We start from the raw sequence: 115,343 nt of genomic DNA, 5'->3' as shown, positions 1-115,343 counted from the left end.
GGCTTTTGCATACCGATTCAAATTTGATATTTTTTAAATTGAGCGTACTAAGCTGTTCGACTAATTTATCGGTAATAAAAATTCGTTTTGTATTGCCTAAAGGCTCTTGTTGTAAGTCATTGTGGGCTTTGTACTTTGTTCCTGTTCCAGGTACTAGAAATTGATTAAAGCCGATCAATATTCCATGAGTCCCTTGACACATCTCAATTCCAGTCAATTGATAGTGAGATATATTTTTCAGTGATAAATCGATATCGCTTATTTTCCAATAGTCTAAATACAGCCCTTGGAACCAGCTTACTATTCTACCCCACCAGGACAAAGGGACCTCAGCAGTAAAACCTCGATACTCATTTACGGTAACGCCTCTTAAAAAAACCTTCGATTTATTCTCTTGATGCGGCTCTAAGAACCAGTGCATAAATAGGGCTCTTTTTTCTTCACTTAGACGTGTAAAATCGAACATCATCTGCTCGTTGTCAAATAAATAGTTCCCTAAGGCAATTTTATTATCTGGAGGTAAGCCGTTGATCTGTAGACGACCTAAGTAGGCAGTAATAATAATTTTTTTTAATAAATCCAGGTTTTGAGCGTATTGAGCTGAGTCAGAGTCAAGCAACTGACTTATTACGTGTTGTGGTGTCATCACTTATCCTTAAGTTATGATAATCCATTAATACATTCAGCAGCTTTATTGTATTTTGCAAAATTTCCTATTCTGCTTAAATCTTCTTTTTGCTTAAACTCCTGTTTTTCTTAATCACCTCATTCATTTAAGTGATACGGTTGGATGCTTATCTGTTTTATTATTTTTAACCATCACAAATATAATTAACACAAATTTATCAGAAATTAAATAGCACTAATTAATCAAAAATTACACTTCTTATTTTGAAGTAAGTGAGATTGAGTTGAGATATAAAAAAATTTTTTTAAGATAACCCTGGGTAACAACTTGGGTTACCCAGGACATTGAGATAATTAAGGTTCTTGAATACTTTTTAGAATTTCTGCGACAACGAGTTCTGGATTTGATGATTGGGTGATGGGACGACCTACTACTAAATAATCACTACCTTCCTTAATAGCTTGTTTGGGTGTCATCACTCTTGATTGATCATCATTTGCATCATTTGAAAGTCTAATTCCTGGAGTAACTGTAATAAATTGATCGCCACAGGCCCTTTTAATTACGTTAACTTCTTGAGCGGAGCTAACCACTCCATCTAAACCCGATTCTTTGGTTAAGATTGCCAGTTTCTTTACATGCTCCATGATCGGTGTGCTTATACCAATAGAAGTTAATTCGATTTGATTAAAACTGGTTAAAACAGTTACAGCAATTAATAGAGGTCGATTAGTGCCATAAGCATCGATTGCTTTGCGTGCTGCCTGCATCATGCTTACTCCACCAGAAGCATGAACATTCATCATCCACACCCCTAATTCAGCCCCTGCCTTACACGCATTTGCAACAGTATTGGGAATATCATGAAATTTTAAATCCAAGAAAACCTTAAATTGTCGCTTCACTAATTGTTTCACAAAATCCGTGCCAAATAGAGTAAAAAGCTCGCTACCTACTTTCAAAGCACAACTTTTAGGGTCAAGCTTTTCAATAAGGTTTAAAGCAGCATGCTCATTATCAAAATCAAGCGCAACAATTAATTTAGGTGTCATTTTATGCCACAGCCTCTTCTTCGCGCATTTCTAGAGCATTTTTAACTGCAGCAACAATTTTCATTTGTTCGGCTTCTTGCAAATAAGGATGCATAGGTAAACTGATTACCCGACTGCTTGCATGTTCAGAATGGGGAAAATCGCCCACTTTGTACCCTAAATAAGCTAAGGCAGTTTGTTGATGCAACGGTATTGGATAATGGACTGCAGTTGGGATTCCTGATTCGCTCATTGATTTTTGAAAAGCATCACGATTATTTACTTCAATTGTATATTGCGCGTAAACGCTTGTGTTATAGCTATGAATATAAGGTGTTTTTACTAATGGCGAGAGCATGTGATCATAAGCCTTAGCAACCCTTTGCCGCATAATGATTTCATCAGGGAAAAGTTTCAGTTTTTCAATTAAAACAGCAGCTTGTATGGTATCCATTCGGCCATTAATGCCTATACGATTATGGCAATAACGCGCATTTTGTCCATGAATTCTTATTTCAATGAGTTTCTGTGCCAAAGCATCATCATTGGTAAAACAAGCACCAGAATCACCATATCCACCTAAAGGTTTAGATGGAAAAAAACTAGTACATCCAATTGTTGATAAGGCGCATGAATAGTTACCTTTATATGTTGCACCGAAACTCTGCGCTGCGTCTTCAATTACCGGAATACCGTAACGAGCAGCAATCGCATTAATTTCATCATGATCAGAACATTGACCATACAATCCAACGGGCATTATTGCCTTAGTTTTACTGGTAATAGCCGCTTCTAAATGTTTGGGATCCATATTATAGGTAAGAGGGTCGATATCGACAAAAACTGGTTTGGCTTGGCAAAGGCTAATTACTTCTGTGGTGGCAAAAAAACTAAACGGAGTAGTAATAACCTCATCTCCAGGCTGAATTTCCAAAGCCATTAATGCCATTAATAAGGCATCTGTTCCACTTGAATTGACAATAACATGTTTGACACCTATAAAATCAGCCAATTGCTTTTCAAGCTCTGTAATTTCAGGTCCCATAATATACTGGCCATGATTCAAAACATTTTTAATACTGGCCAAAATTTCGGTTTCTATTATTGAATACTGTTTTTTTAAATCGATAAATTGCATCATAATCTCTTAAAATTAGTTAATATCCTTCCAAACCATGGACAGGTTTCATTCTTCCCCAGTTTTTACAACCGGGACAATGCCAATGCAGATGCTTACCACCAAAGCCGCAATGAACGCATCGATAAACTGGCTTATTGTCTAAAAACTTACTCGTTATATCATAAAGCATTTGTAATTTGTCACGAACTTTCCCGTGAGCAGATTCAAGATGCCAATAAATTAACTGATTTAAACCTCTTATTGATGGATGTTTGCTTAAATTATCGGCTACGAAATCTATAGCGGCATCCATATTCTTTTGTTGTCTTAAATATTCTGCGATGACAAAAATTACTGAAGCCCGAGGATGATTTTCTAAGGTCTGCTCAAGATACTTGATGCACTCATCCATTGTATTTAATTCTTTGTGGCATATAACGAGTGGTTCAATAATTTCTGTTAAAAAATCTGCATCTTGTTGTGGGACACGTTTTAATGAGCGAATGGCTTGCTTGTAACGACCTTCTTTCATTTCCAGGCTTGCATTCATTAAGCTGGCTCGAACTGATTCATTATCCACACATATAGCTTGTTTAATACAATATGTAGCCTTGTCAATCGCATTAGTTTTTAATGCCTGACTGGCCATTTCACAATAATAATGAGCTGCTTGATTATGAAAACTTGTTCCTGTTGAAATTTCTAATTTTTTAATTACATCTAAAGCCTTTTCCCAAGCTTTTTCTTGCTGATAAATGGCTAATAAGCCATGTAAACTTCGTGTCTCTTTAGAACCACCTAACTCCACAACCTCTAAGAAAATTCGCTCTGCCCTATCAAATAAGCCAGCACTCATATAATCCTGGCCAAGAGCCATTAAAGATTCTTTTCTTTGCAGAATACTTAATTGAGGTCTTGCAATCAAATTTTGATGAATTCGGATGGCTCTATCAACCTCTCCACGACGCCTGAATAAACTTCCTAATGCAAGGTGAGTTTCTACCGTATCACTATCTACCTCTAATAATTTAATAAAAATATCAACAGCCTTATCGGGTTGTTCATTTAAGAGATAATTAAGTCCGACAACGTATTCACGGGATAAACGGTTATAAAAAGTAGGATCTTCTTTGGGTTTACTACGATTTGCCATCCACCAGCCCGACCAAGCAGCAGCAGGCAATAGTAATGGCCATAAATCAATCATTATTACCCTCCTCTGTGCATGTTACGTTTTATATAATAAAAAAACTAATGTTGATCTTGCAATGGAATTGATCGTAAGTTTTTAATTTCTTTTTCAGTTAATTTCAATTGATTCTTAATTTTGTAACATTCCGCCTTTAGACGCCAATATCGTCCAACAAAAAGTATAAAACCCACTAAAATACCAATGCCCAACATTATGGTCATAAGAACTGAGATAGGCATAGATATTGTTTTAAAATAAAAATTAACATCTACCGAAGTAGCATTTAGGGCAGCAAAACTAACGCCAATAATAATGAGAAGTAAATAAATAACCAGCATTAATATGCGCATAAATTCTTCCTTTTGTTGCCTGGGCAGTAAAAGCGAAGTGCAACCCGGTAATTACCAGGAGACTATAATAACATAAACCTGAGCTCACTTCGCCTCACTCAGATTATTTATATAGATAAAAACAAAAAAGCGTAGAAAAATCTACGCTTTTTTAGCTATTTGACAATAAAGAAATTAATCACTTTCTTTGCTTGCCATTTTTTCTTTCAACAAATCACCTAAGGTTGTTGTTGATGCGCCTTCTGTTCTAGAGTACTTCTTAATCGCATCAGCTTCATCTTGAGCATCTTTCGCTTTTACTGAAAGAGTAATTGAACGGTTTTTACGGTCAACATTGATGATTTTTGCTTCAATCTCGTCACCTTCTTTGACCAGAGTAGTCGCATCATCAACACGCTCATCTGAAAGCTCACTCGCACGAATAGTACCAGTAATGTCATCTGCTAATGCAACAGTAACTGTTTTAGCGTCAACAGCCACAACAGTTCCTTTGACGATAGCTCCTTTGGTGTACTCATCAACAAAACTTGTAAAGTTGTCACCTTCAAGTTGTTTAATACCTAAGGAAATTCGCTCACGCTCAGGGTCTATAGCAAGAATAACTGCTTCTAATTCCTGTCCTTTCTTAAACTGTTTTACTGCTTCTTCACCAGGAACAGTCCAGGAAATATCAGACAAGTGAACTAAACCATCAATATCGCCATCTAAGCCAATGAATATTCCAAAATCAGTGATGGAACGAATCTTACCACTAACTTTTTGGTTCTTATTGTGAGTTGCAGCAAATTGTTGCCATGGATTACCCACACATTGCTTCATACCTAAAGAAATACGACGTCGTTCTTCATCAATTTCAAGAACCATAACATCAACTACATCACCTAGTGAAACCACTTTACTTGGATGTACGTTTTTATTGGTCCAATCCATCTCAGACATATGGACTAAGCCTTCAACGCCTTCTTCAATTTCTACAAAGCAACCATAATCAGTAATGTTGGTTACTTTACCTTGTAATTTTTTGCCTATTGGATAACGTTCTACCAGGTCAACCCAAGGATCGTTACCTAATTGCTTCATGCCTAAGGAAACACGGTTTCTTTCGCTGTCAAAGCTTAATACTTTCACTTTCACATCTTGACCAACTGATAATACTTCACTTGGATGTTTGACCCGTTTCCAAGAAATATCAGTAATGTGTAGCAAGCCATCTATGCCGCCCAAATCAATAAATGCACCATAATCGGTAAGGTTTTTGACAATACCATGGAGCTCTTGGCCTTCATGTAGTGACTCAAGCAATGCTTGTCTGTCAGCGCTGCTTTCTTCTTCAACAACTGCGCGACGTGATACAACAATATTGTTGCGCTTTAAATCCATTTTAATTACTTTGAATTCAAGCTCTTTTCCTTCAAGATAAGAAGGATCTCTTACAGGTCTGACGTCTACTAATGAACCAGGTAAGAAAGCGCGTATCGTTCCAATTTCAACAGTAAATCCGCCTTTGACCTTTCCGGAAATAAGACCAGTAACTGTTTCATTGTTTTCATGTGATTTAGATAATTTTCGCCAAGCTTCCTGACGTTTTGCCTTTTCTCTTGAAAGGAGCGTTTCGCCGTAGCCATCTTCGACTGAGTCCAGCGCTACTTCGACAGTATCACCCAGGTTAACTTCCAAGGCACCATCTTTGTCATAAAATTCTTCTTTAGGTACAATCCCTTCAGATTTTAGACCGGCATTTAAAATGACATAATCACTATCGATACCGATAACTTTGGCATTAATAATGGCACCAGGATAAAATTGAGCACCGGCAATACTTTGCTCAAACAATTCTTTGAAACTTTCAGACATGTTAATAAACTCTTTAGTAAAAAAATGAAAGAATGAGTTCCACTCATCTTTCCCCTAATAAAAACTTAAACATTGTGCATACGTTCCTTCATTAATTCTAATACAATATTAAACACTTGTACAATGGATAAGCTGGTTGTATCAATTTGCACTGCATCATCTGCAGGCTTTAATGGCGCATGTGCGCGACCAGTATCCCTTACGTCACGTTTAGCCAATTCTTCTACAACCTGCGCGAGGCTAACATTAATTCCTTTTTCTTTCAACTGTAAATATCGTCTATTTGCTCTTTCTGCTTCGTTTGCATATAAAAAAATCTTTAAAATGGCCGTTGGAAAAACTACTGTGCCCATATCTCGGCCATCAGTAACCAAACCGGGAGGTTGAGCAAAATTACGTTGACGCTCAAGTAGCGCCTGCCTTACTTCCTGAATTGCAGCAATTTGAGATGCATCTTGACCACATTGCTCACTTCGAATTGCTGAGCTGATGTCCTCTTCGTCCAATATAGTTTGTGTTCCATAATCATCTGAAGATATAAAACGTAAATTTAGGGACCGTGCTAAACCAGTTAATTGTTCCACATCATGAAAATCAATTTTGTTTTTTCTTGCTGCATAAGCGAGGACGCGATAAATTGCACCGCTATCAAGCATATTCCATTTAAGATGTTTTGCAAGTAATTGACATATCGTTCCCTTACCAGTTCCACTTGGCCCATCTAGGGTTATCACAGGTACGGTGTCATTGTACATTATCAACAATTTCCTCTATTTGTAGCTGAAGCTCCCTTGCTGTTTCGATGAACAAAGGAAATGAGGTAGCTACATTGGCACAATTTTTAATAGTAACGGGTTCACTAGCTACAGCCCCAGCGATTGCAAAAGACATGGCAATACGGTGATCACCCATACTTTCAACACTACCGCCATGCATTATTCCGCCCTCAATCATGACACCGTCATCGAATGCTTCCGCATGAATGCCTAATTTTTTTAGGCCATCAACCATGGTAGCAATACGGTCACTTTCTTTAAAACGTAACTCGCTTGCCCCATGAAGTGTTGTTTGCCCTTGGGCACATGCTGCGGCTACAAAAATAGCAGGAAATTCATCAATTGCAAGTGGAACCATATTTGCACCAATATTAATTCCTTTCAATGGCGCATATTTAACGCGTAAATCAGCAACCCATTCTTCTCCAAGTTGCCGTTGATTTAACAGAGTAATATTGGCGCCCATTTCGAGTAAAATATGAATTATTCCTGTACGTGTTGGATTAATGCCAACATTATGAATTAGGACATCAGAACCAGGAATAATCGTGGCTGCAACAATAAAAAATGCTGCCGAGGAAATATCTCCAGGAACAAAAATCTCAGTACCCAAGCATTCACTTGTTGAATTAATAACGAGAACATTGTCTTTATGATGAACTGGATAAGAGAAGTATTTGAGCATTAGCTCCGTATGATCTCGACTTATACCGGTTTCTGTAATTTGAGTCTCACCTCGAGCATAAAGTCCTGCCAACAAAATACATGATTTCACCTGAGCACTTGCTTCAGGCATTACATAATGGATTCCATTAAGTTCTTTTCCGCCTCTAATTGTTATCGGAGGTTTGCCATCCACAGTAGTTATATCAGCACCCATTTGTGTTAATGGCTTACTAATCCGTAGCATAGGTCTCTTTAATAAACTTTCATCACCGGTCAACTGACTATCAAAAGATTGTGCCGCCAATAATCCTGCTAATAAGCGCATGCTGGTTCCAGAGTTTCCGCAATCAATAACCTGCTCAGGTTTCTTCAACCCATATTTCCCAACACCATGAATTACAACTTGTTGTTCATCAGGCCCTTCTATTGAAACACCCATAGCTTGAAATGCCTTCAAGGTCGCCATGCAATCCTCACCATCAAGAAATCCATTAATGATGGTTGTTCCTTTAGCTATGGATCCAAAAATAATGGAGCGATGGGAAATCGATTTATCACCAGGCACGGTGATCTCACCTTTTATCGCGCGGACGGGTTTACTTATGAAATTATGTATTCTCACCGACTATTTTCCTTAGCAAATTCAGACATGAACTCAATAAGTGCATCAACTCCAGCCATTGGCATTGCATTGTAAAGGCTGGCGCGTAGTCCACCCACAACTCGATGTCCCTTTAAAGCATATAAACCCCGAAGTTGGGCTAAACGAAGGAATTCATCCTCTAATTGTTCATTCTTAAGTGAGAAACATATATTCACAATGGAACGCACTTGAGGATCGATATTAGTAGTATAAAAATCTGAGCTATCCAGATATTGATATAACTTTGCTGCTTTTTGGCAGTTAATACGATATATTGCTTCAACTCCACCTTGTTTTTTTAACCAATCAAACATTTTATCAGCTAAATAACAATTAAATACCGGCAAAGTTGCATAAAGTGAATGATGCTCAGCTTGAATCTTATAATTTAGCATGGTTGGTACAGGAGGAACAGGTAATCTCTCCAGCAGGTCATCCCGAACAATTACTATGGTTAAACCCGCATTTGCTATATTTTTCTGAGCTCCGGCGAAAATTAAACCATAACTCTTGATGTCTATTGGCTCGGTAAGCAGAGCAGAGGTCATGTCCGCAATTAATGTACTACCCTTTGTTTTAGGAACATTGGGAAATCGTACACCATTGACGGTTTCATTAGGTGTGTAATAAACATAGGATGTATTTTCTTTTATTTCCCAACTTTTAGGTTCAGGAATTGTCTTATAACCATATTCTTCGCCACTGGCGATGCAATAGGCTTGCTTTAAGTGCTGTGCTTCAGCAAAAGCCATATGCGACCATAGACCAGTAACTAAATACCCCGCCTGCTCCTCTGGATGCAAAAAATTCATGGGAATCATAGCAAATTGAGTACGGGCCGCACCTCCAAAAAATAGTACTTGATAATTTGGAGGAATAAAGAGTAATTCTCTTAAAGACTGCTCGGCATGATTCAAAAGCGCCGAAAATTCTGGAGTACGATGCCCTACTTCAAGCACTGAGACACCTAAGTTTTGCCAATCAAGGAATTCTTCCTGAGCTTCCTTTAATATGGTCTCAGGAAGCATTGAAGGACCAGCACCAAAATTATAAACTCGATTCGTCATCGCCACTTTCTTCAATTTCAATTTCGTTATCGGACTCATTAGAGTCCTCGCCCAAATCTTCAATTTTCTGCATACCCACTACTTTTTCACCAGGGCTGACATTAATTAATCGAACTCCTTGTGTATTTCGTCCGATCACAGACAATTCATTTATCCTGAAGCGTACCAAGGTGCCTTTATCTGTAATGAGCATGGCTTCATCCGCATCAGTCACTTGGACTGAACGAACAACTTTACCATTACGTTCGCTTACCTGAATGGAAATCACCCCTTGTCCACCTCGACCAGAAACACGATATTCTTCAATTGAGGTACGTTTACCGTATCCATTTTCTGTTGCAGTTAATATGGTTCCATCTGGGTGCGCTACAACCAAGGAAATTACTGCCTGACCTTCTTCTATGCGAATACCTCGCACACCACGAGCAGTACGCCCCATAGGTCGGACTTTATTTTCATCAAAACGAACCACTTTTCCGGCATCAGTGAATAACATGATATCTTTACTACCATCGGTGATATCCACACCAACCAAGCTGTCATCTTCGTCAAGATCCACAGCAATAATTCCGTTGGATCTGGGACGGCTAAATGCATTTAAAGGTACTTTTTTGACTGTTCCTTTTTTAGTGGCCATAAACACATAATAACCCTCTTGATATTCTCTGACTGGCAACATGGCATTAATTTCTTCGCCTTCAGCAAGAGGTAAGATATTAATAATGGGACGGCCTCTGGAAATACGGCTGGCTAATGGAAGCTGATAAGCTTTTAACCAATAGAGTTTTCCATGGTTAGAGAAACAAAGTAGCGTGTCATGTGTACTTGCAATAACGAGACGTGAAACAAAGTCTTCATCTTTAACATTGGTTGCAGATTTACCTTTTCCGCCACGACGCTGAGCCTGATATGCAGTAAGTGGTTGGTATTTTACATAACCTTGATGTGACAGAGTAACTACCACATTCTCTTCAGTAATTAAATCCTCAATGGTTAAGTCTTCTTGTGATGCGGTAATTTCAGTACGACGCTCGTCACCAAACTGTGTTTTAATCTCAAGAAACTCATCACGGATCACTTGCATCAGCCGTTCTGGAGAAGCCAAAATTTCCAATAGCTCGCGAATCAACTTCAATAATTCCTCGAACTCACCTAAAATCTTATCCTGTTCCAGAGCAGTTAAACGATGTAGTCTTAATTCCAGAATGGCTTGGGCTTGGGCTTCTGATAATTTATACCCATCAGCACCTAAACCAAACTCAGCAGCCAAATCATCGGGACGTGATGCATCAGAACCAGCTCGCTCCAGCATCGTTTTAACCATGCCTGCTTCCCACAACTTAGCAAGTAAGGCTTCTTTTGCATCTTGCGGGGTTGGTGATTGTTTAATCAAAGCAATCATCTCATCAATATTAGCGAGGGCAATACCTAGACCTTCCAATAAATGAGCACGGCTACGTGCTTTTTTCAGATCGAACAGGGTTCTTCGGGTGACAACTTCACGTCGGTGTTTAATAAAATATTCAAGAATTTGTTTCAAATTCAATGTACGGGGTTGACCATCAACTAAGGCAACCATATTGATTCCAAACACGTTTTGCATTTGCGTATGAGCATATAAGTTATTTAAAATGACATCAGCCACTTCATTTCGTTTTAGCTCAATAACGACGCGCATTCCTTGTTTATCTGATTCATCTCTAAGCCCAGAAATCCCCTCAATTTTTTTATCACGAACCAGTTCAGCAATACGCTCAACCAAACGGGCTTTATTCACTTGATAAGGAAGTTCCGTAATAATAATGGACTGGCGCCCGGAATCTTCATCTGTTTCAATTTCTGTTCGCGCGCGGATAATGGCTCGACCTTTCCCTGTACGATAACCTTGAATAATCCCGGCTCGTCCATTAATAATGGCTGCTGTTGGGAAATCCGGACCAGGAATAATTTCCATAATGTCATCTAGGCTTAATTCAGGATCGTCAACCAAGGCAATACACGCATTAATCACTTCAGTCAGATTATGCGGTGGAATATTCGTCGCCATACCTACAGCAATACCTGAAGAACCATTAACGAGCAAATTGGGTACACGGGAAGGCAAAACTACTGGAGCGAATTCGGTTTCATCATAGTTAGGGCTAAAATCAACTGTTTCTTTTTCCAGATCAGCTAATAAAGCATGAGCCACTTTCGACATTCTTACTTCGGTATATCGCATTGCCGCAGGCGCGTCACCATCTACCGAACCAAAGTTACCCTGGCCATCAACCAAAAGATATCGCATTGAAAAAGGTTGTGCCATGCGAACGATTGTATCATAAACTGCTGTATCACCATGTGGATGGTATTTACCGATCACATCCCCCACGACACGCGCCGATTTTTTATAGGGTTTATTCCAGTCATTACCCAATTCACTCATTGCAAAAAGCACGCGTCGATGAACCGGCTTCAGCCCATCGCGAACATCAGGTAATGCCCTGCCTACAATGACACTCATCGCATAATCAAGATAGGATTGTTTTAATTCATCTTCAATATTAACTGGCAAGACTTCTTTAGCTAGATAAACCATGGTTTGGACGTATCCTTGACGATAAATTTTAATAATGAAGAATACCACACAGACGGATTTAATTAAATCATCTATCCTAAATTGTAGCCCTGGAGAAACACTGAAACACCGTATTTTCTGGAGATAAACAGTTAAATATAAGCTAAACCTTAGCGCTCTCCAGGCACATAACAATTTTATTGCTTTTTACTGTTATTCTTTGAAATTCTAAACCATAATAAAATTGACTGTAAGTGAGCATTTTTATATAGTGCCACGCACAATCAATATGAATCCTTTATCAGGAGAAGCAATGACCAATAAAACAGCTAAACTTAGCCTTGAAGGCCAAGAGCCGCTTGAATTACCCGTATATACGCCTACCTTAGGAAATGATGTTATTGATATCACGAAATTGGGGGCGAGTGGCGTCTTTACTTTCGATCAGGGTTATTTATCAACTGCCTCCTGTGAATCTAAAATCACTTATATAGACGGCGATAAAGGTATATTGCTCTATCGCGGTTACCCTATCGAGCAATTGGCTGAGAAAAAAGATTTCCTTGACGTAAGCTATCTTTTACTTAACGGCGAATTACCTAATGCTGAAGAAAAGAAAAAATTTGTTAGCTTAATTAACAATCACACCATGGTACATCAACAAATGTATCAATTTTTAAATGGCTTTCGTCGTGATGCGCATCCCATGGCAATTATGGTGGGCATGGTTGGTGCGCTCTCTGCGTTTTATCATGAGACTATGGATATAAATAACGCCGAAGATCGCTTTATTTCTGCAATTCGCATGGTTGCTAAAATGCCTACTTTTGCAGCAATGAGTTATAAATATTCCATAGGATTACCGTATATTTACCCACAAAATAAAATGTCTTATGCGGAAAACTTCTTGCATATGATGTTTAGCGTACCAACAGAAGAGTCTACGCCTGATCCGGTTCTAGTCCGTGCCATGGATACAATCTTTATTCTGCATGCAGACCATGAACAAAACGCTTCCACTTCGACTGTTCGTCTCGCTGGCTCAACAGGTGCGAATCCTTTTGCATGCATTTCTGCAGGTATCGGGGCATTATGGGGGCCAGCACATGGGGGTGCAAATGAAGCATGCCTGAACATGCTCAAAGAAATTGGAAGCGTTGATCGCATTCAACATTACATTAAACGGGCTAAGGATAAAGATGATCCATTCCGATTAATGGGATTCGGGCATCGTGTGTATAAGAGTTATGATCCTCGAGCAAAAGTAATGCGTCAAACCTGCTATGATGTCTTGGAAGCTGTAGGTGCAAAAGATGAGCCATTATTCAAACTGGCTATGGAACTGGAGCGCATTGCCCTTGAAGACGATTATTTTATTGAGAAAAAACTTTATCCCAATGTTGATTTCTATTCAGGCTTGACTTTAAGTGCTCTAGGAATTCCAACCAATATGTTTACAGTAATTTTTGCTTTGGCTCGAACTGTGGGTTGGATGAGTCATTGGATGGAAATGGTTGCCACCAAGTCACGAATTGGTAGACCACGTCAGCTGTACACTGGCGAAAAAACTAGAGATGTACCTTAATAGCCTAGGTTTAGCACAAACCCATCATCCCGCGGTAACGAGGGATGATGGGCGATTAATAGAAGTCTGTAACTACCACTTTGCTTTTTGCAATGCCTGACGCCAGCCCCGATAATCCATTTCTACTTCCTCTAAAGCCCTTTGTGGACTAAATTCTTGCTCCACACTCCAGATTGCATTGAGTTCATCTAAAGAATTAAAAACACCACATCCTAAACCAGCCAATATCGCTGCACCCTTAGCCGTGGTCTCGATATCTTTAGGTTTTTGTATTTTCAGTTGACACTGATCTGCTAAAAATTGTAAGAACCACTGATTGACTGCCATTCCACCATCAACACGCAATAAGGACAAATCCAATTGACTGTCTTCGCGCATACAAAGACATACTTCGCGCGTTTGGTAACAAACGCCCTCTAACGCAGCTCTGGCAAAATGAGCTCTGCTGCTGGATAAGCTTAAACCGACCATGGATGCTCCTGGTACCGATAACCAATGGGGAGCACCTAAACCGGTAAAGGCTGAAACTAAATAAACCCCGTCATTTCCTTTTAATGAGTTTGCTAAGGTTTCGGTTTCATCAGCATGAGAAATAAGTTGCATTGAATCTCGTAACCACTTTACAGTGGTACCCGCATGATAAATGCTGCCTTCTAATCCATAAACTGTTTTTCCATGAATCTTATAGGCTATGGTTGTCAAAAGTTTATGCTGCGATAGAACCGCCTTACTTCCTGTATTAAGTAATAAAAATGCACCTGTTCCAAAAGTGGCTTTTATCATGCCAATGTTGAAGCAGGCCTGACCAATTAATGCGGCTTGCTGATCGCCAGCAACCCCGGTAATGGGAAGTTCTATACCCAACCACTTTTTATCTATCAGGCCAAATTGACTATCACTTGCACAGACTTTAGGCAAAACGGACTCGGGTATTCTAAAGTATTCGAGCAAATCCCAATCCCATTGTTCTTCCTTAATATTAAAAAGCATGGTCCTTGATGCATTAGTCACATCAGTTAAATGTAAATGTTCCGTAGTCAAACGCCAGATAAGAAAACTATCAATAGTGCCAAAAGCTAAATCACCTTTATCTGCTAATGCTTTTGCTTGAGGATTATTATCTAAAAGCCATTTTAGCTTAGTCGCTGAAAAATAAGGATCGGGTATTAAACCCGTTTTTTCTTGAATCATCGATTCATCAACTATTAGTGTTTTGCAGTATTCAGCGGTTCGCCGATCTTGCCAAACAATTGCCGGTGCAAGACAGTCTCCAGTTTTTTTATTCCAGATTACTGTAGTTTCCCTTTGGTTTGTTACACCACAAGACACTATTTGCTCCACAGGAACTCGAGATACAACATCACGCATGGCAGTTAGAGTTTTTTGCCATATTTCTTCTGGATCATGCTCGACCCACCCGCTTTGCGGATAATGTTGAGTAAGTGGGTATTGACTGGAAGTAACTAATTCGCCATGAACAGTATATATCATGGCTCGGGTACTGCTCGTTCCTTGATCGATTGCCAGTAAATAATTCATTGTTGCAGAGTTCCTTGTCCCAACTATTATGTGTATATTGTAAGTGTATACTTTTTTTATGGAGACCAAAATATGAATTCGGTTTTTGATGTTGCAATTATCGGTGGCGGCATCAATGGCTGTGGTTGTGCTGCAGATGCGTCATTAAGAGGATTATCTGTAGTCCTTTTGGAGCAAGATGATTTAGCCTCTAAAACTTCCTCAAGCAGCACAAAACTAATTCACGGTGGGTTTAGATACTTAGAAAATTATGAATTTGGTATGGTGAAAAAAGCAATCACCGAAAGACAACGACTTTTAGATTTAGCACCCCATTTAGTACATCCCCAAGCCTTAGTTCTACCTTATGAAAAACATATGCGACCCGCTTGGTTTTTACGTTTAGGTCTTTTTATTTATGACCATTTAAGTAGCAAAAATCGTTTACCCAAATGCAAAACCATTTATAGAAAAAGCAAAATGGAATATTTTGACCCTTTAATTAATCAATTAGATAAGGGTTTTCTATTCTATGATGCTGTAACTGATGATGCTCGCTTAACCATTGTTAATGCAATCCAAGCAAAAAACCATGGGGCTAGCATAAGAACCCACTCGACAGTGATTCATATCGACGTTGTAAATAACTTATGGCAATTAACTGTTCAACCTAAAGTAGGCCCATGCTATACACTCTGTGCCAAATCAGTAATTAATGCGGCTGGTCCATGGGTCAAATCGGTGGAACAACTCACGCAGATCCCCGATCGACAAAAAATCAGTTTAATTAAGGGAAGCCACATTATTGTTCCTCAAATTTATGAGGGCAATCACGCATATTTATTACAACATCAAGACAAACGGGTAATTTTTGTTATTCCATACCACGGATTTAGCATGATAGGTACCACTGATATTCCACTCACTGGTAATCCAGGTAATGCAAGCATCAGTGATGAAGAGGTTCATTATTTGCTTGATTTGGTTAATTCGTACTTTAAAAGTAAGATATCAGCACAAGATATTATTTATACTTGGAGTGGTGTCAGAGCCTTGCTCGCTGACGAAAACAAAGAGGCCAAAGCTTTAAGCCGTGATTATTCATATGAAGTCCATCTCAACCCCGCACCCAGTGTTACCATTTATGGTGGAAAAATTACTACGTACCGGCAATTAGCAGAGGAGGTTATCAATCAACTCCTTCCAACATTTCCACAAATGGGCCCTTCGACCACGGCATCAACCCCATTACCAGGAGCCTTTTTTGAACAAATGAATTTTGAGCAGTACGTTCATTATGCTAAAGAAAAATATAAATGGATGGATACAGACTTATTTAATCGTTATTTGAATACTTATGGAAGTCGCATGGAATTGTTCCTTTCCTCCTGTAATAGCAAAGAATCCTTGGGAAAAAAATATTGTACCTATCTCTATCAAGTTGAAGTAGATTATCTGATTTTAGAAGAATGGGCACAAAATTGTGATGATATACTCAAACGACGAACAAAACTTGATCTAATCATTGATGAAACAGGTAAAAAAGAATTGGCAAATTACTTATCAAAGGTTACTTCTTATCCTTCTGCCGAAGCTCATCTTTTATTGCACTGACATCAACAGCCACTGCTTGTTCAACCAATTCTTTAAGCGTTGAAGCTGGCATACTGCCAGCATTTGAATAAATCACAATTCCTTCTTTGAATACCATCAGATGCGGGATAGAGCGGATTTCAAAGAAATCCGACAATTGTTGTTCTGCTTCAATATTTACTTTTGCAAATTTTATATTTGGAAACTGCTCAGCCACTTGCTCATAAACCTTGGAAAATTGTTTACATGGAGCACACCAGTCTGCCCAAAAATCAATGAATACAATTTCATTTTCGTTAATTAAAGATTCAAATTCAGAGCTGGTAATATTAAGGCTGGTCATATTTCTTCCTTAGCTTCAATTGAGTTAACAATTTTTTGGAATACATCATCCACATCTCCAGCTCCACTAATACTATGGAATTCAGGAGCACCATGGGTGCCACTCTCAGCCCAAGACTTATAGTAATGAACTAAAGGGGCTGTTTGATTACGATAAACTTCCAAACGCTTTCTTACCGTTTCTTCTTTGTCATCTTCACGTTGAATTAAAGCTTCCCCTGTAACATCATCTATTCCGTCATGTTTTGGAGGGTGATTTTGGATATGATAAACACGGCCAGAAGGTTGATGGATACGTCTTCCACTAATACGCTTAATGATTTCTTCATCATCAACATCAATTTCAATAACATGGTCTAAATAAATTTCTGCCTGCTTCAAGGCATCTGCCTGTACAATTGTTCTAGGAAAACCATCAAATAAAAAGCCATTGGCACAATCGCTCTTTTTTAAACGTTCTTTAACTAGCCCAATAATGATGTCATCGGAAACCAATCCTCCCGTTTCCATAATCTTTTTGGCACTGAGTCCCAAAGGAGTTCCTTGCGCAATAGCAGCACGCAGCATATCACCTGTGGAGATTTGCGGAATTTGATAACGTTCAATCAAACGCAAAGCCTGGGTTCCCTTTCCTGCACCCGGCCCACCCAAAAGCATTAATCGCATTAAAAACTCCTTAGTGATCTATATCAGTTTCAATTACTGAATATATTATTACTTATTAAACCATATAAATTCAAATTTACCCTAAGCTTCTACGTCACAAATTCAGGAAAACATTAGCACCATAGTGTTGTTCTAATATTTTTTACACGAATTAAGCTGCATTGCATAAAGTTGTGAGCGCGCTTTTACTTTGCGAGCAACGGGTATTAACCATGATTTTCTCAAATAAGTTTTACGTTGATAACCACCTATACCTTCATGATAGGCCAAATAAAGTAAATACGCATCTGTTCGAGGCACCCTTGCTCTTTTATACGCTTCATTGGCGTACCATCCAATAAAATCCACACCATCAGCAAAATCATCCCGGGAAGCAAACCATCCACCACAACTTTGTTTGTAGTGATTCCAAGTTCCATGCAGTGCTTGGGTATATCCATAAGCTGACGAAGGTCTTTTCCAAGGAATAATACAAAAGAGCTTCTGACGAGGTGGTCGTGCTCGTGCGTTAAATTTTGATTCTTGATGGATGATTGCCATTTGAACTGGAATTGGAACTTTCCATCGGCGTTCCACATCCTTAGCATCTCGATACCATTTAGGATATTGCCTAAATATATTACAAAGATTATTAACATCCGCAGGAGGATGACTAACACATGCAGTAAGAATTAAAGCAAATATTAAAAAAAAGAATGTTCGTAATTTCTTAAAAATGTGCAACAAAGCGTCCATGAGCAACCAAACCTGAAAATTGAGCATTTTAACAAATTTGATAACTACAATCTACGCTTGAATTATAATCATGATGAACTGGAGATATACTTTTATATAAATTGGCTGTTGCATACATTCGTTCGAATGAACCAAAATGGAATAATTTTAGAAACCGTAGTATCACCTCGTCATCCCGTGTGTTACCGTGTGACGATCCCTCGTTGCACTCGAAATGACGTAGCAAGAGGTAGGATTGTAAAACCTACTATTTCCTCACCCTACCCCGTGCTAAGATAGGGGTTCATTTACAGTAAAAGAAAACTAAACCGATGACCATTCTTGTATTCGATATAGAAACAATTCCTGATATTGAAACGGCCCGTAATTTATATGATTTACACGGTCTGTCAGATGAAGACACCGCAGAAGCAATGTTTGCATTACGCCGAGCCAAAGTAGGTAACGATTTCTTGCCACATTACTTACAAAAAATTTGTGCTATTTCTCTGGTGATGAGTCATGGGTCACAAATAAAAGTATGGTCGTTAGGTGATGAAGCCTCTGATGAAAAGGAATTAATCACCCGTTTTTTTGCTGGAATCGACAAACATACACCAACACTAGTGAGCTGGAATGGCAGCGGGTTTGATTTACCGGTTTTGCATTATCGCTCTATGTTGCATGGCATCACCGCACCTACCTATTGGGAAACAGGAGAAAATCAACAAAATTTTCGTTGGAATAATTACTTAAGCCGCTTCCATTATCGACATCTTGATCTCATGGATGTGATTGCAGGATATCAAAATAAAGCGTTTGCTCCACTGGATGAAATCTCCAGTATGCTGGGATTTCCTGGAAAAATGGGCATGAGTGGTTCAAAAGTCTGGGAGCAGTATTTATTAGGCCAAATAAAAAGTATTCGCGATTATTGTGAAACAGATGTTCTCAATACATATTGTGTTTTTTTACGGTTTGAGCTCATGCGTGGCGTACTCCAACATGATGAATATCATCGTTTATTGGAATTGCTAAAAACTTATTTACGTTCAGAGCAAGATAAAAAGCATCTTCAAGAATTTTTAAGTCATATGTCATAAAACGAGTAGTCACATAGGTCTAGCGCCCCTGACCTCCGGAGTGTAGCGAGGATCTCCATCGTAACACCGCTACAAGCGTGGAGATCATTCGTTGCGCTCGGGATGACTGGAAAGTGAACCAGGGGCGCCGTACGCAAGCTAGCATTAGATTGTAAAAGACCTATGACCATTAAAAGAAGGCAGCAACTTATCGGCATTAATAATCTCAAGTGCATTCCGATAATCATCACTCTGTAAATGTTCTAACGTTTTTGCAAAGCGTTCTGTTCCTAGCTTTGCATAGTCTTCCTCACTCACAGATTTCGCTTTATTGGCTAATTGGGTCCACGACCAAAGGGTTATCCACCATTCCACTACCGGTTTATAGGCAGTAAACCAGGCCAATACCGACTCTGTAAGTTCTTTATCTCCGAAGTATGCTTTTAAAAAAATTAATTCCTGTTCTTTGCTCAGTTTTGCTTCAATTGCAAAATAAACCAGATCCCACATAAAGTCGTTGTTACCGGAATACTCCCAATCAATTTGATAGAACACTTTCTCTTTCTTTGGTCCAGAAAATGCCATCATGTAATTTAAGGGTGTCGAATCATTATGACACGGGCTCATCTCAACGTGATACGAAGAAAATAAATTCTTTAATGCAATCATCTGTTCTACTATAAAGTCTGTATTCTCAGGAACAACAAAACTTTTACTTTTTAACCGTTCCAATAACTGTTCATTGCGTTCGAAAACTGCTGTGTCATTGTCAAAACGTTCCGACGTATGCAGTTGTTTGGCCATACATGCTAGAGTGGTCAATATGTCAATACGTTGCAATGTTTCTTTGTCTAAATCATGAGCATTTTCAATGTACTCCATCAACTGTAATCCATCAGGATCAAAGTGTTTTATGGGTACATTAAGTCCCAAGACTGATGCTTTGCGCGCATTTTCTGCTTCGTGCTCACGCGATATTGAAAATGAGGACACCTCTCCAGGAATTCGTAATACCCATCGTTTGAATTGGCTACGCTCGATGAGATGAGGATTGATTCCAGGGATTTTGGCAAGCAATTTAGGTATATTAGAACCAATTTGTACTCTGTACACTGTATTGGTCATTCCACCTGATAATAATTTTAATCTCAGCACATCCAACCCCACTTTTGAAAGCAGCGGTATGCGATGAATTGTGGGTAATAAGCTCATGTATTTCTGTGTTAACTCGACCATCTCTTTCCATGTATGGTTTACCAGAGATGCCTTGAACTGCGAAATAGGATCGAGTAGACTTAGGATGTAGATCATTAAATGTTCATAAACTTCAGGATTACCATTATCTTTGCCAAAAAAATACCATTTCATAAAGATCGTTTCACAAAAATTGAGCATCAAAAGAGTATATAAAATTTAGCCACAAAATTACAAGACAGCACATTTAAAGAGAAAATTAAACAACAAGGGCTCTTGCTATGACTGACCCCCTTATTCCTATAACAAAAAGACAAGCTTTAATATTTACCTGTTTTTTTGTCATGTATGAGTTTTTAACCTATATAGCCAACGATATGATCATGCCGGGGATGATTCATGTGGTTCAGTCTTTTAATGCGCCGGAATCAGCGGTAGCCACTTCTTTGAGTGTTTATATCCTTGGAGGCGCAAGCTTGCAAGTTTTCTTAGGTCCCATATCCGATAGTTATGGACGCAGGCCCATGATGCTTCTTGGTGCATTTCTATTTTTTATTTTTACCCTATTTATTGCCAGCTCCAATTCAATGTCTCAATTTCTGATCGCACGTTTTTTTCAAGGCATGGGATTATGCTTTATTGGCGTCATAGGTTATGCGACCATTCAAGAGATATTTGAAGAAATGGACGCCATTCGTTTAATCTCGATCATGGCAAACGTTGCAATTCTTGCTCCCTTATTAGGCCCACTGATGGGAGCTATCGTAATTCATTACACTTCCTGGCGTTATATTTTCATAACCATTGCTCTGGGTGCTCTTGTTTCACTATGGGGATTATGGAAATACATGCCTGAACCGATTGGCCAAACAAAAAAAAATGGAGAAGTAACACCAAAAACTAAGTTCTCAGCAAATAAAGTATTACGAAACTATAAGGATTTGTTTACCAATAAAGCATTTTTATTTGGAACCTTGGCCGCAGGTACAGTAGGTATCCCATGTATTGCTTGGATAGCTTTAGCCCCTATTATTTTAATTGCTGAAGCAAAACTTACGGTGATTCAATATGGACTTTGGCAACTTCCTGTATTTGGTGCGACCATTTTGGGTAATTGGTTTTTACATCAATTAACTTACAAATACACAATTAAACAAATCATTTTTTGGGGCTGTATTATTATGGTTATTGGGGCCATTTTAACTTCATTGCTTCCATACCTCTATGGTAATGCCTATTACCATTTGCTCCCTGGGACAATTATCTATTTTTTTGCACTCAGTGTGATTAATGCGCCTTTAAACAGATACTGTCTTTTTGTAACCCCTGTAAGCAAAGGCACTGCGTCGGCATTGGTAAGTCTATGTGTTATGGTTGTAGGTGCGATAGGAACAGAGTCAGCTAATTTTTTCTATAAATATCACAATAATCTTCATTTCGGACTTTATTGTAATGTAATTCAACTCCTATTTTTAATATTTATAGGTTTAACATTCTTCCCTAGTGAAATTGCAATTATGGAAGAAAATAAAGCAGACACTGATAACACCATCTAGTCCGCAGGCTTGATTGTGCGATATGAACCCAGTTTTTAATACTGGGTTTCTATTTTCCTATTATTCGCAATATATATTTTAAGAAATCCACAAATTTTTATCTAACATACAGTGGACTTCTTTTTCCCCTGTTTTATAGGGTGCCATGCGACAATCCATTGTAAGACTAAGTAAGGAGTAGGTATCGAGTCGAGTTAACCTTTTCTCTGCAGCGATTCGATTGAGCATAGTCATAGACGCTTTTTTCATTGCATTTTCAATATCATTATCCTTTGCGTAAGTAACATATTGAGTGGGCGTATCCGTTTTAGGCAATAGGAACGGAGTTTGTTTTTCAGACTGTTTTGGAACCATACAATAAACACCTTTTACTCCATTAACCACCTCTGAAATAGGACAATTCCATGTTGCAAACATAATTTGCTCAGCTTGTTCGGGAGATACTTTACGTTGATCCATAATCAATTTAATCGTTTCTCCTTTAAGAATATCAAGAGCCTTGTTCAAATCCGCATCATAACCTACTGCGATCCATGCATCGGGTGTTTCGACACGTGGCCAGCTCAATGGAGTGTGTTTAAGCAAATCAACTGTAATATTGAACTCTTCATATGCGGTTTCAATTGCAGTGAGATTGATCTCGCCATTCCCCTGCCCAGCATGCGAATCACCTGTCCACAGTAACCCCCCTTTGACGAAAACCGGTAAGTACAATGTGGTGCCCTCTTTCATTTCACGTAAATCCATATTTCCACCAAAAGGACCCGGTGGAATCGTGTCAAAATCGCCAGATTTTTCATGTGCTACGGCAATTAATCCAGGAAATGGCGCAAGCGGAATTACAATTCCCGGCGCAAATTGCATCTGCATCTTTTTTACATCCAGATAAAAATACTTAATTTGTCCCTCAGGAAATTCTTCTGGGAATAATCCTTTTCCAGGAACATTATTATTCGATGCATAGCTTCGAGGCAGTATTTTATTAAAATGTATTTTGAGCACATCACCAGGCTCCGCACCTTGGATATAGACGGGTCCTGTAATAGTATGAGGGCCTCTGCCTGGGACTGCATTATTCATACGGACAACTTCTTCAATTGGCGTACCTGGTACCACTTGGTTATCAGAAGCAGCCATAGTTTCTATAGAAATACTGTCACCTGGATTAATGGTTAAAACAGGGGGTTGATGATTATTGTATACACCCCATTGTGTCGTTGCAGGCGTTGCAGGAAGAATATAGGTTTTATGTACTAAGTTGGCACTCTCTAGCGGAGCAGCCATAAGTTTTTGCTCAGGTAGTTTTTCAATGTATGGAAAGCATTTTTTTGTTTTTCCTACCGAATTGATTGAATTATCTTGAGCTAAGGCCGCACCAGTATTCAGTATATTGAAACAAACTGCGCCAACAAGTAAAAATAATTTATAGTCCACAACCATAGTTCCGCTCCATGTTAGCCGTAATAGATTATTGTTTTTTCTAGATAACGTCCTTGTCTGCATCAGCAGTTTCCATTTAACGGTATAGAGTTAGGTATTCTTTGTCAATATTAAACGATTGGGCTTGCTTTAGAAAAATATATAGTTAAAGATGTAAAGAAAGATTCGTATGTCTATGCTTTTGAAAGAAAAAAATCATGATCCGATTATTATTTTTTACTTTACTCGTTCTCCTAAATGGTATTCTTAACCTTGTTAATGCACAGACATTAAAAAATCCACCTACAAAGCCAACGAAATCTGAACAAAAATCAATTGAAAACAACTCAAGTATTAGTTCTAACCCTGCCGCAGTTAATGTAACTACTGGCTCTGGAGTGCTACAACGTTATTTAGAGAACAAGCTAGGTATTCAAAATAATCATGGAATAATGCTTCAAGGAGCTTGGATTGGTGACACCAACAGATTGTTCTCAGGTGGAGTTCCCGATGCAGACCTAGTGACATCCAACAGCGTTCTTTTAGTAGATCTTACCGTGGATATGGGACAATTTACGGGATGGGATGGTGGGTTGTTTAGCGCTCAATTTCTGCAACAAAATGCTCAGAATACCAATGCACAAGCGGGTATTATACAAGGATATAACTCATTACCCGATGTTTATCCTTTTAATCGCTCCGAACTCTATGCCCTTTGGTATCGCCAAGAACTTTTCGATAAAAAATTATTTGTCCGAATTGGAAAAACAATCACCACGCTCGATTTTAATAACGTCATTAAACCCGCCCCACTCAGTTCTGACGCACCTAACATTCCTGCAGTGACAAGTTTAATTTATACCCCAATTTTTATTAATCCTGAAGTAGATGGCATCATGCCCGGTTATACGAACACTGCTTATGGTATTACTATGACTTTGGCCCCAATCTCTCAATGGTATCTATCCTATGGAATATATGATGGCAATCTCGCTAGTGGCAAACAAACCGGCTTAACCGGTCCGACATTTAATGGAAGGTATTTTCAAGTGAGTGAAATGGGTGGCGCTTGGGTTTTAGGAAAAAATCATTTACCTGGGACTGCTGGACTAGGTGTATGGCATCAAACTGGCTTAATTCGGCAACACAATCTTACTGAAATGGAAGCAACAGGCGCTTATCTATTTGGTTCGCAGCGTTTATGGTATCGCCATCCTGGATATGATACCAGCGGGATTTCCGCGTTTTATCAATATGGGATCAATAACTCCAGTGTGTTACCTATGAAACAATCTATCGGGGGTGGCCTTACTTTATTTGGCCTTATTGCGCATCGTGAGGGCGACTCATTAGGCGCAGGTTTTTCGCTTGCTTGGCTCAATCAGCGCATTACTGATCGCTCTTCTGAATTAATGTATCAAATTTATTATCAAGCAAAAATAATGAATAACATATTTCTTGAACCAGTACTGTCATACATACCCACCCCAGGTCAAAACACCAATTTGCCCCCTGCATTCGCTGGAACACTAAGAGCTATTGTATTGGCATAAAAGCATTTTTTAAAATATAAAATTATTATCGCAAGATCAAAAGTGAATCGGTCTGACGTTTTCAATAGCCCGCTAAATTTGGAATAAGTGCCACACTATAACTTAGGTTTGGAGAATCATTTTTAAAGGTTCACCTCTCCTATATGAAAAGGTGAACTTAAGAGAAATTAGGAATTAATGTTTCTTATATGCTGGATGTGACTCTTTTAGCACGAAGCTTGCAATAAGCAAACTTGCTAAAAAGCATATGGGCATAACCATTAAAGCGATTTGGTAACTAGAAATACTGTATACATGTACTCCATTAACCAAATGCCATAAGTTTGTATGCTGTAATATGTACCCTACTAGAGGCTGAAATAAGGCCCCACCTAACACTACTGAAAGATTATTAAAACCTGAAGCAGTACCAACAAGCTCAGGAGGATTATTTTCTTTGACCACAGCAAAACTTACCGTTTGCCCACCTGCTCCTAAACCCAATACAAACAGAATAAATGGCGTCCATCCATAAGATAATCCTGGCAAATACAACAAAACCAATGTCGCAAACAAACCTAAAATGGCACTGATAATAAGCGCGATGCGTCGACTTTGAATACGATCACTGAACCATCCTAATAAAGGGCTCCCCACACCGATTCCAATCCAAATCATACTGCATAGCCCTGAAGCAGCAACCACGCTTATTTGGAATTTTTCTTGTAAATACGGAACACCCCAAAGCGCTGCGAAGACGGCAATGGGAGCCCATATTGTGAACGCATAACCACCTATTATCCAGGTATAACTATGTTTGCACACCGCCATAAGTCTTTTCCATTCATCACGGAGGTAATGCTCAGGAACTGCTTGGCTTTTCTGATGTGGGTAATCTCGGATATACAACCAAAAGAATGCCGCCAGAATAAAGCCAATAATCGAAAGAATAAAGCTTGCATTACGCCAGCCAACACCCTGAATTAGATAAGCTAAAGGCATTTCACCAAACATAGCACCTACGGAACTCATCAATTGGGCGATCCCTGCCAAAATGGCGAAATAATGAGGAGGAAACCAACGTGATAAAAGAACCAACACCCCAATAAAAGAAAATGCTGAGCCAATTCCAATTAAGAATCTTCCGATACATGCAGTGAATACACTGTCAGTTGAAGCAAAAAAAGCAGACCCAAGAGCACATAGGATAATGGCAAAAGTCATTAATTTTCGCGGCCCATATCGATCGAATAACACGCCTGCGGGTATTTGGGTTGGTGCGTAAGCATAAAAATAAAATGCGGAGATAACTCCAAATCCTTGTCCTGTAACCCCAAAAGTTTTCATCATCGATTCAGCCATGACGCTAGGGGCTACCTGCAGAATGAATTCATATAAATAAAATGATGCTGCCAGGAAAAAGATAAAATACGCAGTCACCAGACTTGTACTTACTCCTTGGGGTGTTTTTTCTATATAATTTGCGCTCAACTTAAGGCCACTCCGTTTGAAATTCCTCATTTAAGCTCATACATATTTATTTTGTCAATATGATCTTAATACAGAAAAGGAAGTCAGATGTATTTTACTTAAAGAATTCTCTGTTCTCTTTTCGTCGTCATCCCCAGTACAGCAAAGGATCTCCATGACTGTAGTACAGTGTTAGGAGGGAAAATTCCTCGCTGTACTCGAGATGACGAGAACTTCACAGCATAACATCCAGACTACATGATTCTACTTTTGTTTAGGGTAAATCGCACCCAAAATTGCAGGGGCTTGAGATCCGGTAATCGTAGTTAAATCCACGGGAACGTGATTTATTGTTTGCGCAGCCAGCCAAGCAAACATCATCGCTTCTAAATAATCAGGGCTAATGCCTACCTCTGCTATACTTTTCACACGGGTTTCTGGTAATAATTCAGTAAGCCTATGCAAAAGTGCATGATTGTGGGTGCCCCCACCACACAGATACATTTGCTCTACTTGATTGGGTTCAGTTAAAACTGAATTCGCAATCGTTTGAGCAGTAAATGCAAGTAATGTAGTTTGAATATCTACTGCTTTATATTCTTCCCTTAAATGGTTTTTTAGCCATGATAAGGAAAAGTATTCTTTACCTATGCTCTTTGGTGCTGAAGAGGTAATGAAAGAATCTGACATTAATGCTTCAAAAAGAGGAACAATAATTTCGCCTTGTTGCGCCCATTCTCCACCAGCATCATAATCCTTTCCCTGCTGCTCCATGATCCAAGCATCCATTAAGCAATTCCCAGGACCTACATCCCAACCTTTAGTTGGCTCATTTGCATGAATAAAGGTAATATTGCTTATACCACCTACATTCACTACAGCAATATGATTATTTCTGCCACTAAATAACTGCTGATGATAAAGTGGTGCAAAAGGAGCTCCCTGCCCACCCAGTACCAAATCACGAGTTCTAAAGTCAGCAACAACAGTGATACCAGTTAATGTTGAAATAGTATGAGCACATCCCAACTGTAAAGTATATGGAATAGAACAATTCGTATTATGACACACTGTTTGGCCATGACTTCCTATCGCACAAATATCACTGGCTGATAATTTTGCTTTTTGTAATAATTCATTTACTGTATAGGCAAACTCTCTTCCAATCAATGTATTCAGTTGACAAATAGAGGCCAGACTTAGGTCTAAACCATGGAGCAACTTATCCATGCGTGCTTTCACTTCATCGCTGTACTTATTGGTGATCCCATAAACCAGTGTATTTTTTGATACATCAACCAGCGCCGCATCAATACCATCCATACTTGTTCCAGACATCAAGCCTATGTACAAAGTCATTCTGTAATCCCCAATAGAAAATATTAAAAGCATATAACTGGATACAGCGCTTTGGCATTGCGATTAAATTAAGAAACTTCCCTTCCCCCTCTGAGGAGAGGGGGATTCTTTTCACTTAATGGCAATGCCACTACGCGTACCTAAGCTACATGTTTAGATGCCTATAATTTGAAACAAGTATAAAAGTTATTGGTAGTAATTTCAGCTATTTCATCATATGACATACCGCGGAGCTCAGCGATGGCTTCCGCTACATGTTTTACTAGTGCAGGATGATTTTGTTTTCCGCGATAAGGTACTGGAGCTAAATAAGGTGAGTCCGTTTCAATGAGTATTCGGTCCAAAGGTATTTTTCTTGCTACATCTTGAAGGGCCGTTGCATTTTTAAACGTAACTATTCCTGAAAATGAGATATAAAAATTCAAATCCATGGCTTGATGTGCTATATCCAAACTTTCAGCAAAACAATGCATAACACCACCAATGTGTTGGGCATTTTCTTCTGCCATTAATGCGATTGTATCTTCTGCTGCTTGACGAGTATGAATAATCAATGGTTTTGAAGATTGTAAAGCAGCCTTTATGTGCGCTTTAAATCGGCTACGTTGTATTTCTCGCGCTTCTTCAGTATGAGTTCGATAATAATCTAAGCCTGTTTCACCTATTGCAACACATGCAGGATTTTGTGCCAAATCAAGCAACATCTCTGAGGTAACAGCAACATCCATTTCAGTATTTGGATGCACACCAACCGATATACTAATATCAGTATATTCTGCAGCAAGCTTTTCTAATTGTGGATAATCCTTTAATTCAACGCAAACACATAAAAAATGCTGTACGCCATTTGCTTTTGCTTGTGCCAAGACATTCGCCATATCATTATTAAAATCAGCTAAATCGAGAAAATTCAAATGACAGTGTGAATCAACTAACATGGATGACCTCTTAAAATGTTCGTCAGCCCAACATAAGGAATAGAAAGAAATAGTTCCCCATATTGAATGAACCTAAATTGTATCTGTAAATTGAGAGGATTTTAACATGCCTGCTAAATAGGTCTCTATTTTATTAGACAAATAGCGGCTGTTTTCACCGATAAATTGTACTCCAATTCCCGGTACTTTATTTCCCTGCGCTCCTTTAGGAGTAATCCAGATTACTTTACCTTCAACAACATAGGATTCATCCTCATCCATTAGTTTAATAAATAGCTTAACCTCTGAACCAAATGGGTAGCTTGTTTTAGTACGGATAAATAACCCGCCTCCTTTGACAAAAGGCATATAAGCTGCATAAAGATCTGACTCACTCAGAAACGAACAATTGATTTGTTGTGTTGTATCCATCATAGATCTTCCTTAAATATTCTGGACTTCATAAAAATCAAAACATTACATATTTTAAGAAGCTCTAGATTCACTGTATATTGTTAACAATAAATCTTCCAATGCCAAAGTTTGATTTACATTCATATTATGGCTTAATTTTCGCTGTAATGTATTGATTCTATCAATTTGAGAAAAAATCATTATGGGACTCAATAAAGACATTAAGCAACTCATCTGAGGTAGAATTGGACCTTTATCTGTGGGTGAAATAATTTGCATCATTTGGATTTGTGCATAAACCAAATACAGAAACCAAAGTAATGTTCCTAACTCAAATTGATTCCATTGAGCAGCAACACGGCTTGGATGCTCCTTTTGTTCAATTACTGCAATTAACCCATCTAAAATAAATTCTGATTGTTTCACAATCCTTGCTTGCTCAGATTCCTCTGGATAGTACTCTGCTAATTGCAAATAATTAGTCCCGAATAAATCCTCATATGAGGCAAAACGTATGATCTGACATCTACTTAAGACTGTAGGTAATAAAGTACTTATTTGCTGAGCCAAAAGTAAAAATATGGTCTGTGGGGGAGGTTCTTCTAAAATTTTTAATAATGCATTAGCAGCAGAAAGGTTCATGCGATCAGCGGATTCAATAACAATCAAACGGTATTTGGTGCGTTGGGGTGTCAAATACGCATTATTTTGTAACTCTCTTATCTGATCGACTTTAATTGCCCCACCGTTTTTTTCTGGTTTAACCCATTCCACATCGGGGTGCTCGCCACATGCAACCATTTGACAATCAGAACATGCAAAACAAGGCTCATTCTCATTTTGTTTACAGAAAATCAGCTGGTTGAATTTTTTTACAAAATCGACAAAGGCACAATCAAACGAGCCCACAAACAGCATAGCCTGAGCAATACGCTTATTTATCCATGCCGATTTAATTTGATTCCATTGGGATTGATATTTTACTATTTGATCCGATAACTTGTTAAAACTGCTCATTATTGATGCTCAATAAATACATTTATTGCATTTTGTATTGCCTGTTGCACTTCATGTAGAGGCCTTCGAGCGTCAATCATTACCGCATGAGAGTCCATTTTTACATGATGTGTGTAACTTTCATGGACACGATGAAAGAAATCAATTGATTGTTGTTCAATCCTATCAAATTCCCCTCTTGATTTAACCCGCATCATTCCTTCTTCAGGGCTAATGTCCAAGTATAAAGTCAGATCGGGTTTAAATCCCCTAAGTGCGAAGGAAGATAACTTGTGGATCATCTCTTGATCTAATCTTCGTCCGCCACCTTGATAAGCCATCGTTGAAAGTTCGAATCGGTCAGCAATAACCCAAATTCCTTGCCGCAACGCAGGTTTAATCACTTCCTCAAGAAGCTGAATTCGAGCAGTATAAAGCAATAACAATTCACTGCGATCATCTAAAACATCCCGATATTTAGGATTCTTAATCAGTTCACGCAAAATCTCACCTATTGCTGTACCACCAGGCTCTCGAGTAGTTAAGGTCTGAATTTCTCTTTTTGCCAAAAGTTCTGTAACAGTATTTATTGCGGTAGATTTACCAGCGCCTTCTAATCCTTCAATAACAATTAACTTCCCAGCTAAAGATGACATTAGAGATCCTTGCGTTTATATTGATTAATTGCTTGTTTTTGCTGTTCGTACGTTTCGGAAAATTGGTGTGTTCCATCCCCTTTGGCCACAAAATATAGATAGTTGGAGAGTTGTGGATGAGCTGCTGCATCCAATGCTTCTTTACCGACCATAGCAATAGGTGTTGGCGGCAAACCTCTATAATGATATGAGTTATAGGGGGAATCAATAAGCAAATCATTATGAGAAAGCTTTCCCTTGTAAGCGGCACCCAAACCATAGATCACAGTTGGATCCATCTGCAATGGCATTTTTTTATTTAATCGATTCACCATCACGCCTGAAATTAATTTACGCTCTTGTGGAACAGCTGTTTCTTTTTCAATGATTGAAGCAGCAATAAGCAATTCATAGGGTGTTTTATAAGGTAGATTAGCAGCTCTGTTGGCCCAACTCATATTTAAATAGTTAATTAAATTACGATGGGCATGCTCTAATAAACTCTTACCACTACTTCCACCATGATACTGATAGGTATCCGCAAGCAACAACCCTTCTGCATTGGGATGGTCGTCTTTAATAGAACGCCAGTCTTCCGGACTATAATTCAAATAGGCCGCTTTAGCCAAATCTTGGGAAATTTTTTGCTGTGTGGTACCCGCAATAACTGTAAAATTTTGGGTTAAGACATCCCCTGCTACGATTCGATGTACTAGTTGCATTGCCGTTTCACCCGGTTTAATTTGGTATACACCCGCTTTAAGCTGGGATGATAAACCAGAGAAGCGAATCATCATTAGAAGCGCCGAATCGGAGTGAATTAGATTTTTTTCTTTTAGTATTCTTACAAATTGTGAGGCTGAAGCAGTTCGGTCAAGCGTGATAATAACAGGTGAGCCCTCTTTGGGAATAATGGGTCTTATAATCTGAATATAATTACTAAAAAAGAGAAGAAAACAAGACATAAAAAACAATATTACTATAAAAAATATCAGTTTTTTATGTCTTGAAAATGTCATTTAGACCCGCTTAAATAACAAGCTACCATTTGTTCCACCAAAACCAAGTGAATTACTTAAAACAAAATTGATCGCTCTTTTTTGAGGTGTATAAGGTACATAATTCAAATCACATCCTTCATCAGGATTATCCAAATTAATAGTTGGGGGAGCAATTTGATCCCTGAGTGCTAAAATACTAAATATTGCTTCAACAGCACCAGCAGCACCTAATAAATGACCTGTCATTGATTTTGTAGAACTAACTGCTAGATCATAAGCATGTTGTTTAAAAACACGCTTAATGGCTTTTGTTTCATTCAAATCGTTAAGATAAGTCGATGTACCGTGTGCATTAATGTAATCAACTTGTTCTGGATCAATTCCTGCATCATGAATGGCTGCTTCCATGGCACGAGCTGCACCATCCGCATCATCATCGGGCGCAGTAATATGAAAAGCATCACCAGACATACCAAACCCAACAAGTTCGGCATAAATTTTTGCACCACGAGCTTTAGCGTGCTCATATTCTTCTAGAATAAGCACTCCTGCGCCCTCGCCCATAACAAAGCCATCTCTATCTTTGTCAAAAGGTCTTGATGCCTTTTCAGGCTCATCATTACGTTTAGATAAGGAACGCACAGCAGAGAATCCCGCTAAACACAGTGGGGTTAAGGTCATTTCAGCCCCACCACATACCATAACATCAGCATCACCATAAGTAATCATTCGTCCCGCAAGTCCAATATTATGTGTACCCGTAGTGCATGCGGTAACGACTGAAATATTAGGCCCTTTCAGCTGATGTCTTATTGAAATCTGCCCAGCAACCATATTAATGATTCCTGCTGGAATAAAAAATGGAGAAACCTTTCGAGGTCCACCCGCCATCAATTTATCTTGATTATTGGTAATTGTCTGGATGCCACCAATACCTGCTCCAACGGCGACACCAATACGATTGGCTAAATTCGCGTCAATCTTCAAACCCGAATCCAACATTGCTTCATCAGCTGCAGCAATGCCATATTGGGTAAACACATCCATTTTACGTGCATCTTTAAGCGGAACATAATTCTCAATATTAAAATTCTTAACCTTAGCCCATATCCGTGTGCTGTATTCATTAGCATCAAATTCATCTGCCAAAACAACACCACTTGCACCAGCTAATATATTTTGCCAAGTTTCTTCTACATTAAGCCCGACAGGGGTAATCATACCCATACCAGTAATTACTACACGCCGCTTATTCAATGAAGGCTCCTCGTAAAACAATTCCCATTTCTCTCCCACACATTGGGTAGGAGAGAAAGAGATAAAAGCAAATGCTTATGCTTCTTCTTTATTTAAATTAGATTCAATATAATCAATCGCTTCTTGAATCGTGGTAATTTTTTCAGCCTTCTCATCAGGAATTTCTGTTTCAAATTCTTCTTCAAGAGCCATAACCAATTCCACAGTATCTAAAGAATCAGCACCTAAGTCATCAACAAATGATGCATCGTTCTTTAACTCTTCTTCTTTAACGCCTAGTTGTTCAACAACAATCTTGCGAACACGCTCTTCAACTGTACTCATAACTTGATTTTCCTCTTTCGGTTGATAGAAATTTAAAAAAATTCCAGATTATTAAAATACAACTTCCACTTAACTTTGATTGCTTAAGCACTGAAATTTATAAGCAATCTTAAATACCAAACAACCAAAGTTAAATGGAAGTGGTATAGTTTATTCATTTATACAGATAACGCAAGTGCATTTAATCCATATACATGCCGCCATTGACATGAATTGTTTCACCCGTGATATATTTAGCACTTTCTGATGCTAAAAAAGCTACTGCTTCAGCTATATCTTTAGGATCTCCCAGCTTCCGCATAGGAATTCTTTTTAACATCTCTTCCTTTACCATATCGGGTAAAGCTGCTGTCATGTCTGTATCAATAAACCCAGGCGCAACAACATTAACAGTAATTCCTCGGCTTCCAATTTCTTGGGCTAAGGATTTACTGAAACCAACAATACCGGCTTTTGCTGCAGTATAATTTACTTGGCCTGAATTCCCACTTGAACCGACTACTGAACCTATAGAAATAATTCGTCCCCATCGAGCTCTAAACATGGGTTTTATACAAATTTTAGACATTTTGTATATTGAATTCAAATTTGTTTCGATTACCTTATACCATTCATCATCATCCATACGCAGCAGTAAATTATCTGCAGTTATCCCTGCATTATTCACTAATATCGAAGGAGATTGATTCTTGTCAACCAATTCACCGATTACTTTTTCTATTTGCTCTGAATTTGTAACATCTAGAACGAGCCCCTTTCCGGATAACTTTTCTTTTTCAAAATAGGCATTTATTGATTGAGCACCCTGTTCAGTAGTAGCAGTGCCATAGACAAAAGCACCTTGCTGGGCCAATTTAAGAGCTATTGCCTGACCTATTCCTCGGCTTGCCCCTGTTACCAAGGCAATTTTCCCCTCTAAACTCGTCATTTATTTTCCTCTATAGAAAAAGTTATTTCTTTAGGTTGAACATGTGTCTCACTAAATCAATGTCATTTTAAGTGCTACTCATTCTACATCTCAGCATATCCCTGAAGCACTCAATTCGCTACACTTAGGCTATGCAAATTGCTCTTCAAGTTGTTCTAAACTAATAGTATCGTAAACACTAATTGTATTTAAGCTTCTATCAATTCTTTTAATTAATCCGCTCAACACTTTTCCTGGACCACACTCAAGAACGAGGCCTATGCCACTGTTTTTAAAGAGTTGTATCGTTTCGACCCAACGTACAGGACTGTATAGCTGTTCTTTTAGTTTTTCACGTATATGTTGTGCTGAATGATAAAAACTTAAATCAACATTACTCACAACATCTGTTTTTGGATTTTTAAAATCAATTTTAGCGAGATAATCAGCAAATGATTCAGCAGCTTCAGACAATAAAGGACAATGACATGGAACACTGACTGGGATCACTTTCGCAAGACGTGCGCCTTCTTCCTCGGCTAAGTTCAATATTCTGTTAACTGCTGGAGTATGTCCTGCCACAACAACTTGTCCAATTGCATTATAGTTTGCGGGAGTTACCACTTCATTTTCACGACTGGCCTGCTCACACAGTGCTTTAACTTGCTCATCGGTTAAACCAACGATTGCCGCCATGGCACCTAAGCCTAAAGGGACTGCATTTTGCATTACTTGTCCTCGACGCGCTACTAAACACGCGGCATCAAACAATGATAATGCATCAGCACAAACCAAAGCTGCATATTCACCTAAACTATGACCGGCCATGAGCATTGGTTGAGCGACATCATGTTGCATCAATACCCTATATACGGCAACATCAGCAGTAAGCATTGCGACCTGTGTATGTTCTGTCTGATTTAATTGTTCTTCAGGTCCTTGTTGCACGAGTTTCCATAGATCGTAACCTACCGCTTCAGATGCTTCTGCAAACGTATTGACAACAATAGGATGCTGCAACTCAAAATCAGCTAACATACCTACTGATTGTGAACCTTGCCCAGGAAATACAAATGCTGTTTTTACCATATCAAAAATAGCTCCGAACTAAAAAAAAGAACTCATTAAAATTATTAATAACGAATTACCATAGCTCCCCAAGTCATTCCACCTCCGAAAGACTCAATCAATATTAATTCATCTCTTTTAATCTGATTGGTTCGAATAGAATGATCCAGAGCCAAAGGAATAGATGCAGCCGAAGTATTTCCCTGGCTACCAATAGTAACAATCACTTGTGACATAGGAAGGTCCAGTTTTTTAGCGATGGCTTGTATGATACGCATATTTGCTTGATGAGGAATAAGCCATTGAATATCAGATTTTTTCAAATGACTAATCTCTAAAACTTCATCAACAACATCACCCATAATTTTAACGGCGATTTTAAAAACTTCATTACCACGCATGGTAATCGTAGCACGTTGATTTTCAAATGTAGCATTACTTAAATTTAGTAATTTTTCTGCATCGTAAGAGGCATGTAGCACACTACCCATAATGCCTTGTCTGTCACTAGCACTTAAAACGACTGCTCCGGCACCATCTCCAAATAGGACGCAAGTTGCACGATCGGTCCAATCTACTGCTCTAGACATGCTTTCACTGCCGATAACAAGAATATTTTTAGCCGCACCGGACTCAATATACTGTTTTGCAATATCCATTACATATACAAAGCCACTGCATGCGGCGCCGACATCAAAAGCAGGGATGGGACGTTTAATTTTTAAAGCATGCTGGACATAACAAGCAACCCCCGGAAAAAAATGATCTGGGGTACACGTAGCAACTAATATTAAATCGATTTCATCAGCATCCATACCGGAAGCAATTAATGCTTGTTCAGCAGCTTTGGAAGCCATATATGAGGTAGTTTCATGAGGTTGCGCCACACTACGACTGCTGATTCCAGTTCTGGTGACAATCCACTCATCACTCGTATCAAGTATTGACTCAAGCTCAAGATTTGTAAGTTGCTTTTCAGGAATATAACTTCCAGTACCACGTATTACAGCATTTTTCATAACAGCAATCCCTGATTGATAAAATCATTTATTTGTACACGCACTAAATCAATCACGTTATTTTTAACTTCAAGAACTGCTTGTTCAATAGCATGTTGAAATCCTAATTCATTAGCACCGCCATGGCTTTTTACAACAATGCCATTTAATCCGAGCATACTTGCGCCGTTATAACGAGAAGGATCAAAGCGTTTCTTAAGATGCTTTAATGCTGGTCGTGCGATTAAAGCGGAAAGTTTGGTATACCAGTTCCTGTTAAATGACTCCATGAGTAAACTTACAAAAAACTTTGCAAGGCCTTCGCTCGCTTTTAAAGCAACATTACCCACAAAACCATCGCAGACTACTAAATCAACTTCTCCAGTATAAAAATGATCACCTTCTACATAACCAACGTAGTTCATAACGTCGCACTCTGCAAGCATGTGTGCCGTACGTTTCACTTGATCATTTCCCTTCATTTCTTCCACGCCTATATTCAGTAAGGCAATTTTAGGCTTGGGCTTATTTGCTACCGCTTGAACTAATGCAGATCCCATTACGGCAAATTGAAATAAATGTTCCGCACAGGAATCAACATTTGCCCCCAAATCAATTACCCAAGTCCTACCACGCATGGTCGGTAACTCAGAAATAATTGCGGGTCTATCGATTCCGGGTAAAGTTTTTAAAACATAACGCGCTGTAGCCATAAGAGCGCCAGTATTTCCGGCACTAACACAAGCTTGCGCCATTCCTTCTTTCACCAAATTAATGGCTACACGCATGGAAGAATCTTTTTTATTACGCAAAGCATGTGAAGGCAATTCATCCATAGCCACAACTTCAGAAGCATGGACTATGGAAAATTGATTTGAAGAAGCCACTCCATGCTTTTTTAAAAAAGCATGAATTTTATCATGAACTCCAACAAGAATGAGTTTCAGATCAGGATTATTATTTGCTGCGCGAATACAGGCAGGAATCACAACATTCAAACCATGATCCCCACCCATCGCATCAATTGCAATGGTGATATTATTCAAGAAAATTACTCTTTTTCTTCGTAAACATTATCAGTATCAATAATTTTTTTACCGCGATAATAACCATCTTCAGTCATATGATGACGACGATGTGTTTCGCCAGTAGTTGAATCCACAGAAAGTGTCGGCTTAGTCAAAGCATCGTGTGAACGACGCATGTCACGACGTGAGCGTGATTTTTTATTTTGTTGTACGGCCATTGTATTACTCCTAAACAAATTGCATTCATAAAGCGGGAATATTAGTGTTTATTAGATAAAATTTCAATAAAATTCATTTTTTTCCCACTAAAATTTGGTTTATTTCACTGCTGCAATCATTAATTTCAGGATGAAACTGTGGCGCGTAGAGATGTAACTCATCAATCAGTATATCTTCCAAACTCACTTGCAAATTTTCAGAAACAATACATTCATAATGTTCCAGTATCTGCTCTGCCCTCTCATCATCACGACATACAGCAACTTCAGTCATATTATCGTATGGAAAATTAAATTCGTCTAGACAACGTTGACATTGCGTAGGCAGATCACCCTTAACATGAAGATGAATAAGATAAAAATCTTCTTTTGCTTCAACATGATAAGTCACCTCTAGCTCGCAGGAAGTAGTAATGAAATGAGGTAAACGTTCACTAAGTGTCACGGTCTTAGTTTGTTGTCCTTGTTTAACCATTTCTTGTAAGTGCAGCATTATTGTCGTATCCTAAAGAGTTATTATTTGTATAAGTTCAATTTCAGAATCGTCGCCTGAGCAATAGAATCTCGCTTATTTGCTGTCATCCCGAGCCTAGCGAGGGATGACAGCAACTCCACTCGCTTAGGCTACGATGCTGAAAAAATAGAATATTAAGCGGTATCTCAATTTTATGAAAGCTAAAGTTATAGTTGGAATGTCTGGTGGTGTTGATTCTTCTGTTGCAGCCTGGTTATTACAAGAAGCAGGCTATCAAGTTGAAGGCTTGTTCATGAAGAACTGGGAACAAGATGATAAAGATGGATTCTGTCCTGCAGCACAAGATCTTGCTGATGCCCAAGCAGTATGCAATCAATTGCGTATTCCACTGCATACAGTTAATTTTTCAGAAGAATATTGGCAAAGAGTCTTCACTCATTTTTTAAATGAATATGAAAAAGGAAGAACGCCTAATCCTGACGTATTGTGTAACAAGGAAATCAAATTCAACGCTTTTTTAAATCATGCATTAACCCTCGGAGCAGATTACATTGCCACAGGACACTATGCTAAAAATAAGATAGAAGGTGATATTGGGCTCTTATATAAAGCGAAAGATCGCGATAAAGATCAAACCTATTTTCTTCACGCAGTAAACCCTAAAGCTTTGGCCAAAACTTTATTTCCTATAGGAGATTATACTAAGCCAGAAGTGAGAGAGTTTGCGAAAAAACTTGGCTTAGTAACCCAGGCCAAAAAGGATTCGACAGGGATTTGTTTTATTGGCGAAAAACGATTTAAATCCTTTTTACAGGAATTTATTTTAGCACGACCAGGCGAGATAAAAAGTACGGATGGCAAAGTTTTAGGACAACATGACGGATTAATGTTTTACACTTTAGGCCAACGGCAAGGGCTAGGAATTGGCGGTTTACAAAATTCAGCCGATGAACCTTGGTATGTGGTTGATAAAGAAGTGGCTACAAATACTTTATATGTAGCTCAAGGCAGCCAACACCCCATGCTCTATGCACAAGGCCTGATTTGTGGTCCAATCCATTGGTTAGCTGATTGTGCGGATAATTTACCACTGACCTGTTATGCTAAAACACGATACAGACAGGCAGAGCAAGGGTGTATTATTTCGCCTCAGAATGAAAATCAGCATTATGTAATGTTTTCAAATCCACAAAGAGCAGTTACACCGGGTCAATATGTGGTTTTTTATGATAAAAACCAATGCCTGGGTGGAGCTACTATTGAACAGATTATACGATAATTGCGTTATAATTATATTATGACTTTGGGAGTTAAAATGGCTGCTATTGATATATCCCCTACTACTAGCGATATCCACTTTTCTGTAAGTGCAGCAGACAAGGTGGCTGAACTCATAAAAGAGGAAGATAATTTCAAATTAAATCTACGTGTATCCATTACAGGTGGAGGTTGTTCTGGGTTTCAATATGGATTTAGTTTTGATGAAGACATCAATGAGGATGATACTGTCATTGTTCAACAATGCTCCGATGGCGTGTCTTCAGTAAAACTTTTGGTTGATTCAATGAGCTACCAATATTTGCATGATGCTGAAATTGATTACGTTCAAGGCATACAAGGCGAACAATTTGTTATTCGTAACCCCAATGCAAAAACTACTTGTGGATGCGGTTCATCATTTAGCATTGATGATGAGGATGATTATTAAAATAATTTATAACCACGTCATCCCGCGCTTAGTGAGAGATGACGTGATTAGAAGTAGAAATTAGTAAGGTTTAACAACGACTTTTGTTCCTATTTTAATAAAATGCTTACTGAGCCAGTAAGCATCACTAGGATGCACACGTATGCAACCATGGCTCGCATTATAATTTGGCACTTCATAAGAACCATGCACCGCATAATATTTAGTAAAAAACATACAATAAGGCATTGGTGAGCCGCCTCGCCCTACGGGGTAACGAGATGATTTGCAACCAGCCCCTCCTTTACTCCATACAGTAAAAACACCTATTGGCGTTTTACATCCTCTATGTATGTCTGGACAATATCGTCTACCTCCAGATCCTCTGCCAGTACGTACTACTTTTCCATTTGAGTCAATCGCTTTCCAAGTCAGTGTATTGGGATTGAAAACAAATGTATTCGCTAAAGCAGAAGAAGGATAAAAAAGAAAGATGAACAGCAGAATGAACAAAAAACAAGCTAATGGTGATAAAATAGAACTTTGTTTTTCCATAATAAATTCCTAAGATTTATCCATCGTCACCTTAATTTTAGATTATTTTTTAATCAAAACAAATTAATTTTAAGCAAGATTAAGATATTTGTTCTACTATTTTAATGAAATGATTACAAAAGGTATTCAATCATGACTAAACAATTGCAGGCAGCTTTATACATTTTTTTAGGATGTACCCTTATTTCTTTCACATCAAATGCTGAAGATACATCCAAGAGTACAAGCACGGGTACAACTACGGGCACAGGTACAAGTACAGGCACAACTACAAGTACTAACGGTGCTGCATCCTCTGACAGCTCAATGGAAATATCTAAAGATAGCTGGTTAAAATCAGTCACACCTTTATTGCCCGATCTCATATGCAAAGGATTTGAAAATGATCCCCAGTTGAAAAAACGGCTGGATGACATCAAAATGACCTATGAAAAGTGCATTGCTGCAATTCCAGATAGCGTCAGTAAATGCCAACAACAACTGTATGGCAGTATTCCTGATAAAATCAATAACGACAGTGCAGGTATTTGGGGAAAATCTCTTGGTGAATGTATCGGTAAAGATTTTGCAATAAAGTATCTAATCCCTAAAAGCTAATAAAAAGGCTAAAAAGCCCATAGATGCAAATGAGTTTGACGTCAGCTTAGTCCCGGATTACCATCTCGTGTAATCCGGGCTACACTCAATCAGCTCTCCTCCCAATGATTAACCCCTGATTTCTTATTTAGAAATGCTACAAAATCTTGGTGTAATTCTAGCTCTTTAGTATCTGCGGACAAGACTATTGGGTTTGCTAACTGAAGTGCGGCAATTTCTTGAGTTTTGATCTTGGTTGAGATGGAAGCTTCTTCAACTTCTGCAAATAAACTGGTTTGACCACCGGTCATAGCCAGATAGACGTATGCAAGAATCTCCGCGTCAAGTAAAGCACCATGAAGTTCGCGATTGAAGTGATCTATTCCAAATCGTTTGCATAAAGCATCTAAGCTGTTTCGTTGTCCAGGGTATTTATCGCGTGCTAGCACTAAGGTGTCAATAATAGTGCAAGAATCTTCTAATCTTTTGTTCCATTGAATATGTTTTAATTCCGAATTTAAAAATCCTACGTCGAAAGGTGCATTGTGAATTATTAGTTCAGCACCAACAATAAAATTCCAAAATTCATCCGCTTTTTCTTCAAATAATGGTTTGTCTTGTAAAAATTCATTACTAATTCCATGGACACGAAAAGCACCTTCATCAACCAGACGTTGTGGATTAAGATAAACATGAAAATGTTTCCCTGTTAATTTTCTATCAAATAATTCCACGCAGCCAATTTCAATAACTCGATGCCCCTGCTCATGCCCTATACCTGTAGTTTCAGTATCTAAAACAATCTGTCGCATTACTTACTCACTTAACTCTTCAATTGCTTGATTGGCCAATGCATCAACTAAATCATTTTCTACATGCCCCGAATGCCCTTTTACCCAGTGCCATTTTATTTGATGACGTGACGCCAATTCATCGAGTAATTTCCAAAGATCTGCATTTTTTACAGGCTCTTTTTTAGAGTTACGCCATCCATTGAGTTTCCAATTGGCTAACCATTCGGTCATGCCTTGTCTCAAATATTGAGAATCAGTATATAAATTAACGACACAGGGACGGTTTAAGGCTTCCAAACCTTTAATTGCAGCCATAAGCTCCATACGATTATTGGTAGTATGTGTTTCCCCACCATATAACGTTTTTTCCTGTCCCTTATAACGAAGCAATACTCCCCAACCACCAGGTCCTGGATTTCCTTTACATGCACCATCGGTATAAATTTCAATAGTCACTTTGATTCCTAATCTTGATTCCACAAATGTAAAAATGGAGTGTTAAATTCCTCATTCAGAATTTTTTGTTTGATTATGGAAATATCTGGTGCAAAAAAACGATCTGTATCATAGGCCGCTACATAAGAGCGTAAACGTTGGTGAACATCTTCTAGTAATGCAGATGATTTTAAAGGTTTATAAAATTCAACTCCTTGGGCAGCCGCTAATAATTCGATGGCTAAAATAGTTGCCGTATTGTCATTCATATCATGCAACCTTCGTGCAGCACTGGTTGCCATAGAAACATGATCTTCTTGGTTCGCAGAAGTAGGAAGGCTATCCACTGAGTGAGGATGTGCAAGCGCCTTGTTTTCACTAGCACAAGCCGCAGCAGTAACATGAGCAATCATAAATCCTGAATTCAATCCACTCTCTTTGATAAGGAAAGCGGGTAAACTACTAAAGTTTTTATCAATTAACAATGCAATACGTCGTTCGGAACTGGCCCCTATTTCAGCAATTGCCAAAGCAAGGTTGTCAGCAGCCATAGCTACAATTTCACCATGAAAATTGCCCCCCGAAATTATTTGTTCTTGCTCACTAAAAACAAGCGGATTATCAGAAATTGCATTCACTTCTACTTGCAAGGTTTCTCTAACAAACCGAATTTGATGCAATATCGCTCCCATAATTTGAGGTTGGCATCTCAATGAATAGGGATCTTGAACACGTGAGCAGTGCAGATGGGCTGCACGGATCTCACTCCCACTTAAAAGCTCACGGTAGCACTTTGCTACATCGTGCTGAGCCTTATAACCTCGAGCCGTTTGTATCCGCTCATCAAAGGGAACATCACTACCATTTGCTGCATCAACAGATAAGGCGCCCGCGATGAGTGCCGTTTCAAACAAATTTTCTGAGACAAACAAGGCAGTTAAAGCAATTGCAGTAGACACTTGCAACCCATTTAGAAGAGCTAGACCTTCTTTTGCTTCCAATTCAACGGGTTTTAAACCCGCAATCTTTAATCCCTCAAGAGCAGGAATAATTTTCCCTTGATAGCGTACTTCACCAACACCGAGTAAGGGTAAAGACATATGTGCTAAAGGTGCTAAATCACCTGAAGCACCTACTGAACCTTTAGAAGGTATGCAAGGATAAACTTTATGGTTATACAATGAAATCAACGCCTCGATCAGCTCCAGACGCACGCCAGAATATCCTTGCGCTAAATTATTTATTTTAAGCAGTAAAATTAATTGAACTATTTCATCAGAAAGTAACTCACCTGTACCACATGCATGGGAAAGCACAATATTGCGTTGTAACTGTTTGAGGTTTTCTTCTGAAATCGTCTGATTCGCTAATGATCCAAAACCTGTATTGATACCATAAACTGTTTTTTTCTCATGAATTACCTTTTTGACCGTTTGCCGTGATGCGTCAATCCGCTCAAATGCCTCTTTAGGGAGAGCACAAGGTAATTGCTGATTTAAAATATGTTTAATCGATTGCAAGTTCAACTGACCAGGTTGAAGACGAAAGGGCTCTTGCATTAACGTATCTCCTTAAAGTAAGTTGGAATTGATTCAAACAGAGCCATACCAACTACTATTTTTTAATATTGTGTCATAAAAAACCACAGGAAAAATCCAATCTAAGCTTCCATAGGTAACCAGAGTGCGTTTTCTTTAGCGCATTTTTTTGCAATTTCATAACCTGCATCAGCATGACGCATGACCCCAGTAGCAGGATCGTTATGGAGTACTCTTGTTAGACGCTGCGCTGCTTTTTCTGTTCCATCTGCAACAATCACCACTCCTGCATGTTGGGAAAATCCCATGCCTACACCACCGCCATGATGAATGCTAACCCACGTTGCGCCACTTGCGCAGTTTAATAAAGCATTGAGTAAAGGCCAATCAGATACAGCATCACTTCCATCCATCATCCCCTCGGTTTCACGATTAGGGCTTGCAACGGAACCTGAATCTAGATGATCACGACCTATTACTATAGGTGCTTTAACAGCGCCTGTGCGAACCATTTCGTTAAAAGCCAAGGCCAGACGAGCGCGATCTTTTAGTCCAACCCAGCAAATGCGTGCGGGTAAGCCCTGAAATGCAATTTTTTTCTTGGCCATATCCAACCAATTATGCAAGTGCTTATTATCTGGGATAAGTCTTTTAACCATTTCATCCGTTGCATAAATATCTTCAGGATCCCCAGATAAAGCAACCCATCTAAAAGGTCCTATTCCTTCACAAAATAAAGGGCGTATGTAAGCAGGTACAAATCCTTCAAATTTAAAAGCATTCTTCTCACCTGCTTCAAAAGCCATTTGTCTTATGTTATTACCATAATCAAAAACAGGAATGCCTCTTTTTTGGAATTCAAGCATCGCATGTACTTGTACTGCCATAGATTCTTTTGCTGCTGCAACAACCTCATCTGGTGCTGATTTTCTTAATTGAGCAGCTTGCTCCAAAGTCCATCCGGCAGGAAGATAACCGTTTAAGGGATCATGGGCACTAGTTTGGTCGGTTACTAAAGCTGGAGAGGCTCCTCGTTGAACCAATTGAGGGAAAATTTCAGCAGCATTTCCCAAAATGGCAACGGAGATCGGCATTTTTTTCTGACATGATTCATTGATCCAGCTTAAGGCTTCTTCTAAATCCGTCGTGTAACGATCCAAGTATCTGGTTTTAATACGTTTTTCTATTCGTGAACGGTCACATTCAACTGCCAAGACACTAGCTCCAGCCATAGTTCCAGCTAAGGTTTGAGCTCCACCCATACCCCCTAACCCACCGGTTAAAATCCAACGCCCTTCTAGATTTCCCGCGTAATGTTTACGCGCTGCAGCAACAAAAGTTTCATAAGTACCCTGAACAATGCCCTGTGAGCCAATATAAATCCAGCTCCCAGCAGTCATCTGTCCGTACATCATTAAACCCTTTTTGTCTAATTCATTAAAATGTTCCCAGGTAGCCCAACGAGGAACTAAATTGGAATTAGCAATAAGTACCCGAGGTGCATCCTCATGAGTTGTAAAAACACCTACAGGCTTTCCCGATTGAATCAATAATGTTTGCTGTTCATTTAAAGTCTTGAGCACTTCTACAATTTTGTTGAAACAGTCCCAATTACGAGCAGCCTTTCCCAAGCCACCATAAACGATTAAAGAATCAGGGTCTTCTGCCACATCTGGATCAAGATTATTGCACAGCATACGAAGTGCTGCCTCAGTAAGCCAATTTTTGGCTTGTAGCTCCTTGCCATGATTTGCTCTAATTATTCGCTTTGTCTTGTATTCTTCCATTAAGAATGCTCCATAATGAACTAAAAATAGAAGCATCATACACCAGACCTATTTCAGCGCATAGATACAATTTCAGTATTAGAAATTTAAAGAACAACTAGGGCCTGTTGCTACTGTGAAATGTCAACACAACCTATTCAAAATATTGTTATCGGTAATTTTTTGAGCGATTAATACTATTTTTTTATCTGCCTTTTTCAGTCCACACTCACTAAGTTTTTACCTTTTCAACCGTTTTTTCATATGGAATTTTTCGGTTCATCTTTTCTAAATGGGAAAAAATTGCTTTCCAAAAAAGCGTATTCACGCTTTTAGACAAGCCGCATAAAATGTGAACACCAAAGCACATACACACGAGGGTATATTATGTTTTTCCGTTTGCCAAAAGATATGCAATCTACTGTTTTAGGTTATCTTAAAATAAACGATTTAAAAAATATGAGTAGGGTCAATAAAATAACGAATGCATTAGCTCATGATAATCCAGAATACCATGTTTTAGTTATGGCAAAGCGATTTCTGGATTATGCAACAGGCGCAAATGGCGAAATTTCATTCAAAGACGCTATAAAAGCAGATCTCTATCTAAATAAATTCGGTAGCGAGAAAAATATTAGCCTATCGACCATGTGGAAAGCTCGCTCAAACTACTGCGAACATATGGCATATATTCTTACTGATGCAGATATTCACGAATTAGTTCAATGGGCTTTATCTAATCAATGCTCCCTTCAAGAGAAAAAAGCATTCCTAGATTTTATTTCTGAGCATTCAAAATGGATGCGACAAATTCCAGTTAATGACTTTGCAGAGCTTTTTGTTCGAGTGGGTTATCAACACCAATTGGGACAAGTGGCTAATAGTTATGAGAAAGCAACGGGTATATCAATTTTTGATTACATAAAGGAAAATATACCTGACGCAAACCAGAGAATTGTGGGCATACTTTTAAAAGAGGCCTTCTCACCAAATGCACAGAGACTCGATGTACACAAGGCGCTTACTTATATTACTAACAGACCCGAGCTACTAAAACACCTTTCAATAAAAGATGCAGCTGAGCTTTTTATTCAAGTGGGTAATCAAAGCCGCTTGGGAGTAGAGGCTAGAAATTATGAGAAAGCAACGGGCATATCAATTTTTGATTACATAAAAGAAAACATACCTGACGCAAACCAGAGAATTGTAAAAATACTTGTAAAAAGCGCTTTATTACCAAGTGCACAAAGGCTAGATGCGCACAATGCACTTGCTTATATTACTAACAGACCCGAGCTAGTAAAACACCTTACAGTACAAGATGCAGCTGAGCTTTTCATTCAAGCGGGTTATAAAGGCTTGGGAATAGAAGCTAGGAAATATGAAGAAGCAACGGGCGTACCCATATTTGATTACATAAAAAATAAAGTGCCTGATGCAAACCAAAGAATTGTGAAGGTACATGTAAAAGACGCTTTGTTACCAGGTATGCGTATGACCTATGCCACAGGGATATTAAACTATATTACTTATAATCCAGAACTGGCAAAACATCTCACACCAAAAGATGCAGCTGAACTTTTCATTCGAGCAGGTGGCCTAGATTTGATAGCATCGTTAGAAAAATACTGGCAAGCAACAAGCATATCTATCCTAGATTACATTAAAAATAATGTGCCTGATGCAAACAAGAGAATTGTGAAAATACTTGTAGAAAACGCTTTATTTCCAGATACTAGTATGGACTTTATCGAAAAGATATTTGGCCATATTATTAATAATCCGGAACTGGCCAAGTATTTCTCACCAAAAGATGCAGCTGATATATATAGTCGAATCAGTGATGAAAATATCGCTGCAACCATGAGACGTGAATATAAGGCAATGACAGGGAAAAATATTTATGATTACACTATAAATAGCAACGAGACAATGGAGCAAGATAGTACACAATCTTTCCGATTTTAAAAGGAGGCGTAAAAATATTGGCAAGATAGCGAGCTTATTCCATCATCCCTTGTACTGTGGAATGGGCTAGCTAACACCGCAGCAGTAAAGAGAAAAGCCCGCTTTCTCCAGTCATGTGATTGATCGGGCAGTTTTCTCGAGGCCCCAGTAATTTGTATGGATATTTTTGTAATAATTTAACTATCATAAACCTCAAAACCTTACCCCGGACGTGACCATTAAGAAAACACATTGTCTATTATTATTCATGCCATTATGTTATACTTCGCCTTACGTTTACTAACCATGTTAAGTACAGTGCAAACCAATTCTGAAAAACATCCAAAGTCACTCCGTATTTTTTTTGCCACTGAAATGTGGGAACGATATGGTTTTTATGTAGTTCAATCACTTTTAGCACTTTATTTAGCCTTACATTTTAAATGGCCTGACAAACAAGTTTATGCCTTAGTGGGTTCGTTTACTGCATTGACTTATCTTTCCCCAGTAGTAGGCGGATGGATAGCCGACAAGTTAATTGGTCAAAAAAGAGCTGTTTTACTTGGTGCCATTGTACTCTTTTTAAGCTACTGCATCTTATCGCTAGTGGATAACACCAAGATACTTACAGCATCGCTGGCTGCTATTGCTGTAGGAACTGGCTTACTGAAGCCAAACATATCTTCACTGTTGGGCAATGAATATCTAATGAGTTCAGCTCGTCGTGAGAGTGGTTTTACCATTTTTTATATGGGAATTACCACCGGTATTATTTTAGGAACTACTGTACCTAGTATTCTAAATGATAATTTTGGCTGGATCGCATCATTTACCAGTGCTGCAATTGGCATGGTCATTGCCTTTTTTGTATTTTTTTACGGAATCAAAAAATACAACATTAGAGATTATAATCCTTTTATTTTTCAATATAAAAAGATCATTACTGCTGCTGTGCTCATCGTATTTTTGTGGTCTTTATCTTTTTATATTCTCAATTCGCCACAATTAGCCAATATTATTTTTGGTCTGGTTGTCATATTCTCTGCCGGTTATATCTTACATTCAGTAAGCGGAGAAAATGCAAATCAATCAAGACAAACGCTGGTCATTGGCTTATTGTGTATTATTTCAGTCGTATTCTGGTCCTTTTACTTTCAAATGTTTATGTCATTAACTCTGTTCATTTCACGAGTTGTCGAACCAACATTTTTAGGTATTCAATTCCCAGCACCGTATTATGTGACCATTCAAAGTATAGGTATGTTACTTGTTGGTTATTTTCTTGCAAAGAAGAATCCAAAGCTTAACCTAATCGAACGCGGCTTAAGTATTGGAAAAAAGTTTCTTCTTGCTATATTTATTATCACTGCAGCCTATGCTGTCATTGCATTAGTCAGTAATTTCACTGATAAAAATACCTTACTTTCCCCACTTTTAATCATCCCTGCTTATTTAATGTTTTCATTAGCAGAGCTTCTTTTATCTCCGGTGGGATTATCTGCAATTACTTTGTTAGCGGATAAGAATAAAGTAAGTACTTTAATGGGTATCTTTTTCGTTTCTTTGGGAATTGGTGGATTTTTATCAGGCAAGCTAGCCTCATTAACGGCGATACCTTCAGGGGAAACAAACATTACGGTGTTAAAAACGCTCTACGCCGCTGCGTTTGCGCAACAACTGGGAATCCTGTTTATTGCGGCTTTATGCTGTTTAGTTTTGTTTGCAGTGATTAAATTTTTATTAACTCATGTACACTTAACAGAATAATCCTATTTTGGGTGAAATAAAGAAGGCCCATTTATTTCACCCAATCAATAAAAACAAGATGATGTTTATTGATAATTCAATAAATTACATATAAAAGAACAATACGAACTATTTCAACCCTTTTTATATAGAGAAAATACTGCTATTATTCAGCGCCTTTTATAGACGATTCACTTACTTATGCCAGATCAAAATCCAATATTAACAAAACTATTACAACTACTTGATGATAACCAAGCCATTGACGTTAAAGTAATTGATGTTCGAAATCAAACAACAATTACTGACTATATGATAATTGCTTCTGGACGCTCATCCCGCCATGTAAAAGCCATTGCGCAAAAAATGATGGAAGATATGAAGGCTTCCGGGTCGCCTGCTATGAATTGTACCGGTTTGGAAACTGGTGATTGGGTTCTTGTTGATTTTAGCGACTTCATAGTTCATGTCATGCAGCCTGAGTACAGACAATATTACAATCTAGAAGGTCTCTGGGAAGAACATTCCAAAGACTAAATATTTTGATTCATTGATTATGTTAAAAATTACTGTCATTACTTTAGGTAATAAAATGCCCGACTGGGTTACTCAAGGATCGAATGAGTACGCCAAACGCTTTAATGATGGTATTCAGCTAAAAATAATCGAGATCCCTCTAATTCGTCGCAGCAAATCATCGGACTTGTCGCGGATCATGGAAAAAGAGTCTGCTTTAATTAAAGAGGCTTTACCTAATAGCGCACGAATCATTGCTTTAGAAATCGAAGGTAAGACGTTTAGTAGTGAAGAGTTAGCCCTTAAAATATCTCAGTTGAATCAAACAACGAGCCACCTCTGCTTTTTAATCGGTGGGCCTGAAGGCCTTTCAAAAGACATTCTAAAATTATGCGATGAACGTTGGTCTTTATCCAAACTCACCCTTCCTCATCCCTTAGTGCGTATCGTATTACTCGAAACCTTATATAGAGCCTGGTCTATTATTAATAATCATCCGTATCATAAGTAGTAAATGTTGTGGGTAACCCTATTGCCCCTCACCCTAACCCCCTCCCCAAAGGGGCGAGGGTTAGGGTGGGTACAAACCGGGTAGACTGGTAACACTTTAAACCGGGATGATAGGTAACACTATTCTAGGAGAAAAAGGTGTTACCAATGAATTGGCTGAATACAAAGGCTGAAATAGAGAAATTAAAATTTATTGGAGATTGGTTAAAAGGAGAATTTAGTTTTAGCGAGTTGTGTAAGCGTTATGGAGTGAGTCGAAAAACAGGCTATAAACTAATAAATCGCTATAAAGCAGAGGGAGAGGCTGCGTTGAAACCAAAATCCCATGCAAGGCATCACCATCCAAATGGAACACCTTATGAGAAGCAACGACGATTAATTGAGTTGAAATATCGTTATCCTAAATGGGGCCCGGACAAATTAAGAGATTGGTTATTAATTAATGAGTCCGAAGAAGTGTGGCCGGCAGTAAGTACTATAGGAGATATTTTAAAGAAGCATGGTTTAGTTAAGCCGAGGAAATACAGGAGGCGCGTATCAGCGTGTACAGAACCATTTAGGGAATGCAACGATTCAAATCATACCTGGAGTGCTGACTTTAAAGGACAATTTAAGGTAGGTGGCACCTATTGTTATCCACTGACGATAACGGACAATCACAGTCGTTTCTTATTGTTATGCAAAGGATTAGTTGGTCCTCGACAAAAAGAAACAAAAGAAGGATTTAGGCAGGCATTTATTGAGTATGGTCTTCCCGATGTAATTAGAACCGATAATGGACAACCTTTCGCTGGAATGGGGATTGGTGCCTTAACAACACTTTCAATCTGGTGGTTAAAACTCGGGATAATGCCTGAGCGCATTGAACCAGGTCATCCAGAACAAAACGGAAGACACGAAAGAATGCATAGAACTTTAAAAGAAGCGGTGGCTTCACCTCCAAAATTAAATTTTGAGGAACAACAACACTGTTTTGATGCATTTAGAAATGAATATAATCAAGAACGACCTCACCAAGCACTTGATGGAAAAAGACCTGCAGATATCTATCGCGCTTCATCAAGAAGTTTACCCAATAAACTCCCAGAAGTCAGTTACCCTTGTAATTATGAAGTGCGGAAAGTGAGAACCAACGGTGAGATAAAATGGTTTGGTAAAAAATATTATGTTTCTGAATTACTAAGAGGAGAACTTGTCGGCTTGCAAATCATTGATGATGGAAGAGCCTCTTTATTCTTCTCGAAACTAAAACTAGGGATGATTGATGTGAGACAGAATAAAATTTCTAGGCCCTAAAATTTTAATCTGTTACCTATCATCCCGGTTTAAAGTGTTACCCATCATTCCGGTTGCACAGTGAGGGGTTTTTAAACAAATTTTCTTTATACTGGACTACCCCTATTTTAAGATATAAATAAAACCGCAAAATGCCAGGTTTCCACCGCGCTACACCCAGCTACAATGCTAGTAAACATTCGAATTTTAAGTTACTATGCAATTCTTTGAGCCCTGCTTAACTGACTGTGCGTCAATGAGTTATCAATCTTTTAAAAATTACCGAACTGAATCCCAGCACCAACTCTTTAGAATTAAATTGCTGGTAGCCTTTCTTATTATTTTATCTTTAATTCTTGTTTTAAGACTCGCTTTTCTACAAATCTCTGAATTTAAAAAATATCAAACACTCTCTTTAAAAAATCAAATGAGTATTATTCCTATCGCCCCACCTAGAGGAGTAATTCTTGATAGAAATGGAGTATTGCTTGCAGAAAATATTCCTGTCTATGTTCTGGAAATCATTCCTGAACATGTTAAAAACATGGATAAAACTTTAATCGAACTGCAAAAACTAATTCCTTCCATCTCTGAGGAAGATATAAAAAACTTTAAACGAACTCGAAAACAAAATCGATCCTTTGTACCCATACCCATTAAGTTAAAATTAACTCAAGAAGAAGTCGCGCTTTTTGCTATCAATCAATATCATTTTCCTGGTGTCAGTATTAAGGCGCGCCTGATGCGCCATTATCCTTTAGGCGAAATCACGGCACATGTTTTGGGTTATGTCGGTAGAATTAATATTGAGGAATTAAAAGCAGTCGATCCTACTAATTATCGGGCTACAAACTTTATTGGTAAGGCGGGTATCGAAAAATATTATGAGGATGTACTCCATGGCAAAGTTGGATACCAAATGGTAGAAACGGACGTCAGTGGACGGACACTTAGGGTCATTGATAAAATTAATCCTCGTTCAGGAGCAAAACTCTATTTAAGTATCGATGTCAGACTCCAGCAAGCAGCATATGAAGCGCTAAAAGACAAACGAGGAGCCGTTGTCATGATTAACTCTAAAAATGGAGAAATTTTGACCATGGTGAGTTCTCCTAGTTTTGATCCTAATATTTTTGTTGGCGGTGTCAGTTCTAAAGATTATAAGAAACTCTCCAATACCTTACAAAGACCTTTATTCAATCGTGCGGTACGGGGTGTCTACCCACCCGCCTCCACAATTAAACCATTTGTTGGTTTAGCAGGCTTAGATAAAGGTTTTATCACAACAGCCACAACAATTTATGATCCGGGAAGATATAAACTTCCCACTGCCAGCCATATCTATAGAGACTGGAAAAAAACAGGGCATGGAATGATTAATTTTAAACGTGCGATCACTGTATCTTGTGATACCTATTTTTATCAACTAGGAAATAAAATGGGTATTTCCAATATTGAAGACATGCTTGTTAAATTTGGTTTAGGCCATTTAAGCCATATTGATCTTTATGAAGAGGCTTCAGGAATTGTACCCAGCTTGCGTTGGAAAAAACAAACTAAAGGAGTGCCTTGGTATCCTGGGGATACATTAATCTCTTCAATAGGCCAAGGTTTTATGCTGGCCACACCCCTACAGATGGCTAATGCAACAGCCTCTTTAAGCCAGCATGGACAACGTTTTAGACCTCATTTATTGACGAAAACCGTGAACAGCGATAGTGGTGAGGTCAAACAATATAAACCTGTTGAAGAATATCCAATCTACCTTAAAGATGAAGCAAATTGGGATATTGTTGCAGATGCTATGCATAGTGTATTAACCAGTAATGAAGGTACAGGTTATCGCTTTGGACGTAATCCCCCCTACCCTGTTGCAGGGAAAACAGGTACCGCACAGGTCTTTAGCGGTAGACAATATGAAAAAGCAAAATATGAGGACATTCCCGAAGCATTACGTGATAACTCTTTGTTTATTGCATTTACTCCGGTTGATGAGCCTGAAATTGCACTTGCAGTTGTTGTTGAGAATGATGTTGCAGCCTCAATGGTCGCACGCAAAGTTCTCGATACTTACTATCAACTTTATCCGATGAAAACTCATGAACAGACGCCACAGTAAACCCGTTTATCGTTTTACCAAAAAATCACTCCATTTAGATTTTCCTTTATTGGGGTTATTGCTCGTATTAATCAGTTTTGGTCTTCTAATATTATACAGCGCTTCTAATGCCAATTCAGGTATGATTTTACGTCAATCCATGAGACTTATTTTTGCTTCGCTCATCATGATTGTGCTTGGATTTATCCCGCCTCATAAATATAAAATATGGACTCCATGGATTTATAGCGTCGGGTTAACTTTATTAATTGCAGTGATGCTCATGGGTAAAATTGGGAAGGGAGCACAGCGCTGGCTTGAATTGGGCTTATTTCGCTTTCAACCCTCTGAAATAATGAAACTGGCCGTCCCTATGATGGCCGCATGGTATTTTGACCGCCAGACTCGACCCAGTAGTTTCAAGTCGCTTAGCATTGCCGGACTCATTATTTGTGTCCCTGCCCTTCTTATTGCCAAACAACCCGATTTAGGGACTGCAATTATGGTGGCTGCTGCTGGCTTATGTGTGGTTTTTTTAGCTGGAATTCGTTTTAAGGTGATTTTATTACTCATGCTCCTGGTTGGCGCTGCGATTCCAGTGGTTTGGCATGTCATGCATGATTATCAAAAGCAACGCGTTTATACACTGCTTGACCCCGAACAAGATCCATTAGGATCAGGATATCATATTATACAGTCTAAAATTGCCATAGGCTCAGGTGGTCTTGCAGGAAAAGGTTGGTTGCAAGGAAGCCAATCACATCTTAACTTTTTACCTGAACATGCGACCGATTTTATCTTTGCAGTCACCAGTGAAGAATTTGGATTCGCAGGTGGGTTCGCTATTATTACACTGATTGTTTTAATTTCCCTAAGAAGTCTAAATATCGCCTCAAATGCCCAAACTACTTATACTCGCCTCTTAGCAGCAAGTCTTGCGATGTCGTTCTTTATGTCAGGTTTTGTAAATATTGGCATGGTTATGGGGATCATTCCAGTTGTTGGCATTCCTTTGCCTTTAGTCAGTTACGGTGGTACGGCAATGGTTACTTTTTTAGCGAGTTTCGGGATCTTAATGTCCATTAGCTCACATAAGATTTTATTCAATAGCTTACACTGATGTACCTTCATCCCGAGCCTAGCGAGCGATCTCCCATAGAATAGCGTGCTAATGCGTGGAACACCCTCGCTAGGCTCGGGATGAAGGGAACTTGAAGGATGCTGCTCCACTCAGGCTATGTTTATTTTTACAGCAATGCTGCAACTGGTTCAAAACTTCGACGATGAATCATGCATGGGCCAAGTCGATTTAATGCTTCTCGATGCGCCACAGTCGCATATCCTTTATGTTCGGCAAACCCATATCCGGGATAAATCGCATCAAGCGCAGCCATTTCAGCATCGCGAAATACTTTTGCAATAATAGAGGCGGCACTAATTTCAGGAATCAAATTATCACCCTGTACAATTGCCTTACAAGGAATACTTAACTTTGGGAGATGTATGCCATCAACTAATACCTGATCTGGCTGGATTGGTAACGCCTCAACCGCTCGCTTTATCGCCAGTAACGTGGCGTGATGAATATTCAGAGTATCGATTTCATCCACTTCTGCCCGACCAAATGCATAAGCTAGGGCTTGTTCTTTTATTTGTACAGATAACAATTCACGTTTTTTTGCGCTTAATTTTTTTGAGTCGGCAAGACCTTCTACAGGCTTTTTTAAAATAACTGCTGCAGTAACAACTGCACCAGCCAAAGTACCGCGTCCTACTTCATCAACTCCAGCTATAAGCATAATATTGTTCTCTTTATTTAAATCAGTATAGTCATGGGCTTTAATGTCGGCTAATAATACTCTTTTAAAATTGATTTATCATCCAGGAAATGCGATCATTCGCACAAATAATTAACATATAGACATAATGAGTAAAATTCGCTGCGCAGTAATTGGTGTAGGTTATTTAGGTAGATTTCACGCACAAAAATATAAACTCCTTCCAAATGCCGAGTTAATTGGGGTTTGTGATCTGAATCAGAAAGCATTAGACGGCGTATCACAAGAGTTGGATGTCCCAGGCTATAGCGATTATCGCGACTTATTTGGCAAGGTTGATGCAGTAAGCATTGCCGCCACGACCAATAAGCATTTTGATATTGCCAAAGCATTTTTGGAACATGGCATCCATGTGTTAATTGAAAAGCCAATCACTGAAACAATAACTCAGGCAGAAGAATTAATTCATCTTGCCAAGAAAAACCATGTAAAATTGCAAGTAGGACATCTCGAACGCTTTAACTCTGCACGACTCGCTTTGGATGAATATTTAGATACTCCTTTATTTATTCAATCAGAACGTTTAGCTCCCTTTAATCCTCGTGGTGCAGATGTTAATGTGATTCTCGATATAATGATTCATGACATCGATTTAATTCAAAATATAGTAAAAAGCCCCATTGCCTCAATCCAAGCCCACGGGACACCCGTAATTACTAATGCAATCGATATTGCCAATGCACATATTACATTTGCTAACCAGTGTGTCGCCAATATTACGGCAAGTCGAGTAAGCTTTAAGACGGAACGTAAGACAAGAATATTTCAACCTAATTCGTATCTTTCAATTGATTATCAGCACAAAAAATTTGCTGTTTTTAAAAAAGGAAAGGGTGAACTATTTCCCGGTATTCCTGATATCATTCGTGATGAAAAAGAATTTGAAAAAAGTGACGCCTTACTTGAAGAAATAAAATCGTTCATCAGATGCATTGAAGAAGACACGCTTCCATTGGTTACTGGTGAAGATGGCCGTCTTGCGCTTGAAACTGCTGAGACAATTACTACGCTCATTCAGAATAATTTAATTGAACGTCATGCAAAAATCTAAACGAGTTGTCATTATTGCTGGTGAAGAATCAGGTGATGTTCATGCATCCGTTTTAATTCGGCAATTAAAAGCCACCTATCCTGATATAGAGATTAGTGGGATTGGTGGTCAGCATATGCAAGAAGCCGGAGCGCACATAATTTCTGATTTAGCACGATTTGGCGTAACAGGACTTACAGCTGTTATTCGTCACCTTAATGTAATCCGTAAGGCATTTATTGCCATTAAAAAACATTTAAACCAACAAAAACCAGATTTACTTATTCTAGTCGATTACCCTGGCTTTAATTTGAGGTTGGCTAAATATGCAAAGCAAAAATTAGGTCTTAAAATTCTCTATTATATAAGCCCGCAAATTTGGGCATGGAAAGCAAATCGTATTCATCTAATCAAGAAATGCGTTGACCAAATGGCAGTTATTTTGCCCTTTGAAAAAACTTTATATGAAAAAGCCCAAGTCCCTGTCAATTTTGTTGGTCATCCTTTAGTAGAAAAAATAACATCTGTTGACTCCAGCAATGTGCAACGTACAGCTCTAGGTCTGCCTCAGGATGCAAAAATTTTTGCGCTTCTTCCTGGAAGTCGCACGAATGAAATCAAATATCATATGCCCATACTGCGGGATACTGCGCAGACTTTGCAGCAACGTTATCCTAACTTACATTTTGTAATCCCTATTGCAGATACAATTAATCCAGAAACAATTAAAGATTATTTTTCGGATATGCAGTTATCGATTAGCTTTGTCCAAGGTAAAGCAATAAATTGTATGGCTGCCGCGGATTTCATCATTGTTGCTTCAGGTACGGCCTCTCTCGAGTGTGCCTTATTAGAAAAACCTATGTGTATTATTTATAAATCCTCTTTTCTTTCCTACGTATTAGCGATGAGGTTTATTCGCGTAAAATTCTTTGGTCTGTGTAATCTTTTGGCGAACAAAATGATTGTGCCAGAGTTTTTACAATACGACTGTAATGCTCATGAATTAACTCGCTATATTGATCTTTTTTATAATGATCCCGAGCAACCTACAAAAATGATTTCGCAATTAACCAAGGTAAAGAAATCATTGTCCTCTGAAAAATCTGATCGCTCATTATTTAGTCTTGTGGTGAATCAATTGCTCGAAAATAATGCATAGTTTTCTCTTAAAAATATAGAATATCAATTATCCTTCATGTACAATTAATTTTGCTTTCATTTTAAATGTTAGCAATTGGAATGTGTGATTTAATTAATAATAAGGAAGTTAAGATGACTGTCATTGAAACACCTGATACTACTCTAAGCATGACTAAACAAGACCAAGGTCTACAAGATTTGGTCTACAATCTAGTCACTCGTTTTCTTGCTGAAAACAAGACCAAAAACATCGATGATCTTTATGACATGATATTATCTGAGGTTGAGCCTCCATTACTGCAAGCAGTTATGGAAAAACGTCGTGGCAATCAACTACAAGCTGCTAAGATGCTAGGTATTAGCCGTGGCACCATCCGTAAGAAACTCCAAAGATATTTTGGAACTAAATATTTTCGCTTAACTGATGAATAATAAATTTTAATTATGTTAAAAAGGCTCGAATATCGAGCCTTTTTTTTGCAGTAGATAAACCAGCTTTTAAGGATTTGTAATGAAAAAAATAATCTATCTAACCCCTCTAATTGGCCTACTATTAACCTCCTGTGTTACTGATAAACCTGATGTCATTGCAGATGATGCAGGTAACTTACATTACACAACGCCCTATCAAGACGATACACGTGGCCGCAAAGTTTTTCCGATGAAACGAGATGTTCAAGGAAAAAAACTCTTTGTTTTTGATCCAAAAGCTAATGCATGGGCAGCTTATGATGCCCAAGGAAACAGAGTTATGACCGGTAGTGCCTCTGGCGGAATGGATTATTGTGATGATATTCACGAATCATGTAGAACAGTTACAGGAACTTTCCATGTGTTCAATAAAAAAGGAGCTGACTGTAAATCCAATGAATATCCTATTGCTCGTGATGGCCATGTCATAGGCGGAGCCAAAATGCCTTATTGCATGCATTTCCATGACGGTTATGCAATTCATGCGGCCTATGAAGTACCTAAATACAACAGCAGCCATGGCTGTATTCGTGTTTTACCCGGGGCGGCAAAATGGCTGAATGAGAATTTCATTGATGTAGGAACAACGGTATTAGTACTCCCTTACGCATAATCACTACATAATCCTGGGAAAACAGTAAAATAATATTTCCCAGGATTTTAAAGAAAGAAAAATAGCTTAGTATTCTAGAGCTTGCCAAGTGAGTAAAATAGTAAACAGGAAAATCACATCAGATTGTTGCCTTTATTAAATGCACTCTCTTGAGTAGATTTCTCATAACAACAATTATACTAATCAGCAATGAGATGAACTTCGTTTTTGCCAGAAACATCCCTCCTATTAAATTTTAATATGCGAATCAAAGTTTGGCCGTGGCCGATAACATTCCCTTCCTCTCGTATCACTTTAAATTCAAACAAATACTGTTGAGGTATTATTGGTTCATACAAACAAGGGATTTAATCGCTTGCCCAGTTTCCCCCATAGTTTTGAACAAAGTATTTTGCTCTTCCATTTTTCGCACACAAAAATTTAATCTGTTTTTAAACTCACCAGATTCATCATTCAATTCTTGCCTCATCGTTTGAATCAATAAATAAATTTCAAAATCGGTAATATTTTGATTTGTCTCTAAGAGGGAAATCAGCTTCTTTGCATCAGTTAAATGTGTTTTTCTCGTTAGTACATTAAATCCATAAGGTATATAATCATGAATTAAAAACTTAACATTATCTTTGATAGATAAATCTTGATCCCAAGAAAATTCAGCGGAGAACAAAAATCCTTTTGCAAACATATTAACTCCCTTTAAATATACAATCTGTTCTTTATTTAAAATACTTGGTTTGGATTTACTTGTAAATATCTATTTTAAAAGCAAGGATATTTGCTCTATAGCTTGAGAAGCAGCAGTGATTGTACTTGTCATTTTGAAAGGAACTCTTAATACAAAATCGCAACAATCAAGAGTTTAACTTGAACAGAAAAATAGAGCCTGGGTTCAACGACGCTGTACCCAGGCAAAATAAATTATTTCTATACTGCCGTTGAAACCAACAGCTTATTGACTCGATTGACAAAATCAGCTGGATTATCGAGTTGACCACCCTCAGCTAAAACGGCTTGTTCAAACAACATGGTGACCCATAGCTTAAATAAATCATCATCTTGAATATCATGTAAACGTTTAATTAATGCATGGTCTGGATTAATTTCAAAAACAGGCTTGCTCGTAGGTACTTGTTGACCAGCGGCCTGCAGAATACGTTGCATTTCCAAGCCCATATCTTGCTCATCAGCAACAACGCAAGCGGGTGAATCAGTTAACCTGTTTGTAACCAATACATCCTTAACTTGTGTATCTAGGACTTGCTTAATATGTTTTAACAAGGGTTCAAGCGTTTTCTCTTGCTCTTTTATTTGCTCGGTTGATTCATCATTTAATTCCACTTTACCCTTGGAAATAGACTGCAATTTCTTCCCAGCATATTCGCTCAAATAACCAACTAACCACTCATCCACTTTGTCGCTGAGTAATAAGACTTCAATTCCCTTTTTCCTAAAGATTTCTAAATGAGGGCTATTCTTAGCCGCATTGTAACTGGACGCAGTAATATAATAAATTTTATCCTGGCCTTCTTTCATGCGACTTACATACTCATCTAAAGTTACTTCTTGTTTCTCAGAGTCGGTTGCAGTTGTCGCAAAACGTAGCAACTTGGCAATCGCTTCTTTATTAGCAAAATCTTCAATGGGTCCTTCTTTCAAAACCAACCCAAATTCATTCCAAAACTTTTGATACGTTTCTTTATCCTGAGTACTCATTTTTTCAAGCATGGATAAAACACGTTTGGTACATGCAGAACGTATGCTCTCTACCTGCTTGTTGTCTTGTAAAATTTCTCGGGAGACATTAAGTGGCAAATCGCTTGCATCAACAATACCTTTAACAAATCGCAGATAACGAGGTAAAAATTGAGTGGCGTCATCCATAATAAAAACTCGTTTCACATAAAGTTTTAAGCCATGCTTCACTTCATGTTGCCACAAATCAAACGGTGCATGAGCAGGAATATAAAGTAGAGAAATATAATCATTTTTTCCTTCAACATGGTTATGTGACCAGATGAGTGGATCCTGAAAATCATGAGAAATGTGCTTATAGAGTTGTTTGTACTCTTCATCAGTAATGTCTGATTTTTGCATTGTCCATAAGGCAGTTGCCTTATTTACAGTTTCATATTCATTTGATTCTTTATCATCCTGAGATATTTTCTTCATCTCGATAGGCCAGCAAATATGGTCTGAATATTTGCTGATAATACTTCGCAAACGCCAGTTACTAAGGAACTCATCATCCTCTTTTTTGATATGTAAAGTAACTTCAGTACCACGTGTTGCTTTATTTTCAGAAGCAATGGTAAATTCTCCCTCACCATTTGACTCCCAAACGATTCCTTCTTCAGGCTTCATCCCAGCGCGTCGGCTTTTTACGGTTACTTTGTCTGCAACAATAAATGCGGAATAAAATCCCACACCGAATTGTCCAATTAACTGTGAATCTTTCGCACTTTCACCCGTTAAATGGCTCATAAATTCTTTAGTGCCTGATTTCGCAATGGTCCCTAAATTCTCCACTGCCTCATCCCAGCTTAAACCGATACCATTATCCTTAATCGTTATCGTTTTTAGTTTCTCATTAACTTCAACGGTAATTTTTAGATCGGAGTCATTTTCATAAAGTGTGTTGTTTGATAAAGCCAAAAATCGTAATTTGTCTAATGCATCGGAAGCATTAGAAATTAATTCACGTAAAAATATTTCTTTGTTGCTATAAAGCGAATGCACTACCAAATGCAACATTTGCTTTACTTCTGTTTGAAAGCCCATAGTTTGTTGCTTATTCGACATTTACCTAATCTCCTTGTTACACATTTTATGATGATGTTTACCATATAGGGTTTAGGTTAGTAAATTTCAAGGGGGAAATGAAATGAAATTAACATGAGTGTCCAGGAACTGTTGACCATTCAACAACCCCCTAGTAATTAAATCCAGGCATCGTTAATGTGCCACCAGAATGAATGATTAAGGCTTTGCCTTTTAATTGTTGGGTTTCGATGTATTTCCTTGATTCATAGAAGAGCTTTGCTGCATAGATTGGATCAGCCAAAATGCCCTCTTCTCGTGCCATACGTTTGACTTCATTTTTAATGGTTTGATTTACAGAACCAAAAGCTTTTGCTGTAGTTGGATAAAAACAAAAAACATTTTGGGGGATGAAACCAATCCATTGCTTTAACTTACAGCGAAATATTGATTCGTTATCCGCTAGTAACAATACATGAACTTGTGCCGAATGATGTGATCGATTCAATCCATTTAAGAGTCCAGCAGCAGAAAAACCGGTACCGGCATCAATAAAAATATGTTGAAATTTAAAACCTAAAGTTCGTTCATTCAAAATAATATCATCTGCAAGAGTCAATGCCCCGCTCATTGCCTCGGGAACACTTGCACCTTCTTGTAAAACGAACCCTTTTTCTTTTAAGGTGAGTAGATGGTGAGATGCCAATTCATTAACTTGTGACCACTCATCGCGACTAATCCAAACGATTTCCTGCTCGTCCAGAAATAGACGACTTAATTTATAATTTCCATGCAGTTCTAATTTCCAAGGTTTAATTAAAAAAGCAGTCACCTTTAACTTAAACTCTCTGGCCAATTGCAAGGCAGCAAGTAAATTATTGGATTGTGGTCCAGCAATAATAATTAAATGCTGTATTCCCTGCTCAATTAAAAAAGGGAAAAGGCTGGCATACTTACGTAACTTTGAACCACTAATGCCACAACCTAACTCATCATCCCGCTTAACATAACAATCCACTTCATCGTTAGGAAAATGATTTAAATGATGTACTCGACTGGATAAATTCCACATAGATTAAATATCAAATTATATTAGTAACACGGATTAAACGCTCATCCACACTTCAAAGCGGAGTTTGATGTGGGTCGGGCCTTGGGCCAACATTTCCTTAAATTAATTGTTAGGCTAAGGCCAACCTACTATCGTTCCTACCTGTGACAACTTGGATCCATTATTTATTATTTAATGGGTATCTCTTACAAAATCAAGATGCTGAGCAGTTGAGGTCGGCTCATGGAATTTATAGCCTAACTCATTAAATTGCTTAAGATGCGTCAAATCATCAAATTGATTTTGCATCAGAAATTTTGCCATCGTTCCGCGAGCTTTTTTAGCATGAATACCAATCATTTTCAGTTGCTCATGCTTTCTCTCATAAAAATTGATGGTAACAATGGGATAATCTAATCTTTTTTCATCCACAGCTTTAAAATACTCAGTAGAAGCAAGATTAATCAAAACGGGATTTTTTTGGTTTGCTAATTGTTGATTGAGCGAATGAGTCACTGTTTCCTGCCAAAAATCATATAAATTTTTGCCAGAAGGATTCTCTAGACGTACGCCCATTTCAAGCCTGTAGGGCTGAATACTATCCAATGGCTTCAATAAGCCATAAAGACCAGATAATATTCGCAAGTGATTTTGTGAATATTCCACAGTCTTTTGCTCCCAAGTCGCAGCTTTTAAACCTTGGTAAACATCTCCCTGAAATAAAAATAAAGCTGGATATAAGTGTGACAGCACTTTTTCTTCTAGATCAAAAGATTGATAACGATTATAATTTAATTCAGCCAAATCTTTAGATAAATCCATCAAAGCAGCTATCTCGTTAGCTGATTTCGTTTTCATCAGTTTCACAAGAATTTTTGTTTTATCCGCAAATATTGGTTCAGATGTAGTTCCAGCATATGGCTTAAAACTATTTAATAATTTTTTAGCTGGTGATAATAAAATTAACATAATTAATCCGCCAAATTTAGGGTCTGATTTACAATGGGCTATCTTGCACCAAAATAGGCAACTGTAAACAAACTAACGTGCTCCACCACCAGGAACCATACCTACCCGTGGTCTGAAAACATAAATGGTTATTGGATCGCTTGTTTCAATCACATTTTCATCTGCATCCAAAACTTGCACTGACAAAGTATGGGTTCCTCGATACATACCATTTATTTCAAACACAGGATTTCTTTGAGGTTCGCCAAGGGCACCGTTATCGTATAACAGCTGTAATTTATCTCCAGGAAATAACTCAGGTTCTACTTCAACAGTCACCGCGACAAAACCCTGATTATTACGAATGGTTGTACCCGATTGAGGTTGAGCAATCGCTAATTTTGTATAAGTATGCTTTAACTTTACCGTGTTATTCTCATGTTCTGATGATGGTGGTGTTTGAGAAGTTGGTGGGGTTGGTGATGAAAAACTTTGTGCATCAGGAATCGTTACAATCACAGCCCCCTCATGAGGAGTATCACTGAAATGTACATTTCCCTGACTATCAGTCCATTTGTAAATTTGCGCATAAGATGCGCAAATCACTATCATCAATGATAGAAATACAAAAAATTTATTCATCACCATTTATTCCTAAAGGCTGTAATATAACTCAAATTCATAAGGATGAGTCAAACTCCTTATTTTGCTAATTTCCTCTTCCTTCATGCTGATGTAGTTATTAATGAAATCTTCGGTAAATACATCACCTTGTATCAAGAAATCATAATCCATCTTCAGATTTTCCATGGACTGCTCTAAAGAAGCGCATACTGTAGGCACATCAACCAACTCTTCTGGTGGTAAATCATAGAGATCTTTATCCATAGCATGACCTGGATGAATTTTACGTTGGATACCATCCAAGCCGGCCATCATCATAGCTGAAAATGCTAAGTAAGGGTTTGCTGTAGGATCAGGGAAACGTACCTCAATACGACGCGCCTTAGGATTGTTCACATGAGGAATACGAATTGCAGCAGATCGATTTCTTGCGGAATAAGCTAATAGAACTGGGGCTTCAAAGCCAGGTACTAGCCGTTTGTAACTGTTGGTTGATGGATTAGTAAATGCGTTTAAAGCACGCGCATGCTTGATGATTCCACCAATGTAATAAAGCGCAGTTTCTGAAAGACCAGCATATTGATCGCCAGAAAACAGATTCACCCCATCTTTAGATAACGATTGATGACAATGCATCCCACTTCCATTATCTCCAACTAGAGGTTTAGGCATAAAAGTAGCAGTTTTTCCATAATTATGGGCTACATTATGAATTACATATTTTAAAATCTGCAATTCATCTGCTTTCTTAGTCAATGTATTGAATCGAGTAGCAATTTCGCATTGGTTTGCAGTGGCTACTTCATGATGATGGGCTTCAACTACCATTCCCAAGGATTCAAGAGTGAGACACATTGCAGAACGCATATCATGGGAAGAGTCGACTGGAGGAACAGGAAAATACCCGCCTTTTATTGGAGGCCGATGACCAATATTCCCACCTTCTAACTCTTTTCCTGAATACCATTGTGCTTCTTCTGAGTCGATTTTATAAAAAGCACCGCCAATGGTTGTTTCCCACTGCACGCTGTCAAAAACAAAAAATTCTGGTTCAGGTCCAAAAAGGGCAGTATCAGCAATACCCGTAGATTGCAAATAAGCTTCAGCACGTAATGCCAGTGATCGAGGACAACGCTCATAACCCATCATGGTTTTAGGATCAACTACATTACATCGAATGAATAACGTATTGTCTTGAAAAAACGGATCAAGCTTGGTTGTTTCCAAATCAGGCATTAACGCCAAATCAGATTGATGTATTTTTTGCCACCCCTTAAAGGAAGACCCATCAATCATTTTTCCATTTTCTATAAAATCGTCATCTACGGCTGAAACTGGAATGGTGATATGCTGCTCTTTACCACGAATGTCGGTAAAACGCAGATCAATTAATTTGACATCGTGCTCTTTAATAGCCTCTTGTACTGTATTTTTGCTCATTATTGCTCTCCAGGATAGTCTGGGTATATAGTGTACCTTAAGTGACTTATTAAACCCAATAGATTACACTCTATGTTTTCACATAAACCATAAAAAATTATGGGTGCTTATCAATATCAGGCGCTTCAAAAAAGCGGCAACGCAACCAAAGGGGTACTGGAAGCTGATTCTGAACGCCATGCGCGCCAACTTTTGCGGGATCAAGGATTAATTCCAACCCAAATTCGCGTGCTAACCCAACAACGTTCAGGGAGCAATACCAAAGGCAAAATTTCTGCTGCAGATCTTGCCCTATTCACTCGTCAATTAGCTACATTGCTCGCTGCTGGCATTCCCGTCGAAGAATCGTTGCGTGGGGTCAGCGAGCAAACAGAAAAAGACAAAGTGAGAGAACTGATTATTGGTGTTCGTGCCAAAGTGCTTGAAGGTTATGGATTAGCACAAGCTATGGGTCAATTTCCACAAGCATTCCCAGAATTGTATCGAGCTACAGTGGGTGCCGGTGAGCAAACTGGGCACCTTGATGTGGTTTTAGAAAAGTTAGCTGATTATACTGAAAATCAACAGCAAACCCGTCAAAAAGTTCAGCAGGCATTGATTTATCCATTCATTATGATCCTCGTTTCAATTGCTATTATTTGCTTTTTGCTCAGTTTTGTAGTTCCTAAAATCATTGAAGTCTTCACCAGCGGAGGACAAACGCTTCCTGAAATGACACTCATATTAATTCATATTAGCCATTTCATTAAAGATTATGGCCTCTATACTTTGCTAGGCATTATTCTGATTTTTATTGGCTTTAAAAAAAGTCTTGCCAATGAAAAAATTAAACTACTTTGGCATCGGTTCTTATTGAAATTACCCATCGTTTCGTATTTAGTTAAAACAGTTAATGTTTCGCGTTATATCCATACTTTTGGTATACTTTTCGCAGCAGGTGTGAGTGTTCTGGAAACAATGCGTGTTGCAGCGAGTTTAGTAACTAATGTCGTTATGCGACAAGCTTTTGATGCTGCTGCAGTTAAAGTTAGGGAAGGATGTGGTATTAATGAAGCGTTAAAAGAAACAGGTTATATTAGCCCAATGGCAATCCATTTAATTGCCAGCGGTGAGAAAAGTGGCCAATTATCAAATATGATGGAACGCGCAGCAGTCCATCTGGATAATGAAGTGAAACGGATAATTGATACTTCCCTGACATTATTAGAGCCGATGGTGATTTTGTTTATGGGTGCAATTGTCTTGTTTATTGTGCTTGCTACGTTATTACCTATTTTCTCAATGGAACAATTAATTACTTAAAGTTACAATCAGTCTGCATTTAAATTGGAGCAAAAATGAATCGACAAAAAGGTTTCTCATTAATTGAAATCATGGTAGTAGTTGTTATATTAGGTATCCTGGCTTCTATAGTAGTACCTAAAATTATGGGACGTCCCGATGAGGCACGAAAAGTAAAGGCAAAACAAGACGTACTTGCAATACAAAATGCTCTGGATTTATATAAGCTTGATAATGGTAATTACCCAACCACCGATCAAGGCTTGATGGCGCTAGTTGAGAAACCCACCTCAAATCCAATACCGAATAATTGGAAACAATATCTTAAGTCACTGCCCAAAGATCCGTGGGGCCGAGATTATCTTTATTTAAATCCTGGTCAACATGGTGATGTCGATGTATTTACCTACGGTGCTGAAGGACAACCTGGAGGTACGGGTATTAATGCCGAAATTGGTAATTGGGATGAGAAAAAATAGACATAATCGAGGTTTTACCCTGATTGAAATCTTGATTGTTTTGGTGATTATAGGCATAACCTTTGGTTTTGCCTTAATTGCTTTTGGTGATTTTGGTGAAAATCGACGTATCTTGTTTTCTGTAGAACAATTAGCTAATACACTTCGTTTAGCACAGCAACAGGCTATTTTGGAAACCAGCACGCTAGGTTTGCGTATTGATAATGCCAGTTACCAGGTTCTGCAACTCAACAACGCTCTATGGAAGCCCATTTCCGAAAAAGGAGTGTTTAAAATGACTTATTTTCCCCAAGACACACATATTACTTTGAAAACCAATCACGCTACCCCACCAGGAACCCCTGCTATTATTATTTCTGCCTCTGGTGATATAACCCCTTTCACTTTGAGTTTTGGCAGCAAACAAGACCCTAATTTAGCATCACTGATTGGTAAGCGAAATGGAGTGTTACAACTTAATGTGGTGCCCACTAAATGAGTACTCCACGCCGCAAATCAGGTTTCACTCTAATTGAGGTATTATTAGCACTGTCTATAATAGCGATTGCATTAACTGCGCTGTTGAAAGCAATATCACAAAATGTAGAAACAACACGTCGTGTTAAAGAAAAGACAGTGAGTCATTGGATCGCTATGCAAGGGGTAGCAATGATTCAACTCAATTTATTGCAGATTAATCAAAGCCAGGAAACCACCCAGGATACAACGATGTTGAATGAACACTGGTACTGGCGAGCAAAAGTAAGTTCCACAGCACAAAAAAACATTCAAAAAATTGTTATTTCAGTGAGTACTGAAAAATCAGGACCTTTTAGAGAGGAACTGCAAGCATTCCGGTATGTATCATGAAAAAAAATACCCCACCTGCAGCGCTTAAAGGTTTTACATTAATTGAGATTTTAATCGCACTCGCAGTATTTGCCATTCTAGCAACAATTACCTCTTCTGTTTTGTATAACGCATTCACAACACGCGCTCGAGTCAATGAACAAAGCGAACGCTTGAATGAACTGCAACTTGCGATAAGCCTTATTCAACAAGATACAAGTCAAATAGTGGAGCGCCCCATTCGCAGTAATGACATGCAATTAGCGCCTGCTTTTGTAGGACAAACGAATACTCTCGAATTCACTCGTGATGGAGATGTCAATCCAGGTAGCCTTGAAAAACGCAGCACGCTAAAGCGAGTTGCTTATATCTGTCAACAAGGCACTTTAATCCGCCGAACTTGGAGTACTCTCGATAGAATGAATCAAGATAACTATGAGGATAAGCCTTTGCTGAATCGCCTTACTAATTGTCATTTCGGTTATTTAAATCAAAATTTGCAAGTACTGCCTGAATGGAGAGAACAAGCTATAGGACTAAACCAGCATAAAGAGCCTTTTCCCAAGGCCATACAAGTTAATATGACCTTGCAAGACCAGGGCGAGATCAATTTACTTTTTATTGTACCGGGTGCAGTTTATGCTGCAGGATAAGTGGACAAAAGGTAGTGCCCTACTCACTGCTCTGTTTATTATGACTCTAGTTGCGATTGTAGCCACTGCAATGAGCACCAAAGTGCAATTAGATATTTACCGTACTCGGCTTATCATCACTCACGATAGGCTTTATCTTGCTTCACAAGCAGTTACTTTTTGGGGCCTAGGACAATTAGCTGATAAAAAAAATAAATTGATTAAAGCAACTCCACAAGGAATTGTCAGTCTCTATCCCCCGAATATGGAAAATATCGATAACAACGTCACATTGAAGGGCGCGCTTTATGATTTACAAGCTCAATACAATATTAATAATTTAGGAAATAGAAAGTCGATGTTAGGTTTTATAAACCTTATCGGAACTGCCATACCACAAAATAATGAATCAGAAAAAGTGAAATTTGCCTTGGCAATTAATGATTGGCTCTCTGTTTATGACCTCGCTCGAGGTAAAGACAATTATTTATCTTATTATGTCAACCAAAAACCTCCCTATTACCCCAGCCATCAACTGATGAGCAGCAAGTCCGAATTGCGTCTGATCAAAGATGTGAACGCGCCGCTTTATTTGTCCTTAGAACCTTTAGTAACTGCATTACCTGAAGCAACACCAATTAATATCAATACAGCACCAATAAAAGTACTCAAATCACTAAGCAGCGGGATGAAGGAAACCCAGCTTAATGAATTAATCAAGATAAGAAAAGAAAATGGGATTAAAGACTTAGGAAAAATCTCGGAATTACTCAAAAAGCTTGATATTGCTAATGATCAAATAACCCTGGAGAGCACCTATTTTCTCGGTGTCGCTTATGCCACGAGCGATAATCTAAATCTTACCGTATATACATTATTTAAAAGAAGCAAAGATAAAAATGAAAAAATCTCAGTGAATGTGATTCGACAAAGTTTCAATGTTTACTAGGACCCGTTATTGTATGCGTTTACGACAAAAAATCTGCTGAGATTCATGTAACATATTGCAGATCCCACATTAAGTTCGGAATGACGTGTTTCTATGAAGAGATGACTTAGAGGAATTGATGAGGAAGAATCAACTGGTTTGAACCTTTTTTAATAAAACTCATACCCAACATCAGAGATCACTTACTCTGTTGATGATAAATCGTTTTCGTAAACAATTTTATTCTTCTTTTTGAGGTACCTTAAAATTATTGTTTTGAATTATTTCTTTGGCCAGATCATTGCCTGCTTTAACATCAGCATCAGATAGCTTACTTTTCAACATCTTCAGCTCTTTTGCCGCTTCCTCATTTTTGCTCTGTGCCGCAATCTTAAACAAGGCATATGCTTTAATCCAATCTTTGTCTACGCCCAATCCAGCAAGATACATATAACCCAATTTGGCCTGCCCAATAGGATTTCCTTGTGCTGCAGACTTAGTAAACCAATATGCAGCTTGTTGGTAATCTTTATCAATTCCAGTTCCAGTTAGAAGTAATTGCCCAATTTCAGCTTGTGCCTCGGGTTGGCCACTAAGTGCCGCAGCTTGGTACCAATATGCCGCTTTTTCTGGATTGGCTTCAACTCCATATCCTTTAAGATAGTAATAAGCCAAATAAGTCTCTGCTTTGACGTGTCCTTGATTCGCTGCTTGGGAAAACCAGTAAAATGCTAATTTATCGTCTTGGGCAACACCTGATTGTTGTCCAGTATACAAAAGACCTAGACTATACTCGGCACGGACATCTCCCTGATCGGCAGCCTTTTGATACCAATATAAAGCCTTATTAGCATCTTTGGCTGTTCCTTCGCCAACAATATAATCATAAGCAAGATTCACTTGAGCTTTACTGTATCCTTGTTTCGCAGATTTTTCGAACCACTCGAATGCAGTCTTTTTATTTTCTTTAACACCATCACCTGTCACATACATCAGACCAATATTTCTTTGCGCAATCGCATTACCTTGCTTAGCGGACTTCATGTACCATTTAAATGCTTCTGGAAAATTTTGCTTTACTCCCTGGCCTAGGTCATACATAAAGCCCAGACTGAGTTGTGCTAAGGGATTATTTTTATCGGCTGATTTTTGATACCAACTTATTGCCTCAGTATAATTTTTAGTTATACCTTCACCATACTGGTACATACGACCAATTAAATACATGGACTCAGGATTTCCATCCCTTGCGGATTTCATTAAATATGGATAAGCAGTGGAGTAATCTCCATTTTCATATGCTGCAAAACCAACAATCTCTTCACCTGCGAAAGCAGTATTCGCTACCAGCAATGCTGCTAAAATGACCCTGCGCATGCCGACTCCAATTAAATCCTCTTATCTAAAGCGTAGAATAAAGAATCAACAAAGCAAGTTCACTACCTTGATTAAAAACATGATATTCTTCGAATATTCCTTAAAAAATCGACTTATAACGATGCAAGATCCAAAAACTTTTGATTATGTAAAATACTTTATCAAACGATTTTTACGTTATTTGTTAATTGGTACGCTTGCAGGATGTGTCACGTTTTTTCCTCTTTTTTTGACGATTATCCTGCCTTTCTTAATTCAGGTGAGTGGTGTGCTCGCACTCCATGATTTGATTATTGCAAGAAAAACAGGCGAATTTTTACCCTCTTTTACTCCAATGTATGCCTACTTACTCAGCTGGACTTTTACCATAGCTATTGGATTGTTTCTTCTAATTTTACTCTATTTAGCCATGACAGGTGCACTATGAAAAATAATATGCAAATAATTCACTTTGGCTTAAAGAGATTTTTTCGTTATTTTTTGATTGGAATAATTTGTGGTGTGACACTGATGCAATTGGGCGGTTTTTCAATTGTTTTCCCAGCTTTAATCTTATTCAGTATTATTTTATCAATCGATGATGTGGGTCTCTACAAACCATCGAAATATTATCCTCCTACATTTTCCCTATCCTATTGGGCTATTTGTATTTTTGCGCTATTTTTGGATGGGATCGTCTATTATTTTAAACTCATGTGATTCAGTGGCGAAAAAACAGATCCCTGCCGTATCGCAAGGATCCAGATTTCGTTTTACTTTCCTGCAATCATCATTTTTTCAATTAATACGGAGCCACATCGTGTTGCAATATTGGGATTAATATCATTGCCCACGGCAAGAATGGCTTTGAACATATCTTTTAAATTCCCGGCAATAGTAATTTCATCAACTGGATATTGGATTTGACCCTCTTCAACCCAATAGCCGCTGGCACCGCGAGAATAATCACCCGTTACAATATTTATTCCTTGCCCCATCAATTCAGTGACTAATAATCCCCTGCCCATTATTTTTAATAAATCGGCAAGATCACCTGCTGTAGGATCAATCGTTAAGTTATGAACCCCATCAGCATTTGCTGTAGTTTTTAATCCCATTCTTCGAGCAGAGTAACTGCCTAATACATATTGCATCACACGGCCTTTTTCAACAAGGAGATTAGGTCGTGTTGGAACTCCCTCACTATCAAACGAGGAACTACCCAAAGCACCTAATAGGTGAGGCTGTTCATAAATACGAATAAACTCTGGGAACACTTGCTGCCCTATAGAATCGAGTAAGAAAGTGTTTTTTCTATAAAGGTTTGAACCACTAATTGCATTAATAAAGGTTGAAAATAAACCACTAGAAATACGCGATGAAAAAATGACAGGGGTTACTTGGGTCTCAATCTGCTGCGCACCCAAACGGCTTATTGCACGATCCACTGCATTTTTAGCAATAATGTGAGGGTCTATTAAATCCGGTGCATTACGAGCCGTTGTATAGTCATAATCACGTTGCATTTCCTCGCCATCCTTTGCAATTAAAGAACAACTTAAACTGTGACGTGTACTGTGAATAAATCCAGACCCACCATGTGTATTGGCAAATCCATGATGTAATTCGTATGAAGATACATTCACTCCATCTGAATTCGTTATTCGCTTATCCAGGGCTAATGCATACTTCTCACATTTTAGAGCCATCTCAATTGCTTGTTGTGGGTCGATATCCCAAGGATGAAATAAATTCAAATCCGGATGATTTTTAGACATGAGCTCTTTATCGGCCAATCCAAAACACGGATCTTCAGCACTCACTCGCGCAATGTCACATGCAGCTTTTACCATCGCCTCCAAAGCGGCAGGAGACGTATCTGTGCTGCTTGCCCCTCCCTTACGTTGACCAATATAAACTGTCAAACCAACACCCTTATCTTCACTAAATGCAACTGTTTCAACTTCCCCCATACGTACATCAACTGAAAAACCTTTATCATTATTTACTGCGACCATCGCATCCGTTGCGCCTTCTTTTTTGGCGAGTTCGAGTACATCATTCATCAAATGAGTTAAATCTGTTGTTGACTTCTGTATATCACTATTGTTATGTTGCGTTTTAATTTGCATAAGAGATTCCGTGGTATTGAATGATGTACATAAGGATACAATAACATGTCTTCACAAACCAATGTTTATCCTGCAAACAAATCATATTTGTTCCATTTATTATTTGTGCTTTGCATCGTCTTTACGCCAGTTCGTTCATCCTATGCTGAAGGATATTGGCGTAAATTAAGTCCCGGTATTGAATATCAGGATCTTTCAGGAGGCATTCTTTCGCCATGGTCGCATATTTATGCATTCCGTATCGATCTCAATAAAAATAAACTGGCCTTGGTCAATGCAAAAAAATTATCATTAAAAAATGCCTCTGTAGATCAATTTGCTGAACACAGTAAAGCGCTATTGAGTATTAATGGCGGTTTTTTTGATCACGAGTTTAACCCGCTTGGACTTAGGATCAATGATAAAAAATTGATAAATCCTTTAAAACGAATTAGTTGGTGGGGAATTTTTTATGTACGAAATAATAAGGCTTATATTTCCAGTTTAAACCATTTTAACCACGACGATCATATTGATTTCGCCATTCAAAGCGGACCTCGGTTATTAATTAAAGGAAAAATTCCATCCCTAAAACCAGGTATCGCTGACCGTTCTGCTCTTGGAATTACTGCGGATGGGAGGGTCATTATTTTGGTGTCAACTAATGCTGCAATGACGACGAATAAGCTCGCTCAGTTACTGAGATCTCAACCCTTATCATGTGTTGATGCGATTAATCTCGACGGAGGGAGTTCAAGCCAACTTTATGCCCATATTGGTTCATTCCTACTGAATGTTCATGGCTATTCTAATGTCAGTGACGCAATAATTGTAAAAAAGACATAGCTCAGGTTAATTACATTTCACTTCCCCCTATTCCCGCTCTGCCCTCGACATGCCCAGGATAACGGAGGGAGGGAATAAGGTGACCGTCAGGGTGGGCGAAGGTATTGGATTACCGGCAATGAACCCTACTCCTCTCCCACATGCGGGAGAAGGGATCTCTTAGCTAAAGCAGAAACCGTAGGATCGATTGGATACATTTTTGTATGTGGATGCATGTTAGTCAATCCTGATTGCAAGCAACCAGGCTTGTATCTTTAATCTGTAAGCAAAAAAGCTTAATCTCAAGGGCACTTGAGATGGGAGAAGTGATCTTGTAACCGGGCAAGGCATAAAAGCCTGATGTGTAGATTAGGACCTTCTCCCCACTTATCAATCGACCGAACAGTATCTTAGGCCGCTCTCGTCAAAGTAAGCCTGTATTCGCAAGCTTGGTCAATGATAAATAACCTCAAGTATTTTTTACAGCCATTGGAGATTAGCATGAGTGCATATGATTTTATAGGTGTTGATATCGCTAAGGATAAGTTTGATAGTGCTCTAGCAATCAATAACCGTTACAAACATGCTGTTTTTCCTAATAACAAACAAGGATATCAAGCATTTCATAAATGGCTTGAGCAACACACAATATCTCCTTGGGTCTGTATGGAAGCAACTGGTCATTACAGCGAGGGGCTTGCTGACTTCTTAACGGAAAAAGGAATTCGAGTGAGTGTCATTAATCCCTTTCAAATTAAGAGCTTTGCCAAAGCCTCCCTAGCACGCAATAAAAATGATACGATTGATGCAAAAATCATTGCCCAATTTGGTCAACGTATGGAACCCCGCCTTTATCAGTCAAGCTCTATAGAGCAAAAAGAAATAAGAGAGTTAACTAAAGTATTGGATATGCTAAAAGCCCAGGTCATTCAATTAACGAATCAACTACATAGCCTTAAGGGACATGCAGCACAGAAAAGCGTCAAGAAAATGATTGAGAAGCTGGAACAAGAAATTAAAGCCATTCAACAACAAATTGATGAACGCATTGATAATAATAAGCAGCTTAGAGAGCAATTTGAATTATTACTGTCTATTAAGGGTATTGGAAAACTTACTGCCTATCAGATATTGGCACGTATGCCTGAAGTACAATGCTTCCAAACAGCAAAACAATTCGCTGCCTATATGGGGATTACTCCCAAACAACATCAATCAGGTTCTTTTATCGGCAAAACTACGATTTCGAGACTCGGTGACAGCCGATTAAGAAAGGCTCTTTACATGGCTGCTTTAGTTGCCAAACGTTACAATAAATCGCTGCTTCCTTTTGCTAATAAACTTCAAGCGAAAGGCAAAACACCGAAAACAATCATTTGTGCTGTGATGCGCAAGTTAGCTCACATTATTTTCGGTGTCTTAAAAAATAAGCAAGCTTTTAATGAACATTTAACTTGCTTTTAAAGACAGTATCTACAACTCGTCAATAAAGAACAATTGTGCACAAACCCACAAGTTATCCACAAAATACTCCCATATTATTCTCTTGACCATTATGCCAAAACACATTATCTTGTTATTTAGTACCGAGAACAACCCAACATATTGTGCTATAATCTGATTAATAGTGAATAAATTTAACTGCCTGTTAATAATAAAATAATAATAAATGCGTGGAGGAAAAATGTCCGCAATTCTTGATCCGGTAAATGATGTGCCGCAAACGAGTCAACTGGAATTGACTGCTAATGCCCCTGGTTTATTAAAAACCATTAAGCGCAATGGTAAAGTAGTAAATTATGATGATACGAAAATTAAAGTTGCAATCACTAAGGCATTCATTGCCGACGAAGGCGGTACAGCTCCAACCTCAGATCGTATTCATCAACAAATTGAAGAGCTTACCCGTCAAATAACTCAAGTGTTTAAACGCCGCTTGCCCAGCGGTGGTGCGGTTCATATTGAGGACATTCAGGATCAAGTTGAGTTAGCACTCATGCGCAGTGGTCACTATAAAGTTGCTCGCGCTTATGTGTTGTACCGCGAAGAGCATCGTAAAGCACGTGAAAATGAATTAAAACAACAAGCCAGTGACAACAAAATTTTATTAATTACGATGCCTGATGGTGAATTAAAGCCATTGGATACTGAGCGCATGAACACGATTGTTAATGAAGCATGTCGTAATTTAGAGCATGTTCAGGCAGAACCGGTGATTAAAGAGGCAATGCGTAATCTTTACAACCAAGCGAAATTTGAGGATGTGCACAAAGCGTTGATTATGGCTGCACGTACATTGGTTGAAAAAGAGCCCAACTACACTTATGTCAGTGCTCGTTTGTTATTAGACAGCTTGCGTATGGAAGCACTAACCAAATTAGAAATCCAAGCGGATGCAACCTTTGATGAGATGAGCAAACTTTATCCAACTTACTTCAAAGTGTATATTGCTCATGGTATCAAACAAGGAATGCTGGATGTAAAAATGGCCGATTTTGATTTAGAAAAACTCGGCAAGGCGCTGTTGCCTGAGCGTGATATGAAGTTTAGCTATTTAAGTTTACAAACCTTATATGATCGTTACTTCATCCATGATCATGGTATACGTTATGAGTTGCCTCAGGCATTCTTTATGCGTGTTGCTATGGGACTGGCTTTGCGTGAGCAAAATAAAGATGATAAAGCCATTGAATTTTATCAATTATTGTCTTCTTTTGATTACATGTCTTCAACACCTACTCTGTTTAACTCAGGAACAATTAGACCCCAATTATCCAGTTGCTACTTGACCACTGTTCCTGATCATTTAGATGGTATATACAGTGCCATTAAAGATAATGCCCTACTTTCCAAATATGCGGGTGGATTAGGTAATGACTGGACTCCAGTACGTGCAATGGGCTCACATATCAAAGGCACCAACGGAAAATCACAAGGTGTGGTTCCCTTCCTGAATGTTGCTGATGCAACCGCAGTTGCAGTAAACCAAGGCGGTAAACGTAAAGGAGCGGTCTGTGCCTATCTGGAGTGCTGGCATAAAGACGTAGAGGAATTCCTTGAGTTAAGAAAAAATACTGGGGATGATCGACGCCGTACACATGATATGAATACCGCATTGTGGATACCTGATTTATTTATGGCGCGCGTACGTGAAAATGGTGATTGGACTTTATTCTCACCTGATGAAGTGCCTAATTTACATGATCAATATGGTAAAGCTTTTGAAGCACTCTATCGTGAGTATGAAGAAAAAGCACGCCAAGGTCTCATCAAAAATGCAAAAACATTATCTGCAGTCAAACTGTGGCGTAAAATGCTATCCATGCTTTTTGAAACTGGCCATCCATGGATGACCTTTAAAGATCCTTGCAATTTACGTTCTCCACAACAACATGCTGGTGTAGTTCATAGTTCTAATTTGTGTACTGAGATTACATTGAATACCTCTGAAGAAGAGATCGCTGTATGTAATCTAGGCAGTATCAATCTTCCTGCTCATATCAAAAAGGGCAAACTGGATACTGAAAAGTTAAAACGCACTATTAGAACAGCTATTCGTATGTTGGATAATGTGATTGATATTAACTACTATTCCGTACCGCAAGCACGTAATTCCAACTTGAAACATAGACCTATTGGTTTAGGCCTTATGGGTTTTCAAGATGCATTGTATGAGTTAAAAATTGATTATGCTTCCCCTGAGGCAGTCGAATTTGCTGACTCATCCATGGAATTAATCAGTTATTATGCTATTGAGGCTTCTTGTGATCTGGCTAAAGAACGAGGGAGTTACTCCAGTTACGAAGGTTCTCTATGGAGTAAAGGCATACTGCCAATTGATTCAATTAACTTGTTACAGCAAGCACGTAACAAATACCTAGAACAAGATCGTTCACAACGATTGGACTGGGAAAGTTTACGTATTAAAGTTCGTACACAAGGAATGCGTAACTCCAATGTGATGGCCATCGCACCTACCGCTACCATTTCTAATATTTGTGGTGTATCACAATCCATTGAGCCTACATATCAAAACTTGTATGTCAAATCCAATTTGTCAGGCGAATTCACTGTAGTAAATCCTTATTTGGTTGCGGATTTAAAAGCATTGAATCTTTGGGATGAAGTGATGGTCAATGACTTGAAATACTTTAATGGTAGTGTGCAACCAATCAGCCGTATTCCTGCTGAATTGAAACAACGTTATGCCACTTCATTTGAAATTGATCCTATTTGGTTAGTTGATGCAGCTTCTCGTCGTCAAAAATGGATTGATCAGGCGCAATCGTTGAATATCTATATGGCTCAGCCATCGGGTAAGAAACTGGATCAACTCTACATGCATGCGTGGATACGTGGATTAAAAACTACTTATTACTTACGCAGCTTAGGAGCATCCAATGCGGAGAAATCTACTGTAACTGATGGTGCACTCAATGCAGTTAAAATAATAGCAGAAGAACCTAAAGTATGCTCCATTCTCGATCCAGACTGTGAAGCGTGCCAATAATCAGGAGAATTTAAATGTCAGAAAATATACAACAACACGATATAATTCATACTGGTGCAACTGGATATGAGCCTCTTGAAATGGGAGCTGCACGTATTCACGTTGATGATAAACGTATCATTAACTGCCGGGCAGACTTAAACCAGCTCGTTCCTTTTAAATATAGATGGGCTTGGGACAAGTACTTAACTGCTTGTGCGAACCATTGGATGCCCAATGAAATCAATATGAGCGCTGACGTAGCGCTCTGGAAGGATCCTAATGGACTTACAGAAGCCGAGCGTTTAATTATCAAACGTAATTTGGGATTTTTCTCAACAGCAGATTCATTGGTTGCCAATAATCTAGTACTCGCTGTTTATCGACATATTACCAATCCGGAATGCAGACAATACTTGTTACGTCAGGCCTTTGAAGAGGCATTGCATACTCATGCATACCAGTACGTTATTGAAAGCCTAGGACTTGATGAAGCAGAAGTCTTCAATATGTATCGTGAAATCCCATCCGTAGCCACTAAAGCAGCTTGGGCATTACCCTTTACTCAAAGCTTGGGTGACGAAACATTCCATACCGGTACTGTAGAAAATGATCAGCGCCTATTGCGCGATTTAATTGCCTTCTATGTAATCTTTGAAGGGATATTTTTCTATGTTGGTTTCACGCAAATCCTCTCCATGGGACGTCGAAATAAAATGGTAGGAACTTCAGAGCAGTTCCAATATATTTTACGTGATGAATCCATGCATATGAATTTTGGTATTGATGTCATCAACCAAATTAAAATTGAGAACCCACATTTGTGGACACCAGAATTTAAAGAAGAAATGATTCAATTGATTCGACAAGGTGTGGCTCTGGAGTATCAATATGCTAAGGACACCATGCCTCAAGGCATTTTAGGAATGAATGCAGAAATGTTCGAAGAATACTTACACTTCATTGCTAACCGCCGTTTAAATCAAATCGGACTTCCAGAACAGTACCCTGGCGCTGAAAACCCATTCCCTTGGATGAGTGAAATGATGGATTTGAAAAAAGAGAAAAACTTTTTTGAAACGCGCGTCATTGAATATCAAGCAGGTGGCACTCTAAGCTGGGATGATGAATAAGGATTTTTTCCCAAGCCCCAAAAAGGTCATTAAATCAACCTTGAAGCAGGGCCTGTTTATAATTCGGCTGGATTAAGCCCAAATTGGCGAAATTTAGAGTACCGAAATGCAGCATACAGGCCCCACGTCAATCCCGAGCTGAATATCCTCACAAATTTTTTGTCATCCCTGCGAAGGCAGGGATCGATCACTATTTTGGCATTGTACCACTTTGATAGATGGATCCCCGTCTTTTGAGGAAAATTAACCCAACCTTGTGTTCAAAAAATTAGGGGATAAATCTCTATTTTTCTTCCGAATTTACTTCAATAAAAGCAATCTCAACTAATATATTTTTATCAAATGTAAAACCCAGGAATGGTTACAAATAGTGACTTTTATACACTTAATGTTCAGATAATATTCATATGGTAATATATTAATCAGAAAGTCCTTTTGCTATTGGAGAATGTTATGTCACTGACATTAACTGAATGGTGGAAAAAATTAGACGAGGAGACTCGAGAAGTTGCAAAAAAATATGGGGATAGCTACCCTGATGCATTAACTCCTGCTAACACCATAAATGAGAATGCGGACTTGACTCCTTTGGAAGCCGTCCATGCCATGGCAAGTCTTGGGTCCACAATCGAATCAATAAGTCTCATTAGTGCCCCAGGGATTGCAAGTAGGATAGCTATTGCTTCAAAAAAACTAGGTGAGCCATTACAGAAGAAGTCCTCAGATGACGAGACGCATTACGTTCCAAAAATTACTGATGAAAAAAGTTTACTACTTGCGGTGGTGTATTATCGCTCCCAATGTCGGTTTCAACATATTCAATCAATAAATTCCACCATTCAAAACGGTGCTCTTGGAAAACCAGGCATAGAACAAAATAAGCCCGGGGTTGCAAAAGAGGCAGAAGCGTTAAGGGCAAAAATTAAAGACTATTGTTCTAATAATAAAGAGATTGCCGTATCCGCCCAATCAAAATTTATTAAACTCTTCCCTTCACCGAACGAACTAGGCAATGATTTATTTAAACCCAAAAGCTTAGCTGAACAATATCAAGATTTTGCGCATCAGTTAATAGCCGAGCTTTTTGATATTGAGGAAGAATCTCATGAGAAATTACACAATATTGCTGTAGAGAACTCCAAAAAAATCAGAACGAAGCTGCAGGACTCAGAAGCAGAACTAGAGACTCTATATCTCTACAAAAAATTAAAAGAATTTATAACGAATACTACTGAATATTCCGATGCAACTTTTGCTCGCTTTGCGGATACTCTGCACGGGGACTATGGTGCACAAGCCAAAGAAATATGGGACCAAGCAGAGTCATTCGCCAAGGGAAAAAAATCAAAGAAAGATCAAATTACCGAGGGAGTTAACAATTATACTCCTGCTTTTCTCCAAGGCTTTATGCATGCTCGGCTTAACCCATTGGCTTATGTTCCTTGGGTAATGGGTGTCGATGAAAACGCGCGTTTTAAACGATTTAAAGAACATTTTGAATCGCATGTAACCAGTAAAATAGCTTCCGCTAGTCACGCTGTCTCTGGTATAACAGAGATTAGCGAAGAGGATCTCAAGGCGGCCAGTTCTGGAGATATTTTAGATTTAATCACGATGGGTCATGATTTACGGATAGAAATAGAGCGTTTACAAAAATCCATCGAATCCTATGTGGAAACAATCAAAGAGGATGAGCTTATTAAATTTTCAACAAGAACGCCATTCATTGGATGGATTACGAAACTACTTGCTGATTTTCCTTTGACGAAAGGCTTATTGCATGACAACATTCATTACCTTGATATTGCTAACAAATTTTCTCAGCAATTAGATGAAATCAAACAAATGCCGGGTAGTCAAGATCAAAGCACAAAGCTTGATGAGCTCAAAAATTCAATTCGGACGGAGATCGATAGTGTTAAAAAGGGAAGTCATTATTTGCTCTTTCAAAGTAAGAGGGAATTAGCACACAAACACTTCCATCATATTATCGATGCTAAAAAAATTGGGGAAGAAGAAGAGGATAGTGTTGACGCTGAAAAAGAGGATCAACTTAAGCCCAAGAAAGCCTAAGGCCAATGAATTATTGGCATTTTTCTTATGAAATTGGATTTCCAGCATTTAAGTTCTATAGGTAGATTAGCCTGGGTATTAGTCTGAAGTACTGAGGCCCGGGTTACAGAAGATTTCACCCCCACTAAGACAATACCTAAATCGTTCGTCTAATCCATAAATGACAAACAAAAAGATCATCTTGCTAGCCCAACTAAAAAATTAAGATGATATTTTTCTTCCCTATAGTAGAATCTTAAGGTGTCGAAAATGCAATATCGACAATTGCACTCAATAAAATAGTTTATTTTTATCGACTAAAACACAGGAGGTGACCTATGGCCAAGAAAAAGGAAGACAATACCAATTATAGCTTTTTACTTAAGTGTATGGCTGCAGTCACTGCTGCAGCGATGGTGACAGCAGGAATTATTGCCGCAGTAACATTAAAATCTGCTGCAACAGCCACAACTGCAATCGCCGCGAAAACGCTCCTTGCATCAACTTTAATATTTGCACCAGCTGTATTTCCATTTGCACTTGTTGCGATTGGACTTGTTTTTGTATTACCTTTTTTATTCGGCTGTAACAGTAATACATATACTACGGTAGGTACGACCGCAACTCCGGGTTACAGAAGTTATAGAAATTATAGTTTTTATACTCCTATCCCCGATTATACTTTTTCTAATTATGATACGAGTAGTAACGTTTATGTCGGTAGCGCACACTCCCATGGGTATCCTGCCTCTGAAGGTACTGTTCATGGACATGATAGCACGCATACACATCAACATGATGGGAATAGACATGGACATGATGCTACTCGGCATGGACATTTCTAAAAGCAGCACACGTTCATCCTCTCTAGAGTTTGTGGATGAATCTCCCAATTTGAGCATCTATTTTTGATTATGATGCTCATACCACATACTGGCGATCCCTTATTACGCGCTTATGCTTCTCTTCTAAAATAACTTTATTTACCCTTTTTTGATCAAAATTTATACTCATTTTGCTATACTTAATTGGATATATCTAATAAAGATAATTCTTTGGATAAATGGGGGAAGGAGGGATACGAAATGAAAAGTGTATTATTAACAGCACTACTGCTCGCATTCACTACAGCGGCTTTGGCAGATAACAGTGTCATAGTCACCCAAACAAAAACTTGGCAAAGCGTCCCCATTACTGTAGATGAACAAGCTCATACTTATACCGTTGAGAAAGGAGTCACGTTGCCTGAAGGAGATTATTATTACACCTATCCAGGTTACCGTTGTTTAAAAGAAAAAAGAGAGATTGTCGGTATCAATGCCGTCGTATTCCAAGCAGGTATTCCTGGTGGAAACGATATCTATTGTTATGCAGACTAAAATCAAAAGATTCGCTCAATATAAAACTGGATATAAAGCGTAACCGCAGAGGCTGTATTCGGTTACGCTTTTAATATAAGACATTTTTATGTTACAAAACCATCCCATTGACTTGACTGTCCCAAAGCTTTTTGAAGTAACTTTGTTCATTATTTAAAAGCTCATTAAAAGTCCCTTCTTCAATAATTGCCCCACCCTCCATCACTACTATTCGATCCATATGTCGAATGGTCGACAACCGATGTGCAATGGCGATGACTGTGGCATTATTTTGCTCGAGCATAGCATTAATTGATTGTTGAACTTCTTGTTCTGAGAGCGTATCCAGACTTGAAGTCGCCTCATCTAGAACAACAAGCGATGCATTTTTTAAAAGGGCACGTGCAATTGCAATACGCTGGCGCTGTCCCCCAGAAAGTTTCACACCACGCTCACCAACCAAGGTATCATATTTTTCCGGCAATGATTCAATAAAATCATCTATCTTCGCCATTGCAGCTGCATGCTTAATCTCTTCAAGCGTAGCATTTTCTTTTGCATAGCCAATATTCTCGCCTAGAGATCGATGAAACAGCATAATATCTTGTGGAATAAGCGCTATTTGTTGACGCAAAGAATCTGAAGTAATCTCTGAAATTGGCTTATCATCGATTAAAATTTGTCCTGAAGTAGGCTTAAAATTTTTTAATAACAAAGAAATCAGTGTTGATTTGCCTGCTCCAGAATGGCCAACCAACCCAATCTTCTCCCCAGGTTTGATTAATAGATTTAGATTTTTAAATACTGAGCTTCCTTCGCTGTAGGCAAAGGAAAGCTGCCGAAACTCAATTTTACCCTGGTGAATCGGATAGGCTTGTGCGCCGGGTTCATCAACCTCATCATGCGGCATCGATAAAATGCTAAAAGACGATTTGAAATCCCCTATTTCTTTTAAAAAAGTACAAAGACTGCTCATGAGCGACCATAAATCAAAGGAAATGGTAATGGCTGTGAGCATGACAAATAGGAAGTCTCCAGTGGAAATCTCGTCATGTGTCCGTAGATATATCATAAATAGAAAAACAGCAATCAGCATAAACCAATAGAGTACTGATCCAACCAAATTAAATTTTAAATCGTATTGATAAAGTGCAATTTGTCTAGGAACAAAATCATGTGACATGAGTTCATTCACACGTCGATGCTCGTCTCGTCGTTTGGCAAAATAAAACAAAGAGAAGATATTGGTAATATTATCCGAAAAAGAACCAATGATTTTGTGTTTACTTTCAGCCACTTCATTAGACAGCCGATTCAATTTTAGTGCCATAGGAAGCATGATTACCATAACCAAAACACACCAGGCCAGCATGAAACAAAACACCTTGAAATTAACAACCAGCAGGACAAAAACAGAAACAATGACTACACAAAAATGTTTCCCCACAATATGATGGAGATTAGCAAAAACGCTATCATATCCATCCAATAGCCCTTTTAGTTTACTAATTACTGTACCACTAGGCGTATTTTGAAAATAGTTGTAAGAATGGTGCTGCACATAATTGTATGCAGAGGATAATAACCTTTGCCTGGCATGTGGCTCAGCCTTCCACTCAGCAAAATCACTAATTCGCCACACAACATCCAACACGATTTGTGCCGTGATAAACAACACAATAGGAAACACCAGTTGGTAATACGAAGTGATTGTTTCATTAGAAAACGCATCAACTAAAAGCTTGAAGGAGTAATTATTAGCAAAAATATATATCGCAGTGAGCACCGGCGCCTGAAACATTAAAACATACCACCATCGATAAGGCTTAATGACTTGCCATAAAAAATTCCATGCCGAATAAAATGGATATTTTAAATCTAAAGCGTCCACTATATATGCTCAAAATTAAGGGTCATAAAAGTATACCATAAGAAACACTCAAGATGCTCATAATTAAGTCATTTCGATGTGCAGCAAAATGAACAAGACACATTGATTGCTCCGGAAGTTGTTATTTTACAAGGATAACGGTAGACTTACGACTCAATCGAAGTCCCGGTGGCACAGCTGGATAGCGCAGCCCCCTCCTAAGGGGCAGGTCGGAGGTTCAAATCCTCTCCGGGACGCCAGTAGAATCAATGCTCCAATAGTCCATTTTTATAAGCACTTAATTAAATCAATTTGAATATTTCTAAACCATTGCGCATAATTAACGTGTATTTATATTGCATAGGATGGAACACTGATGAGCATAATAAACAATGAATTTAATATGCCTGCACCCAGATGGATTAATACATATCCGAGTGGCCCCTATCGGTTTATAAACCGGGAGTTCTTTATTATTAGCTATGAAACAGATGAAAAGTTACTAAAAGAGGTTTTACCTCCAGGATTAGAATTATTAGAACCTATTATTAAATTTGAATTTATTCGCATGCCAGATTCAACTGGATTTGGCGATTATACTGAGTCTGGACAAGTCATTCCCATCCGCTATAAGGGTGAAGAAGGAACTTTTACTATTTCAATGTTCCTTGATTGCCATGCTCCTATAGCAGGAGGAAGAGAAATATGGGGATTCCCAAAAAAATTAGCGAAACCAAAACTTTTTGTTGAAGAAGATGTTTTGGTTGGCATACTTGATTATGGAAGCATCCGCATTGCCACAGCAACCATGGGTTATAAGCACCATGCACTTGATCAACAAATTGTTCTTCAATCTATGAAAAAACCAATCTTTCTCCTTAAAAATATTCCTGGAGTTGATGGAACGCCAGAGATTAATCAATTAACCAGGACTTATTTGCAAGACATAACTGTAAAAGGGGCTTGGACAGGACCAGGAAGTTTAGAATTACATCCCCATTGTTTAGCTCCAATTGCCAATTTTCCAGTAAAAAGAATTATTTCTGTAGCTCATTTTATCACTGACTTGACTTTACCCTATGGTGAAGTCGTAGAAAATTATTTAAGTTAAATAATGGAAATAATTATTCGGGAGCTCTTCAAAGCCCATATTTTAGGTCTGTTAATGAGCTCCTCTCGATGAAATTTATTCTCCAGAAGAATACTATTGGGAGCCCTATTATTACTTAACATTTAGAGAAATTCTTTATAGATATCAACCGAAGATTCTTTACCAATTTTAGAAAAGTTTTGTTTCAGCCATTTTTTAGTATGCAGACGCCCTCTATCCCGTAAATAACAGAGAAAATCCCAATCTAAATTATGTTTAGATGAAACCCCGTAATGTGCCATTTCCTTATCAGCTCGAATAGAATGTATACGCATTTTTTTAAGTTTCGAATTTTTATCCTTTTTTAAATCGAGTAGCTTTGAAACAAATGCGATAGCGCGCATTTCACGTAATAAAGTTGAATTAAAACTAATTTCATTAATACGATTAAGAACTTCTGATGCAGTGTGTGGAACCCCTCTTCTATATATTGGATTTAGATGTACAATCACGATATCTTGACTGCCACAATTATAGATTAAAGGGAAAATAGCTGGGTTACCGATGTATCCGCCATTCCAATACCTTTGACCATCTATTTCAATTGATTGAGATAGATTCGGTAAACAATAAGAGGCAAGAATAGTTTCTACCGATAATTCAGGATTAGTAAAAATGCGTACTTTACATGTCTCTTCATTGGTTGCACAGATAAAAAGTTTAACTTTTGATTTTTTTCTAATGGCGTCAAAGTCAATGTTTTTTTCAATTATTGATTTCATTGGATTGATATTGAATGGATTGAATTGATAGGGGGAGAACATTTGCGTGATCAATTCAAAGTAGTGATAAAATGGTGAACCTTCTAGACTATACTCATGAGTCCGCAACCACGGTATATCAAACCATGAATGCAATGAAAAATAACCCTGGCTGTAGCTAATATCAGACCAAAAATCAAGTAGTGCTTGGCGTGCTTCATCCCGATCATTATTTAATAACCCTTGTGCAAGAACTATCGCATTCATTGAACCAACGCATGTGGCACTCAGCCCTTCTATATCTAAACGACCATCTTCTAATAAATAATCTATAACCCCCCATGTAAATGCACCATGGGCGCCGCCTCCTTGAAGTCCAAGATTAATAAGTTTATGTGCCTGCCCCATTTTTATTCCATAAATCATGCAGTTATCAAACTTTAAAATAATTATAGCAGAAATTAAAAGGCACGTGCCTTGACGTGGTCCGAGCTTTATGTAAATTCCGACATCAGCTAAAGGAATTCTTTCCGAATATCAACTGAAGATTCTTTTCCTATTTTAGAAAAGTTATCCTGACACCATTTTTTAGCAATAAGGCGACCACGATCACGTAAATAAACTAAAAAGTTCCAATCGGCATTAAGTTTTGTAGAAACATCATGTTTAATCATTTCATCATCTGCACGAATTGAATGCATATGCATTTTTTTTAGATCAAGCCCTTCTGTTTGTTTGCTATCAATCAAATCAGTGACAAAAGCTATTGCCCTCATTTCACGCATTAGCGAGGAATTGAAACTTACTTCATTCACACGATTTAGAATCTCACCTACATGATAAAGTGAACCTGAGCGGATTATAGGATTTATATGCACAATCACAACATCTTGACACGTACAATTGTAAATTAATGGATAAATTGCTGGATTACCGATATACCCACCATCCCAGTAATATTGATCTTTAATTTTGACCGATTGAAATAGAAATGGAAGACATCCTGAAGCAAGTAACGTATCTACAGTTAACTCAGGGTTAGTAAAAATACGAACTTTACCTGTTTCCACATTAGTAGCACAAACGAATAGTTTGACAGTAGATCTTGTTCTTAACGCCTCAAAATCGATACTGTTTTCAAGAATAGTACGCATTGGATTTAAATTAAAAGGATTGAATTGGTATGGCGACATCAAATGGGTAATAATCTCAAACCAAAAATAAAAGGGTGAATGATCCAAACTAAATTGATCTAAAGAAAACCAAGAATCACCAAACCAGTGTTTAAAAGACATTAGACTGTTTACTTTACTAATCTCTTCCCAAAAATCATACAATGCTTGTCGGGCTTCATCTCGATCATTGTTTAAAAGACCCTGCGCCAATATTGCCGCATTCATTGTTCCCGCACTGGTGGAACTTAACCCCTCGATATCCAAACGCCCGTCTTCTAATAGATAATCCAAAACACCCCATGTAAAAGCACCATGAGCGCCACCACCTTGCAGTCCTAAGTTAATGGTTTTACGTGTTTTTTTCATTTTTATTCTATTACTCAGTATTATGAATACTTTTAAAGATTTTGTAGATAAAGTATAGCAGCATTTTTCTGTACGATTGGAATGGATGCAGCAACCACCTTCTGCTATCGTATGTTTTTTCCGATTTTAGATCCTACACGTTGCAATATCCTCCCAAGGGCCAGGTCGGAGGTTCAAATCCTCTCCGGGACGTCAGTAGAATCAAATTAAAGTGACCACCGCATCTTATTTAACATCAACCTGCTGGACAATGACCAAATAACATCCAATTAGCGTATAAGTTTAATAATCCCTTAATTTTTGTTCGTTACAATGAGCGCCCAAAAATCACCATTAACATTCTAAAGGATATTAATATGACAATACGCTATATTTCTCTAGCTATTGACGATGGGCTATTTAATTTAAATTATGCACAAGCAAATCATGAAAATTATACAAAGCATTTGGGCAATGCTGTTTTAGTGCATAATAAAGCTTTTCTCGACACCTTGAGGGAGCAAAACAAATCGTTCTCCTCTGTCTATGCCTTTATTTATTCCAATAGGCAATCTTATTATGTGGATGTCGCGAGTGTCGGCTCTAACCTTCGATTCAAAGGATCAGCTTTTTCCGCAATTGAGACTGTGTGTGACGATTTGGCTATCGTCTTTGATCCCTTTCTCTTAGCTGACCTATATAATGATTTACCTTATGGAACAGCATTCAATAAAGCTATAGCAGAAGTAAAAAACGAGAATTACCTTCTCTATCCTGACTGTGAAGACCACCCAACCTGCCCTTTTGATCATGACAAAACAGCCCTACTTTTAGCGCAACTGCAAAAAGCCGCTGTTGATGCCGCAGCCAAGCATCCTGGTGAAGAAATTATTTTTGATTTATTTGATAGTCATCATCAGACTCTGGAGTACACAAAATGGTTTTTTTCCGAGAATAAGCACCTTATTCCCAAGGGTGTGACCTTAAATTTAAACCACTATGATGGTGGAAAGCCCACTCTAGAAAGCAGCATTGACGGTGAGGGGGGCGTGCTCTTTAACTTTGCGAAGCACGTTAAAAAGTTGTTGGAAACATCTACTTCTTGCCGTGATGAGTATGCAAAGTTGTTTATCCATCCTGAAAATCCAAACACCTTAATGGATATTGTTGCTCAGTACTATGCCAGACACCCTGACTTATATCAGAAGGAACGTGTGCCGACTGAGGTAACGGAACGGGTCCAGTCGGTTTGTCGGGAGCTTGGCCTTGATGAGACTCCATTTACAGTGACTCAATCTATAGAGGCTACAGGATTTGTAGCACAGGAAGGTGAAAAAGAAGCGGACAAAGCAGAGGAAACCCCACAGGATCTTCCCGCAGGCTCCATACCCATAAGCTCAAAAACAGCACTAAGCAATCCAGGGCGAAGCCAACATGGATTTTATGCTGCTGGCAAAAAGAGCCAGGAAAAGGCAGATTCTTCGAATCAGAAACAGCCATCAATGCGTTCTTGCACTTTGTATTAAACTTTAGTCCTTTGCTGCAAGCTTCGTTACGGCATTGCAGCAAATGCGTAGTAGGACTGCTGGTAAGTAACCCAGTAAACGCGACAATCGCTGGCTCAAAACCTACTTTGACCGCTTTCAGAATTAAGCCAAGATTAGATTTTTGTGCTTTACATGCTACTTGATGTCGATTTTGATATCATGCAGCCAACATCAGGCTGTTCTCAATTTAAAGGCTATTATCGATACTTCCTTGAGTTCCTACCAAAATAAAATAATCGAGATTATTTAAAAACACTGATGCTTTATCCCGATGAGCTTTTATCGAGGCAGCTTGTAAAGTCTGATTTTGTCGCGTCATCACATAACCGGATTGAATTTTAATCTATTTGATGATATAATGTTCATTCTTTTTTGAGTTCTAAAGTGCCTTCAAAAGCACGACCTCTTTAAAAATAAAAAAGGAAAAAACTATTCCTCGGAGTACGTCATGTGGTTCACATTTGCTATTTTTGCTGCCATTTTATGGGGTTTTAATTACGCTTTAGCTGAAAAAATATTAAACAGTATTTCACCCATTACGCTATTGGCACTGGAAATGACAATAGGTGCTGTATTGTTTACCTGCATTTCCTTTTTTACTACGATGAAAAGAGATGTTGAACTTTTAACAACAGACTCTGGTTTATTATTGTTAACTGTTGCCGAGATAGCAATCGTACTCGTCGCCAGTTATTTTATCGCCACCTCCATTAGTCTTAAAAATGCGACCATTGCTGGTATCGTCGAATTGAGTTACCCAATATTTACTGTTATTTTCACCTGGTTTTTATTTAACCAAGTTCATGTAAATCTTTCAGTCATCATTGGTGGATTGTTAATTTTCATTGGCATTTTAGTAATAAGCTTGGCATAAAAGACAAGACCTATTTCGACTGCAGCAGAATCATGCCCTGCCCCATTTTCCTTCTTTTTTCCTATTTATTTGTTTGTTGCTGCAGTATTATTATTTTGGATGAAAACAGGGATAAAAGCATAAGGAATTGAAAATGAAAGCAGAAATTATAAAAAGTAAACTGGATCTCTATGATCAAAACAAAGGGCTTTTTAGAGTACTTAGAGATGAGCCACATATTAAAGCGTTACGTGAATTTTATAATAGCAAACTTCAAGGAGTACATACTTTATCCCCACCATTGCTTCTAGAATTAGCGGTCATTTTGTTAGGTAAAAATGATAGGAACGGAGATTCAGAAAGCAGTCAAATTTTTAGTGAGCTTGTTCAGCATTTTGGCGGTTATGAAGCATTAGAAAGTTTAAATAAACAGAAGCAATTATCAGCAGAAAATGTAGCATTTCTTGAAAAGAATCATACTCATGCTAAACAGTTAGCACCTTTATTAAGCACTATTGGCAGTAAACTTTCTCCTTCTACTTTGACCATCTTGCTTCAGACTGCAGAAAAAATATCAGATCAGGAACGATTAATAGAGACGTTCAAATATTTTGAACAATTTGCACTCTCTGAGAATGCTGCTCTTTATTTTGAATTAATAAATCTCCTCACTCGTTATAGAGTAAACATGGATGATGTTGTTCCGTTATTGAGTGAAGTAAAACAACTGACTCCTATAAAAAAGGCATTAGACTTATTGAATAGGCCTGACTCACACTTATTCCATCGCGATAATGTTATTGCGATCCTGAAATTACAAAATCCCTATTATTTTTATAAAATTTTGGAACTTCTCCCTAATACTCAAGAAAGCTTAAATAGGTTATTTGCCGTTGATGACATACTTGATAAATGTTCTCGAGCAGAAGAGATCATCAAGAACTTTAAAAGTGCAGGTTGGGAACTCGAGCATTATTTGAAGTATATTTTAAGTGTCAATAGAAATGGGGTTGATTTAGAGTGTGCTACAAGTTTGTTGATGAATATGAAAATCGAACCCGAGTTACTTCCATTGATATTAGAAACAATATTTACCCGTTCTAACGAAAGTATCGCTCTAGTCAAAGCCGTGGGGCTTTTAGACGAACACTTAAAAGAGGATATGGATTTGGCTTTCGCCACTAACTATCCTAATCGAGTCGCTGCAGCGATAACAGAACTTAGAAAAGAAAAGTGTTTCAATGAACAAACACGTGACACTATCTGCTCTCATCCTGAATATGCTGTTGAATTAGCGCAGGCCTTAGTTCAATTTCACCGTATAGATTATACGGCACGCGCAGCCTATGATGGAATCATGAAATATCCACAAAGTGCGGATAAAGCAGCAAGGGTTATTGAGTATTTAGATAAAAATTCACTCTTGCACAACACCAAGGGTAAAACAGACGTCTATAAAGGGAAAGTGAAACGATCTTCTAATTCAATTGTTGCCGCAATCTGTAAAGCAGAGTTAACGGACGACTCTTTGATTAAATTATTCGACATAATGCAAGCGGCAAAACTCTTAGGCCTCCCTAATCTTCATAAAGTAATAGCCAAGTTGAAATACATCAAAACTGTAGCTAGTGCAGCAATATGTTTAGCTAATGGGAATAAATTTAATCAATTAAGCTTTGAGAGTATACTGAGTGACCCGATTAATTCTATAGCCATAGCAGAGCGTTTAGGAGGAACTCCTGGCTCGCCGTCTTCACCTAAGATAATTAACGAAGGCGCTAAGGATTTTGTAGAAATTAGAAAGGCTGCAAAAGTCTTAGCACAGGGACAGCGACAAGGGCTTTTCTTTACTCAGCTAGAACCAGAAAAGGTAAAAATTTTTGAAAAAGCAACACATAAGAAAATGGCTGCCATACACAATGAAGCCATGATGAAAATTGCTGAGCATACCAGCGACCATCATCTGGAGGATATTACAGAACATCATGCAGCGAGCAACGCTTATTTTTCAATACACAAAAAATAAGGCAAGAAGGTTGGACTTACAGTCCAGCCCTACTTGTGCAATTCCCGCGAATCGACAATAGTTTTTCAACTGAGTTAGCCTGATTGCTTGCAGCGAGGGGTGTTATTTGTAGGTAATGCGCATTAAAAGCGACTGTTTTAACCTATTTTTTTGATATTCGTGGTACAATTGCCAATTATATAAGCACGTTGAGCATTATAATCAATGCCATTTTCTCCTGTTCGCAGTCATCCATAAATAAAGGAAACTACATGAGTTTTAAGTCACTAGGTTTAATCGAACCCTTACTTCAATCCATTGATGAGTTAGGCTACAAAGAACCCTCTCCTATTCAGACTCAAGCCATTCCACAAATATTATCAGGTAAAGACGTTCTTGCTTCGGCACAAACAGGAACAGGTAAAACGGCAAGTTTCGTATTACCTCTTTTGCAAAAACTCAGCTCAAAACCACGGGCTAAAAGTAATTGTACTCGAGTCCTCATTCTAACTCCAACGCGTGAATTAGCCAGCCAAGTACATGAAAGTATACTGCAATATGGACGCTACCTATCGCTTCGTTCTACGGTAGTTTTTGGTGGAGTAAAAATCAACCCCCAAATGATGAGGTTACGTTCGGGCGTTGAACTGTTGGTCGCCACGCCAGGACGTTTATTAGATTTACATCAGCAACGAGCTATACAGTTTGATCAAATTGATACTCTGGTTCTGGATGAAGCCGATAGAATGCTGGATATGGGCTTTATTCACGACATGAAACGAATCATAAATTGGCTGCCTAAAAACCGGCAAAACCTCATGTTCTCAGCCACGTTTTCTGAAGAAATTCGAAATTTGGTAAAAACCATTCTGAATCACCCTGTTGAAATTGATGTTACGCCACGAAACACAACCGTAGTGAAAATTAAACAAACAGTACATCCAGTTGATAAAAGTCAAAAAGCAGCTTTATTGAGCCATTTGATTCATAAAAATAAATGGGGTCAGACCTTGGTTTTTTCAAAAACCAAACACGGGGCGAATAAATTAGTAAAACAATTAGCCGACGCACAAATTCATGCAGCAGCGATTCATGGCAATAAGTCTCAATCCCAACGAACTAAGACTTTAGCAGAATTTAAATCAGGTGAATTACATATTTTAGTAGCCACAGACATTGCTGCCCGAGGTATTGATATTGATCAATTGCCTTGTGTGGTTAATTTTGATTTACCCCAAGTTGCAGAGGATTACGTCCACCGTATCGGTCGAACAGGCCGTGCTGGCGCTTCAGGATTAGCCGTTTCTTTAGTAAGCGCTGATGAAGTCAATCAATTACAAGCTATAGAAAAACTGATTCAGCACAAATTAAACCGTATTGAAATCGAAGATTTTGAGCCCAAACACAATGTCCCCCAAACCAATGCCACTTCTAAAACTAAAAAAAATTTTCCTGCTAAAACGAAGACAACTTCAACTCCCAGTAAATTCAATAAAAAACCATTCGCAAAAAAAATCAAAAAGAGCGGTCCTAAACAGTCTAAGCAAGCATAAGTTGAGTCCTTAATGCAACAACTATGCATGCTGCATAGTCCCAATCAGAAACTTTTGTTATTTTTAGGGAATCAAGCGATGGTAGGATCATGGCAATAGGATAAATATATGAAGATATTTCTATCTCTATTTAAACTTTGGTATTCTGAAATGCGGGACTATCATTTGCTTGGGAATTATTCCAATCCAAATAGCACCTTTTTATTTCCTTAAATTGAGTTAAAGCTTTTATAAAATTCTCTTTCTCCTCGGCACTTGCGCTTGATAAAAGCATTTCTGTATCCACGTTAGGTGTTGCCATTTCTTCACTGGAAATATATTGGGGAAAATCTAAAATTCGTTCCATTTCTTTCTCTGCTCGTGAATACTCATCGACAAGTTCTTTTACGGAATAACCTGGTATTACATTTGAATTAAGCAACAAAACCGGTAAAAAATTGTCACGCATTAATAAATATTGCAATAAAACCATTGAATAGGTACGCCCTACCCCATCTTGAAAAGGATGATGCAATACATCGTGTTTTAAATACGTAAATACAGCAGTCAACTTCTCTTGCTTTGTGATAGCATTCTCTAAGGCTTCTTCAAGTTGTTGAATATGATCAGAGCAAACTTCGTCTAAAAATGAATTACCGTCGGTCTTATTTTCTTCTCGGGCGGTATAATAGATCACTGCACCCTCCTTCAAATTTGACCATATTTTATCCGCTAAAGAGTGGGTATCCTCAGTACAAAAACTTGAAATGAATGCGACACCATCCTTAGTTTGTATTGAAATATCAAGGCCAGCTGTCCCCATTTTTGCCTCTACGGATTTTAAGTAATCAATCGTTTCGATTAGTCCCTCCAGAGAATCAGTGTTAAGCTCCATTTGCCATGAGGCGCCTCTACTACGAAATTCTCCTGGGGTTTGATCCAGCATTTTCTGTACATCCTTAGTACAGATTTTATGTAATTCTTTAACAAACGTTAGGGTAAAAGGTTGACCAGATAACATATGAGCGATAGCGAAGCAAAGTCCGTTGGTCACATTTAATAAATAGCCTGGCTCATTATCTTCGAATCCTAACCAACCTCGGTGTTTGTTAAAAAGTGTGACAATACTTTCACCTTTTCTATCTTTAACATGAAATAAATTGTTTAGACTTGTTAACGCCTCGTAATCGCCTAATTGTTCTGCGAGTTGATATACATCACCTATAGTGACTTCTCTTACAAAATCTGCAATTATAGAAACAGGAATCTCTTTAGCTTTCTCCTCAGGGATACCGTTCATTTTGGCAAACAATTTTCGATACAATTCCTGTCGAAAATCATACCGAACTCTCTCCACAAAAAACCGCCAAAATTCATGTTCTGGGAAGTTATTAAAAAATCTTTTTAGTTTATCTTCTTTAGAAATCTCAAACGCTTCCTTATTAAAAAAGTTGTAACTCATGATGTTCAAAAATTTTAAAAAGCGATTAAAATTATTATAGATCAAATAACGACCAACCTGATCTCTTATTGTTTTTAAAAGAAAAATAGATAGAAAACTATCCAGCGCTATGGCTTATTTAGAGACATAATCGAATTGACAGCACCACTGAACCAAGTTACCTTATGAAAACTTATTTTTGTCAGTTCGGATGATGTATAAAAAAAATGAGCACCCCCCCTCTTTTATTGAATTAAAACATAGTTTTTTTCCCTACCAATACCAATAATAAGTCATCTTCTTGGCAGATCATTTCATCAGGCTGGAGACATACTCTTTGGTTTAATCCTGCAACCAGTTCGGTTCTTGGTTTTGGATCCCATTTCGTTTTTGCTGCCAATGAGAAAAATGAGAATAAAGCCTGGAGTATTCCCTTACGAGAGAAATGTCCAATTAAACAAATTGCCGCAGGGGATACTCATATCCTGATTTTGTATGAGGATGGTTCCTTGGATGGTTGTGGATGGGGAGCAAAAGGACAGTTGGGAGTAGGCTGTTTTAATCATCGTGAAGTACAAACAGTACCTATTGAATTACCTAATCACGAAACTCCTGTTTATGTGGCTGCGTCAAACAGTTACAGCCTGGTAATTAGTGATAAAGGAACGTTATATGGCTTTGGTAACAATTCTAATGGTGAATTGGGTTTAGGAGATGAGCCAACTATTGAATTTCCCCGGGCTATTCCATTGCCATCGGATGCTATCCCGGTGCAAATCATTACTGCTCATGAACGATCTATAGTTGTGTGTCAAAACGGTCATCTGTATGGATTTGGTAGTAATACCGAAGAGCAGTTGGGTGAGCGCACCTCCTCTTCTTCACGTTTCGCGCAAAAAGTGCCTCGGAGATTAGAGCATTTTGAGCAATTAAAACCACGAGCCTTTGCCATTGGAAAATATGCAGTAATTGTTATGTCAGAGCAACGAAAATGCTATTTTTACGGTATCGATATGAATTTTTCGTTACCGCTTCATTTTCATTTCAACACGCCAAAGGAACTCGCATTGCCCTCACATGTAATCCCAGAGCAAATTAGTTTTACCTATGAACATCTTCTGCTGCTCTCAGAAAAAGGAGAAATATGGCAAGCAGGTGGGCATATGAAATCAGGGGGGCAAAAAAATAAAGATTTTACTTTAGTGACCCTCCCCAAAGAATTAGAGGTAAGGTCTATCATTGCTGGCGAAGGAAGTTCATTTGTTTTTGGTAAAGCGGATGAATGTTACGCCTTTGGAAATAATGAATCCTGTCAATTAGGCCATCACAAAAAAGAGTTTTTGCTGACAGCAGAACGGGTACCTTTGCGTGAATTATCTTGGTGGGAAAGACCATCTACAATTAAAAAATCACCTTCTAAATTGTCTCCTCCTGAAACTTTATTTTTAGAGTATCAAACCGAAGATAATACCGACCTGATTACGGTAATTGATGAGGATAATGGTCAAGTGATTGAAATTACTAGGCCTTTAAGTTTTAACACCTCAATAATCATGAGTATGTTATATGCTTTTTATTCCAATACCGCTGCAATAAGTTCAACATATTTTAACTCTAAAAAAGTTGGTCGAGATGAGTTATTCCTTAAAAAAAATCAAGGAAAGCACCCAGTAATTTTCCTGGATTTGGGAACGCTTGATTTCAGTTCCTACAGTAATTTTCACGATAGTTATGATCAATTAATTGCCAATTTATATCGAATACATAAACCTGTTTTATTTGCGGGTTATCTAAAAAATAAAGAATCCGATAAAAATTCATATCAAGAATTTGCACTTGGAATTCGTGGATTTATGCAAAAAAATCCTTTGGAATTCTTAATTAAGTTGCTCTACAAACAATATGACAAAAAGGTCAAAATCTTGATTAACCATGCGGACATTCATCTTCGTTTGGGTTTACTCGATGAGAACTACAAATACATTGAATCCAAGTTAAAAGATTTTATTAATCCTGTAATTGGTGGGTTTTGTTATGAAGGGAAAAACAATCAATATATTTCTCAAACTGTACTCATGGGAGTCCATGTCTCTTATTTAGAAATGCATGGAAAAGCCCCAGTAAAGCGTGTTCATGGTATTGCGAACCCACACTCCAAGTACAGAGACTGTCTTCAATCTGATTCAGAAGCATTAGAATGTGATAAAAATCATTTTATTTATCATGTAAAAATAACACCAGATGAATGTGAACAAATTGAGACCTTATTGCAGGGAACGGTGCTTAAAATGCAAGCAAGCCCTGAAAAAAGCATAAAAAAAGATGAATTAAACCTGCTGCAGTGTTTGATGGAAATAGGTATTTTAAGACCCCTCCTTTCAGGAAATGAAGACCAGTCAATTTCTTACATTCTTGCGAATCAAAAAGCGAAACTCATCCTCCAATCACTGCAAAAAAAATGGCGAATTCAATGCATGAAACGGGTAACCGTTGTCTTTGATATAGATAATATACTGGCTACTTATGATAAATGCAGCTTAGAAACAATTTTATTCTTTTTAAGAAAAGGAGCGATTATCACCGTTTGTGGTATATCCCATTACATTCCACCTGGAGTGCTTGAGTTAATGCGGGCTCTTTTTTCGAATTCTCTGGTGAAAGTAGTTTTTTTTAGCTCTGGAAAAAGCGAGAGGAATGAACCATTCGTGAAAGAATTATTAATTAAAGCATTGGGAGAAAAATGGTATTCAGAAATAGCTTCTGAAATTCGAATACTTTCTCGGCATCATTTAAGAACTATTAGCGCGTATGAAAGTGAGAATCAGCAAAAAAAATATGGACTACCTATAGATAATAGGAAAAAGGATATTGCCTATGCCATTGCTTTAGAAGATAGTCTGGAACATGCTATTTTCATTGATAATGCCCCTGAATTTGTGTGTTGCGAGCAAGAAGAGCACTACTTGCATTCAGAAACTGTTCAATCGGGAGATTTTGAGCTTTTGGCCAAAACAGAAACAACAAGTGATAGCCCTGAAGATTCTCTTTTTCGTAAAGTAAATGCCATTTTTTATTTAGCAGGTGTTTTATTGAATTGCATTAAGAATAAAGAAAAGGAACCCATCCCTCATAAACTGTTCTCATTACAATTTACACCTGATGAGCCACTTGAAGACATCTCCCCTGCCTTCAAGCCATGCTGGGATGAACCTAAGAAATTACTCGCGTTTTATCAAGAGGGCCTCACGTGGCTCCAAGAACAAAATCCTGAGCTCACTCTAATTACCCCAGCGCGCTATAAAGATGCTGTGGCAAAACCTGCTTCCGAACGACAAGAAAGCGAGATGCAGGACTCTTTGGATCATCAATATAAAGAGAATGATTGTATTGTAATGTAATCTCTCTACTATCAGAACAACCTGGCTTAACACTGAATTTTTTTGAATTTTTTTAGCCTGAGAGCAGCACAGCGTAACCCGGGGGTTAGGGAAACATAATTTTCCAGCCCCAGGTTACAACACTACGATCATCCAAACTACAATTTTAATAAGATAGTTGGATCTTTAGACCCAACATAGGTTTTTACAGAGTATACAATCGCGCTAATTCTGATAAAGACTGATCAAGTGTTTCAAGTATAAAATTCACTTGCTCCTGATTAATGGTCAACGGCGGTGCTATTCGGAAGACATTACCAAACTGCCCACCTTTTCCAACTAATAGCCCTTTATCCTTACATAGATCCATTAACTGAAGTGCTTCTTCAGATGCTGGAGTTTTTGTTACAGGATCTTTGACAAGTTCAATCCCTAAAAGCAAGCCGCGCCCTCGAACATCGCCAATCAGAAGATGTTTTTTTTGTAATTGTTGGAAACCGTCCTTGAGGAGATCGCCCATAATGCGCGCATTATCAACAAGCTGTTCTTCTTTAATGATTTCCAGTGTGAGTTTGGTTTGGATCATTTGCAATGGGTCACCTGCAAACGTATTAAAATACGTTTTGCCAGTCATAGTTTCCGCAACATCAGTTTTCATAAGTACGGCGCCAACCGCCGCACCGTTACCTACCCCTTTAGCCATGGTTACCATATCGGCATCAATATCCAAGGTTTTGGTCAATAACAGATCGCCGCCCCCACGTCCTGCTCCAGTTTGTACTTCATCACTGATGTATTTGCCACCATAGTTATGAACAATACGGGCTACCTCGGTAAAATAGTCATCAGGAGGAGTAATAAAACCTCCTACCCCCATCACGGGTTCCAATATAAATGCAGCGATTTTTCCATGCGTCGAATTTTGAATGGTTGTTTCAACATTTTTTGCACATGCCAGATCACAACTTTCCGGTTTTTGTTTAAATGGACAGCGGTAGCAATAAGGTTCAACTGCAGAGGTCACTCCAGTAACTGGCTGCCCCCTAAATCTCCAGATTGAATGGCCGCATGAGGCAAGAGCAGCAGAAGTACCACCATGATAGGAGTGACGTACATTCACCACCATCGTTTCTCCGGTTGCGTGACGTGCTGCCATTATGGCAAGTTCATTCGCTTCTGAGCCCGAATTAGTAAAGGATACCCTGTCCATGCCATTAGGTGCTTCTTCAAGCAAACGCTCTGCAGTTTCGACGGGTGCCTGATTTAAATAAAGAAGGCTTGTGTGTTGAATTACATCATCTTCAATTGCTTCAATAAGTGCTTTTTTTATCTTAGGATGATTATGTCCTGCTGAGATGCAAACAATTCCACCTATGGCATCAAGGTAACGTTTTCCTTCAGAGTCCCATACATAAGTTCCCTGTGCTTTAACAAGCTGTATTGGCTCTTTATGGTAAAAACCAGCGGTAGGTAAAAAGTGTTCTTTTCTGAATTGAATTAGCTCTTCGTTTGAGCGTGTTTGTCTTTGATTATTGTTCTCATTCATGAGGGTTGTTTCCTTTTATGCTTGTGAAGACTTGAACTAGTAAATAAAGAGTTTTTGCAGACTCCTTTTACTTCAAATTCTTGTTGATTGATTTTGAGATTTACCTCTGTTGCTCGTATTTCTTGAACACGATATGTTTTAGGATTCATATATCTATCCTTCTCCTGTTTATCTTCTTATTAAAAAATTAGTTGGACAACCTATTTAAGATGGCGAACAACTTACTCATTTTTCATTCTGCATCAACTTTCTTTTGAATATGCGTCATGATTGATGACATATTTCTTCAAAAAATAAAAGGGGGAATTTAATTTTCTTATTTTTTATACTTGGAAATGCTGTATCGTCACAATACATTGTGCTCTAAATTTCTGTAATAACCGCTCATGAAACGCCTACATGACAACTCAAACCACCATCGATAGTAATGCTGGCTCCGTTAATAAACGCCGCTTCATCACTAATCAAATAATTCGCTAGTTCAGCTATCTCCTGAGGGGTAGCAATGCGCCTTGCCGGAGTTAAATGAATTACTCTCTCCATGTGATTACTAATCTCCGTATCTTGTACCCCCATCCGGGTATTAACATAACCAGGACAGATTGCATTACAACTAATACCATACTCACCCCATTCAGCTGCAATTGCTTTCGTATAGCCAATAACACCGTGTTTGCTCGCAACATATGTAGAAGATAAGGCAGCACCCAAAAAACCCTGTATGGAAGCAATATTAACTATTCTTCCATATGTTTGTTTTTTCATTTCGGGTAATAAGTAACGAGCAAAATGAAAAATACTTCTCAGATTCGTATTAATTACCCTATCCCACTCGGCATCAGTTACTTGATCCACAGTATGAAAAGGACCACCAAAACCCGCATTATTAACAATAATGTTGGGAAGATTTCCTGCTTGTTTTAGCTGATTTAGAACATGTTCTACGAGGACACTATTGCCTACATCACATTGATAAGCTTGAATAATTTTATTATGTTTCAGCTGTAGTGCTTGAGCAAGTGAAGCTATTGGGTCGAGATTAAGATCCAATAAAATTAAAAGATCTGTTGTTTCAATAATTTTTTGTGCAATAGCAGCTCCGATTCCAGCACCAGCGCCAGTCACTAAAGCAATACGCCGTTTATTAGATTTCATTATAAAACTCCTTTTTCCGGCAATATTTCAATTTCGTTAACTGCAATTTCTAAAGGTAAGAGCACCAGCTGGGATAGAACTCGAGCGACTAGCTCAGGATCTAACATATCACTTTTTGAAAAGCCTGGTCGATCGTTCCAGATTTCTGTATAAGTTGCACCTAAAGTGACATGAGTAACGCGTATATGATACTGTTTTCCTTCTTCACCTAAATTTGTAGATAAACCCTTTAGCCCCCACTTAGAGGCACCATAAGCTAAATTATTATTTAATCCGACTTTATTGGCTATAGAACCAATGTTAATAATACGCCCACCATGATGCTCTTTCATGATAAGGTAGGCTTCTTTTGAGCATAAAAAGGCACCCGTTAAATTGGTTTTGATTATTAAATCCCATTCAGAAGTGGACGTATTTTCAATAGAATTGAAAATACCAAAACCTGCATTATTAACCAGTATATCTAACGGATAATTCAAAGATTTAAGCCAAGAAAACAGGCGAAGTACAGAGCTTTCCTGTGTCACATCCAATTGTTGTAAATGAATTTCTCCTGGATTTAATCTCATATTTTCTTGAAATGGTGCCTGCCTTGAGGTAACGATAACCGTAGCATTTTCCTTAATTAGGCTTTCTGCTAATGCTTTGCCAAGACCAATCCTTCCTCCAGTAATCAAAATTAATTTGCTTGTTTTTTTTTCCATTAGCTTTCCTTTATGGTGCTATTATTATTCCGTTCGATGAAAAATAAATGCATTTATCCATCTATATCTTTCTTGTTATCTGTTCATTAAACTCTTTTCTACGTTCTGATTCAGTTTCTAAAATACCCATAAAATGAGAGGTCACCATATAGGGATTTTGTTTATTCACACCACGCGCAACCATACATAAATGTTGACATTCAATCATTACCCCAACCCCTTTGGGTTTTAAATGAGTATATATTGCTTCTGCAATTTGTACGGTTAATTGCTCTTGGATCTGAAGTCGACGCGAAAAACATTCCACTATCCTAGCTAATTTAGATAATCCAACTACTTTATTATCAGGGATATAACCTATATGCACACGACCATAAAATGGCAGCATATGATGTTCGCACATTGAAAACATTTCAATATCACGAAGTAATACAAGTTGGTTGTATTGTTTTTTATTTGAAAAACAAGTGCTCAAAACTTTTGCCGGATCAATAGAATATCCCTCATATAATTCTTTCCAGCTATCTACGACCCTTCTTGGAGTATCTATTAAACCTTCTCTCTGTGGATTTTCTCCAATCAACCTAAGTAACTTTTTGATAACGTCTCCAGCCCCTTGATCATCGGTTTTTTGTTGTTCTTCATCCATATCAATTGAATATTTCTCTGCTTGCATTGTATCAACTCCTAAAATGATGCTACCTATAAGTTTAGTTCATTAAATAAAGAGCAAACTGTTCAAGAACAAAAAGAAGAATCAAAACATCCCTTCAATCCAAAATTTGGTCAAACTTTTTTTCAAGGTCTATAATTAAAGATAAAAAACATGGGATAAAAAATGTCGTATTCAGAACTAATTATTAATATTGGTTTTTCAATTTGCTTAGTTGCAAATGCGGCATTATTTATTCCACAAATTTTTGCCTTGTTAAAAGTAAAAAGCTCAGAAGGCGTGTCGTTATTTACTTTTTTGGGGTTTAATGTGATTCAATTGTTCACCTTTTTTCATGGTTGGATCGTAAACGACCTTATTCTGGCCGTTGGTTCCATCCTCAGCTTAATCACTTGTGGTACTGTTTCTTGGCTCATTGCCTATTATAAATATTTTCAAAAAAAATCTTTGGATAATGTGGTGAGATAATTATGCCTAAGTTTGTTGAAGTGGAACATAAATTTTGCTTTGATAATGAGCAAAGCTTCAAAAAAGCAGAGTCAGCTATCTTGCGACTTTACCCTCTCCGTGATTATAAGGTTGATGTTGCTGAGCGTTATTTTATTATAGATGGGTTAAATAATTTTATTATTCGACACAAAGTTGATGAAGAGAAACAAAGCTTGACTCTAAAATCTTTTACCCCCGGAAAAGATTCACAAACACGGCTCGAAGTTGAAATTTCTTTAGCTCAAGAACAGGGTGATCAGTTACAAACAGTTGAAAAATTTTTAACCGTGTTCAATAGCTATAAAGAATATAAGTTGATGAAACATCTGCAAGTCTTCCTTTTCCCTGAAGCAGAAGTGGTTTTATACCAAGCAATTACTCAAGATAGGGAGTTGTATGCATTGGAAATCGAAAGCGTCAAGGAATCAAAATATCAAGCGTTAAAGCATATAAAGCAATTCGAACTACAATTAGGGCTAGATGTACGAAAACGTGAAAAGCGTTGTTTGTTTGAGCTATTGTTTCCATATAGATAAAAACCTTTTAAATTAGAAAATCAGGGTTTATTTACAATTCGCCAGAAGACACAGTGGAACTGTAAACTGACCCTAATAATGTAGGGATACTGCAATGCAATCAGATAATAAAGTAGCACTTGTTACTGGCGGGGCTAAGCGCGTTGGACGAAGTATTGTTGAAACATTAGCGCAAAATGGTTATGACATTGTCATTAATCATCACGCATCTGATGAGCAAGCTATAGAGGTACAAAAGATTGTAGAACAATTTGATCAAAAGGCTCTTGTGATAAAAGCGAATATTCGATCTCTTGCAGAAATTCGTGATATGTTTGCTGCAATTCATGACTCATTTGGTCGAATGGATTTACTCGTGAATAGTGCTTCGCTTTATGTAAATCACCCTTTTCCCTGCGAGGATTTTCAACTCTTGCATGATTCTTTTGAGGTAGGTGTATATGGAAGTCTCTATTGTGCCAACGAGGCAGCAAAAATCATGTTAAAGCAAGAGCGTGGAGCCATTATCAATATTATTGATTTATTTGCTTTTTACCCTCGTAAAAATATGATGTTTCATGGTATATCAAAGGCTGCACTAGCAAGCTTGACCCAATATCTTGCAGTGGAATTAGGCCCAAACATTAGGGTTAATGCTATTGCACCAGGACCAGTTTTGCCCCCTGAACAATATTCAGCAGAGCGACAAATTAAATCAGCAGAACGTACCTTATTAAAACGCTGGGGAAAACCGGAAGATGTTGCCGGGGCTGTTTTATATTTGGCTGAGGCAGATTATATTACTGGGGACATTATGTTTGTTGATGGTGGCCGACATATCAATATGACCGATTAAAACCGTTCCCATAAAATCAGTCATCAAGATACAATCTTCCCTTCATTAACCCGTTATTATCCTTAAGGTGATTCCAACCATCTCCGTATTTTATTCATTCACCGAGCCAAATTGATTTACTTAAGGTAATCAACTGATATGATGCTGTTTTTTTCCAATGAATAGGGATGTTAATTAACCATGTCACCCGAATTAAAAGAAATTATTGAGAAACTGATTCAAGAATATCCCAGCGATTATACAGAAATGCATGCTAAAAAAACGCAATGGAATCAATTAATCGAACAGTTAAGTAAAGCGGAAGAATACATAAAATTATTACAAACAGAAAAAGAAGAATCCTCAATCATCCTATTAGGTCAATTAGCTCATAACCTAGGTGTATTTAATACCCATGTAGTGTCGAATTATCCCAGAGCCCTTGAATTGTTCAAGATTGCATTAGAAGCAAAACAAGCAACTGATGTTCCCCCTGAATCTCGTGCATTCACTCATGCTCATTTGGCTGACTGTGCCTATCGTAATGGTAACACTGTTCTAGGAATCATACATTTTGAAGAGGCAAATCAGCGATACAAACAGGCCAAAGACCATAAGGATACAGATTTGGCACGGGCTTTTGTACTGCATGCTGCGGGTAATGCCTACTATAATGTTGGAGCTTATTCTAAATCATTAGCACTGTTTTCTGAGGCTCGAGAATTACGCTTAAAACATTTGCCGGAAGACGATATTGATTTTGGTTATCTGGAGCACGATCAAGCAGATGTGTGGACCGCTCTTGGAGAGTATCAATTTGCTGCAAAACTATTCCAATCATCCCTCGAAAAAAAGAAAAAGTATTTTGAGAATGACCATACAAATATTGCACTGCTTTACCAATGCCAGGCATTACTATTTATAAAAAACAACCAATTAACGGAAGCAGAAACCAATCTAAAATGGGCATATGCTATTTACGCCAAACATGCCCAACATTCGGCCTCAGAAGTTCAACCCGACTTATTACGTAATTATTTTTACAGTATTCTTCTGCAACTTGCTGCAGATAATTTTGCTCAGGCCAAAGATGAAATCGTTCACTTCAAATCTCAAGTAGAAGCCATCAAAGATAAAACCCATTCTGCATACGTCAGATTAGCTCAGGTTAACAATAGATTACTTCAGTACCAAAATCAGCCCAAAGAAGCGTTAAAACAACTAGAAGAAACCATTTCTAATTTTATTCCGAGGCTCGACTTTAACTCAGCAAGAGAATTACTCACTGTAGATAATAAATTTGATGTGGCTTCTTTAATTAGCGAATATGCGATTGAATTGTTCATCCAAAATGGCTATCAAAATTTTGATGACACGTTAAAGTTAATCAAGCTTGCTTTGCAATTAAAGGAAGATTTTTATCAAAGTTTGCCTATGTCCAATCCTCCATTGGGGACTATTAGTTTTGCGTTTAGCGATTATGATTTGGGTTTGCTCTATTATTTAGCGGCCTTAGCATCGAATAATAGTAAGGAGCGGCAAGAAAAACTAATCACAGCGTCACAATATGTTCAAAGTGCAAGAGATAAACTAATACAAGTAGGTTTAAATAAAAATCATATTAATTTGCTTGCTTGTACCACTCAATTAAACAAAATTGAGGAAATTTTAAAGCCAAATAAACAAGAAACCGAAACCCTACATCAGACACTGATGCATCGTATCATGTTTTTTACCAGTGCTAAGAAAATGGAGAATGCTCAAGAGGAGCATATCCCCTATTTGGATACAATTCTTAGAGACTATCCATGACCTTGCGCAATAATCAATGGATTAAAGAAAATCCCTTTCTTACTCTCATCTCCAACCTGCGCTCCCTGATAAGAATTAGGTGTAGGTTGGGCCTTGGCCCAACAAAAGCTTTTCTTATTTTTAAGACAGGTGATATGTGGAGATAAATTCCGAATTATTGATACATTTTTGGATTGCTTCGAGACGTGATGCTTTAATTCTATTCGTAATTTCATGACCCGTATATTTCGAAGAGAGCTCTTTAGTATTAACCGATTTGGCTGCTTGAAAAGCATTACGTACTTGCTCTGCATAGGATGTTTCTTGGGTGCAAAGCTCAAAAATATGCAGGCATTCATTTAAACGTTCTTTACTATAAAAAGCGCCAATGTTGATTAATAAATCCAATACCCCCTCTGCATCTGATTCAGAAACACGACGAAATTGTGCTAAGTTTTGATTGATTAATAACGCCAGATCCCGGTATTGGTTTGGTACGTTAAATTGTTTACAAAACTTAATTATTTCCTCTTTAGGCAGGTCGTGCATCAAAGCAGCAAAACGAACACTAAAGGAATCCTGATGATCGGCAGCGCGTTGGAGCGCCTTAATGCCAGCTCCTGGTATTTTTATACAAGGGAATAAAATACTATTTGCTCCACATTTTTTAAGAACATCGAAAAAATATTCCGGATGTGATCCCATAAGTGCACGCTCTAATTCCTTCCAGATTCGCTCAGCACTCAATTCACTTAGCTTATCTTTAACAACCATCTGTTCCATGAGTGCCATCGTTTCCTTGGCTACTTGAAAACCTAAGGACGCTGCGAAGCGGGCTGTTCGTACTAATCGAAGCGGATCGTCAACAAACGCAGGTGATACATGCCGTAATATATGATTTTCTAGATCATCTTTTCCATGATAAGGGTCAATCAACTCGCCCAAACCTCCTTCTTCGAGTGGCTGCGCCATGGCATTGATAGTCAAATCGCGCCGTCTTAAATCGTCAATTATAGTGATTAAAGAGGAGACATCGAACTCAAAACCCGTATGCCCAGGACCTACCCGCTTTTCACATCGAGCAAGCGCATGTTCTTCTTTCGTCTCTGGATGTAAAAACACAGGAATATCTTTTGCTTCTTGACTCGCTATTGGCTTATAACCTAGTTTCAACATCTCCTCGCGAGACGCACCTACAACAACCCAATCGTTGTCTTTAGGATGATAGCCCAGCAATTTATCGCGTACTGCCCCACCCACTAAATAAATTTTCATAAGCTTAAAGTATAAAATTGATTTAAACTGTATATTTTAAATCCATATAAGCAATTTATCAACAATTATGCCTAATGGAGTACATTTTTTTGTTTATACTAAAATATGGACCAGATAGGACGAGGACTACAAAATGAATTTATATGCTGCTGCAATTGAGATTACTCCAGTAAAAGAAAATGTAGTACAAACCACTTCCCCCTTTTTTGCGTCTGTATTTTTATACGTACAAATTTTTTGCATAGCGATTGGGATTGCATTTCTATTTATTACTTTTTATATGCTTCGCCCAAAAGAAGAAGAAGAGCAAAAACGCATTCAAGACCAATTTCTGTTTTATTTGATCTTGGGACTTTTTTTCATTTTTTTCCCTTTTTTACTCGAATATTTTAGCTGAGTCAGATTATATCTGGCTGCCCACTATTTTGATTATCGCTGAAACATCAGCTAAGCATTAAATCACAACCCCTCTTAGCGCTTATCAATTCGCTAGCATGGATAAATTGGACTATAATTAAACAGCACCATTCTTTGCTGGAGCCCCTCATGTTAAGTTTATCCCTTAGAAAATATATGAAGGATCATGATATTGCCTATAAAACCATCAATCACCCTAGAGCATATACCGCATCGCAATGTGCACAAGGTGCACATATTAAAGGCGACTATTTTGCTAAATCGGTTATTGTCAAATTAGATGGCAAATTTGTACTCATCGCCATTCCTGCGAATGTACGTCTGGATTTAGAACGATTAAAAAACGAAACCCATGCCAAACAGGCAGAAATTGCTAAGGAGTTTGAGTTTCAGGATAAATTTGCTGATTGTGAAGTCGGCGCCCTACCGATTTTTGGTGAACTTTATGGTATGGATGTTTATCTTGCAGATAGCTTGGCTCATAAAGAATGGTTGGTCTTTAATGCAGGTAATCATACTCAACTGCTAAAAATTAAATGTAATGATTTTTTAAACCTTGTTCATCCTAAAACGTTATCACAATGTTAATAGGTTCATGTAGATCTATTGCTAAATTAGAGGCCCAAAGGGACCGTCTTCCTTGCTATTTCCTCATCAAAAAATTGAAGAGGAATAGTTCTCGTCTTGGATTCATCTAGGGAAAACTGGAAACGATGCAAAAGGAGTTCATTGATAACCAGAGTCATTATGGAAAAAACCATCGTGGTAAGGAAAAAATGGGTATATTCCATATCAAATTTGTAGGCCAAAAGGGATGCAACAAGTAAGCTTACACCACAGGAAATGGCTTTTCTAATCGTCTTATTCCAATAAATTGGGTCACTCTTTTCTTTGATCATTTTTTGTTCAAGCATTAATTGACTCAGTTGTTTTTCCTTAAAGTCACGATAGTCTGAAGCTTTCTCGCGAAGATCTTTATACGAAATGGGGAAAAATAGGCAATTGGCGCTCTGGCTTATCGAGTTAAAACGCCTGCAACTTAAGGCAACAGCAGTCATATCCTTTGGGTTAATAATATAATTATTCTCATTATCGCGAGCATTAAGAACCTCCAACAACATCTCATCGGCAAGTTCATCAAAAGGATCTTGATTTTTTTGATTGTTATTATGCATTGCCTTTCCTTGATATTAACGCTTTATCCTAATAAAAGATGTGACAACAGGTCACAAAATATTGGCCTATTCCTACTATTGCCTTAAGGGCAATATTTTCTAAAGAAACACTTTTTTGAAATGACAAATTAACAACAAAAGTCTTGTCACTTCAAGTAGTAAGTAAAAGTTTAGATTTTGAATTACATGAAGTTCTTATAGATAATTAGAAGCAATTCCTTGACGATTTTTATCTGCTCTTGTGTTAATGTTAAGGAACTAATGAGTTGCAGATCATTCGCATTTAGACTACTAGTTTATTGATAATAAATAACTCACTTAAATGGGTTCCTAAGCAGGCGGCTTTCTAATGGACGGTAATGAATTAATCTATTCAGTCAATGACAAACCTCCTTTCGTAAAATTGTTTTTACTTGGACTCCAACATACCCTGCTTATGTCAGTCTATCTGGTTCTCATTATTATTGTGGTAAGAACTTCAAAGTTACCCGATCATATCGCTGTTGATGCGGTCAGAGTGGGTATGATTGCCCTTGCAATTGCAACTTCGCTACAAGCCTTAAAGCCGCCTATAGGCTCCGGATTTTTAGCGGCACCGGTGGTATCCGCTATTTATTTCAAGGCTTCTTTACTAGCCGCTGACGTAGGAGGATTACCTTTAGTATTGGGAATGACCCTATTTGCAGGTTTTTTAGAAATTCTTTTTTCCCGCCTGCTGTACCATTTACGAGTGATTTTTCCACCAGGAATTTCTGGTTTTATCATTGTGATTGTTGGCATTGAATTAGGTCTTGAAGGGATTAGGCAATTTTTAGGAGTAGCAAATTTGCCTAATCATCATTTTGAAACTGATTTTTGGGTCGGGCTTTTTACTTTATCTATGATGGTCGGTTTAAGCATTTGGTGGCGTGGGATTATTAAACTGATTTGCTCTTTTATAGGTTTAGTATCTGGCTTTATTGTCGCTTTTTTATTTGGTGTCATTCAGCCTGAAAAAATTGCACTCTTAAAGACCATACCCTTTTTTGCCTGGCCTAATTTTTCATTCATTTCTTATCAGTTTTCATTCGGACTTATTTTGCCCTTTTTTATAGCCAGCATTGCTGCAGCTTTGCGCACGATTGGAGTGGTTACCACTTGCCAAAAAATTAATGATCCAAACTGGAAAAGTCCTGATTTAAAGTCAATTAAAAGCGGAGTATTTGCCGATGGGATGGGCTCAGTAATTGCAGGATTATTAGGTATTCCTGGTATTAGTACAGGTCCAAGTTTAGTCGGTATATCGAGTGCCGCTGGTGCAACAAGTCGATACATTGCTTTTGCAACAAGTTCCATTTTGGTAATTCTTTCATTATTCCCCAAAATTGTTTCTATTTTATTAATCATTCCCATGTCCGTTGTTGGTCCCGCATTAATGTTTACTGCAAGCTTTATGATCGTTGGGGGAGTGCAGGTAATGACCTCACGAAATATAGATGCCAGAATGACTTATGTTATTGGTTTTGCTTTTTTATTTGGACTGAGTAAAGAAATATATCCTACATTTTACAACTCGTTACCCCATTCATTACAATCGATTACAAGTACTTCGCTTTCACTTTCAGTTTTTGTAGCTCTGTTGCTGCATATGATCTTTCGTATCGGTATACGCAAAGATGCAGTGATAACCTTTGAAAAGGAAAAAGATTTATCCAAAGATGAGCTGAATTATTTCATCCATGAAAATGGTAAAAAATGGAGCATTAACACAACAACAATGGACCGAGTTGCACTCACAACTGGAGAAGTGATGCAACATCTGCGTCGTACCCAACTGGCTGAAGGTGATGTTGATGTTAAATTAAGTTACAACCAAGTCGACTTTATTGTACATATAAAATACATAGGTGACTTGTTATTACTGCCCTTTGTCAACCAAGGAAAGAAAATTTTTCTCGAGGAAGAAGCATTTTCTTATGGATTAACTGATTTCTTAACGGGGGTCTACCCAGATAAATTTGAGCGTTTTATGCTCAACCGTGAGGCCCATATCAAACTGTACTTTATTGTGTAAAATTTTCTTAATCTTCTGAAACTGCTTTGCTTCCCTCATAATATCCGAAAAGACAGGTTCCTGCGGCAATTAACACGGAGCCTATCCACTGGAGTATGTTGATTTGCTCATGGAAAAAATGTATGAAGTGTCGTTCATCTCGAATTAAATTACTCCACATATCAGGCTCAATTTTAGTTGCCTTTGTATACCAAAAACAGTGCAAATGTCCCATCTTTTCTGCGTTCCTAATGCTGCCTTATTTGATGCTCATATTGGCATAAATTGAATTTTCACCTTTCAGTATTCATATCATCCAGCAAAATTATAAAAATTGACTATAGTTAGTATATCTTACTCAATTTGCTCTATTACTTATGAATATTAAATCACTGCTACAAAAAGATGCTCAATATTGTTCTTTCGGTGACACAGTCCATTATGCAAATCCTCCAAAAATTTTTAGTAACTGCCAAGGAAGTTATCTTTATGATGAGAAAGGCATTCCCTATTTAGATTTGCAAATGTGGTATTCAGCGGTTAATTTTGGCTACAAAAACGAACGTATTAGCAATGCCTTAAAACAACAACTGGATAACTTACCTCAGCTTGCCTGCCAATATCTGCATAAAGAAAAGGTAGAACTAGCAGAAGCCATTTGTACTAATATCGAGCAAAGAACCGGTGCTAAAGGACGCGTGCAGTTCAATGTGGGCGGCTCCCAAGCCATTGAAGATGCACTAAAACTGGTTCGTAATGAAAAGAAGAAAAATTTGATGTTCGCTTTTATGGGCGGATATCATGGCCGAACACTAGGTGCCTCTTCCATCACCTCAAGTTACCGTTATCGTCGTAGATTTGGCCATTTCTCTGATAAAGCATCCTTTCAGCCTTTTCCCTATTGTTTCCGTTGCCCTTATGAAATGAAACGTGAGACCTGCGGCCTCTACTGTATGAATCAATTTAAAAAATTATTTGAAACAGAATATTATGCCGTCTGGGATGATAAGTCCAAAGAAGCAGAATACGCTGCGTTTTTTGTCGAATTTATACAAGGTACTGGTGGTTATGTCATCCCACCTCCAGGGTATTTTCAAGAACTGGCACAATTTCTTAAGGAAAAAGACATTTTGTTGGTTGCCGATGAAATCCAAATGGGTTTCCATCGTACTGGTAAATTTTGGTCCTTTGAACACTATGGAATCACTCCAGACATCGTTGTCTTCGGCAAAGCATTAACGAATGGTTTAAACCCTATTGCCGGAATTTGGGCAAGGGAAGAACTGATTTCTCCAGAAAAATTTCCTCCCGGATCGACTCATTCCACCTACTCTTCAAATCCATTAGGAACTGCAATTGGTCTTGAAGTGATGAACATGTTGTCGGAAAAAAATTATGAGCAACAGGTGAATGAAAAAGGGGCTTATTTTCTAAATAAACTCACTGAACTTAAAAAACGCTGGAAAATGATTGGTCATGTTGATGGGATTGGTCTGGCACTCCGTATTGAGTTATGTAAAGAAGATGGTTTTACTCCTAATCGAGAATTAGCTGATGCAATATTCAATGCAGGATTACGTGGCGATCTTCAGGTCAATGGACAAGCTTACGGTCTGGTACTGGATATTGGCGGTTACTATAAAAATACGTTTACTCTAGCGCCCTCCTTAGAAATAAGTAAAGAGGAGATTGACTTAAGCATCATTCTTTTAGAACAATTACTCATGCAAGCCAAGGCAGCATAGGTTGGTCTTAGCCTTCTGAGGTTTAGTCATCTTTCATCCTGTCATTACCACGCAGGATGAAAGACTGGAATTGTTTATAAACCATTAATTGTTTCGTCAGAATAAACTGGGTTAGTTATTAAAGGAAATTTTCAAGTTGTTCGCATTGAAATAAGTTTACCAGATCCCAAAAGCTATTAAATTCAAAATGATTTATTTGATGTTGTTGGCAATACGTTAATAAATATTCCTTGGCAAATACGAAATCAACTTGATGTGCTAAACAAACATCAGATTTGCCATTACCAATTAAAATCGATTTGCCTGAGTCATTAAATTGCTGCTCATAAAAGATATGACATTTACATAAACCACACTTTGATTTGCACTGCTTCACTTCAAAAGGGAAACTAATTGCAACACCCTCTTTAAGGAATGAAAAATGATTTGAGTAATAAGGTATTGAAAGAAGTCCATGTTTTTTTAGCAGATACTCGATGGGATAATCAATACCATCACTAACGATAACAAGTTTTGCCTTGTTTTGCATTAAAGTGCAAAATTCAATAAAACCAGGATCAATTTCAATATGTTCTAATTCATACCTAATTTCAGCTTCCATCCCTCGAATCATAGCATATTGCGCTTGCATACAGTCTTTGGAGCTTATGCGCCCACAAAGCCAATCTTGCTCTATTTGATTAAAATCACCCTGAGCAAATTTTTCTAATAAGCTGTCGGTAGTATCCGTTTTCGTAATCGTTCCATCAAAATCTATAAAAATATTCAAGATATATACCTGACCTTTCTTGATTTGCTGTTTTGCTGGATAAAGCGAATCAAATTAAGCGCAACAAGCTCTTTTTCATTATCCAGAGTAATAATATGGTATGAATTGTTTAAATAAACGATTTCTATTAATTCCGAACCAATATGATTTTTAACATACTCAGCATTTCTGTAACTTGCCATATCATCGTCCAAGGAATGGACTACTAAAGTGGGACTCTTAATGTGAGGCAATTTTCCTTGAATATGTTTAATCAACTTATCCACTTCATACAGCCCAAGCGCGGGCACTATCATATTACCGGTTTTAGCGATATTTTTTTCTTTACCATTCGCCAATAATGATGCAATTGACTCTCGTATTGCCTCATTTTTAATTCCATAAGGCGCTTTATCCTGAACTTTATAAATATGACGCAAATAACTGTGAATCATTATAGACTTAAATACACGTTGCCATCTTGAAATATTCCAACCATCATAAAAAAATACAGGACTTAATAGGATCACTCCTGCTATACGGTCTGGACATTCTAAAGCTAAATTCAAGGCAAGCAGGCTACCTGCTGATAGGCCCGCAACAAATATCGTTTCACAATGTTGTGACAATAAATCATAAGCCTTTTTAACGGACATGTACCAATCTTGCCAGCTGGTTTTTTTGAGAGCACGATAACTGGAACAATGTCCTGCTAATTGAGGAACAGCAACGGTTATATCCGACCGAGCTAATTGAAATGCCAATTCACTTACTTCACCGGGGGTTCCACTATAACCATGTATTAATAGAACACCAACCTCTTTGCGCTTTAGTAAAAAACCATGTGCGCCCAGCTCCTCCTGATAGGGATTAAAATGTACAATTTGATGTTCCACTGGTTCCGTATTGTTCATAATGCTTTTACAAATCAGATGAATTGAGGGATAGGTTTCAATTATGTTGGGATCTACCTGACAATGAAATGTTTGCTCAAAATCTGCTAATAACTCAAAATAACCAATTGAATCTATCCCAAGCTCAATTAAAGGCTGCTCTAATGAGATTTTATGTTGTGGTATCGATGTCTTCAAAGCTATTTGTTCTAATAACCAAGATTGGATCTCGTTCTCTGTAATGCTATTTGTTTTAGAGTCAATACCTGACTCATTGAGAGGTTGTTTCAATTTGATCTGCTCTAAATCATGTTGTTCACTTTGATACTCGTACAGCATCGGTAAGCTTTGATTGATATAAGAGTCCTTCAT

At 38.1% G+C, this 115,343-nt stretch carries 107 protein-coding genes and 1 tRNA gene (2 of these 108 running past the window's edge); 49 read left to right on the top strand and 59 right to left on the bottom strand.

Annotated features, from left to right (window positions below; genetic code table 11):
* The 10 genes from vpdC to gyrA form a co-directional block, all read right to left on the bottom strand.
* On the bottom strand, nucleotides 1–646 hold the 5' portion of the coding sequence (gene vpdC, locus ACF8MK_RS13405) for a Dot/Icm T4SS effector VpdC (RefSeq protein ID WP_392537071.1). 1,988 nt of this gene lie to the left of the window's left edge; 646 of the gene's 2,634 nt are visible here — the first part of the coding sequence; its start codon is at nucleotides 644–646; its stop codon lies off the left edge, out of view.
* A gap of 335 nt (nucleotides 647–981) precedes the next feature.
* Entirely contained in the window at nucleotides 982–1,680 is a 699-nt protein-coding gene (gene pyrF / locus ACF8MK_RS13400; RefSeq protein ID WP_392537070.1) for an orotidine-5'-phosphate decarboxylase, read from the bottom strand.
* A 1-nt stretch (nucleotide 1,681) separates the two neighbouring features.
* Nucleotides 1,682–2,797, bottom strand: coding sequence for a DegT/DnrJ/EryC1/StrS aminotransferase family protein (locus ACF8MK_RS13395; protein ID WP_265704187.1), 1,116 nt, complete (start codon nucleotides 2,795–2,797; stop codon nucleotides 1,682–1,684).
* A 19-nt stretch (nucleotides 2,798–2,816) separates the two neighbouring features.
* Complete coding sequence (lapB, locus tag ACF8MK_RS13390) at nucleotides 2,817–3,986, bottom strand: lipopolysaccharide assembly protein LapB (protein ID WP_392537069.1); 1,170 nt, start codon at nucleotides 3,984–3,986, stop codon at nucleotides 2,817–2,819.
* A 44-nt stretch (nucleotides 3,987–4,030) separates the two neighbouring features.
* Complete coding sequence (locus ACF8MK_RS13385) at nucleotides 4,031–4,321, bottom strand: lipopolysaccharide assembly protein LapA domain-containing protein (protein ID WP_028380413.1); 291 nt, start codon at nucleotides 4,319–4,321, stop codon at nucleotides 4,031–4,033.
* Nucleotides 4,322–4,495: 174 nt separating this feature from the next.
* Entirely contained in the window at nucleotides 4,496–6,175 is a 1,680-nt protein-coding gene (gene rpsA / locus ACF8MK_RS13380) for a 30S ribosomal protein S1 (RefSeq protein ID WP_265704116.1), read from the bottom strand.
* A 65-nt stretch (nucleotides 6,176–6,240) separates the two neighbouring features.
* The gene (cmk, locus tag ACF8MK_RS13375; RefSeq protein WP_392537068.1) at nucleotides 6,241–6,930 is read right to left on the bottom strand and encodes a (d)CMP kinase; all 690 of its coding nucleotides are present in this window, start codon (nucleotides 6,928–6,930) and stop codon (nucleotides 6,241–6,243) included.
* Nucleotides 6,920–8,239 (bottom strand): 3-phosphoshikimate 1-carboxyvinyltransferase, encoded by a 1,320-nt coding sequence (gene aroA / locus ACF8MK_RS13370; protein WP_392537067.1) that lies wholly within the window; start codon nucleotides 8,237–8,239, stop codon nucleotides 6,920–6,922. The genes cmk and aroA overlap by 11 nt, the downstream gene beginning before the upstream one ends.
* On the bottom strand, nucleotides 8,236–9,327 hold the full coding sequence (serC, locus tag ACF8MK_RS13365) for a 3-phosphoserine/phosphohydroxythreonine transaminase (RefSeq protein ID WP_392538968.1): 1,092 nt from the start codon (nucleotides 9,325–9,327) through the stop codon (nucleotides 8,236–8,238). Before serC ends, aroA begins: the two co-directional genes overlap by 4 nt.
* Entirely contained in the window at nucleotides 9,308–11,905 is a 2,598-nt protein-coding gene (gyrA, locus tag ACF8MK_RS13360) for a DNA gyrase subunit A (protein ID WP_392537066.1), read from the bottom strand. The genes serC and gyrA overlap by 20 nt, the downstream gene beginning before the upstream one ends.
* A 292-nt stretch (nucleotides 11,906–12,197) precedes the next feature.
* Between gyrA and gltA the strand changes: the two genes are divergently transcribed.
* Nucleotides 12,198–13,469, top strand: a complete 1,272-nt coding sequence (gene gltA, locus ACF8MK_RS13355; RefSeq protein WP_265704113.1) for a citrate synthase — start codon at nucleotides 12,198–12,200, stop codon at nucleotides 13,467–13,469.
* A gap of 72 nt (nucleotides 13,470–13,541) precedes the next feature.
* On the opposite strand, the gene glpK is transcribed toward gltA, so the two are convergent.
* Complete coding sequence (gene glpK, locus ACF8MK_RS13350; protein ID WP_392537065.1) at nucleotides 13,542–15,008, bottom strand: glycerol kinase GlpK; 1,467 nt, start codon at nucleotides 15,006–15,008, stop codon at nucleotides 13,542–13,544.
* 72 nt (nucleotides 15,009–15,080) lie between these two features.
* Between glpK and glpD the strand changes: the two genes are divergently transcribed.
* Complete coding sequence (gene glpD, locus ACF8MK_RS13345) at nucleotides 15,081–16,601, top strand: glycerol-3-phosphate dehydrogenase (RefSeq protein ID WP_392537064.1); 1,521 nt, start codon at nucleotides 15,081–15,083, stop codon at nucleotides 16,599–16,601.
* Here the strand turns inward: glpD and ACF8MK_RS13340 are convergent.
* From ACF8MK_RS13340 to ACF8MK_RS13330, 3 genes are all read right to left on the bottom strand, one after another.
* A complete protein-coding gene (locus ACF8MK_RS13340; RefSeq protein WP_392537063.1) occupies nucleotides 16,558–16,923 on the bottom strand; it encodes a thioredoxin family protein in 366 nt (121 codons plus the stop codon). The genes glpD and ACF8MK_RS13340 overlap by 44 nt on opposite strands.
* Nucleotides 16,920–17,588 carry an adenylate kinase gene (adk, locus tag ACF8MK_RS13335; RefSeq protein WP_392537062.1) on the bottom strand — a complete coding sequence of 223 codons (669 nt, stop codon included), beginning with the start codon at nucleotides 17,586–17,588 and terminating at the stop codon, nucleotides 16,920–16,922. Before adk ends, ACF8MK_RS13340 begins: the two co-directional genes overlap by 4 nt.
* A 132-nt stretch (nucleotides 17,589–17,720) precedes the next feature.
* Complete coding sequence (locus ACF8MK_RS13330) at nucleotides 17,721–18,323, bottom strand: transglycosylase SLT domain-containing protein (RefSeq protein WP_265704108.1); 603 nt, start codon at nucleotides 18,321–18,323, stop codon at nucleotides 17,721–17,723.
* 311 nt (nucleotides 18,324–18,634) lie between these two features.
* Here ACF8MK_RS13330 and ACF8MK_RS13325 point away from each other — a divergent pair, with 311 nt between their 5' ends.
* Nucleotides 18,635–19,405: a 3'-5' exonuclease gene (locus ACF8MK_RS13325; protein ID WP_265704107.1), complete on the top strand. Its 771-nt coding sequence runs from the start codon at nucleotides 18,635–18,637 to the stop codon at nucleotides 19,403–19,405.
* Between the two features lie 144 nt (nucleotides 19,406–19,549).
* Here the strand turns inward: ACF8MK_RS13325 and ACF8MK_RS13320 are convergent, their stop codons facing one another.
* Nucleotides 19,550–20,752, bottom strand: coding sequence for a phosphotransferase (locus tag ACF8MK_RS13320; RefSeq protein WP_392537061.1), 1,203 nt, complete (start codon nucleotides 20,750–20,752; stop codon nucleotides 19,550–19,552).
* Between the two features lie 107 nt (nucleotides 20,753–20,859).
* Here ACF8MK_RS13320 and ACF8MK_RS13315 point away from each other — a divergent pair, with 107 nt between their 5' ends.
* Nucleotides 20,860–22,134 (top strand): MFS transporter, encoded by a 1,275-nt coding sequence (locus ACF8MK_RS13315; RefSeq protein WP_392537060.1) that lies wholly within the window; start codon nucleotides 20,860–20,862, stop codon nucleotides 22,132–22,134.
* A 78-nt stretch (nucleotides 22,135–22,212) separates the two neighbouring features.
* Here the strand turns inward: ACF8MK_RS13315 and ACF8MK_RS13310 are convergent, their stop codons facing one another.
* A complete protein-coding gene (locus ACF8MK_RS13310; protein WP_392537059.1) occupies nucleotides 22,213–23,574 on the bottom strand; it encodes an acetamidase/formamidase family protein in 1,362 nt (453 codons plus the stop codon).
* A 197-nt stretch (nucleotides 23,575–23,771) separates the two neighbouring features.
* On the opposite strand from ACF8MK_RS13310, the gene ACF8MK_RS13305 reads away from it, so the two are divergent.
* Complete coding sequence (locus ACF8MK_RS13305; RefSeq protein WP_392537058.1) at nucleotides 23,772–25,106, top strand: carbohydrate porin; 1,335 nt, start codon at nucleotides 23,772–23,774, stop codon at nucleotides 25,104–25,106.
* A 174-nt stretch (nucleotides 25,107–25,280) separates the two neighbouring features.
* Here the strand turns inward: ACF8MK_RS13305 and ACF8MK_RS13300 are convergent, their stop codons facing one another.
* The 15 genes from ACF8MK_RS13300 to ACF8MK_RS13230 form a co-directional block, all read right to left on the bottom strand.
* Complete coding sequence (locus ACF8MK_RS13300) at nucleotides 25,281–26,606, bottom strand: MFS transporter (protein WP_392537057.1); 1,326 nt, start codon at nucleotides 26,604–26,606, stop codon at nucleotides 25,281–25,283.
* A 213-nt stretch (nucleotides 26,607–26,819) separates the two neighbouring features.
* Nucleotides 26,820–27,914 carry an anhydro-N-acetylmuramic acid kinase gene (locus ACF8MK_RS13295; protein ID WP_392537056.1) on the bottom strand — a complete coding sequence of 365 codons (1,095 nt, stop codon included), beginning with the start codon at nucleotides 27,912–27,914 and terminating at the stop codon, nucleotides 26,820–26,822.
* A 161-nt stretch (nucleotides 27,915–28,075) separates the two neighbouring features.
* Nucleotides 28,076–28,852, bottom strand: a complete 777-nt coding sequence (locus ACF8MK_RS13290) for a TatD family hydrolase (RefSeq protein ID WP_392537055.1) — start codon at nucleotides 28,850–28,852, stop codon at nucleotides 28,076–28,078.
* Between the two features lie 72 nt (nucleotides 28,853–28,924).
* Nucleotides 28,925–29,263, bottom strand: coding sequence for a PilZ domain-containing protein (locus ACF8MK_RS13285; RefSeq protein WP_392538967.1), 339 nt, complete (start codon nucleotides 29,261–29,263; stop codon nucleotides 28,925–28,927).
* A gap of 54 nt (nucleotides 29,264–29,317) precedes the next feature.
* Nucleotides 29,318–30,262 carry a DNA polymerase III subunit gene (locus ACF8MK_RS13280; protein ID WP_392537054.1) on the bottom strand — a complete coding sequence of 315 codons (945 nt, stop codon included), beginning with the start codon at nucleotides 30,260–30,262 and terminating at the stop codon, nucleotides 29,318–29,320.
* Nucleotides 30,262–30,897 carry a dTMP kinase gene (gene tmk / locus ACF8MK_RS13275; protein ID WP_392537053.1) on the bottom strand — a complete coding sequence of 212 codons (636 nt, stop codon included), beginning with the start codon at nucleotides 30,895–30,897 and terminating at the stop codon, nucleotides 30,262–30,264. Before tmk ends, ACF8MK_RS13280 begins: the two co-directional genes overlap by 1 nt.
* A complete protein-coding gene (mltG, locus tag ACF8MK_RS13270; protein ID WP_392537052.1) occupies nucleotides 30,897–31,895 on the bottom strand; it encodes an endolytic transglycosylase MltG in 999 nt (332 codons plus the stop codon). The genes tmk and mltG overlap by 1 nt, the downstream gene beginning before the upstream one ends.
* Entirely contained in the window at nucleotides 31,896–33,134 is a 1,239-nt protein-coding gene (fabF, locus tag ACF8MK_RS13265) for a beta-ketoacyl-ACP synthase II (protein WP_265704093.1), read from the bottom strand.
* A 75-nt stretch (nucleotides 33,135–33,209) separates the two neighbouring features.
* On the bottom strand, nucleotides 33,210–33,458 hold the full coding sequence (gene acpP / locus ACF8MK_RS13260; protein WP_003631752.1) for an acyl carrier protein: 249 nt from the start codon (nucleotides 33,456–33,458) through the stop codon (nucleotides 33,210–33,212).
* A 181-nt stretch (nucleotides 33,459–33,639) separates the two neighbouring features.
* Nucleotides 33,640–34,386, bottom strand: coding sequence for a 3-oxoacyl-ACP reductase FabG (fabG, locus tag ACF8MK_RS13255; RefSeq protein ID WP_392537051.1), 747 nt, complete (start codon nucleotides 34,384–34,386; stop codon nucleotides 33,640–33,642).
* A gap of 129 nt (nucleotides 34,387–34,515) precedes the next feature.
* Nucleotides 34,516–35,454 (bottom strand): ACP S-malonyltransferase, encoded by a 939-nt coding sequence (fabD, locus tag ACF8MK_RS13250; RefSeq protein ID WP_265704091.1) that lies wholly within the window; start codon nucleotides 35,452–35,454, stop codon nucleotides 34,516–34,518.
* Nucleotides 35,455–35,498: 44 nt separating this feature from the next.
* On the bottom strand, nucleotides 35,499–36,452 hold the full coding sequence (locus ACF8MK_RS13245) for a beta-ketoacyl-ACP synthase III (protein ID WP_392537050.1): 954 nt from the start codon (nucleotides 36,450–36,452) through the stop codon (nucleotides 35,499–35,501).
* Nucleotides 36,449–37,477: a phosphate acyltransferase PlsX gene (gene plsX, locus ACF8MK_RS13240; protein WP_392537049.1), complete on the bottom strand. Its 1,029-nt coding sequence runs from the start codon at nucleotides 37,475–37,477 to the stop codon at nucleotides 36,449–36,451. Before plsX ends, ACF8MK_RS13245 begins: the two co-directional genes overlap by 4 nt.
* Before the next feature lie 5 nt (nucleotides 37,478–37,482).
* The gene (rpmF, locus tag ACF8MK_RS13235; RefSeq protein WP_058477475.1) at nucleotides 37,483–37,677 is read right to left on the bottom strand and encodes a 50S ribosomal protein L32; all 195 of its coding nucleotides are present in this window, start codon (nucleotides 37,675–37,677) and stop codon (nucleotides 37,483–37,485) included.
* 73 nt (nucleotides 37,678–37,750) lie between these two features.
* Entirely contained in the window at nucleotides 37,751–38,170 is a 420-nt protein-coding gene (locus ACF8MK_RS13230) for a YceD family protein (protein WP_392537048.1), read from the bottom strand.
* A gap of 175 nt (nucleotides 38,171–38,345) precedes the next feature.
* Between ACF8MK_RS13230 and mnmA the strand changes: the two genes are divergently transcribed.
* Both mnmA and erpA read left to right on the top strand, forming a co-directional pair.
* Nucleotides 38,346–39,431 carry a tRNA 2-thiouridine(34) synthase MnmA gene (gene mnmA, locus ACF8MK_RS13225; protein ID WP_392537047.1) on the top strand — a complete coding sequence of 362 codons (1,086 nt, stop codon included), beginning with the start codon at nucleotides 38,346–38,348 and terminating at the stop codon, nucleotides 39,429–39,431.
* A gap of 36 nt (nucleotides 39,432–39,467) precedes the next feature.
* Nucleotides 39,468–39,860: an iron-sulfur cluster insertion protein ErpA gene (erpA, locus tag ACF8MK_RS13220; RefSeq protein WP_265704086.1), complete on the top strand. Its 393-nt coding sequence runs from the start codon at nucleotides 39,468–39,470 to the stop codon at nucleotides 39,858–39,860.
* A gap of 60 nt (nucleotides 39,861–39,920) precedes the next feature.
* On the opposite strand, the gene ACF8MK_RS13215 is transcribed toward erpA, so the two are convergent.
* Nucleotides 39,921–40,394 carry a L,D-transpeptidase gene (locus ACF8MK_RS13215; protein ID WP_392537046.1) on the bottom strand — a complete coding sequence of 158 codons (474 nt, stop codon included), beginning with the start codon at nucleotides 40,392–40,394 and terminating at the stop codon, nucleotides 39,921–39,923.
* A 132-nt stretch (nucleotides 40,395–40,526) separates the two neighbouring features.
* Here ACF8MK_RS13215 and ACF8MK_RS13210 point away from each other — a divergent pair, with 132 nt between their 5' ends.
* On the top strand, nucleotides 40,527–40,991 hold the full coding sequence (locus ACF8MK_RS13210; protein WP_392537045.1) for a hypothetical protein: 465 nt from the start codon (nucleotides 40,527–40,529) through the stop codon (nucleotides 40,989–40,991).
* An 89-nt stretch (nucleotides 40,992–41,080) separates the two neighbouring features.
* On the opposite strand, the gene dnaQ is transcribed toward ACF8MK_RS13210, so the two are convergent.
* The 4 genes from dnaQ to hutU form a co-directional block, all read right to left on the bottom strand.
* Nucleotides 41,081–41,782, bottom strand: coding sequence for a DNA polymerase III subunit epsilon (dnaQ, locus tag ACF8MK_RS13205; protein ID WP_265704083.1), 702 nt, complete (start codon nucleotides 41,780–41,782; stop codon nucleotides 41,081–41,083).
* 3 nt (nucleotides 41,783–41,785) lie between these two features.
* Entirely contained in the window at nucleotides 41,786–42,220 is a 435-nt protein-coding gene (rnhA, locus tag ACF8MK_RS13200) for a ribonuclease HI (protein ID WP_265704082.1), read from the bottom strand.
* A gap of 8 nt (nucleotides 42,221–42,228) precedes the next feature.
* Entirely contained in the window at nucleotides 42,229–43,758 is a 1,530-nt protein-coding gene (gene hutH / locus ACF8MK_RS13195; protein WP_392537044.1) for a histidine ammonia-lyase, read from the bottom strand.
* A gap of 101 nt (nucleotides 43,759–43,859) precedes the next feature.
* On the bottom strand, nucleotides 43,860–45,524 hold the full coding sequence (hutU, locus tag ACF8MK_RS13190; protein WP_392538966.1) for a urocanate hydratase: 1,665 nt from the start codon (nucleotides 45,522–45,524) through the stop codon (nucleotides 43,860–43,862).
* 366 nt (nucleotides 45,525–45,890) lie between these two features.
* Between hutU and ACF8MK_RS13185 the strand changes: the two genes are divergently transcribed.
* The 7 genes from ACF8MK_RS13185 (at nucleotide 45,891) to rodA (ending at nucleotide 54,715) form a co-directional block, all read left to right on the top strand.
* Nucleotides 45,891–47,471, top strand: coding sequence for a hypothetical protein (locus tag ACF8MK_RS13185; RefSeq protein ID WP_392537043.1), 1,581 nt, complete (start codon nucleotides 45,891–45,893; stop codon nucleotides 47,469–47,471).
* 354 nt (nucleotides 47,472–47,825) lie between these two features.
* Nucleotides 47,826–49,217, top strand: a complete 1,392-nt coding sequence (locus tag ACF8MK_RS13180; RefSeq protein WP_392538965.1) for a peptide MFS transporter — start codon at nucleotides 47,826–47,828, stop codon at nucleotides 49,215–49,217.
* A 180-nt stretch (nucleotides 49,218–49,397) separates the two neighbouring features.
* Nucleotides 49,398–49,733: a ribosome silencing factor gene (gene rsfS, locus ACF8MK_RS13175; RefSeq protein ID WP_265704078.1), complete on the top strand. Its 336-nt coding sequence runs from the start codon at nucleotides 49,398–49,400 to the stop codon at nucleotides 49,731–49,733.
* A gap of 19 nt (nucleotides 49,734–49,752) precedes the next feature.
* On the top strand, nucleotides 49,753–50,223 hold the full coding sequence (rlmH, locus tag ACF8MK_RS13170; RefSeq protein ID WP_392537042.1) for a 23S rRNA (pseudouridine(1915)-N(3))-methyltransferase RlmH: 471 nt from the start codon (nucleotides 49,753–49,755) through the stop codon (nucleotides 50,221–50,223).
* Nucleotides 50,224–50,369: 146 nt separating this feature from the next.
* Complete coding sequence (locus ACF8MK_RS13165) at nucleotides 50,370–51,518, top strand: integrase core domain-containing protein (RefSeq protein WP_392536436.1); 1,149 nt, start codon at nucleotides 50,370–50,372, stop codon at nucleotides 51,516–51,518.
* Between the two features lie 235 nt (nucleotides 51,519–51,753).
* On the top strand, nucleotides 51,754–53,616 hold the full coding sequence (gene mrdA / locus ACF8MK_RS13160; RefSeq protein ID WP_392537041.1) for a penicillin-binding protein 2: 1,863 nt from the start codon (nucleotides 51,754–51,756) through the stop codon (nucleotides 53,614–53,616).
* Complete coding sequence (gene rodA, locus ACF8MK_RS13155) at nucleotides 53,597–54,715, top strand: rod shape-determining protein RodA (RefSeq protein ID WP_265704075.1); 1,119 nt, start codon at nucleotides 53,597–53,599, stop codon at nucleotides 54,713–54,715. The genes mrdA and rodA overlap by 20 nt, the downstream gene beginning before the upstream one ends.
* Before the next feature lie 127 nt (nucleotides 54,716–54,842).
* Here the strand turns inward: rodA and rnhB are convergent, their stop codons facing one another.
* Nucleotides 54,843–55,394 carry a ribonuclease HII gene (gene rnhB / locus ACF8MK_RS13150; protein ID WP_392537040.1) on the bottom strand — a complete coding sequence of 184 codons (552 nt, stop codon included), beginning with the start codon at nucleotides 55,392–55,394 and terminating at the stop codon, nucleotides 54,843–54,845.
* 127 nt (nucleotides 55,395–55,521) lie between these two features.
* On the opposite strand from rnhB, the gene ACF8MK_RS13145 reads away from it, so the two are divergent.
* From ACF8MK_RS13145 to ACF8MK_RS13130, 4 genes are all read left to right on the top strand, one after another.
* The gene (locus tag ACF8MK_RS13145) at nucleotides 55,522–56,484 is read left to right on the top strand and encodes a Gfo/Idh/MocA family oxidoreductase (protein WP_392537039.1); all 963 of its coding nucleotides are present in this window, start codon (nucleotides 55,522–55,524) and stop codon (nucleotides 56,482–56,484) included.
* Complete coding sequence (lpxB, locus tag ACF8MK_RS13140; protein WP_392537038.1) at nucleotides 56,471–57,625, top strand: lipid-A-disaccharide synthase; 1,155 nt, start codon at nucleotides 56,471–56,473, stop codon at nucleotides 57,623–57,625. The genes ACF8MK_RS13145 and lpxB overlap by 14 nt, the downstream gene beginning before the upstream one ends.
* 113 nt (nucleotides 57,626–57,738) lie before the next feature.
* Nucleotides 57,739–58,038, top strand: a complete 300-nt coding sequence (locus ACF8MK_RS13135) for a helix-turn-helix domain-containing protein (RefSeq protein WP_028380363.1) — start codon at nucleotides 57,739–57,741, stop codon at nucleotides 58,036–58,038.
* Nucleotides 58,039–58,117: 79 nt separating this feature from the next.
* Nucleotides 58,118–58,690: a L,D-transpeptidase gene (locus tag ACF8MK_RS13130; RefSeq protein ID WP_265704071.1), complete on the top strand. Its 573-nt coding sequence runs from the start codon at nucleotides 58,118–58,120 to the stop codon at nucleotides 58,688–58,690.
* A 322-nt stretch (nucleotides 58,691–59,012) separates the two neighbouring features.
* Here the strand turns inward: ACF8MK_RS13130 and ACF8MK_RS13125 are convergent, their stop codons facing one another.
* From ACF8MK_RS13125 to glnA, 6 genes are all read right to left on the bottom strand, one after another.
* Complete coding sequence (locus ACF8MK_RS13125; protein WP_392537037.1) at nucleotides 59,013–59,375, bottom strand: hypothetical protein; 363 nt, start codon at nucleotides 59,373–59,375, stop codon at nucleotides 59,013–59,015.
* A gap of 239 nt (nucleotides 59,376–59,614) precedes the next feature.
* Nucleotides 59,615–61,489, bottom strand: coding sequence for a molecular chaperone HtpG (gene htpG, locus ACF8MK_RS13120; RefSeq protein ID WP_392537036.1), 1,875 nt, complete (start codon nucleotides 61,487–61,489; stop codon nucleotides 59,615–59,617).
* Between the two features lie 130 nt (nucleotides 61,490–61,619).
* On the bottom strand, nucleotides 61,620–62,519 hold the full coding sequence (locus ACF8MK_RS13115; protein ID WP_392537035.1) for a 1-aminocyclopropane-1-carboxylate deaminase: 900 nt from the start codon (nucleotides 62,517–62,519) through the stop codon (nucleotides 61,620–61,622).
* A gap of 171 nt (nucleotides 62,520–62,690) precedes the next feature.
* A complete protein-coding gene (gene yaaA / locus ACF8MK_RS13110) occupies nucleotides 62,691–63,467 on the bottom strand; it encodes a peroxide stress protein YaaA (protein WP_392537034.1) in 777 nt (258 codons plus the stop codon).
* Nucleotides 63,468–63,539: 72 nt separating this feature from the next.
* Complete coding sequence (locus tag ACF8MK_RS13105; RefSeq protein WP_392537033.1) at nucleotides 63,540–64,088, bottom strand: DUF4124 domain-containing protein; 549 nt, start codon at nucleotides 64,086–64,088, stop codon at nucleotides 63,540–63,542.
* A gap of 12 nt (nucleotides 64,089–64,100) precedes the next feature.
* Nucleotides 64,101–65,510, bottom strand: coding sequence for a type I glutamate--ammonia ligase (glnA, locus tag ACF8MK_RS13100; protein ID WP_265704066.1), 1,410 nt, complete (start codon nucleotides 65,508–65,510; stop codon nucleotides 64,101–64,103).
* A gap of 99 nt (nucleotides 65,511–65,609) precedes the next feature.
* On the opposite strand from glnA, the gene lspF reads away from it, so the two are divergent.
* From lspF to gspK, 6 genes are read left to right on the top strand one after another with little or no spacing between them, the layout of a single operon-like run.
* Complete coding sequence (gene lspF, locus ACF8MK_RS13095) at nucleotides 65,610–66,812, top strand: GspF family T2SS innner membrane protein variant LspF (protein WP_392537032.1); 1,203 nt, start codon at nucleotides 65,610–65,612, stop codon at nucleotides 66,810–66,812.
* A 35-nt stretch (nucleotides 66,813–66,847) separates the two neighbouring features.
* Nucleotides 66,848–67,270: a GspG family T2SS major pseudopilin variant LspG gene (gene lspG, locus ACF8MK_RS13090; protein ID WP_265704064.1), complete on the top strand. Its 423-nt coding sequence runs from the start codon at nucleotides 66,848–66,850 to the stop codon at nucleotides 67,268–67,270.
* A complete protein-coding gene (gene gspH, locus ACF8MK_RS13085) occupies nucleotides 67,257–67,748 on the top strand; it encodes a type II secretion system minor pseudopilin GspH (protein WP_392537031.1) in 492 nt (163 codons plus the stop codon). Before lspG ends, gspH begins: the two co-directional genes overlap by 14 nt.
* Complete coding sequence (lspI, locus tag ACF8MK_RS13080; protein WP_392537030.1) at nucleotides 67,745–68,119, top strand: GspI family T2SS minor pseudopilin variant LspI; 375 nt, start codon at nucleotides 67,745–67,747, stop codon at nucleotides 68,117–68,119. The genes gspH and lspI overlap by 4 nt, the downstream gene beginning before the upstream one ends.
* Nucleotides 68,116–68,751, top strand: coding sequence for a GspJ family T2SS minor pseudopilin variant LspJ (lspJ, locus tag ACF8MK_RS13075; protein WP_392537029.1), 636 nt, complete (start codon nucleotides 68,116–68,118; stop codon nucleotides 68,749–68,751). Before lspI ends, lspJ begins: the two co-directional genes overlap by 4 nt.
* Nucleotides 68,738–69,679 carry a type II secretion system minor pseudopilin GspK gene (gene gspK, locus ACF8MK_RS13070; protein ID WP_392537028.1) on the top strand — a complete coding sequence of 314 codons (942 nt, stop codon included), beginning with the start codon at nucleotides 68,738–68,740 and terminating at the stop codon, nucleotides 69,677–69,679. Before lspJ ends, gspK begins: the two co-directional genes overlap by 14 nt.
* 219 nt (nucleotides 69,680–69,898) lie before the next feature.
* On the opposite strand, the gene ACF8MK_RS13065 is transcribed toward gspK, so the two are convergent.
* Nucleotides 69,899–71,035 carry a tetratricopeptide repeat protein gene (locus ACF8MK_RS13065; protein ID WP_392537027.1) on the bottom strand — a complete coding sequence of 379 codons (1,137 nt, stop codon included), beginning with the start codon at nucleotides 71,033–71,035 and terminating at the stop codon, nucleotides 69,899–69,901.
* Here ACF8MK_RS13065 and ACF8MK_RS13060 point away from each other — a divergent pair.
* Both ACF8MK_RS13060 and ACF8MK_RS13055 read left to right on the top strand, forming a co-directional pair.
* Entirely contained in the window at nucleotides 71,034–71,462 is a 429-nt protein-coding gene (locus tag ACF8MK_RS13060; RefSeq protein WP_392537026.1) for a hypothetical protein, read from the top strand. The two genes, ACF8MK_RS13065 and ACF8MK_RS13060, sit on opposite strands and share 2 nt — an antisense overlap.
* The gene (locus tag ACF8MK_RS13055; protein WP_392537025.1) at nucleotides 71,459–71,734 is read left to right on the top strand and encodes a hypothetical protein; all 276 of its coding nucleotides are present in this window, start codon (nucleotides 71,459–71,461) and stop codon (nucleotides 71,732–71,734) included. The genes ACF8MK_RS13060 and ACF8MK_RS13055 overlap by 4 nt, the downstream gene beginning before the upstream one ends.
* A gap of 53 nt (nucleotides 71,735–71,787) precedes the next feature.
* Here ACF8MK_RS13055 and pmbA read toward each other — a convergent pair whose 3' ends face one another.
* Nucleotides 71,788–73,146, bottom strand: coding sequence for a metalloprotease PmbA (gene pmbA, locus ACF8MK_RS13050; protein ID WP_392537024.1), 1,359 nt, complete (start codon nucleotides 73,144–73,146; stop codon nucleotides 71,788–71,790).
* A 45-nt stretch (nucleotides 73,147–73,191) separates the two neighbouring features.
* Here pmbA and ACF8MK_RS13045 point away from each other — a divergent pair, with 45 nt between their 5' ends.
* The 7 genes from ACF8MK_RS13045 (at nucleotide 73,192) to ACF8MK_RS13015 (ending at nucleotide 83,003) form a co-directional block, all read left to right on the top strand.
* Nucleotides 73,192–73,971, top strand: coding sequence for a phosphodiester glycosidase family protein (locus tag ACF8MK_RS13045; protein ID WP_265704055.1), 780 nt, complete (start codon nucleotides 73,192–73,194; stop codon nucleotides 73,969–73,971).
* 480 nt (nucleotides 73,972–74,451) lie between these two features.
* On the top strand, nucleotides 74,452–75,414 hold the full coding sequence (locus ACF8MK_RS13040) for an IS110 family transposase (protein WP_392536322.1): 963 nt from the start codon (nucleotides 74,452–74,454) through the stop codon (nucleotides 75,412–75,414).
* A 220-nt stretch (nucleotides 75,415–75,634) separates the two neighbouring features.
* A complete protein-coding gene (locus tag ACF8MK_RS13035) occupies nucleotides 75,635–78,460 on the top strand; it encodes a ribonucleoside-diphosphate reductase subunit alpha (RefSeq protein ID WP_265704054.1) in 2,826 nt (941 codons plus the stop codon).
* A gap of 14 nt (nucleotides 78,461–78,474) precedes the next feature.
* Entirely contained in the window at nucleotides 78,475–79,572 is a 1,098-nt protein-coding gene (locus ACF8MK_RS13030; protein ID WP_265708759.1) for a ribonucleotide-diphosphate reductase subunit beta, read from the top strand.
* 453 nt (nucleotides 79,573–80,025) lie between these two features.
* Nucleotides 80,026–81,645: a hypothetical protein gene (locus ACF8MK_RS13025; RefSeq protein WP_392537023.1), complete on the top strand. Its 1,620-nt coding sequence runs from the start codon at nucleotides 80,026–80,028 to the stop codon at nucleotides 81,643–81,645.
* Nucleotides 81,646–81,962: 317 nt separating this feature from the next.
* Nucleotides 81,963–82,469, top strand: a complete 507-nt coding sequence (locus tag ACF8MK_RS13020) for a hypothetical protein (protein WP_392537022.1) — start codon at nucleotides 81,963–81,965, stop codon at nucleotides 82,467–82,469.
* A gap of 240 nt (nucleotides 82,470–82,709) precedes the next feature.
* A complete protein-coding gene (locus ACF8MK_RS13015; RefSeq protein WP_392537021.1) occupies nucleotides 82,710–83,003 on the top strand; it encodes a hypothetical protein in 294 nt (97 codons plus the stop codon).
* 91 nt (nucleotides 83,004–83,094) lie between these two features.
* Here the strand turns inward: ACF8MK_RS13015 and ACF8MK_RS13010 are convergent, their stop codons facing one another.
* Nucleotides 83,095–84,873: an ABC transporter ATP-binding protein gene (locus ACF8MK_RS13010; RefSeq protein ID WP_392537020.1), complete on the bottom strand. Its 1,779-nt coding sequence runs from the start codon at nucleotides 84,871–84,873 to the stop codon at nucleotides 83,095–83,097.
* Nucleotides 84,874–85,035: 162 nt separating this feature from the next.
* Between ACF8MK_RS13010 and ACF8MK_RS13005 the strand changes: the two genes are divergently transcribed.
* Together ACF8MK_RS13005 and ACF8MK_RS13000 are read left to right on the top strand one after the other, a co-directional pair.
* Nucleotides 85,036–85,112 (top strand) — tRNA-Arg (locus ACF8MK_RS13005).
* 116 nt (nucleotides 85,113–85,228) lie between these two features.
* Nucleotides 85,229–85,963: an acetoacetate decarboxylase gene (locus tag ACF8MK_RS13000; protein ID WP_392537019.1), complete on the top strand. Its 735-nt coding sequence runs from the start codon at nucleotides 85,229–85,231 to the stop codon at nucleotides 85,961–85,963.
* A gap of 122 nt (nucleotides 85,964–86,085) precedes the next feature.
* On the opposite strand, the gene ACF8MK_RS12995 is transcribed toward ACF8MK_RS13000, so the two are convergent.
* The gene (locus tag ACF8MK_RS12995) at nucleotides 86,086–87,111 is read right to left on the bottom strand and encodes a patatin-like phospholipase family protein (protein ID WP_392537018.1); all 1,026 of its coding nucleotides are present in this window, start codon (nucleotides 87,109–87,111) and stop codon (nucleotides 86,086–86,088) included.
* A gap of 107 nt (nucleotides 87,112–87,218) precedes the next feature.
* Complete coding sequence (locus tag ACF8MK_RS12990) at nucleotides 87,219–88,244, bottom strand: patatin-like phospholipase family protein (protein ID WP_392537017.1); 1,026 nt, start codon at nucleotides 88,242–88,244, stop codon at nucleotides 87,219–87,221.
* A 356-nt stretch (nucleotides 88,245–88,600) separates the two neighbouring features.
* Here ACF8MK_RS12990 and ACF8MK_RS12985 point away from each other — a divergent pair, with 356 nt between their 5' ends.
* A complete protein-coding gene (locus ACF8MK_RS12985; RefSeq protein ID WP_392537016.1) occupies nucleotides 88,601–89,749 on the top strand; it encodes a hypothetical protein in 1,149 nt (382 codons plus the stop codon).
* A gap of 208 nt (nucleotides 89,750–89,957) precedes the next feature.
* Here the strand turns inward: ACF8MK_RS12985 and ACF8MK_RS12980 are convergent, their stop codons facing one another.
* A complete protein-coding gene (locus ACF8MK_RS12980; protein WP_392537015.1) occupies nucleotides 89,958–90,089 on the bottom strand; it encodes a hypothetical protein in 132 nt (43 codons plus the stop codon).
* A gap of 129 nt (nucleotides 90,090–90,218) precedes the next feature.
* On the opposite strand from ACF8MK_RS12980, the gene ACF8MK_RS12975 reads away from it, so the two are divergent.
* The 3 genes from ACF8MK_RS12975 to ACF8MK_RS12965 all read left to right on the top strand — a co-directional run bounded on the left by ACF8MK_RS12975 (nucleotide 90,219) and on the right by ACF8MK_RS12965 (nucleotide 94,181).
* Nucleotides 90,219–90,644, top strand: a complete 426-nt coding sequence (locus tag ACF8MK_RS12975; protein ID WP_265704043.1) for a DMT family transporter — start codon at nucleotides 90,219–90,221, stop codon at nucleotides 90,642–90,644.
* A gap of 133 nt (nucleotides 90,645–90,777) precedes the next feature.
* On the top strand, nucleotides 90,778–92,649 hold the full coding sequence (locus tag ACF8MK_RS12970) for a hypothetical protein (RefSeq protein WP_392537014.1): 1,872 nt from the start codon (nucleotides 90,778–90,780) through the stop codon (nucleotides 92,647–92,649).
* Between the two features lie 251 nt (nucleotides 92,650–92,900).
* The gene (locus ACF8MK_RS12965) at nucleotides 92,901–94,181 is read left to right on the top strand and encodes a DEAD/DEAH box helicase (RefSeq protein ID WP_392537013.1); all 1,281 of its coding nucleotides are present in this window, start codon (nucleotides 92,901–92,903) and stop codon (nucleotides 94,179–94,181) included.
* Nucleotides 94,182–94,311: 130 nt separating this feature from the next.
* On the opposite strand, the gene ACF8MK_RS12960 is transcribed toward ACF8MK_RS12965, so the two are convergent.
* Nucleotides 94,312–95,622, bottom strand: a complete 1,311-nt coding sequence (locus ACF8MK_RS12960; RefSeq protein WP_392537012.1) for a hypothetical protein — start codon at nucleotides 95,620–95,622, stop codon at nucleotides 94,312–94,314.
* A 488-nt stretch (nucleotides 95,623–96,110) separates the two neighbouring features.
* Here ACF8MK_RS12960 and ACF8MK_RS12955 point away from each other — a divergent pair, with 488 nt between their 5' ends.
* Complete coding sequence (locus tag ACF8MK_RS12955) at nucleotides 96,111–98,999, top strand: AAA family ATPase (protein WP_392538964.1); 2,889 nt, start codon at nucleotides 96,111–96,113, stop codon at nucleotides 98,997–98,999.
* Between the two features lie 184 nt (nucleotides 99,000–99,183).
* Here the strand turns inward: ACF8MK_RS12955 and ACF8MK_RS12950 are convergent, their stop codons facing one another.
* The 4 genes from ACF8MK_RS12950 to folE all read right to left on the bottom strand — a co-directional run bounded on the left by ACF8MK_RS12950 (nucleotide 99,184) and on the right by folE (nucleotide 103,059).
* Nucleotides 99,184–100,524 (bottom strand): aspartate aminotransferase family protein, encoded by a 1,341-nt coding sequence (locus tag ACF8MK_RS12950; protein WP_392537011.1) that lies wholly within the window; start codon nucleotides 100,522–100,524, stop codon nucleotides 99,184–99,186.
* A 384-nt stretch (nucleotides 100,525–100,908) separates the two neighbouring features.
* Complete coding sequence (locus tag ACF8MK_RS12945) at nucleotides 100,909–101,679, bottom strand: SDR family NAD(P)-dependent oxidoreductase (RefSeq protein WP_392537010.1); 771 nt, start codon at nucleotides 101,677–101,679, stop codon at nucleotides 100,909–100,911.
* Entirely contained in the window at nucleotides 101,679–102,383 is a 705-nt protein-coding gene (locus ACF8MK_RS12940; protein WP_392537009.1) for an SDR family oxidoreductase, read from the bottom strand. The genes ACF8MK_RS12945 and ACF8MK_RS12940 overlap by 1 nt, the downstream gene beginning before the upstream one ends.
* 61 nt (nucleotides 102,384–102,444) lie before the next feature.
* Complete coding sequence (gene folE, locus ACF8MK_RS12935) at nucleotides 102,445–103,059, bottom strand: GTP cyclohydrolase I FolE (protein WP_392537008.1); 615 nt, start codon at nucleotides 103,057–103,059, stop codon at nucleotides 102,445–102,447.
* Nucleotides 103,060–103,221: 162 nt separating this feature from the next.
* Between folE and ACF8MK_RS12930 the strand changes: the two genes are divergently transcribed.
* The 4 genes from ACF8MK_RS12930 (at nucleotide 103,222) to ACF8MK_RS12915 (ending at nucleotide 106,707) form a co-directional block, all read left to right on the top strand.
* A complete protein-coding gene (locus ACF8MK_RS12930; RefSeq protein ID WP_392537007.1) occupies nucleotides 103,222–103,524 on the top strand; it encodes a PQ-loop domain-containing transporter in 303 nt (100 codons plus the stop codon).
* Between the two features lie 2 nt (nucleotides 103,525–103,526).
* A complete protein-coding gene (locus ACF8MK_RS12925; RefSeq protein ID WP_392537006.1) occupies nucleotides 103,527–104,081 on the top strand; it encodes a hypothetical protein in 555 nt (184 codons plus the stop codon).
* A 94-nt stretch (nucleotides 104,082–104,175) separates the two neighbouring features.
* Nucleotides 104,176–104,916, top strand: a complete 741-nt coding sequence (locus tag ACF8MK_RS12920; protein ID WP_392537005.1) for an SDR family NAD(P)-dependent oxidoreductase — start codon at nucleotides 104,176–104,178, stop codon at nucleotides 104,914–104,916.
* Between the two features lie 180 nt (nucleotides 104,917–105,096).
* Nucleotides 105,097–106,707: a tetratricopeptide repeat protein gene (locus ACF8MK_RS12915; protein WP_392537004.1), complete on the top strand. Its 1,611-nt coding sequence runs from the start codon at nucleotides 105,097–105,099 to the stop codon at nucleotides 106,705–106,707.
* Nucleotides 106,708–106,827: 120 nt separating this feature from the next.
* Here ACF8MK_RS12915 and ACF8MK_RS12910 read toward each other — a convergent pair whose 3' ends face one another.
* Nucleotides 106,828–107,961 carry a CCA tRNA nucleotidyltransferase gene (locus ACF8MK_RS12910; RefSeq protein ID WP_392537003.1) on the bottom strand — a complete coding sequence of 378 codons (1,134 nt, stop codon included), beginning with the start codon at nucleotides 107,959–107,961 and terminating at the stop codon, nucleotides 106,828–106,830.
* Nucleotides 107,962–108,094: 133 nt separating this feature from the next.
* Between ACF8MK_RS12910 and ACF8MK_RS12905 the strand changes: the two genes are divergently transcribed.
* Together ACF8MK_RS12905 and ACF8MK_RS12900 are read left to right on the top strand one after the other, a co-directional pair.
* Nucleotides 108,095–108,358, top strand: a complete 264-nt coding sequence (locus ACF8MK_RS12905; protein ID WP_392537002.1) for a hypothetical protein — start codon at nucleotides 108,095–108,097, stop codon at nucleotides 108,356–108,358.
* 149 nt (nucleotides 108,359–108,507) lie between these two features.
* Nucleotides 108,508–108,966, top strand: coding sequence for an aminoacyl-tRNA deacylase (locus ACF8MK_RS12900; protein WP_265704031.1), 459 nt, complete (start codon nucleotides 108,508–108,510; stop codon nucleotides 108,964–108,966).
* A gap of 26 nt (nucleotides 108,967–108,992) precedes the next feature.
* Here ACF8MK_RS12900 and ACF8MK_RS12895 read toward each other — a convergent pair whose 3' ends face one another.
* The gene (locus ACF8MK_RS12895) at nucleotides 108,993–109,553 is read right to left on the bottom strand and encodes a hypothetical protein (RefSeq protein WP_392537001.1); all 561 of its coding nucleotides are present in this window, start codon (nucleotides 109,551–109,553) and stop codon (nucleotides 108,993–108,995) included.
* A gap of 349 nt (nucleotides 109,554–109,902) precedes the next feature.
* On the opposite strand from ACF8MK_RS12895, the gene ACF8MK_RS12890 reads away from it, so the two are divergent.
* Nucleotides 109,903–111,606, top strand: coding sequence for a uracil-xanthine permease family protein (locus ACF8MK_RS12890; protein WP_392537000.1), 1,704 nt, complete (start codon nucleotides 109,903–109,905; stop codon nucleotides 111,604–111,606).
* 7 nt (nucleotides 111,607–111,613) lie between these two features.
* Here ACF8MK_RS12890 and ACF8MK_RS12885 read toward each other — a convergent pair whose 3' ends face one another.
* Nucleotides 111,614–111,820 (bottom strand): hypothetical protein, encoded by a 207-nt coding sequence (locus tag ACF8MK_RS12885; protein ID WP_392536999.1) that lies wholly within the window; start codon nucleotides 111,818–111,820, stop codon nucleotides 111,614–111,616.
* 142 nt (nucleotides 111,821–111,962) lie between these two features.
* On the opposite strand from ACF8MK_RS12885, the gene ACF8MK_RS12880 reads away from it, so the two are divergent.
* Entirely contained in the window at nucleotides 111,963–113,330 is a 1,368-nt protein-coding gene (locus tag ACF8MK_RS12880; protein WP_392536998.1) for an aspartate aminotransferase family protein, read from the top strand.
* A 118-nt stretch (nucleotides 113,331–113,448) separates the two neighbouring features.
* Here the strand turns inward: ACF8MK_RS12880 and ACF8MK_RS12875 are convergent, their stop codons facing one another.
* Both ACF8MK_RS12875 and ACF8MK_RS12870 read right to left on the bottom strand, forming a co-directional pair.
* Entirely contained in the window at nucleotides 113,449–114,099 is a 651-nt protein-coding gene (locus ACF8MK_RS12875) for an MtnX-like HAD-IB family phosphatase (protein ID WP_392536997.1), read from the bottom strand.
* On the bottom strand, nucleotides 114,096–115,343 hold the end of the coding sequence (locus tag ACF8MK_RS12870) for an alpha/beta fold hydrolase (RefSeq protein WP_392536996.1). It continues 1,737 nt past the right edge of the window; the window shows 1,248 of its 2,985 coding nt (coding positions 1,738–2,985); its start codon lies beyond the right edge, outside the window — the gene reads right to left on this strand; it ends in the stop codon at nucleotides 114,096–114,098. The genes ACF8MK_RS12875 and ACF8MK_RS12870 overlap by 4 nt, the downstream gene beginning before the upstream one ends.

The sequence above is a fragment of the Legionella sp. 227 genome (assembly GCF_043161935.1).
GTDB classification, from domain to species: domain Bacteria; phylum Pseudomonadota; class Gammaproteobacteria; order Legionellales; family Legionellaceae; genus Legionella; species Legionella sheltonii.
Note: the sequence above shows the minus strand (reverse complement) of the source record. Positions and strands in the feature narration are given on the sequence as shown.

Excerpts from the sequence above, each read along its gene's own strand:
- fabG (WP_392537051.1), bottom strand. The coding sequence starts at position 34,386 with ATGACGAGTTTAGAGGGGAAAATTGCCTTGGTAACAGGGGCAAGCCGA.
- ACF8MK_RS12975 (WP_265704043.1), top strand. The coding sequence starts at position 90,219 with ATGTGGTTCACATTTGCTATTTTTGCTGCCATTTTATGGGGTTTTAAT.
- rnhB (WP_392537040.1), bottom strand. The coding sequence starts at position 55,394 with ATGCTTATAGCTGGAGTTGATGAAGTAGGACGCGGTACTTTGGCTGGT.
- ACF8MK_RS12910 (WP_392537003.1), bottom strand. The coding sequence starts at position 107,961 with ATGAAAATTTATTTAGTGGGTGGGGCAGTACGCGATAAATTGCTGGGC.
- ACF8MK_RS13025 (WP_392537023.1), top strand. The coding sequence starts at position 80,026 with ATGTCACTGACATTAACTGAATGGTGGAAAAAATTAGACGAGGAGACT.
- lspJ (WP_392537029.1), top strand. The coding sequence starts at position 68,116 with ATGAAAAAAAATACCCCACCTGCAGCGCTTAAAGGTTTTACATTAATT.
- ACF8MK_RS13210 (WP_392537045.1), top strand. The coding sequence starts at position 40,527 with ATGACTAAACAATTGCAGGCAGCTTTATACATTTTTTTAGGATGTACC.
- ACF8MK_RS13055 (WP_392537025.1), top strand. The coding sequence starts at position 71,459 with ATGAAAAATAATATGCAAATAATTCACTTTGGCTTAAAGAGATTTTTT.
- ACF8MK_RS13000 (WP_392537019.1), top strand. The coding sequence starts at position 85,229 with ATGAGCATAATAAACAATGAATTTAATATGCCTGCACCCAGATGGATT.
- mltG (WP_392537052.1), bottom strand. The coding sequence starts at position 31,895 with ATGACATTTTCAAGACATAAAAAACTGATATTTTTTATAGTAATATTG.
- htpG (WP_392537036.1), bottom strand. The coding sequence starts at position 61,489 with ATGTCGAATAAGCAACAAACTATGGGCTTTCAAACAGAAGTAAAGCAA.
- ACF8MK_RS12920 (WP_392537005.1), top strand. The coding sequence starts at position 104,176 with ATGCAATCAGATAATAAAGTAGCACTTGTTACTGGCGGGGCTAAGCGC.
- ACF8MK_RS13310 (WP_392537059.1), bottom strand. The coding sequence starts at position 23,574 with ATGGTTGTGGACTATAAATTATTTTTACTTGTTGGCGCAGTTTGTTTC.
- lpxB (WP_392537038.1), top strand. The coding sequence starts at position 56,471 with ATGCAAAAATCTAAACGAGTTGTCATTATTGCTGGTGAAGAATCAGGT.
- ACF8MK_RS12965 (WP_392537013.1), top strand. The coding sequence starts at position 92,901 with ATGAGTTTTAAGTCACTAGGTTTAATCGAACCCTTACTTCAATCCATT.
- ACF8MK_RS13165 (WP_392536436.1), top strand. The coding sequence starts at position 50,370 with ATGAATTGGCTGAATACAAAGGCTGAAATAGAGAAATTAAAATTTATT.
- ACF8MK_RS13015 (WP_392537021.1), top strand. The coding sequence starts at position 82,710 with ATGAAAAGTGTATTATTAACAGCACTACTGCTCGCATTCACTACAGCG.
- lspF (WP_392537032.1), top strand. The coding sequence starts at position 65,610 with ATGGGTGCTTATCAATATCAGGCGCTTCAAAAAAGCGGCAACGCAACC.
- ACF8MK_RS12890 (WP_392537000.1), top strand. The coding sequence starts at position 109,903 with ATGGACGGTAATGAATTAATCTATTCAGTCAATGACAAACCTCCTTTC.
- ACF8MK_RS12945 (WP_392537010.1), bottom strand. The coding sequence starts at position 101,679 with ATGAAATCTAATAAACGGCGTATTGCTTTAGTGACTGGCGCTGGTGCT.
- ACF8MK_RS12960 (WP_392537012.1), bottom strand. The coding sequence starts at position 95,622 with ATGAGTTACAACTTTTTTAATAAGGAAGCGTTTGAGATTTCTAAAGAA.
- glpD (WP_392537064.1), top strand. The coding sequence starts at position 15,081 with ATGAATTCGGTTTTTGATGTTGCAATTATCGGTGGCGGCATCAATGGC.
- ACF8MK_RS12885 (WP_392536999.1), bottom strand. The coding sequence starts at position 111,820 with ATGGGACATTTGCACTGTTTTTGGTATACAAAGGCAACTAAAATTGAG.
- ACF8MK_RS13185 (WP_392537043.1), top strand. The coding sequence starts at position 45,891 with ATGTTTTTCCGTTTGCCAAAAGATATGCAATCTACTGTTTTAGGTTAT.
- ACF8MK_RS13040 (WP_392536322.1), top strand. The coding sequence starts at position 74,452 with ATGAGTGCATATGATTTTATAGGTGTTGATATCGCTAAGGATAAGTTT.
- ACF8MK_RS13300 (WP_392537057.1), bottom strand. The coding sequence starts at position 26,606 with ATGAGGAATTTCAAACGGAGTGGCCTTAAGTTGAGCGCAAATTATATA.
- gyrA (WP_392537066.1), bottom strand. The coding sequence starts at position 11,905 with ATGGTTTATCTAGCTAAAGAAGTCTTGCCAGTTAATATTGAAGATGAA.
- ACF8MK_RS13020 (WP_392537022.1), top strand. The coding sequence starts at position 81,963 with ATGGCCAAGAAAAAGGAAGACAATACCAATTATAGCTTTTTACTTAAG.
- hutH (WP_392537044.1), bottom strand. The coding sequence starts at position 43,758 with ATGCAAGAGCCCTTTCGTCTTCAACCTGGTCAGTTGAACTTGCAATCG.
- ACF8MK_RS12990 (WP_392537017.1), bottom strand. The coding sequence starts at position 88,244 with ATGAAAAAAACACGTAAAACCATTAACTTAGGACTGCAAGGTGGTGGC.
- ACF8MK_RS13320 (WP_392537061.1), bottom strand. The coding sequence starts at position 20,752 with ATGAAATGGTATTTTTTTGGCAAAGATAATGGTAATCCTGAAGTTTAT.
- folE (WP_392537008.1), bottom strand. The coding sequence starts at position 103,059 with ATGCAAGCAGAGAAATATTCAATTGATATGGATGAAGAACAACAAAAA.
- ACF8MK_RS12970 (WP_392537014.1), top strand. The coding sequence starts at position 90,778 with ATGAAAGCAGAAATTATAAAAAGTAAACTGGATCTCTATGATCAAAAC.
- rpsA (WP_265704116.1), bottom strand. The coding sequence starts at position 6,175 with ATGTCTGAAAGTTTCAAAGAATTGTTTGAGCAAAGTATTGCCGGTGCT.
- ACF8MK_RS12985 (WP_392537016.1), top strand. The coding sequence starts at position 88,601 with ATGACAATACGCTATATTTCTCTAGCTATTGACGATGGGCTATTTAAT.
- rlmH (WP_392537042.1), top strand. The coding sequence starts at position 49,753 with ATGTTAAAAATTACTGTCATTACTTTAGGTAATAAAATGCCCGACTGG.
- ACF8MK_RS13105 (WP_392537033.1), bottom strand. The coding sequence starts at position 64,088 with ATGAATAAATTTTTTGTATTTCTATCATTGATGATAGTGATTTGCGCA.
- ACF8MK_RS13245 (WP_392537050.1), bottom strand. The coding sequence starts at position 36,452 with ATGAAAAATGCTGTAATACGTGGTACTGGAAGTTATATTCCTGAAAAG.
- fabD (WP_265704091.1), bottom strand. The coding sequence starts at position 35,454 with ATGGTAAAAACAGCATTTGTATTTCCTGGGCAAGGTTCACAATCAGTA.
- ACF8MK_RS13280 (WP_392537054.1), bottom strand. The coding sequence starts at position 30,262 with ATGAGCAGTTTTAACAAGTTATCGGATCAAATAGTAAAATATCAATCC.
- pyrF (WP_392537070.1), bottom strand. The coding sequence starts at position 1,680 with ATGACACCTAAATTAATTGTTGCGCTTGATTTTGATAATGAGCATGCT.
- gspK (WP_392537028.1), top strand. The coding sequence starts at position 68,738 with ATGCTGCAGGATAAGTGGACAAAAGGTAGTGCCCTACTCACTGCTCTG.
- ACF8MK_RS12925 (WP_392537006.1), top strand. The coding sequence starts at position 103,527 with ATGCCTAAGTTTGTTGAAGTGGAACATAAATTTTGCTTTGATAATGAG.
- ACF8MK_RS12905 (WP_392537002.1), top strand. The coding sequence starts at position 108,095 with ATGAATTTATATGCTGCTGCAATTGAGATTACTCCAGTAAAAGAAAAT.
- ACF8MK_RS13325 (WP_265704107.1), top strand. The coding sequence starts at position 18,635 with ATGACCATTCTTGTATTCGATATAGAAACAATTCCTGATATTGAAACG.
- lspG (WP_265704064.1), top strand. The coding sequence starts at position 66,848 with ATGAATCGACAAAAAGGTTTCTCATTAATTGAAATCATGGTAGTAGTT.
- ACF8MK_RS13145 (WP_392537039.1), top strand. The coding sequence starts at position 55,522 with ATGAGTAAAATTCGCTGCGCAGTAATTGGTGTAGGTTATTTAGGTAGA.
- ACF8MK_RS13395 (WP_265704187.1), bottom strand. The coding sequence starts at position 2,797 with ATGCAATTTATCGATTTAAAAAAACAGTATTCAATAATAGAAACCGAA.
- ACF8MK_RS12895 (WP_392537001.1), bottom strand. The coding sequence starts at position 109,553 with ATGCATAATAACAATCAAAAAAATCAAGATCCTTTTGATGAACTTGCC.
- ACF8MK_RS12940 (WP_392537009.1), bottom strand. The coding sequence starts at position 102,383 with ATGGAAAAAAAAACAAGCAAATTAATTTTGATTACTGGAGGAAGGATT.
- tmk (WP_392537053.1), bottom strand. The coding sequence starts at position 30,897 with ATGTCATCTTTAGCTGGGAAGTTAATTGTTATTGAAGGATTAGAAGGC.
- ACF8MK_RS13315 (WP_392537060.1), top strand. The coding sequence starts at position 20,860 with ATGACTGACCCCCTTATTCCTATAACAAAAAGACAAGCTTTAATATTT.
- ACF8MK_RS13285 (WP_392538967.1), bottom strand. The coding sequence starts at position 29,263 with ATGGATACAACACAACAAATCAATTGTTCGTTTCTGAGTGAGTCAGAT.
- gltA (WP_265704113.1), top strand. The coding sequence starts at position 12,198 with ATGACCAATAAAACAGCTAAACTTAGCCTTGAAGGCCAAGAGCCGCTT.
- ACF8MK_RS13305 (WP_392537058.1), top strand. The coding sequence starts at position 23,772 with ATGATCCGATTATTATTTTTTACTTTACTCGTTCTCCTAAATGGTATT.
- ACF8MK_RS13180 (WP_392538965.1), top strand. The coding sequence starts at position 47,826 with ATGTGGGAACGATATGGTTTTTATGTAGTTCAATCACTTTTAGCACTT.
- ACF8MK_RS13065 (WP_392537027.1), bottom strand. The coding sequence starts at position 71,035 with ATGCGCAGGGTCATTTTAGCAGCATTGCTGGTAGCGAATACTGCTTTC.
- ACF8MK_RS12950 (WP_392537011.1), bottom strand. The coding sequence starts at position 100,524 with ATGAATGAGAACAATAATCAAAGACAAACACGCTCAAACGAAGAGCTA.
- lspI (WP_392537030.1), top strand. The coding sequence starts at position 67,745 with ATGAGTACTCCACGCCGCAAATCAGGTTTCACTCTAATTGAGGTATTA.
- mnmA (WP_392537047.1), top strand. The coding sequence starts at position 38,346 with ATGAAAGCTAAAGTTATAGTTGGAATGTCTGGTGGTGTTGATTCTTCT.
- ACF8MK_RS13330 (WP_265704108.1), bottom strand. The coding sequence starts at position 18,323 with ATGGACGCTTTGTTGCACATTTTTAAGAAATTACGAACATTCTTTTTT.
- mrdA (WP_392537041.1), top strand. The coding sequence starts at position 51,754 with ATGAGTTATCAATCTTTTAAAAATTACCGAACTGAATCCCAGCACCAA.
- ACF8MK_RS13230 (WP_392537048.1), bottom strand. The coding sequence starts at position 38,170 with ATGCTGCACTTACAAGAAATGGTTAAACAAGGACAACAAACTAAGACC.
- ACF8MK_RS13295 (WP_392537056.1), bottom strand. The coding sequence starts at position 27,914 with ATGACTTTGTACATAGGCTTGATGTCTGGAACAAGTATGGATGGTATT.
- ACF8MK_RS13060 (WP_392537026.1), top strand. The coding sequence starts at position 71,034 with ATGCCGACTCCAATTAAATCCTCTTATCTAAAGCGTAGAATAAAGAAT.
- adk (WP_392537062.1), bottom strand. The coding sequence starts at position 17,588 with ATGCGATTAATGCTTTTGGGTGGGCCGGGTGCAGGAAAGGGAACCCAG.
- ACF8MK_RS13215 (WP_392537046.1), bottom strand. The coding sequence starts at position 40,394 with ATGGAAAAACAAAGTTCTATTTTATCACCATTAGCTTGTTTTTTGTTC.
- serC (WP_392538968.1), bottom strand. The coding sequence starts at position 9,327 with ATGACGAATCGAGTTTATAATTTTGGTGCTGGTCCTTCAATGCTTCCT.
- ACF8MK_RS12880 (WP_392536998.1), top strand. The coding sequence starts at position 111,963 with ATGAATATTAAATCACTGCTACAAAAAGATGCTCAATATTGTTCTTTC.
- hutU (WP_392538966.1), bottom strand. The coding sequence starts at position 45,524 with ATGGAAGAATACAAGACAAAGCGAATAATTAGAGCAAATCATGGCAAG.
- ACF8MK_RS12900 (WP_265704031.1), top strand. The coding sequence starts at position 108,508 with ATGTTAAGTTTATCCCTTAGAAAATATATGAAGGATCATGATATTGCC.
- ACF8MK_RS13045 (WP_265704055.1), top strand. The coding sequence starts at position 73,192 with ATGTCTTCACAAACCAATGTTTATCCTGCAAACAAATCATATTTGTTC.
- ACF8MK_RS13115 (WP_392537035.1), bottom strand. The coding sequence starts at position 62,519 with ATGTGGAATTTATCCAGTCGAGTACATCATTTAAATCATTTTCCTAAC.
- pmbA (WP_392537024.1), bottom strand. The coding sequence starts at position 73,146 with ATGCAAATTAAAACGCAACATAACAATAGTGATATACAGAAGTCAACA.
- lapB (WP_392537069.1), bottom strand. The coding sequence starts at position 3,986 with ATGATTGATTTATGGCCATTACTATTGCCTGCTGCTGCTTGGTCGGGC.
- glnA (WP_265704066.1), bottom strand. The coding sequence starts at position 65,510 with ATGAGCAAAAATACAGTACAAGAGGCTATTAAAGAGCACGATGTCAAA.
- ACF8MK_RS12930 (WP_392537007.1), top strand. The coding sequence starts at position 103,222 with ATGTCGTATTCAGAACTAATTATTAATATTGGTTTTTCAATTTGCTTA.
- acpP (WP_003631752.1), bottom strand. The coding sequence starts at position 33,458 with ATGAGTACAGTTGAAGAGCGTGTTCGCAAGATTGTTGTTGAACAACTA.
- ACF8MK_RS13340 (WP_392537063.1), bottom strand. The coding sequence starts at position 16,923 with ATGACCAGCCTTAATATTACCAGCTCTGAATTTGAATCTTTAATTAAC.
- yaaA (WP_392537034.1), bottom strand. The coding sequence starts at position 63,467 with ATGTTAATTTTATTATCACCAGCTAAAAAATTATTAAATAGTTTTAAG.
- rodA (WP_265704075.1), top strand. The coding sequence starts at position 53,597 with ATGAACAGACGCCACAGTAAACCCGTTTATCGTTTTACCAAAAAATCA.
- ACF8MK_RS13290 (WP_392537055.1), bottom strand. The coding sequence starts at position 28,852 with ATGTTAGTTGATTCACACTGTCATTTGAATTTTCTCGATTTAGCTGAT.
- ACF8MK_RS13385 (WP_028380413.1), bottom strand. The coding sequence starts at position 4,321 with ATGCGCATATTAATGCTGGTTATTTATTTACTTCTCATTATTATTGGC.
- gspH (WP_392537031.1), top strand. The coding sequence starts at position 67,257 with ATGAGAAAAAATAGACATAATCGAGGTTTTACCCTGATTGAAATCTTG.
- ACF8MK_RS13125 (WP_392537037.1), bottom strand. The coding sequence starts at position 59,375 with ATGTTTGCAAAAGGATTTTTGTTCTCCGCTGAATTTTCTTGGGATCAA.
- cmk (WP_392537068.1), bottom strand. The coding sequence starts at position 6,930 with ATGTACAATGACACCGTACCTGTGATAACCCTAGATGGGCCAAGTGGA.
- ACF8MK_RS12995 (WP_392537018.1), bottom strand. The coding sequence starts at position 87,111 with ATGGGGCAGGCACATAAACTTATTAATCTTGGACTTCAAGGAGGCGGC.
- ACF8MK_RS12980 (WP_392537015.1), bottom strand. The coding sequence starts at position 90,089 with ATGACGCGACAAAATCAGACTTTACAAGCTGCCTCGATAAAAGCTCAT.
- rpmF (WP_058477475.1), bottom strand. The coding sequence starts at position 37,677 with ATGGCCGTACAACAAAATAAAAAATCACGCTCACGTCGTGACATGCGT.
- ACF8MK_RS13135 (WP_028380363.1), top strand. The coding sequence starts at position 57,739 with ATGACTGTCATTGAAACACCTGATACTACTCTAAGCATGACTAAACAA.
- rsfS (WP_265704078.1), top strand. The coding sequence starts at position 49,398 with ATGCCAGATCAAAATCCAATATTAACAAAACTATTACAACTACTTGAT.
- erpA (WP_265704086.1), top strand. The coding sequence starts at position 39,468 with ATGGCTGCTATTGATATATCCCCTACTACTAGCGATATCCACTTTTCT.
- glpK (WP_392537065.1), bottom strand. The coding sequence starts at position 15,008 with ATGAATTATTTACTGGCAATCGATCAAGGAACGAGCAGTACCCGAGCC.
- ACF8MK_RS13035 (WP_265704054.1), top strand. The coding sequence starts at position 75,635 with ATGTCCGCAATTCTTGATCCGGTAAATGATGTGCCGCAAACGAGTCAA.
- ACF8MK_RS12915 (WP_392537004.1), top strand. The coding sequence starts at position 105,097 with ATGTCACCCGAATTAAAAGAAATTATTGAGAAACTGATTCAAGAATAT.
- dnaQ (WP_265704083.1), bottom strand. The coding sequence starts at position 41,782 with ATGCGACAGATTGTTTTAGATACTGAAACTACAGGTATAGGGCATGAG.
- ACF8MK_RS13130 (WP_265704071.1), top strand. The coding sequence starts at position 58,118 with ATGAAAAAAATAATCTATCTAACCCCTCTAATTGGCCTACTATTAACC.
- ACF8MK_RS13030 (WP_265708759.1), top strand. The coding sequence starts at position 78,475 with ATGTCAGAAAATATACAACAACACGATATAATTCATACTGGTGCAACT.